This is a genomic window from Panacagrimonas perspica (genome assembly GCF_004364935.1).
GTDB lineage: Bacteria > Pseudomonadota > Gammaproteobacteria > Nevskiales > Nevskiaceae > Panacagrimonas > Panacagrimonas perspica.
The window spans coordinates 1,884,151-1,999,493 of the sequence record NZ_SOBT01000008.1; the positions used below are offsets into that span (position 1 = coordinate 1,884,151).

The window sequence follows — 115,343 nt, forward strand, 5'->3', positions numbered from 1 at the left end:
GGCGGATCAGCTCGCGCGGGGATCGAAACCCTCGAACAGCCGGGCCAGCGCCTCGTAGGCACCGCGCTCGGTGTCGTCGCGCGGAACCGGCGTGACGATGCGCAGGCTCACCGTCTGGTCGCCAGGCGTGGCACCCGGCAGGCCGCGGCCCTTGAGCCGCAGCTTCTTGCCGGACTGCGTTCCGGCCGGCACGTTGAGCTCCACCACTCCGCCCAGGGTCGGCACCGGAACCTTGGCGCCGAGCGCCGCTTCCCACGGCGCCAGGTTGACGGTGACCTTGATGTCCTTGCCCTCGGCCTTGAACTGCGGGTGCTCGGCGAAATCGATCTCGAGCATCAGGTCGGACCCGCGCGGCCCCTGCTCGGCCAGCCGGATCGACTGGCCGGAGACGATGCCCTTGGGCACCTTGACGTTCAGCGTGCGGCCGTCGGCCAGGCTCACCTGGCGCGTGCCGCCGTTGAAGGAATCCTCGAGCGTGATCTCGATCTTCGCGCGCGCAGGGGCCGGGCGCTGCTGGAAGCGGTCGTCGTCGTCCTCGAACTGGAACCCGCCCCGCCCGCCACCGCCCATGCCCGCGCCACCAGCGCCGAACAATGTCGAGAAGAAGTCGGAGAAGCCCGCGCCGCCGGGGCCTCCCGGCCCGCCCGGGCCGCCGAAGCCGCGATGGTTCCATCCCGGCGGCGGCGTGAAGCCCGAGCCGTTCTTCCAGTTGGCGCCCAGCGTGTCGTAGGCCTTGCGCTTCTCGGGGTCCGACAGGACCTCGTTGGCCTCGTTGGCTTCCTTGAACTTCTCTTCGGCGCCCTTGGCCTTGTTCTTGTCCGGGTGGAATTCGCGCGCGAGCTTGCGGTAGGCCTTCTTGATCTCGTCGGCGGACGCCGAGCGGCTCACACCCAGAATCTTGTAGTAATCCTTGTATTCCATGGAGGTCATCAAAACGAAAAAAGCGGGGCGCTCTACGCGCCCCGCCAGACTACCTGCTTTGCCGCCGGCGAAGCAGCGCGACGGGCCGGAACCGCACCGCTCTCCGGCGTACGCGCGGCGCGTCAGTGCGTCACGGCGATGCGGCGCGGCTGGACCTGAGGGCGCTTGGGAATGACCACTTCGAGCACGCCGTGCTTACCGCTGGCGCTGACCGAATCGGAATCTACGGTGTCCGGCAACGTGAAGCGGCGATGGAAGCGCCCGTTGGCGCGTTCGACGCGGCGATGCTCCGGCGCGTTGGCCTCGACGACGGCCTGCTCGCGTGCCCCCGACAAGGTCAGCACACCCTTGTCCAGCGTGACCTCGACGCTCGCCGGATCGATGCCGGGCACGTCCGCCCGCAGCACGAAACGATCGCTGTACTCGTCGATGTCGACGGCCGGCGACCACTGCGCCGTGGCGCCGGTCGAGGCGTCGTCGTCGGCACCCGTGCGGTCGAACACGCGGTTCACTTCGCGAAGCAATTCCCGATGCAACGCCCACGGCTGCTGATAACGAACAATCATGTCTGTCTCCTGGTTTTCAAGTTCCGCGGCCCGTTGCCGCATGACTGAAAACTAGGGTTATCGAGCTCTCTTTCAAGAGTTCGCGATCGACGTTTCTCATCGATTCGCCACCGACACCGTAGCCCGGGTGAAACCCGGGATTCCCCTCGATAACGGAGAGAAGCCCCGGGTTTCACCCGGGCTACGGAGGCTACGTTGTGGGCGAAATTTTTATGAAGTGTTCGCGGTAGTACTTGAGCTCGGCCACCGAGTCGCGGATATCGTCGAGTGCCAGGTGCGTGGAGTTCTTCGTGTAGCCCTTGGCGATCTCCGGCGTCCAGCGCCTGCACAACTCCTTGAGCGTCGAGACGTCGAGATTGCGGTAATGGAAGAAGCGTTCGAGCTCGGGCATCCAGCGCGCGAGAAAACGGCGGTCCTGGCAGATCGAGTTTCCGCAGATCGGCGACTTGCCCGGCGGCACCCATTTCGACAGGAACGCGATCGTGCGCGCCTGCGCCTCGCGCTCGTCGAGCTTGCTGTCGCGCACGCGCTGCGTGAGTCCCGAGCCGCCGTGCTGGCGCGTGTTCCATTCGTCCATCGCGGCAAGCTCGGCATCGGACTGGTGGATCGCGAGCATCGGCCCTTCGGCCAGCAGGTTCAGTTGCGAGTCGGTGACCAGCGTCGCGATCTCGATGATCCGGTGGCGCTCGGGCACCAGGCCCGTCATCTCCAGATCGATCCAGATGAGATTGTCTTCATGTACGGCCATGGCGACTGATTCGGAAGGCAAAGGAGGCGCATCGTAAACACGTCGCCCTTCAGAGCGAAGCGGATAAGCTCGTGCCGACGAAAGCGGGCGCGCGCCCTACAAGGGATCGGCGTCCCGATTCGGGAAGCTTTCAACGCAGAGGCGCAAAGATCGCAAAGGAAAAACCTGTTCGATATTTCTGTCTTTGCGATCTTTGCGCCTCTGCGTTGAAGGCTTCCCAGGTACCCAGTCTTTCGGCTTCGTTGAAGAATCCATACCGCGCGATGACCAAGCCCAAACCGCACTTCTCCACGCTCTGCATCCACGCCGGCCAGGCGCCGGATCCGGTGACCGGCGCCGTGATGCCGCCGATCTCGCAGTCCTCCACGTACGTGCAGGACTCGCCCGGCGTGCACAAGGGCTTCGAGTATTCGCGCTCGCACAATCCGACGCGCTTCGCGTGGGAACGCTGTGTCGCCGCACTCGAATCCGGCACGCGCGCCTGGGCCTTCGCGTCGGGCATGGCGGCTTCGTCCACCGTGCTCGAACTGCTCGATGCGGGCAGCCACGTGATCGCCAGCGAAGACATCTACGGCGGCAGCTATCGCCTGTTCGAGAAGGTGCGCGCGCGCACTGCGGGACACACCTTCAGCTACGTCGACCTGCGCGATCCGCAGAACCTCGTGCGGGCGATCCGCCCGAACACGCGGCTGGTCTGGGTGGAGACGCCGACCAACCCGATGCTGCGACTGGCCGATCTCTCGGCGATCGCCGCGCTGGCGCACGCGCACGGCCTGCTGTGCGTGGCCGACAACACCTTCGCCAGTCCTTTCCTGCAGCGGCCGATCGAGCACGGCTTCGACCTGGTGATGCACTCGGCCACGAAATACCTCAACGGGCATTCGGACATGGTCGGGGGCGTCGTCGTTGCTGGCGACAACAAGGAAGTGGCCGACCGCATGCGCTTCCTGCAGAACGCCGTCGGCAGCGTCGCCGGGCCGTTCGACGCGTACCTGGCGCTGCGCGGCGTGAAGACCTTGGCGCTGCGGATGCGCCGGCACTGCGACAGCGCGCTCGAACTCGCCGGCTGGCTGGAGCGGCACCCGAAGGTCGATCGCGTGCATTACCCCGGCCTGGCCTCGCATCCCCAGCACGCACTGGCCCTCGCGCAGATGCCGCAGGGTTTCGGCGGCATGGTCACCATCGAGCTGAAGGCCGATCTCGCCGGCAGCCGCCGCTTCCTGGAAGCCACCGAGCTGTTCGCGCTGGCCGAGTCGCTCGGCGGCGTCGAGAGCCTGATCGAGCACCCAGCGATCATGACCCACGCCAGCATCCCGGCCGCCGAGCGTGCCAAGGTGGGCATCACCGACAACCTGTGCCGGCTGTCGGTGGGCATCGAGGACGTGGACGATCTGCGTGCCGACCTCGACCATGCGCTGGCGCAGGTCTGAAGCAGATATAAATCGTTCACCGGGCGTGACCCCTTTTCAGGCCTCCGTCCGTTCTCATACCGAAGCCGCCGAATTTCCTTCGAGGATGTCCCGCATGAACGTCCGTCTTCTCGCCCTTGCCCTGGCCGCCACGCTCGTCTCGGCGATGGCCGTTGCCGGCCCGCTGCCCAGCCGCGACGTCCCGGAGCCGCTCAAGCCCTGGATTCCCTGGGTGCTGCAGGGCCAGGAGGCGCGCTTCTGCCCGCCGGTCCACGACAACGGCGGACAGCGCCTGTGTCTGTGGCCCTCGCAGCTCGCGCTGGACCTGACGGCCGAAGGCGGCAAGTTCGAGATGCGCGCCACCACGCTCGCGCCCGGCTGGGTGAGCCTGCCCGGCGACGGTCCGCGCTGGCCGCAGGACGTCAGCGTCGACGGCCGCAGCGCCGCCGTGCTGGATCGCCAGGGCTTTCCCGCGCTGTGGCTGGAGCCCGGCCAGCACCAGGTGCAGGGCCGCTTCAGCTGGGCCGCGCTGCCCGAGTCGCTGCGCGTGCCGCCGGATAGCGGCCTGGTGGACCTGAAGCTCAACGGCCGTGCGCTGTCGCATCCGCAGCGCGACGAGCAGCAGCAGCTCTGGCTCGGCCGTCGCGCGGCCACCGCCGATGCCCAGGCCGAGCGCCTCAACCTGCGCGTGTTCCGCCTGATCGACGACGACATCCCGCTCACGGTCACCACGCAGATCGAGATCGACGTGGGCGGCGACGTGCGCGAGGAAACCATCGGGCCGGTGATGCTGCCGGGCCTGGTCCCGCTGTCGATCGCCGGCGATCTGCCGGCGCGCCTGGAAGACGACGGCCGCCTGCGCGTGCAGCTCAGGCCCGGCCTGTGGCGGCTGACCGTCGTCGCGCGCTCGACCGCGCCGGTGACGCAACTCACCGCGGCGCCCGCACACGAACAGTGGGCCGAGCAGGAGATCTGGTCGCTGCAAGCGCATCACGAGTTGCGCGTCATCGAACCCTCGGGTGTGGCGCCGACGGATCCGCGCCAGGTCGGCGTTCCCGCCGAATGGCAGGGCCTGCCGGCGTTCCTCGTGGAACCGGCCGGCACGCTCAAGCTCACCGAGACGCAGCGCGGCAGCCCGGACCTGACGCCCGACGAGCTGCAGCTCAATCGCCAGCTCTGGCTGGATTTCGACGGCGACGGCTTCACGGTGCAGGACCAGCTCAGCGGGCGCCTGGCGCGTACCTGGCGCCTCGAGGCGCAGAACCCGATCTCGCTCGGCCGCGTACAGGTCGACAACGAGCCGCAGCTGATCACCAAGCACGGTGAAGGCACCGGCGTGGAAGTGCGCCACGGCGCGCTGAACCTGAGCGCCGACAGCCGCATCGAGGACGGCGCCCGCACGATTCCAGCCGGCGGCTGGAACACCGACCTGCAAGGCATCCAGACCACGCTGCACCTGCCGCCGGCGTGGCGGCTGATCGCCGCGCCCGGCGTCGACAACGTGCCGGACACCTGGCTGTCGCGCTGGAGCTTGCTCGATCTGTTCCTGGTGCTGATCGCATCGATCGCCGCGCTGCGCCTGTTCGGCCGCACCACCGCGGCGCTGACCCTGCTCACGCTCGCGCTGACCTGGCACGAGCCCGGCGCGCCGCGCTGGGCCTGGCTGAACCTGGTCGCCGCCATCGCGCTGCTGCGTGCGCTGCCCGCCTCGTTCGACGGCACCGGCCGCCTGCGCAAGCTGCTGTTCGGCTACCAGTGGATCGCGGCCGGCATCCTGGCGCTGATCGCGCTGCCGTTCGCGGTGCAGCAGGCGCGCATCAGCCTGTATCCGCAGCTGGAGAACGAATACGGCTTCGCCAGCTACGACGCCTACAACAACGTCGGCGCGGGTGGCATGGCCAACCAGGAGGCGAGCCAGGACATGCAGGAGGCGTACGCGGTCGCCGAGCAGGCGATGCCGGCGGCGGCACCGATGATGGAAGCGCCTCCGCCCGAGCCCGAATACTCCGCGCGCGCGGCCGGCAAGGCGCTGATGTCCAAGTCCGCCAACGCGGTCTACAACGTGTCGCAGGCCTCGATCCAGAAGCTCGATCCGAACGTGCTGACGCAGACCGGTCCCGGCCTGCCGGGCTGGACCTGGCGCCAGGCGACGTTGAGCTGGTCGGGCCCGGTGACGGCGGACCAGACGTTCCGCCTGTGGCTGATGCCGCCGTTCCTGACACGCACGTTCGGCTGGCTGTCGATCGCGCTGATCGCCCTGCTCGCACTGCGCTGGCTGCAGATCACGCCGCGCCTGCCGCGGCTGCCGGGGCGCGCCGCAACCCGCGCCGCGATGCTGTTCGCGATCGCCGCCGCTGGCGGGACCGGGCTTCTGATGCCGACGCCGGCCCCGGCGCAGGACAACATCGCGCCCAGCCCGATGATGCCGCCGCTGCCACCCACGCCGCCGGTGCTCGACGAGCTGCGCAACCGCCTCACCGCGCCGCCCGACTGCCTGCCGAGCTGCGCGAGCTGGTCGCGCATGCAGGTGGCCGTCGCCGCCGGCGAGCGCCTGGTCGTGCGGCTGGTCGCCGAGGCCGCGGTGGATACCGCGCTGCCGTTGCCGGTGCCGCCGCTTGCGGCCGGCCAGAGCCGCGTCTGGCAGCCGCAGTCGGTGCTGCTCGACGAGCGCAACGCCGACCTGCTGCGTGACAGCGCCGGCGTGCTGTGGCTGCGCGTCCCGCAGGGCCGTCATTCGATCGTCGTCAGCGGCGATCTGACCGGTTTCGGCCAGCTGCAGTTGCCGACCTCGCTCGCGCCCAAGCAGGCCAGCGTCGAGGCGCCGGGCTGGCTGGTGACCGGCATCGATGCGCAGGGCCGTCCCGGCAGCGTCGTCGACCTGATCCGCGAACGTCGCGAGGAAGAGACGGCGGGCGCCGTTCCCGCCGACGGCGGAACGCAGCAACTGCCGCCGCTGTTGCGGCTGACGCGCACGCTGCAGCTCGGGCTGGTCTGGGGCGCGGAGTCCACGCTGTCGCGCTTCGGCAATGCGCAGGGCGCGTCGATCGTCAACTTGCCGGCGCTGCCAGGCGAGACCGTCACCGGCGAATCGGTGCGTGTCGTCGGCGGCAAGATCCAGGCGAGCTTCGCGCCGGGACAGACGCAGGTGTCGTGGTCCTCGCGCCTGGCGATCGTCTCCGACCTCAAGCTCAAGGCCAGCGACGCAACCGACCTGGTCGAGACCTGGCGCTTCGACGTGAGCCCGCTGTGGCACGTCGACTTCGACGGCCTCGCCGCCGTCAGCAACCAGGAAGGCGACTGGCGCCTCGCCACGTTCCGGCCCTGGCCGGGCGAGGAAGTCGGCGCGCACGTCGTGCGTCCCGCCGCCGTGCAGGGACAAGTGATGACGCTGGACTCGGCGACGCTCACGGTGCAGCCGGGTGCACGCGCCACCGACTACACGTTCGCGCTGTCGATGCGGGCGAGCCAGGGCGGCCAGCACGTCATCAAGCTGCCGGCCGGGTTGAGCCTGCAGGGACTCGAGATCGACGGCCAGGCGCAGCCGGCGCGGCTCGAAGGCGACCGCGTGATCCTGCCGCTGCGTCCGGGCGCGCAGGCCATCTCGCTGAGCCTGCGCGCCGACGAAGGACTGAAGACGTTCACGTCGACGGCTGCGCTCGAACCGGGAACGCCCGGCGTGAACGCGCGCATCAACGTGCAGCTGCCCGGCGACCAGTGGGTGCTGCTCGTCGGCGGTCCCGCACTGGGGCCCGCCGTGCTGTTCTGGGGCGTGCTCGCGGTGATGCTGGTCGTGGCGGTGGCGCTGGGCAAGGTCGGCCTGACGCCGCTCAAGGGCCTGCAGTGGGCCCTGCTGATGATCGGCCTGTCGCAGATCAACATCCTCGGCGCCGCCGTGGTCGCCGGCTGGCTGTTCGCGCTGGCGCTGCGTCCGCGCGTCCCCGAGAGCTGGAGTGCCGGGCGCTTCAACTTCATGCAGGTCGTGCTCGCCCTCTGGACGCTGATTGCGCTGTCGACGCTGGCCGGCGCCGTTGCGCAGGGCCTGCTCGGCACGCCGGACATGCAGATCGCCGGCAACGGATCGAGCGCGCAGGACCTGCGCTGGTATCAGGACCGCTTCGACACCGCCATGCCCGGCGCCTGGGTGCTGTCGATCTCGATCTGGTTCTATCGCGGCCTGATGCTGATCTGGGCGCTGTGGCTCGCCAACAGCCTGCTGAACTGGCTGCGCTGGGGCTGGGACCAGTACTCGTCGGGCGGGCTGTGGCGCAAGAAGCCGGTCGTCGTCGTGCCGGTCGCCCAGCCTGCCGAGTCCACGATCGCTCCGGGTGGAGGACCCGCCTCGTGACGAAGAAGGCGCTGACCGATCGCCGCTGCATTCCCTGCGAAGGCGGCGTGCCGCCGCTGGATGCGAGCGCGACGGCGAAGCTGATGAAGCGGGTGAACGCGCGGTGGAAGCTGATCAACGAGGGCAAGGCGCTGCGCGCCTCTTTCACGTTCAAGAACTACTACCACACGACCGCCTTCGTGAACGCCGTGGCCTACATCGCGCACCGCGAGGATCACCATCCGGATATCGCGTTCGGCTACAAGAGCTGCACCGTCGAGTACTGGACGCATGCGGTGGATGGACTCACCGAGAACGACTTCATCTGTGCAGCGAAGATCGATGCGCTGAGAGACGAGTGACGTCGCCGCTCCCGTAGCCCGGACGAAGTCCGGGGTTCGCTTCGTTCCGCGAGGGGGATCCCGGACTTCGTCCGGGCTACGGGGCGGTGTCGGGCACGGCGGCCGGCACGGGCTTTCCCGCCGCCAGCGCATCGAGCGCCGCGACCATCTGCTCGTCACTCGACGTGGAGCGCAATTCCCCGACCTTCTCGCGCTGGCGATTGATCAGCAGCAGCACGCCCGTCCCCTTGTTCGCGAAGTAGATCGGGCCGACGCCCAGATCCTGGGCGCGCTGGCGCGAGTGGACCTTGCGCTCGTCGTTGGTCATGTCGAAGCGCTCGAACTCGATGCGGTCCGCGTACTTCGGAATCAGCGGGTCGAGGCGCGGAATGATCTGCTTGCAGTTGTAGCACCAGTCCGCGTACACGAGGATCGCGTAGGGCTTGCTCAGCGGCTCGCCCTTCTGGGCCTGCGCCCAACCGCCCGACAGCAGGCACCACGCCAGCATCGCGACGCATCCCGCTGCCCTGAGTCGAAGCCTCTTCATCAGGCCGGCGTGCGCCCCGACAGCGCGTGCGTCAGCGTGCCGCCGTCGACGTACTCGAGTTCCCCGCCCATCGGCACGCCGTGCGCGATGCGCGACACCTTCACCTTCGCGGCCTTGGCCATCTCGGCCAGGTAGTAGGCCGTGGCCTCGCCTTCGACGGTGGGATTGGTGGCGACGATCATCTCCTGCACGTCGCCTTCCAGAAGGACTTCCTGCAGCACGGACAGCCCCAGTTCCGCAGGGCCGATGCCATCGAGCGGCGACAGCCGTCCCATCAGCACGAAGTAGCGGCCGCGATACGACGTGCCCGCCTCCAGCGCCATCAGATCGGCCGGCGTCTCCACCACGCAGAGCTGACCGCCGGCGCGACGGGCCGGCGTGCAGTAGCGGCAGGCCTCGTCCTCGCAGAACATGCGGCAGGTCTTGCAGCGTCCGATGCCGCCGAGGGCATCGCCGAGCGCCGCGGCCAGCTTCTCGGCAGCGGCGCGGTCGCGATCCAGCAGATGAAAGGCCATGCGCTGCGCGGACTTCGGCCCGACACCGGGCAACTTGCGCAGCGCCTCGATCAGGCGCGACAGACGAGGTGAGTAATTGTTCATGCGACACCGATTCTACCGGCGATGAGCATCGAACCCACGTGGCTGATCGCCGCGCTGTGCGGCTTCGCGTTCCTGGCAGGATTTCTCGACGCGGTCGTCGGCGGTGGCGGCCTGATCCAGGTGCCTGCGCTGCTGATCCTGATGCCGGATACCGCCATCGCAACCTTGCTGGGCACCAACAAGTGCGTCTCGATCTTCGGTACGTCGGCGGCGGTGTGGCAGTACTCGCGCCACGTCACGCTGCCCTGGCCCGCGATCCTGCCGACAGCGCTGACGGCGCTGCTGTTCGGCTACGCGGGTGCGGCCACGGTCAGTCATCTTCATCCGGACGCGCTGCGCCCGCTGATCCTGGCGGTGCTCGTGCTGGTGCTGATGTACACGTTGTGGCGAAAGGACTTCGGCGCCTTGCACGCCCCGCGACTCGGGCAGATCGCACAGGTCGCCGCGGGCCTGGCCACCGGCGCCGTGATCGGCTTCTACGACGGCTTCTTCGGACCGGGCACCGGAAGTTTCCTGGTGCTCGCGTTCGTCGCGCTGTTCGGATTCTCGTTCCTGCACGCGTCGGCGGCCGCCAAGATCGTCAATGCCGTCACCAATCTCGCCGCCATCGCCTACTTCGTGCCGCGCGGCCACGTGATCCCCTCGCTGGCCCTGCCGATGGCCGCGTGCAATCTCGCCGGCGGACTGATCGGCTCGCGCCTGGCGATACGCCGCGGCAGCGGCTTCGTGCGCGTGCTGTTCCTCGTCGTTGTCGGTTTGCTGATCCTGCGCTTCGCGTTCGACGTGTTCGGCGCGGCGTAGCCGGATTCGCCTTCTGAAAAAAGGCTTTTGACGCAAAGGGCGCGAAGGAAAAGAAAGGACGCAAAGGATTTCGAAGTGAAGAACGCGTGCTCGTTTTCCGAATGCGCGCTACTGACCTTGAAGAACAAAAAAAGCGCCGCTCGAAAGCGGCGCTTTGTCATCGCATCAGAAGAACCCGGTCGCCCGGGTCCTCGCCTGCATCAGATACCGATCACGCCACCGTCGTTCTTGGTGATGACGATCGTCGACGAACGCGGCCGGGCGTTTGCATTGCCCAGGTACTGGTTGCCCGGCCAGTGGCTGCCGAACGTCGCAGGATCGTTGAACGTGGCCTGCTTCTCTTCGCCCGGATGCTGGATGTTGACGAACAGCGTCTTGCCATCCGGCGTGGAATCGATGCCGGTGATTTCGCACTCCTTGCAGCCGACCAGGAAGCGACGCAGATTGCTCGTCGTCGCCGCCTTGCCGACCTTGGTCGTGACGACGCGCGTCTCGCCGCCCGCTGCCGTACCGGTCACCGTCCGCGTCGCGCCGTCGCCGACGGTGCCCGGGACCGCGGCCAGCATCATGCAGTTGGTCACATCGGTGTACGCGCCGTCATCGGTCTGGATCCACAGCAGTCCGGTGGCGGCATTGCCCTGCCGTCCGAACCACAGGCCATCGGGGCTGGAGAAATCGTTGTCGGCGACCAGTCCGGAGATGTTGACGTTCGTATCGACGGAGGCCGCTCGCGCACCGAACAGATAGAGGTCCCACTGGAACGTCGTGGCTGCGGCCAGATCACCCGTCTCGCGCCAGCGGATGATGTGACCGTTGGGGTTGCCGCGCTGGGCCGTCGCGCCCTTCGGGTCGTTGTAGACACGAGGATTGGCCGGGTCGGAAAGCGCAGCGGTGCCGGTCGGCGTGCCGGTGGCCAGACGGCCGGCGGCGTTGTTGTTGGTCAGCGTGATGTAGACCTCGCCGGTCAGCGGATTCACCGCGCCCCACTCCGGACGATCCATGCGCGTAGCGCCGGCGGTATCCGCCGCGATGCGCGTATCCAGCGCGCCCGCCACGCCCGCCAGCGGCAGCCAGGTGCCGCTGCCGTCCGCGTTGAAGCGCGCGACGTACAGCGTGCCGGCGTCCATGTACTTGCTGCCGATCGCCATGCGATCGGTGCCTAGCGTCTGCGCGGCCGTGCCGTCCGCCGCATCCCACAGCGCGGTCGAGACGAACTTGTAGATGTAGTCGCCGCGGTTGTCGTCGCCCATGTAGAACACGACCGGACGTCCGGCCACGACCGGACCGGGCCAGCAACCTTCGTGCGCGAAGCGGCCGAGCGCGGTGCGCTTGCGCGGCACGGCGGTCGGGTTGTACGGATCTATCTCGACGACGAAGCCGAACTGGTTGATGACGTTGCGGAAGTCGTCCGCCGCCGTCGCGCCCTTGACCGACGTGTCCCAGCGCTGGAACTCATCGCCGGCTCCGGCGGTGTTCCAGTTCAGGCGCGACAGCGCATTCTCGGGGCTGCCGTAGCGGTTCAGCGACGCGACTTCGCCCGCACGGGTCCGCTTCGCGTTGTCGCCCGCCGCGCGTGCGAAATAGCCCACCCAGTTCTCTTCGCAGGTCAGATACGTGCCCCAGGGCGTGTGGCCGTTGGCGCAGTTGTTGACCGTGCCCTGCGTCTGCGTGCCACCCGGCGAGAACTTGGTGAACATCGCCGCGTTGCCACGCAGCGGGCCGGAGATTTCCATCAGCGTGGCGGCCGTGACGCGACGATTGAACGTCGAGTTGCGGTTCACCGACCAGTTGGCGCCGGTCTTGTTGACCTCGATCACCGAGACGCCGTGGTGATTGATCTCCTTGATGCACTCGTCCGGCACGGTGCGCGTGGCGACACCGCCGACGACGGTGGTCGTCGCGCCGCTCGCGTGGACGTAGAGATTGTTGACGCCGGTGGCGGTGTTGAACGGGTTCGGCGCCTCGTGGTTCATCGCCAGGATGCCGCGCTCGCTGGCCGTCAGGCTGGGCGTGCCGGTCCCGCTCAGACCGAAGTAGTACATGCCGTCGTGATGATCACCGGCGCGCGACGTGTAGGACGCGCCCGTTTCGCTGCCGTCGCCGGCCCAGTTCGGCACCGTGTTGTTGATCGGGTCGCCCAGCGAATAGAGCAGGCTCGCGGTGTACCCGGCCGGGACCGTGATCTGGTCGAGCAGGTTCTTCGACACCGCGGTGAAGGCCAGCGTCGGCGCGACCGGCGTGCCCGGGCCGTCGTCGTCGCCGTTGTTGCTGTCGCTGCACCCCACGAGCGCCACGCCGCCGAACATCGTGGCGATGGCGGCTCCGAACCCGCCCTTCAGCAAATCTCTTCGGGCATATCGTCTTTCGAGTACCGACTCGAACGTCGAATCATCGAGAGGCTGGATCTGGTTCGGGTTGTGCGTGCTCATGTGCGTCCTTGCGTTTGGGGCTGGGAATAGCCACGGGACGCTAGAGCGCAAATATTTCCGACTGCTGACATTTGCGTGACGATTCGCCGAAGGCCGGCGCGATCGGCAGCGGCATCGCGAATCGAGCTTCGGAGCGGCCCTCGCGCGGCCGCTCCTGATGGGCCGTCAGCCCCTCACCACCCGCATTCCCATTCCTCGCCGGCACCCACCTTTCCCTTCACGCGCTTGCCCTGCGTGTCGATCAACTGCCAGTCCGAGCATTCCGCATGGGTGATCTCGCGGCTGTCCTCGCTGCTGCGCTCGACGGTGCAACTCTTGCCGACCCTGGCCACGCCGTTGCAGAACGGGCTGGCGTACGTGTATTTCGCCGGAATCACGATCGCGCCGCGGCGGTTGCGGTAGCCGATGTCGTAGGTATTGCCCTCGTAGCGCACGAGCCCTTCGCTGAAGGCATCCGCGCCGTCGTTCCACATGACGGGAAAGGTCTTGCCGCTGCAGTCGATGTAGCTGGCCGAGTAATTCTCGAAGACCGGCGCGAGGCCCTCTTCGTCGAAGTCGCCGGCCGACGTGAAGCGCGGCTTCACGACGACCTTGCCCTTCGCGTTGCGGTACCCCATCAGTGCCTCGTCGTCCTCGAACGACTCCCAGTCACAGGTCGGCAAGGCGCCGACGACTTCGGTCGACTCGACGACGTCGCAGTTGTCCGGATCGGAGGGCTCGGAGGGCTCCGGAACGAAGCGGCCGCGGGTGTCGATGTAACGCGTGCCGCGACATTCGGTGATGCGGTGCTCCCCGTCCGACCGCGTGCGGCATTGCTCGCCGACGCGCGCGACACCGCGACAGAACCCGTCGGCATCCTCGAAGCGCGGGGAGATCACGACCTGCCCTGCGAGATTGGCGTAGCCGACGCGGCCCTTGTCGCGGATTCGCACCAGCCCCTCGTGGAAGGCATCCGGTCCGTTGTCCACACTCAGCGTCTCGAAGAAACGGCCCTTGCAGTCGATGTAACCGAAGCGGTCTCCCAGCACGACGCCCGCCACGCCCAACGAGCCGAACTCCATGCCGACCGCGAAGCGCGGCGGCACCACGAGCTTGCCGCGGGCATCGCGATACCCGGTCAGCTCGGTGGCGGGGTCCTCGAACGGCACGGCATCGCAAGCCGGCAGGCTGGCGAGAATCGGCGCGCCACCGGCCGTCAGTGGCACGTCGCGCTTCGGCTCGGGCTTCGGGATCAGCACGCGACTGCCGAGCGAAGGGGTGGCCTCCTGTTCCGCGAGAACGGCCGCCGTCGGCAGCAGCGTGGCCACGAGCACGCAGACGAGCAACGCGAAACCCAGGGTGCGCGACATGGAGGAGTTCTTCATCGATTCAGGCGACCGGCGCCGGCGATAGTGTCCGCAGGAGCCGATCGGACCGGCTCGAGGCCAGTGTGCACAAGCTCGATGCGCTTTCCGCTGGATCCACGCAGCCTCGCGTGAATCCGATCACAGCGAGCTGACGAAGCCAGAGGCTGCGCCCGCAATGAGCTCAGGCGCGCCGCGAATCGAAGCTGATCGCCGCCGACAGTTCGGGCAGACCCAGCCGCAGCATCAACAGGCGATCCAGCCCCAGCGCCACGCCCGCGCAATCGGGCAGGCCGGATTGCAGCGCCGCCAGGAGGTGCGTATCCAGCGGAGGAACGACGTGACGCTGCGCTTCGCGCCACGCCTGGTCGTTCTCGAAACGGCGCCGCTGCTCGCCGGCATTGGAAAGCTCGTGGAAGCCGTTCGCCAGCTCCAGGCCCTTCCAGAACAGCTCGAAACGCTCCGCCACCGGCGGATCGTCGTCGCGCACGCGCGCCAGCGCGGCCTGGCTGGCGGGAAAGTCGTGCAGGAACACCGGCGCGTCCAGGCCCAGCTGCGGGCCGACGCGGTACGACATCCAGAGGTCGAGCCAGGCATCGCGATCCTGCTCGCCGCCACCGAGTTCGATCATCGGCACTGCTCCTGCCATCGCTCGCTCACGCAGCGCGGCCACGGGTTCCGTGAACGGATCCAGCCCTGCATGCAGCAGGAAGGCCTCGCGATAGCTCATGCGCTTGAACACGCGGCCGCATCCGATGCCGAGCGCGTGGAACAGCTCCTCGACCTCTTCCATCAGCAGATGGTGGTCCCACTCCGGCCGGTACCACTCGAGCAGGCGGAACTCCGGGTTGTGGTGCCGGCCGCGCTCCTCGCGCCGGAACGCGGGCGCGATCTGGAAGATCGGACCGCTGCCTGCGCAGAGCAGGCGCTTCATCGCGAACTCGGGCGAGGTCTGCAGCCAGCCGCCGCCCGGAACCGCGAAGGACTCGATGTGGCGGTCGACCGTCGCGTGGGCCGACATCACCGGCGTGTCGACCTCGAGGACGCCGCGACGCGAAAAAAAAGCGCGGACGGAACCGTAGAGTTCCGTCCGCGCCTTGATCGTTTCCAGACTGGCGCTAGGCCGCCAGAGCGCGTCGCCGAATCGAAGATCCTGCGACGCGTTGCCCGGCATTACTTGCCGGCGCGGCTCAGGTACTCGCCGGTGCGCGTGTCGCACTTCACCAGTTCGCCCTGCTGCACGAACAGCGGCACGCGAACGACGGCGCCGGTTTCCAGCGTGGCCGGCTTGCCGCCACCACCGCTGGTATCACCGCGCAGACCGGGATCGGTCTCGGTGACCGTCAGGATGGCGAAGTTGGGCGGGGTGACCGACAGCGGCAGGCCGTTGAAGAACAGGATCTTGCAGGTCTCCTCGCCCTTGAGCCACTTGGCGGCGTCTTCCATCGCGGTCTTGCCGGCCTGCATCTGCTCGAACGTGGCCGGGTTCATGAAGTGCCAGAACTCGCCATCGCTGTAGAGATACTGCATCTCCACTTCCTCGATGTCGGCCAGCTCCCAGGTTTCGCCCGAGCGCAGCGTCTTTTCGAGCACGCGGCCGTTCTTGAGGTTGCGGATCTTGATCGTGTTCGTCGCCTGGCCCTTGCCGGGCTTGCGGTACTCATTCTCGACGATGGAGTAGGGTTCGCCATCGACCAGCACCTTGGTGCCGGATCTCATCTCGTTGGTGCTGACGGAAGCCATTGGAATCGCTCGGTAGGGTGTTGAGCCGGCGCGGTTTGCTGCGGGTCGTGTCGGCGGCGAAAATGCGGCGCGAATGATACAGGCACAACCCATCAGCAGACAGGCCCCGCGCTGGCAGCATGCCCTGCGCGAGGCGTTCACGCGTCCGGCCGAGCTGCTGGCCTGGCTCGAACTCGACCCCGCCCTGCCCCAGCTCGACCTCCCCGGACTGCGCGACTTCCCGTTGCGCGTGCCGCGCGGATTCGCCGCCCGCATGAGGAAGGGCGACCCGCTGGACCCGCTGTTCCTACAGGTCTGGCCGGCGGCGCGCGAGGCCGAGACCGTGCCGGGCTTCGTCGCCGATGCCGTCGGCGACATGGATTCGGCGCAGGGCGACGGGGTGCTGCACAAGTACCAGGGTCGGGCGCTGCTGATCACCACCGGCGCCTGCGCGGTCCACTGCCGCTACTGCTTCCGGCGCCATTTCCCCTATTCCGAGAGCCTGGCCGCGCGCGGCCACTGGCAGCCGGCGCTGGACCGCCTGGCCGCCGATCCGTCGATCACCGAGGCCATCCTGTCCGGCGGCGACCCGTTCTCGCTGTCCGACGAGCGCCTGGCCGAGCTGTTCGAAGGGCTGGCTGGCATCCCTCACCTGCGCCGCGTCCGCGTCCACACGAGGCAGCCGATCGTGTTGCCCGAGCGGATTGATGCGGGACTGCTCAAGATTCTGCGATCGGTGTCGCTGGACAAGGTGATGGTCGTACACGCCAACCACGCGCAGGAGCTGACAGGCGACGTTCCGCAGGCCCTCGCGGACCTGCGTACGAACGGCTGGATGCTGCTCAATCAGTCGGTCCTGCTGCGCGGCATCAACGACACGACGAACGCGTTGCAGGGCCTGCACGAACGATTGTTCAGTTTGGGGATTCTCCCCTACTATCTGCACTTGCTGGACCGCGTGAAAGGCGCGGCCCACTTCGAGGTTCCAGAACACAGGGCGCGGGAACTGATGCGGGATCTGTCCAGCATCTCCCCCGGGTATCTGGTTCCCAGACTGGCGCGTGAAGTGCCGGGTGATCCGGCCAAGGCTTGGCTTTCATGGTGACTAACCCTCCTCCATTCACGGCTTCGCCCACGACCGGCGCCACGGCGGTGCTGCTGGTCGTCGCACCTTTCGAGGAGAGCGCGAAGCGAGCCGAGAGTCACCTTCGCAACGCCGGTCACAAGGTCCGTGCGATCTGGACGTCGCAACACTCCGATCTCGACCAGCTCCTGCAGAAAGGTCAGCCCGACCTGCTGATGGCAGCCGACCAGGCTGCCGAGACGCCGCTGAAGGTCGTGCTCGACATCTGCCGCCGCTTTGCCCCCAACCTGCCGGTCATCGCCCTCGGCTCGCAGCTTTCCGCCGACGCCACCACGAGCGCAGTCGCCGCAGGCGCTCGCGATCTGGTGGCCGACAGCGATCCCGAGTGCCTGGCGCACCTCGAGCGCGTCTACGTGCGCGAACTGATCGCCTACCGCAACCTGCGCGAACTGGCGCGGTCGCGCTCGCAGCTGGCCGACTACGAATCGCGCTATTCGCAGCTCATCGCGGGAACCGGTGACGCGGTGGCGCACATCTACGAGGGCATCGTCTCGAAAGTGAATCCGGCGTTCGCCGCGCTGGTGGGCTACGACGACGTGGACCTGCTTTCCGGCATGCCGCTGATGGACATCATCTCGCCGGACAACCAGGCGGGCGTTCGCGATTACCTCAAGCAGCTCAACAACGGCCGGGCTGATGGCAGGCCGCTCGAGTGCGCCCTGCTCTCGCGTACACGCGACAAGGTGCCGGTACGGGCCCAGCTCACGCCCGGCGAAGCCGAAGGCGAGCGCTTCGTCGAGATGCTGATCCGCGCAGAGGCCGCTCAGGCCGCGGCAACGGCTGCCACAGCCGCTTCGGGTCGCAGCGAATTTTTCGCCGCCCTGGATGCGCCGGCCGCGGGCGACGGGCCTCGCGCCGCGATCTTCGCGGTGGTCGACAACTTCGCCGCACTCGAAGATCGCGTCGGCTATCTCGACGCCGAGCAGGTCGCCGTGCAGGCGGGCGCCAAGATGGCCGCCCTGGCCGATCCGAACGACGGCGTGTTCCGTTTCTCGACGCAGGAGTTCGCGATTCTCGTGTCGCGGCCCGACGCGCTGCAGTTCGAGGCGCTCGCCGACCGGCTGGCACGCGATATCGCCGCGCAGGTCTTCAGCTCGGCCGATCACGAGTCCCAGGTCACCTTGTCGGTCACCGTGTATCCGTTGGGCGGTTCCGACACGGCAACCCAGGTTGCGGGCGACCTGGTGCGCGAAGCGCGCAAGCTCTCGGCCAAGGGCGGCAACCGGGCCATCGTCCTCGGACCGACCGCTCGCGCCAACGCCGATGAGCGCGAGGACCAGCGCAAGGCGGACGTGATCCGAAAAGCGCTCGAGGAAAACCGTTTCAAGCTCGCCTACCAGACCATCGCAAGCCTGGAAGGCGACACGCGCCAGCACTTCGATGTGCTGGTGCGCATGGTCAACGACGAGGGCGTGGAACTGCACGCCAGCGACTTCATCCGCTCCGCCGAGAAAGCCGGGCTGATGCGCGCGATCGACCGCTGGGTGATCAGCCGGGCGATCAAGGTCATCTCCAGTCGCGAACCTCGCAAGGACGCGTCGATGCTCTTCCTCAAGCTCAGCGAGGATTCGCTGCGCGATGCCGAGAGCTTCCTGGCGTGGTTCCAGGACGCGCTGAAGGGACGACGCTTCGCCGACAACGAGATCTGCATCGAAGTGCAGGAGATCATCCTGCAGAACCACATCCGCAAGGCCAAGGTGCTGACCAAGGCCATGCGCGACTTCGGCGCCAGCGTTGCCATCGAGCACTTCGGCATCGGCGCCAACTCAGCACAGCTGGTCGAGCACCTCCCGATCAACTTCCTGAAGTTCCACAGCTCCTACACGCACAACTTCACGGACAAGGACATCCAGAAGAAGATGTCGACGCTGATGGAGATGGCCAAGCAACGCCGCATCAAGACCATCGTCAGCCATGTCGAGGACGCCAACGTGATGGCGCGGATGTGGCAGATGGGCGTGAACTACATCCAGGGCTATCACGTGCAGGAGCCCGAGGTCGTGCTGCTGACCTGAGCGGCACCTGCGATGCACCCGGGCCCGGCCGAACGATGTTCCGCCGGGCCTTTTGTTTGATCGGTCCTACCCGAGCGAAGCCCGGGGTTTCAACGCAAAGGCGCAGAGACGCAAAGGAACGCATCGCTTTCTCTGCGTCCTTTGCGTCTCTGCGTTGAAAGGCTTTTCGGTGTCGTTGCGCTGGACCAGGCTCCCGATCCGCCAATCAAAGGTCCGAGATAGTTCGTTCGGCGAGGGAGACCCCGGGCTTCGCCCGGGCTACGGGGGCCGCCGTCGCTCAAAGAAAAAGCCCGGCGGAACGTCGTTCCACCGGGCTTCGCGTTCGATGCCGCTGCCGTTACGAGACGGCGCTCGAGGCCCGCAGCGCCGCGATACGATCGTCCAGCGGCGGGTGCGTCATGAACATCTTCTTGACGCCGATGATGCCGAACGCCTCGACGGTCTGCGGCAGCGAGGAATGCCCGTCGCCGCCCTTCAGGCGCTCGAGCGCCGAGATCATCTTGCGCTTGCCGGCCAGGTGCGCGCCGCCCGCGTCCGCCCGGTATTCCCGCTGGCGCGAGAACCAGCAGACGATCGCCGTGGCCAGGATGCCGAACACGATCTGCAGCACGAACACCGTGATGTAGTAGCCCGGGCCAGTACCACGCTCGGTCTTGAACACCGCGCGGTCGATGACATAGCCCACGACGCGCGACAGAAACATCACGAACGTGTTCAGCACGCCCTGGATCAGCGTGAGCGTCACCATGTCGCCGTTGGCGATATGGCTGACTTCATGGCCCAGTACAGCCTCGACTTCTTCCTGGCTCATGTTGCGCATCAGCCCGGTGCTGACGGCGACCAGCGCGCTGTTCTTGTTCATGCCGGTGGCAAAGGCGTTGGGCTCCGGCGCGTCGAACACCGCGACCTCCGGCATGCCGATGCCGGCGATGCGCGCCTGCCGCTGCACCGTGTCGAGCAGCCATTTCTCGGCCGCGTTCTTCGGCACGGTGATGACCTGCGCGCCGGTGGTGCGCTTGGCCATCCACTTGGACATGGCCAGCGAGATGAAGGCGCCGCCGAAACCGAAGATGGCGGAGAACGCGAGCAGCGCGCCCAGGTTCAGCCCGTTTTGCGTCAGGAAGCGGTCGACACCCAGCACGGAAGCCACGATCGACAGCACGATCATGACGGCGACGTTGGTGGCCAGCAGCAGGAAGATTCGTTTCATGGGTTCTCTCTAAGCGGACCTCTCCGCAGGATCAATCTCGGGCCTTTGACCCGCGGATCAAGAGTCCGGTTCAGCAAAGTAAGGCGGATTGCGTCGGGGGGCTCCCAGGGTCTTTAACCGCAAAGGCGCAAAGGGAAAAGAAAGGACGCAAAGCCATCGGTCATTCGAAATTCTTTGCGTCCTTTCTTTTCCCTCTGCGACCTTTGCGTCCAAAGCTTTTTAGGGCCTGGTCCGCCCTACCCCACGCTCATCTTCTCCACCGTCTGGAACCCGCGCGGCAGGTGTCCGCCACGGCTGGCCCGTGCGCCGGCGTATGCGTCGAGATCCGAAGGCTTGAAGTTCTGCGTCCGCTTCGGCCCATGTAGCACCAGCGTGGTGCCGGCCGGGACCACCGCGCTCGCGGTGATGCGATCTTCGCCCTTGAGCGTGACCAGCTTGTTGCCCTTGCCCTTGGCCAGTTCCGGCAGTTCCGACAGCGGGAACACCAGCAGGCGTCCTTCGGCCGTCGACAGCGCGTAGCGGTCGGCCGCCGGATCGGTCACCCGCGACGGCACCAGCGGCTGTCCTTCGAGCGAGATCACGGCTTTGCCGGCGCGCTTGTTGCCCTGGAGTTCGCCCAGGCGCACGACGAAACCGTAGCCGTCTTCCGAACCGAGCACGTAACGCTCGTTCTCGTCGCCGAGCAGCAGCGCCACGATGCGCGCGCCGTCCTGCACGTCGAGCTTGGTCGTCACCGGCTCGCCCTGTGAACGCGCCGATGGCAGCTCGCGCGGATTGAGCGTGTAGCAGCGGCCCTTCGAGTCGAGGAGGATCAGCAGCTGGTTGGACTTCCCCTGCGCGTGCACGAGGTACTCGTCGCCGGCCTTGTAGTTCAGCGCCAGCGGATCGAGCTCGTGGCCCTTGCCGGCCCGTATCCAGCCCGCCTTGGACAGCACCACCGTGATCGGCTCGGCCGGCACGATCTCCTCGGCGGTCATCGCCACCGCCGGCGGCTTGGCGTTCACCCGGCAGCGCCGGTCATCGCCGTACTTCTTGGCGTCTTCCTTGAGCTCGTCGCCGATCAGCTTCTTCATCTTGTCGTCGTCGCCGAGCAGCTCCTCGAGCTTCGCGCGTTCGGCCATCAGCTCGTCCTGCTCGCCCTTGATGCGCATCTCCTCGAGCTTCTGCAGGTGACGCAGCTTCAGATCCAGGATCCATTCGGCCTGCACGTCGCTGAGCGCGAACGTGCTGATCAGCTTGGCCTTCGGATCGTCCTCGAACCGGATGATGCGGATGACCTCGTCGATGTTGAGGTACGCGATCATCAGGCCTTCGAGGATGTGCAGCCGATCGTTGACCTTGCCCAGTCGATGGTTGAGACGACGCGTGACGGTCTGGAAGCGGTACTCCAGCCACTCGCTGAGAATCTCCTTGAGGTTCTTCACGCGTGGCCGGCCGTCCAGGCCGATCATGTTGAGGTTCACGCGCACGCTCTTCTCGAGATCCGTGGTCGCGAACAGATGCGCCATCAGGCTTTCGGCATCGACGCGGTTCGAGCGCGGGATGATGACGACGCGCACCGGATTCTCGTGGTCCGATTCGTCGCGCAGGTCCTCGACCAACGGCAGCTTCTTGGTCCGCATCTGCTCGGCGATCTGTTCCTGCACCTTGCTCGGCGAGACCTGGTGCGGCAACGCGGTCAGCACGATGTGACCGGTGTCCTCGTCGCGTTCCCAGATGGCGCGCGTACGCACCATGCCGTTGCCGGTCTGGTAGATCTTCAGCAGGTCGTGCGGCTCGGAGACGATCTCGCAGCCAGTCGGGAAATCGGGCGCCGGCACGAACTCGCACAAGGTCTCGACCTGTGCGTTCGGATGCTTGAGCAGGTGCAGGCAAGCCTTCACCAGCTCGCGGATGTTGTGCGGCGGGATGTCGGTGGCCATCCCCACCGCGATGCCAGTGGTGCCGTTGACCAGCACGTTGGGCAGGCGCGCCGGCAGGCGCACCGGCTCTTCGAGCGTACCGTCGAAATTGGGTTGCCAGTCCACCGTGCCCTGGCCGAGTTCGGCGAGCAGCGTCTGCGCGTAGGCGCCCAGGCGCGACTCGGTGTAGCGCATCGCGGCGAAGGATTTCGGGTCGTCCGGCGAGCCCCAGTTGCCCTGCCCGTCCACCAGCGGATAGCGGTAGTTGAACGGCTGCGCCATGGTGACCATGGCCTCGTAACACGCGCTGTCACCGTGCGGATGGAACTTGCCGATGACGTCGCCGACGGTGCGCGCGGACTTCTTGTGCTTCGAGCCGAAGTTCAGGCTGAGCTCCGACATCGCGTACACGATGCGCCGCTGCACCGGCTTGAGGCCGTCCGAGATGTGCGGGAGCGCGCGGTCCAGCACCACGTACATCGAGTAATCGAGGTAGGCCTTCTCGGCGAAGACGCGAAGAGGCAGGCGTTCGGTGTCGTAAGTCAGCATCGGGAATCAGGGATCTGAAAACAGCAGACGACGGGCGCGCGAAACGCGGCCCGGAAGGCCGCGAAAGATACTGGGAATCCGCGGTCGCGTCGCGGGCGCTAGGCCCGCGGGCGGATCAATTCTCGCGAGCCCGGTACTGGACGGCCGAGATGTCGTCGAGGTCGACCACGGCGTCGAAGAACTCCTTGCCGCTGAGTTCGGTGAGCGTCAGCGTGTTGCTGCCCACATCCTTGATCTTGCCCGACAGTTCGGTGCCGGACTGCAGCACCACCGTCACCTTCTTGCCGTTGCGATCCTTCAGGATGCTGGCCATCGCCTCGTCCTTGGCGACCGCGGACAGCGACAGCAGCGACAGGCTCGCGGCAACCACCGAGGCCAGGAAATAGTTCTTCATCGTCGAAACTCCCCTCGTCGAGTCAAGCGGCGGCCGCGACACGCGGCCGGTTCGCCAGGCCGAAGCCGTGGCCATGTTCCAGCAGGTATTCGAGCCACTTGCCGAGCATGAGATTCCGGCGCCACTGGCCGCTCAGGAACGCGTCGGCTTTCGGATCACCCTCTTCCTGCGCCTGCCACGGCGGACGGTGACTGCACTCCAGCGCCTCGGCCACACCAGCATCGCGGTATGCACGCACGAGGATGTCGGGCTGGCGGCGGGTGCCGTTCTCGTCCACGAATTCGTAGGTGAGCCGGATGGTCAGCGTGTAACGGTCACGCTCGACCAGCACCAGGTGCAAAGGGAAGTCGGAACCTGAACGCGATACCGCCGACTCGAAGGGGAGATCGAGTTCCGGCACCAGACGCTGCATGAGCTTGTAATTGCGCTCATACAGATCCATCAGGTGCGCAAGGCTGCGCGGCTTCCCGCAACAGGGGCAAAGGTGATTGGCGACGTCAACGAGCATGGGGGGACTATCCCGAACGTGACCCGCGCGCGCAAGTCTTGATTTTCGCTGGCGCGCGGGCGCAAGAATGCAATCCCCTGCAAGTCGCGGAGATGATGATGGCGTTGCGCGAGATCGCTTCCAAGCCCTACCCCGATCAGAAGGCAGGAACGGCCGGCCTGCGCAAGAAGGTGGCGGTGTTCCAGCAGCCCCACTACCTCGAAAATTTCCTGCAGTCGATCTTCGACGTCGATGCGCGCCTCAAGGGCAGCACCCTGGTCATCGGCGGCGATGGGCGCTACCACAACCGCACGGCGATCCAGACCGCGATCGCGATGGCCGCCGCCAATGGCGTGCAGCGCGTCGTCGTGGGTCAGGGCGGCATCCTGTCGACGCCCGCCGCGTCGCACCTGATCCGCCTGCGCAAAGCCGGAGGCGGCTTCGTGCTGACCGCCAGCCACAACCCCGCGGGCGAGGACGGCGATTTCGGCATCAAGTACAACGTCGCCGGTGGCGGCCAGGCCACCGAAACACTCACCGACAAGATCTACGAGCACAGCCGCCAGATCACCCGCTACAAGACGCTCGAAGGCGTCTACGTGGACCTGGAACGCCGTGGCGTGCAGACAGTGGGCGGCATGGAGGTCGAAGTCGTCGATTGCGTGGACGACTACGCGGCGTTGATGCAGACGCTGTTCGACTTCGATCGCATCCGCGACTGGTTCAAGCGCGGCCACTCGCTGCGCTTCGACGCGATGCACGCGGTCACCGGTCCGTACGCGCAACGCCTGTTCGTCGACATGCTCGGCGCACCCGCCAACTCGCTTCTCAACGCCAGCCCGCTGGAGGATTTCGGCGGCGGACATCCCGATCCGAACCTGATCTACGCCAAGCCGCTGGTCGATCTGATGTATTCGGACGCGGCCGCCGACCTGGGCGCGGCGAGCGACGGCGACGGCGATCGCAACATGATCCTGGGCCGCGGCACCTTCATCTCGCCAGGCGATTCGCTGGCGATGCTCTGCGCGCATCTGCACGAGCTGCCGGGCTACAAGCGCGGACTGTCCGGCGTCGCCCGCTCGATGCCGACCTGCCGCGCCGTCGACCAAGTCGCCAAGGCGATGGGCATCCCCTGCTACGAGACGCCGACGGGGTGGAAGTTCTTCGCCAATCTGCTCGACGCCCGTCGCATCACGTTGTGCGGCGAGGAGAGTTTCGGCACGTCGAGCGACCACACCCGCGAGAAGGACGGCGTGTGGGCGGTGCTGGCCTGGCTCAACGTGCTGGCCGCAACCCACCTGTCGGTGCGCGAACTCGCGGAGCGCCACTGGAAACGCTACGGCCGCCACTACTACGTCCGGCACGACTACGACGAACTGTCGGCGAGCGTCGCCACGCAGGTCATGCAATCGCTGGCGGGCTCGCTGGTGGATCTCCCGGGCAAGCACTTCGGCGATTACACGGTGTCCGCCGCCGACGAGTTCAGCTACCAGGATCCGGTCGACGGCAGCGTCGCGGTCAACCAGGGTCTGCGCGTGGTCTTCGGCGACGCGGCGCGCCTGATCGTGCGCCTGTCCGGAACCGGCACGAAGGGCGCCACGTTGCGGCTCTATCTCGAGCGTTACGAAAGCCAGGAAGCGGCGCTCGGATGGAAGACGTCGGACGCCCTCGCGCCGCTGGTCGGGATGGCCGAGAAGATCGTTCGGACCGCCGAGATCACCGGGCGGCGCGCGCCGAGCGTCATCACCTGAGCCGACGCGTCGTAGCCCGGACGAAGTCTGGGGCTCTCCTCGATGACGAAGCGCAATCCCGGACTTCGTCCGGGCTACATCCGTGAAAAGGCCCCGGTCGGTGACGACCGGGGCCTTTTTTCTCACATCAACTGCTGCGACACGATCAGCCGCCGAGGATTCCGCACAAGCCTGCCAGCGGAGTCCCGGCCAGCGGGCAGGTCACTCCGCCGCCACCGCCACCACCCAGACCACCGAGCAGCGAGCCGAGCAGGCTGGTCAGCGGATCACCGCCGGCGCCACCGGAGAGCACGCCGGTCAGCGTGGCGAGCACGCCATCGAGCGGCGTGCCGGTGAGCACCGGAATCGAACCACCACCCGCGCCACCCGAGATCGCCGCCCGGATCGGGTCGAGAATCAGCGGCAGCAGATCGCCCTGCAGCGGCGTGAGCAGCGCTCCCAGCGGATCCACCAGCGCATTGCCCAGGCCGGCCGGCGCCAGGCTGCCGAGACCGCCGCTGAGCGCGGCCGTGAACTGGTCGATGGCGGCCTGGATGGGACCGCTGACCAGATCCGGCTGACCCGAGGTGTTCTCGATCAGGCCGATCGGGATCACCTGCGTGAGCAAACCATCGAGCAGGTGCTCGACCGTGGCCGTGAGCTGCGTCGCCGCGGTCGTGGGATTGCCCGTGCCGGCGGCGGCCACCGTGAGCTGCACGTCGGCCAGCGCCTGCGACACCACATCGAGCACGCCACCGATGACCGGGGCGTTGGCGACACCGGGGGGAATCGCGCCCGTTGCACCGTTGAACGCCTGCGCCACCTGACCGAGCAGACCGGAGATCTGACCGAGCGACAGCGACCCGGGTGCAGCCGAGCCGAGCTGACCCTGAACCTGATTCAGCACCGGCAGAAGCTGCGCCCCGAGCGCCGCGAGCGGCGTGCCGGCCAGCGGGTTGCCCGACCCGGCCTGGGGACCGGCATTGGCCAGGCATCCGGTCGTGCCGGCGAGCGAACCCACCAGACCCTGCAGGTCGGCCACCAGATCAGTGACCTCGGCCTGGACGTTGGCGGCGGTGGCGCTCAACTGCGCAGCCGGGTTCGCGGCACCGGGACCGATGCCCAGGACGATCGCGTCGGCGATATCGAGGATGTCGTTGACCACGGACTGGTCGAGGCAGTCGACGACGCCCACGAGCGGCGTGCCGGCGACGGCCGTGTGCAGTGGCGTCAGAATTTCGGAAGAAAGCCCGCCCTGCAGACCGTCGAGCGGTCCCACGACGTCGTTGCGGGTCTTCGGCGTCGACGAGCCACCGTCACCACCACCGCCGCCACCACCACAGCCCGCGATGACGACCGTGCCCGCGACGGCCAGCGCCATGAATGTCTTTTTCAGCATGAGGATCTCCTGGATTTGATGACACGCCGCCCCGCGACAGCGAATCCGGAGCGTGGCACGTAGGACTCAGGCCTCAGTTGCAAGAGGATGAGCGGCGCGCCGCGCCCGAAGAAAAACCCGAACCGCATGTCAACGGCATCGAATCGCTGACCGGCGGCACCTGCCCCGACCGTCGGGTCGATTTGATGCGCACTATGCCGCGATTCGGCATTTCTTACCCGATCCGGCCGGTCATCAGGCATCGCCGGACACGAGCTTTTCGAGCGCCGACCAGTCCAGGATCGACACGCCCAGCTTCTCCGCCTTGGCCAGCTTGGAGCCGGCCGCCTCGCCCGCCAGCAGGTAGTCGGTCTTCGCTGAAACCGATCCGCTCAGCTTGCCGCCGTTGGCTTCGATGAAGGCGCCGGCCTGATCGCGTGACACGCCGGGCAAGGTGCCGGTGATGACGAACGTCTTGCCCGCCAGGGCGCCGCCAGCGACCGCCGCCTTGGGCGCCTTCCAGTGAATGCCGCAGCCGCCTTCTCCGACCGGCGCGACCAGCGCGCGGATCACGTCGCGATTGCGCGGCTCGGTGAAGAAGCCGACGACGTGCGCCGCGACCGTCGGCCCGACATCGGGCACCTGGCGCAGCGTCGGGAAGCGGTCCTTCTCCTTGATCGTGTCATCGTGCGCCGTCGGCGCATCCTGCTCGGCCGCTTCGAACAGAGCATCGAGCGTGCCGAAGTGACGCGCCAGATCGCGTGCGGTGGTCTCGCCCACCTGCGGGCAGCCGAGCGCGAACAGGAAGCGGCCGAACTCGGTGGCGCGGCTGCGATCGATGGCCTCGACCACGTTCGCCGCCGACTTCTCGCCCATGCGTTCGAGACCGGCGAGCGTCGGCGCGTCGACCTTCAGGAAGATGCTCGCCGGCGAGTCGACGATGCCGGTTTCGATCAGCTGGCCCAGCAGCTTCTCGCCCAGACCCTCGATGTCCATCGCCTTGCGCGACACGAAATGGATCAGCGCGCCGTGCAGCTGCGCGCTGCAGGACAGTCCGTTGGTGCAACGTGCGACGACCTCGCCTTCGACGCGTTCCACACCGCCGCCGCAGACAGGGCAGGCCGGCGGCAGTTCGACCTGCGGGCGTGCGTCGTGCGCTGCTCGCGCCTCGTCGCCCTCGATGACGGCCCGTACGACTTCCGGAATCACGTCGCCGGCACGGCGTACGACGACGCGATCGCCCGGCCGCACGTCCTTGCGCGCGACCTCGTCCATGTTGTGCAGCGTGGCGTTGCTCACCGTCGCGCCGCCGACGAACACCGGCTGCAGGCGCGCCACCGGCGTCAGGGCGCCGGTGCGTCCGACCTGGAACTCCACTTTTTCCAGCACCGTCTCGGCTTCTTCGGCGGCGAACTTGTAGGCGCAGGCCCAGCGCGGTTCGCGCGAGACGCTTCCGAGCTCCTCGCGGCCGGCCAGGTCGTCCAGCTTGAACACGACGCCATCGATGTCGAAGTCCAGCGTCGCGCGCTGCGTCGCCATGCGATCGAAATAATCCTGCATGCCGGGCTCGCCGGAGACGACCTCGATCAGGTCGGAAACCGGCAGGCCCCACGCGCGCAGCATCGTCAGCACTTCGGAATGCCGTGCCGGCGGCGCCCAGCCTTCGTGAAAGCCCACCGAGTAGGCCGTGAACGACAGCGGCCGCTTCGCGGTGATCGACGAGTCGAGCTGGCGCAGCGATCCGGCGGCGGCATTGCGCGGATTCACCGGCGCCTTCTCGCCGCGAGCTTCGGCATCTTCCTTCCAGCGGCGGAAACCCGCGAGCGGCAGGAAGACTTCGCCCCGCACTTCCAGCACCGGCGGAAACGGATGCTTTTTCGAATCCCGCAGCTTCAGCGGGATCCGGCGGATCGTGCGCAGATTGACGGTAACGTCCTCGCCGACCTCGCCGTCGCCGCGGGTGGCGCCCTGCACGAACACGCCGTCGAGATACGTCAGCGAGACCGCGAGGCCATCGAGCTTGGGTTCGGCGCTGTAATCCACGGATTCCCGCGACAGCGTTTCGCGGACGCGGCGATCGAAGTCGCGCAGTTCCGCTTCGTCGTTGGCCTTGCGCAGCGACTGCATCGGCTGGCGGTGACGCACCGGGGTGAATTCCGGCATCGCCGCACCGCCGACGCGCTGTGTCGGCGAATCGGCGGAAACCAGGTCCGGATGCCGGTCCTCGAGGTCGCGCAGCTCCTGGAACAAGGCGTCGTACTCGGCGTCCGGGATCTTCGGATCGTCGAGCACGTAGTAGCGGTGATCGTGCTCCGCAAGCTGGCTGCGCAGCGTGGCCGCGCGAGCGGCCTGTGCATCAGCCTTCGACGTCATCGCCTCAGATGATTTTGGCGGCCCGCGCCCAGTCCTCGACTTCGGCGCGCAGTTTCTTGCCCACCTCGTCGGTGACCCGCTCGCGACGGGCGTCGAAGATTTCCAGCTTCAGCACGGCGGCGACGGCGCGCGTGGTGCTCAGCATGTCGTCGACCGCCACGACCGGCGTGACCGGGCCCGGGAGATTCAGCACGACGGTCAGACCCTTCGTCGAGAAGTTCTCGGTCTCCGCCGGAATCAGCTTGCCGGGCTTGAGCAGGCTCGCCACCGAATACACGATTCGACCGCCGATGTAGCGGTGATACACCTCGCCGTCGCCGAACTTCAGGCCCTGCGCGATCAGCGCGGCGTGAAGCTGGGGACCGAGGATGTCGGTTTCTTCCGTCGGCGCGACGATCAGCGCGACGAGCTTGCCCTGCGGCGTGGCCGTGGGCGCTGCCGTCACTGCGGGAGCGGCCGGAGCCGCGACGGCGATATCCGGCGGGATTCGCGGCACGACGTGCTGCTGGCCCGGCAGCGGATGCAGCAGGGTCGCCATCGACGGCGGCGAGGGTTCGCGCGGCGAGTGATCGGCTGATCCGCCTTCGCCACGTGTGCGCTTGTTGCCGACACCGTACTCGTCGAAGCCGGCCTCGGCGCGCGGCGCCAGCAGATCGAGCTGATTGCCGGTTTCGCCCGCTTTCGGGAACAGCGCGTGCCCGCCGTCGCTGTCGCCGTCATCCGCTGCGCCGCGATTGCGGCGGCTGAAGACGTACACCGCCACGACCAGCACGAGGCAGACGATCAGCAGCGCCCACTGCAATTCGCCCATCGCTTACTCCCAGAGCAGTTTCGTCGCCAGAGGCGACACCGAGGTCCCTCGCCCGAGCAGCGGCAGAGGAGAAGACCGTTTGCACAGCAAACGGCAGGGTGAGGGCAGCACGGCCGCGAGAAAGTTCATCAGGAGGTCTGCTCCACTTCAGGCTTGGAATCCGCCGCACCCGCCAGCTCCACCGCCTGCTGCACGTCCACGCTCACCAGACGGCTGACGCCCGGCTCCTGCATCGTGACGCCGTGCAGCTGGTTGGCCAGCTCCATCGTGATCTTGTTGTGCGTGATGATAATGAACTGCACGTTCTGGCTCATCTCGCGCACCACTTCGCAGTAGCGTGCCACGTTCGCGTCGTCGAGCGGAGCATCGACTTCGTCCATCAGGCAGAACGGCGCCGGGTTGAGCTGGAAAAGACCCAGCAGCAGCGCCACGGCGGTCATCGCCTTCTCGCCGCCCGACAGCATCTGGATCGACGAATTGCGCTTGCCGGGGGGGCGCGCCATGACGCGCACGCCGGTGTCGAGCAGGTCGTCACCGGTGAGTTCCAGGTAGGCCTCGCCGCCGCCGAACAGCTTGGGGAAGCGGTCGCGGAAGATCGTGTCGACCTTGTCGAACGTGTCCTTGAAGCGCTCCTTGGTCTCGGCGTCGATCTTGCGGATGGCCTCTTCGAGCGTGTCGAGCGCGCCGGTGAGATCGGCCCACTGGTCGCCCAGGTACTTCTCGCGGCCCTCGGCCTCCTCGAGTTCCTGGATGGCCGCGAGATTGATCGCGCCGAGGCGGTCGATGCGACGGCCCAGGCCGGCGATCTTCTCTTCCCAGATCTCGGCGGTGGCGTCCTCGGTGAGGCCGGCGAACACGGCCTCGCGCTCCATGCCGCCATCGCGGCAGGCGTCGGCCAGCTGCTGCGCGTAGCCCTCGCGACGCGCGCGCAGGTTCTCGAATTCGATACGGGCCTGCTGCAGACGATCCTGCGCCTGGTCCTTGGCGCTCTCGGCCTCGCGGAAGCCGTGGGCGCCCTGCCCGACCGACAGTTCCGCGGTCTCCAGCGCGAGCCGGGCGGCACGCATGACCTCGCGCGCCGCGTCGACCGCCGCGCGGGCCGTCTCCGCCTGCGCCTGGCGATCGGCCAGCGGCGCTTCGAGCTCCACGGCGTCCTCCGCCCGCTGAGCGCGATCGGCGACGAGCTGTTCGCGCGAGCCTTCGAGGTCGTGCGCGGTCTGGTTGAGCGCCGCCACGTGGCTGCGACGGGAGGCGAGCTGGATCTGGACCTGGTTTTCGGTCTGCGCGGCCTGCGTCAGCAGCGCACGATTGCGGGTCACCGCGTCGCGTGCCCGGATCAGCGACTGCTGATGCTGGATGCGCTCCTCGCGCAGACGCTGCGCCACGCCTTCGAGGTTCAGCAGTTTTTCACGCGAGGCGGTCAGTTCCGCCGCCTGTTGTTCGCGCTGGGCCTTGAGACCGTCGATGTCGCGCACGAGCGCAGCGATGCGGGCCTGTGTCTGTTCGAGGCGAACGGCCTGCGCCTGGCGAAAAGCCATGCGCTGCGACTGGCGGCTGCGCGCCTGCTCGAAGCGGGCGCTGACATTGCGGCGCTGTTCTTCGGCCTGCTGCTGCTGCGTGCGCACGTCGTTGAGTTGCACTTCGCGCGTGCCGATGGCCTCGGCGAGTTCTTCGACCTGATTGCGCAGCTGCTGGATGATCTGCTCGCGCGCGATGACGCCGGACTTGGCCGCGTCGGTGCGCGGCGCGCGCACCCAGTCGCGTCCGCGCCAGACGGCGTCGGGCGTGACGATGGATTCGCCCGGCGCCAAGCTCGCGGCCCGCGTCGCGGCTTCGGCCGAATCGGCGATGCAATAGACGGATCGCAGGAAATCGCGCACCGCGGCGGGACCCCGCACCTGCGCGGCCAGCGTGCCGGCAGGCGCTTCGGAATCGTCGACCCGCGAATCGATCAGGACCACGCCGGCCTTGGGCCAGTCCTGCGTGGCGAGTCCCGCGACGTGCTCGATCAGCGGCGCCTGCAGCAGGCCATCGAGGACATGCTCGACGGCGGCTTCCCAGCCGGCTTCGACCTTCAGGTGCTGGCCCAGACGCGGCCGGCCGGCCAGATCGCGGCTGCGCAACCAGCCGGCGAGTTCGGCGTCGTCCTGGCGCAACGCGGACTGCTGCAGCGTCTCGAGCGAGGACAGCCGGCCGCGCGCGGACTGCAGCATCTGGCGCGACTCGTGGAGGCTGCCGTCCAGCGCGGCGCGCTGCTCGCGCAGCGACGCCAGATCCTTGTCCAGCGAAGCCAGCTCCGCCTGCCCGTCGTTGACGTCGGCTTCGAGCTTGGCCAGTTCGGCATCGGCGTCGAACAGCGAGGCCTGGATCGGGCCGGCGTCCAGCCCGCTGCTTTCGGCCGCGAGCCGCTTGTAGCGTTCTTCGAGCTGGAACTGCGCGCGCTCGAGGCTCTGCACGCGCACGCGTTCGCCTTCGGTGTCGAACAGCGGCTGCTCGGACGAGGCGCTGAATTCATCCCAGCGCGTCTGTTCCGCCTGCACCGATTCTTCGGAGCGCGCCAGGTTGCCCTTGGCCTCGGAATGATGGCGATCGGCCGATTCGGCCTGGCTTTCGAGCTGTTCGACTTCCTGCAGCGCCTGCTCGAGGCGTTGCTGATCCTGGTTGCGGCGGCGATCGAGATCGGCCAGTGCGCGATCGAGCTGCTCGAGTTCGCGCTGGCGCATGGCGCGCATCTCGCGCGCGTGCGCCAGATCCTGCTCGAGACGGCTGGCCGCGCTCTCGGCCTCGTAGACCGCGGTCTGCTCGAGATTGAGCTTTTCCTGCATGCCGCGGCGAAGGGCGTCGGCTTCCTCGCGGCCCTGCTGCGCGGTGACGACCGCGGCACGCGCCACTTCCAGCGCCTGCTCCAGCTCCTCGATACGGCCTTCGTGGTTCTTCGCGTCGGCTTCGAGGCCGCGCTCGCGCAACGCCAGGATTTCCGCCTTGAGCGCGCGTTCCTGCTGCTTGAACTCCTTGTACTTCTCGGCGTTGGCGGCCTGCTTGCGCAGCACTTCGAGGCGCGACTGGATCTCGACGCGCATGTCGTTCAGGCGCGACAGGTTCTCGCGCGTCTGCCGGATGCGGCTCTCGGTTTCCTTGCGCCGATCCTTGTACTTGGAGATGCCTGCCGCTTCCTCGAGCCAGGTGCGGAGTTCTTCCGGCTTGGCCTCGATCATGCGCGAGACCATGCCCTGCTCGATGATCGCGTACTGGTTCTTGCCGCCCAGGCCGGTTCCGAGAAACAGGTCGGTAACGTCGCGCTTCAGGCACTTGCGGCCGTTGAGGTAGTACTGCGAGTTGCCGTCGCGCGTGAGTTCGCGACGCACCGCGATGTCGGTGTAGGCGGCATAAGCGCCGCCGATCTGCCCGTCGCTGTTGTCGAACTGCAGCTCGACGCTGGCACGGCCCACCGGCTTGCGGGTCTTGGAGCCGTTGAAGATGACGTCGTCGGAATCCTGCGTACGCAGCTGCTTCTGAGAGGCTTCGCCGAGCACCCAGCGGACCGCGTCGATGATGTTCGACTTGCCACAGCCGTTCGGCCCGACAATGGACGTGAGATTCGACGGCAGTGGCAACTGGGTCGGGTCGACAAACGATTTGAAGCCGGCCAGCTTGAGTCCGGAAAGTCGCATTCGGTCTGGTGACGGGCGCTTTTGAGCGCGTTCTGTTTTGGCGAGCCGCCCTGCGAAGCCAACCGCATCTTCGAAGGGGCCCCGGAACCCGCTGGACCAAGCCGGGGGGCTAATAGGCTAGTGTAAATTACGTCCGTGCTCTTCCCCACCCGCTTCGCATGACCGCTTCCCCGAGCAAGTCGCTGGAAACCTTTCCGAACCCCAATCCGGACCGCGATTTCGTGATCAGGATGCGCATGCCGGAATTCACCTGCCTGTGCCCCAAGACCGGCCAGCCGGACTTCGGGACCCTCTATCTCGAGTACATCCCGGAACGGCTGTGTGTCGAGCTCAAGTCCCTGAAGCTCTATGTCTGGAGCTTCCGCGACGAGGGCGCCTTCCACGAGGCCGTGACCAACCGCATCCTCGACGACCTGGTCCGGGCCACCGCCCCGCGCTTCATGCGCCTGACCGGCGACTTTGGCGTGCGCGGCGGCATCTTCACCCACGTCGTGGCCGAACACCGTGCGGCGGGCTGGCAGCCGGCCCCGGCGGTGATCCTGCCCCCCGGCGAATGGATCAAGCAGTAGGACGGGTGCCTGACGGCGCCCGGACCCCCTAGAAGAAGCAACTGGAGAGAGACACATGAACATCGGAAGATTGCTGCTGGCGGTGACCCTCGGAACTCTCGCGTTCTCGGCGCAGGCGCGCCTGGATTGCTCGGAGCTGAAGTCGCAGATCGACGCCAAGCTCCAGGCCAAGGGCGCCAAGGGCTACTCCCTCGACGTGGTCGGCGCGGCGGACGCGGGTTCCGCGAAGGTAGTGGGCACCTGCGACGGCGGCGCCAGCAGCATCGTGTACGCGCGCGCAGGCTCCGGCTCCTCGAGCGGCGCGTCGGCTGAGCCGGCAGCGCCGGCCGCGCCCAAGCCCGTGGCGCCGGCCAAGAAGAAAACTTCGTCGGTCCCCCCGATCGGCAACTACTGAGGTCCAGGGCCGCAGCGCCGGAAACGCTTTTCGCGCTGCGGCCGGCTTTTGGGAGAAGCCTGACCGATGAACTGGCAGCAGCCGGTCGATCTCTATTGCGAGCGCTTCGATCCCGGCCTGTTCGCCGAGCCGCTCAATGCGCTCTCCAACCTGGCTTTCATCGCGGCCGGCCTGTGGCTGATGGCCGCGCTGCCGCGACTGTTCCCCTCGCCTCGCAAGACGCCCGCGCAGCTGGAAGTCCTGGCCGGCCTTGTGCTGCTGATCGGCATCTGCTCGGCCGCGTTCCACGTGTTCGCGACGGCCTGGGCGCAGATGCTCGACGTCGGATCGATCGGCCTGTTCATCTATTTCTTCGTGATCTGTTTTGCGCACTACCTGCTCGATGTGCGCTGGGTCCTGGCGTGGCTCGCGGCGCCGGCCTTCTGGGCGTTCGGACTGTTCGTCCAGGCGCCCTTCGAGCCGGCCGCCTTCAACGGTTCTGTCACCTATTTTCCCGCGCTGGCCGGCATCGCGCTGATGGGGGCCTGGCTCGTCCTGCAACGACGGCGCGGCGCGGCCGAATTCGTGCTGGCGACATTGCTGTTCCTGGGCTCGCTATCGCTGCGCAGCGTGGATCTCGCGTGGTGCCAAGGCTGGGTCTGGGGCACGCACTGGGCGTGGCACCTGCTGAACGGGGTGGTGCTGGGACTGGTTACGATCGGGCTGGCGCGGGCTTGCGCCACGGCGCCTCGCTGACGGGAAGCGAACGCCCGTAGCCCGGACGAAGTCCGGGAGCTTTTTCGATAGCGAGGGGGAAAAACCCCGGACTTCCTCCGGGCTACGCGCTGTGTTAGTTCAGGCCAGATCGGCGAGCAGCGCGCGGCGCGTTTCGTCCGACGCCAACTGCTGGAACACCGCCTTCGGATGCGACGTCCCGAAGCGAAGCTCCCTGTTCTCGCTCAGCAGCCGGATGTCTTCGGCGGTCAACTCGAAGCGCAGGAAATGCACGGCCGAGGTCTTCTCCTCGTTCTGGCGTTCGAGATCCTCGTCGGCGATCGCGATGACGCGAGGCAGATCGCCCACCTGCAGCCATAGGCAGCGTTCCAGGCCGCGCAGTTCGGACAGCATGCGCTGGCGCACGACCACGTCCTCGTATTCGACCAGCAGCGTCGCCTTCCAGTTACTCCCATCCGGGATCAGCGGGTTGTAGCTGTCGAGTTCTTCCTGGATGGCGGCGCGTTCGAAGATGCGCTCGATGCGCAGCATCTCCTGGACCTGGTACTGGATCGTGAGCCGGTCCTCGAAGATCAGTGTGAGGTGCTCGCCGAGATGGATCTTGCGCGGCTTCTTGTGCGCGATGACTTTCTTGCGGAACGCAGGCCGCTGTTCCGCGTACTCCTCGAGCTTCCACAGATCCTGGGGCGTGAGCTTGTTCATCGTCAGATTCCGTACGCCATGCGGACCAGCGAGATCGGATGCGAGGCTGGCTTCGTGTTGCCCATGCCATGCGCGATGTGATCCGCCGCCATCGGGCAATCGCTGGTCACGTGATCGACGTCGGCTTGGTTCACCCGAGTGACGATGGGCTTGGCGATCTTCATCGCGTAGGCGTACGTCTCATCGCATAGGCCATACGTTCCATCGTGGCCCGAGCACCGCTCTATGAATTCGATCTGCGTCCCGGGAATCAGCGACAGCAGGTCACGCGTCTTGGGCCCGATGTTCTGCACACGCTGGTGACAGGGAGCGTGATAGGCCAGCTTTCCCAGCGGCTTCCTGAAACCGGTATCGAGCAAGCCGGCCTTGTGGCGGTGCATCAGGTATTCGAACGGATCGAAGATGCGCGCCTTGACGGCCAGCACCTCGGCGTCGTCCGGGAACATCAACGGAATCTCCTGGCGGAACATCAGGACGCAGGACGGGATCGGCGCCATCAGGTCCCATCCGTCCTTCACCGCTTCGTGCAGCACCGGCAGATTGAACTGCTTGTACCTGGCGACCGATTCGAGATCGCCGAGTTCGAGCTTGGGCATGCCGCAGCACTGCTCTTGTTCGATCAGCTTCACCTCGATGGCGTTGTGGCGCAGCACGCGCACGAGATCATCCACGACCTGCGGCATGTTGTATTCGCCGTAGCAGGTCACGAACAGCGCGACCTTGCCGCGCGTGGGGCCTGCCGCACGCCCCGATGGAAGCGCGCCGGTGACCACGTTCACGCGATCGTGCGCGCTGCGGCTGTGGTACGTCGGAACGTGCGCGTCGGGGTGAACGCCGAGCAGGTTCTTCACGACCTTGCGAAGCGTCGGGCTGCGATTCGCAGCGTTCACCATTTCGGTCACGACCGGGATGCTGGCGAGCCCGCCGATGGTTCGCGTGTTGGTCAGCAGCTTGCGGGCGGCACCGACTTCGCCGTTCTTGAACTGCACCGCCTTGGCGCGAAGCATCAGGTGAGGAAAGTCGACGTTCCATTCGTGCGGCGGAACGTAAGGACACTTCACCTGGTAGCAGAGATCGCAGAGATAGCACTGGTCGACGACTTTCCAGTAGTCCTTCTTGTCGACGCCGTCGACCTCCATCGTTCTGGATTCGTCGATGAGGTCGAACAACACCGGGAACGACTGGCAGAGGCTCACGCATCGACGGCATCCGTGGCAGATGTCGTAGACACGTTCGAGTTCCTTGAACAGCGGGACCTCGTCGTAGAAGGCCTCGCTCTTCCAGTCGATCGGATGACGCGTGGGCGCACCCAGACCGCCCTCGCGTTTGCCGCCGCCCTTGGGCGCAGCTTCGCTCATGACCTGTCCCGTCTCCATAAAACACCGCGCCGCAGCAAGTGCGGCGCGATGGGTGTCGACAATGGAACCGCGCGATCGGTCAGGCGATGTCGTTCAGTGCCTTCGTGAAGCGGTTGGCGTGAGAACGTTCGGCCTTGGCCAGCGTTTCGAACCAGTCCGCGATCTCGTCGTGGCCTTCGTCGCGAGCAGTCTTGACCATGCCGGGGTACATGTCGGTGTACTCGTGCGTCTCGCCAGCGATTGCCGCCTTCAGGTTGTCCGAAGTCGCGCCGATGGGAAGGCCCGTTGCAGGATCGCCGCAGGCTTCGAGATATTCGAGATGACCGTGTGCATGCCCGGTCTCGCCTTCGGCGGTGGAACGAAAGACCGCGGCGACGTCGTTGAACCCTTCGACGTCCGCCTTTTGCGCGAAGTACAGATAACGCCGATTGGCCTGCGATTCACCTGCGAATGCAGCCTTCAGATTTTCTTCGGTCCTGGAGCCTTTCAGTCCCATGGCTTGCTCTCCTCTCATTAGCTGGCGTGTGGGTACGGCAGCCCGAGAGTACGCCCGCTGCGGCCGATGTCCAAGCAAAGGATTTCATGCACTCCATAGGGCTCGCCTATTGGATGCAGATCAGGCCGGATAGCCGGTGATTCGTCGGATCCGACGGTAGAGCAGACGCAATCGCGGATAGATTTCGCGGTACACCTCGCGGTAAAGAGCGTCATAGGTGCGATGCGCCGCAGCATCCACTTCGAAGCGACGGCCGGTTCGCGTCATCGCTCGAACTGCCGTCGGATAGTCCGCGTGCAGACCCAGGCCCATCGCGAGATTCATCGCGGCTCCGAGCGCCGACGTCTCGTAGACCTCGGGCCGCTCTGCAGCAAGACCGAATACATCGGCCGTGATCTGCATCGCCGCATCCGACTGTGATCCGCCGCCGCCGACGACGATGCGGCGCATCCTGCGGCCGGTCTTGCGTTCGATCTGTTCGGCGCCTGCACGCAGGCCGTACACCAGCCCTTCGAGAATCGCGCGGTACAGATGCGCTCGCGTGTGCACGTCGCCGAAGCCGATGATGCTGCCCTTGGCCTCCGGTCCCGGATCGCGAACGCCGGGCGACCAGTACGGCTGCAAGGTCAGACCCATCGAGCCCGCCGGAATTTCGCGCACGAGCTCATCGAACAGCGATTCAACGGCAACTCCTTTCTCGCGCGCGAGCGCCACTTCGCGATGCGCGAATTCACGCTTGAACCAGCTGACCATCCAGAAGCCGCGATAGATCTGGATCTCGGTATTCCACGCATTCGGTATCGCGGCGGGGTACGCGGGCAGCATGCGCTGCACTTCCACGTACTTCACCTGCGTGGTGTTGACGGTCGCGGTCGTGCCAAACGAGAGCTGCGCCACGTCCGCTTCCGTCGCGCCACAGCCGAGCACCTCGCAAGCCTTGTCGGCGGCCGCCGCGATCAGCTTCAGTCCAGCCGGCAGGCCAAGCGCTTCGGCGGCCTTGGGTGTGAGCGCGCCGAGGAGACCGCCGGGTGGCACGAGGCGCGGCAACTGCTCGCGACGCACGGCAACCGCGTTCCATTTGAAGTCGGACGGCGCGGCCCACTCCAGGCGCTTGTAGTCGAACGGCACATAGCCGACCTGGCTGCCGGCGGAATCGACGTACTCGCCCACAAGGCGATGCACGAGAAAGCCGCTGAGGAAGAGATATTTCGCGGTCTGCTTCCACATCTGCGGCTGATGCTGGGCGAACCAGTTGGCCTCGGCCTCGGCCTGCAGATGGGCTACCAAAGGTCCTGCACCCGCAACGGCGAACAAGCCGCGCCACATCGGCCCAAGATCCGGCGGCGCCGTGCAACGGCGCTGATCCAGCCAGACCGTGGCGGGCCGCAGCACGCGGCCGTCGGCATCCAGGCAGATCATCGTCGCGCGCTGCGTGGTGAGGGCGACGCCCGCGATGTCGGCAGGCTTCACGTCGCCCTCCGTCCACAGTCCGCGACAAGCCTGCGTCAGCGCCTTCCAGTAGATCTCGGGATCCTGCTCCGCCCAGCCCGGCTGCGGCGACACGTAAGGCTCGATCGCGACCTGTTGGCGCGCCAGCAGATGCCCGTGTTCGTCGAAGACGATGGCGCGCGCGCTCTGCGTGCCTACATCCAGCGCCAATAGCTTCTTTGCGCTCACGCCGGCGCGTGCCGCTGCTGCCACATCGACAGATACGCGGCTTCTTCGTCGATCCAGCGCGCGTCGTCCCAACCCAGATCGGCCTGCACCGCCGCGCGAATGCGCGGCAGAAGCTCGCGTCCTCCGTTCGCGGTGACCAGACCCATCCGCGTGCGCCGCATCAGCAGATCGTCCAGGCTCATCACCTGTTCGTGACGGGCGGACCAGCGCAGTTCCGCCCAGCTGTACGGCGTACCGGGAACGAGTTCGCGGTCTTCCGCGCTCGACTGCGACGTCAATTTTCCCGCCGCGTTCGCGCCCAGACGCCCCTGCAGGCGACGCGATGCCGCATCTTCTGTCGCGCCCTTTTCGAACAGCGGCGCATCCGCCCGCAGTGCCAGATGGGGGCTCTGCCTCGCCGCTTCGCGCAACACCTGGCGGGCTGTCACACGGAAGGTCGTGAGCTTGCCACCCGTGATGCTGATCAGCCCCTCGCTCGACCACAGGGCCGACTCGCGCGACTCGGCCGACGGTGCGTCTTTCCCGCCTGCCACGACCGGCCGCACACCGGCATACGTGGAAAGGGCGTCGCTCGCGGCAAGGTTCACGGCGGGAAAGCGCAGATTGAGCGCCTCGAGCAGATACGCCGATTCCTCCGCGGTCATGCGCGGATATTCCGACAGCCGCATGTCGTGATCGAGATCGGTGGTGCCGAACAGCACAGCGCCTTCCCAGGGAAATGCGAACACGGGACGCCGGTCCTGCGGGTGCAGCCAGGTGATCGCATGAGCGATCGGCAACCGATCGTGTGCGAATACGAAATGACTGCCCCGCAACGGCCGCAACTGCGGCGCGCGGACGGTTGCGGACGCGAACTGGCGCGTCCACGCACCAGTCGCGTTGATGACCAGACCCGCTTCGATATGGCGCGTGGCCATCGACATGCGATCGGTCAGCACGAGGCCCGTCACGCGCTCGCCGCTGCGCACGAGATCCTCGGCCGCCACGTAGTTCAGCGCATGGGCCCCGAGCGCACGGCTGTCTTCGATCAGGCGCTGCACGAGCCGCGCGTCATCGGTCTGCGCGTCCTGGAAGTACATCGCGCCATGAATGTTCTCGCGGGACAGCGCAGGCTCGGCATCGGCGACCTCGCGGGCCGTCATCCAGCGCGAGGTGAGTCGTCCCGCCATCAGGTCGTAGATGAACAGACCCGTCTGCATCAGCGCGCGACTCGGTTTGGAGTCGTGCTGAATGGGCATCAAGAAGGCCTGCGGATCGACGAGTCCCGGCGCTTCGCGCAACAGGCGTCCGCGCTCGCGAACGGATTCGAGCGTGAGCCGCCACTGTGCCGACTGCAGATAGCGCAAACCGCCGTGGACGAGCTTGGACGAACCGCTGGAAGTCCCGGATGCGAAGTCGCTGCGATCGACGAGAAGAACGGATGCGCCGGTGCGAACCGCTTCTCGCAAGACGCCTGCGCCGGTAATGCCGCCTCCGATGATGACGAGGTCGTATCGCGTCGCCAGCGCAGCCAGGCGATCGGGAGCGCTCATGCGAAGCATCTCCCGCATCGCTCAGGCGCGCACGGCCGCCCGCAGGCTTCGCGACATCCGATCTTCACGCGAACAGCTTGCCGGGATTCATCATGCCGGCCGGGTCGAGTTCGCGTGCACAGGCACGCAGCAGATCCATTCCCAGCGCGCCCTTCTCCGCCTCCAGGTAAGGCGCGTGATCGGTTCCGACACCGTGCTGATGGCTGATGGTGCCGCCATGCGCCACGATGATTTCGGATACGCGCGCCTTCAGACGCTGCCAGCGCGCGAAATCAGCGTCGTGATCGCCGGCCGAGCGGAATACGAACGTCGAATAGATGCTGCAGCCCTGTCGATACACGTGCGACAGGTGCGTGAAAGCATGAATCCGCTCGTTGTCGGCAGCGAAGGCATCGACCGCCGTCTGTTCGATGGCGCGCATCAACCCGGTCGCCTGTGGCCAGTTGATGCAGGTCTCGACGGTGTCGGCGCCGTAGCCGAATTTCCACAGACCGTTGCGAAGGTACGGCCCCTTGAACCGGTTCTTCGCCCAACCCTGTCCAATCATCCGGCCTGCATGCACGCCGCGTGACAACTTGCAAAGGGTTAGCGCTTCCCGCCGGCTGCGCAGCACTTCTCGATTCAGGCCGGTGAGCCCGAACACCATCATCACCGGGCGTGCGCCGGAGCCACGCAATTTCAGGTATCGCTTGAGCCAGGCGATCGCTTTCTCGTGCCCCGCCAGCGTCAGCTGCGTTTCCGTTTCGGTTTCGTTGGACAGACGCAGCATCGACAACGGCAGATCCGACTGCACGAGATGCCGCATCGCTTCGACGCCAAGATCCCAGGTGGGAAAGAAGACAGCGTGAAAATCCTCGCGCTCGGGGAGCTTGCGCACGCGCACGACAGCTTCGCTGAGGATGCCGAGACGGCCTTCCGAACCGAGCACCAGCTCGCGAAGATCCGGGCCCGCCGAAGATGCGGGAATGCCGCCGACGCTCAGGGAGCCGCGCGGCGTGACGAGCCGTCCGCCCGCGAACAGGTTCTCGATGCGACCGTATCGCAAGGACTGCTGCCCACTGGAGCGCGTCACGACCCATCCACCGACGGTTGAATACTCGTACGACTGCGGAAAGTGTCCGAGCAGATAACCGCGATCGCGGAGCTGCGCCTCGACACGCGGGCCTGGCGTGCCGGCGCCGAAACGCGCGAGCTGAGAAATCGGGTCGAAATCGAGCAGCGCATTCATGCGCTCGAGCGAAAGATTCAGCACCGGCTGGCCGGCTTCGATCACGTCGAGATGTCCGACGACGCTGGTGCCGCCGCCCCAGGGAACCACCCGCGCCCCGCGCGACGCGGCATCCCGCAATACGGTTTCGACTTCCGCGTGGTTGGCGGGCAGCGCTACCGCATCGGCGACAGGGCCGATGCGCCCGTATTTCAGTGCCAGCCAGTCGCGATAACTCTGACCGCGAGCATGGCGCAGACGGGTCTCGGCCGACGTGTCGAAACCGGATTCAGTCCAAGAGGATTCGCGGACTTTTCCAAGCACCTCGTGGAGCGAAATTTCGTGCCCTGGCGAGCCGACCCCGATCCGCTCAGCAAGAAACGCGAGCGCCTTGGCGTCGAGTGGATAGTCGAGATTGTCTTCGCCCCAACCGTTCCATCGCCGCATGCCATCCCCGCGTTCGTTCGGCCAATCGGCCGAGTGTAACCGCCGCCTAGGCGGCCGAACGCACCGACTCGGCGAATCCCTGGAGCTGGGCCAACGTCAGGCAAGGACCGTCGAACGATCCGCGCGCGGAGCGCACCGGTTGATCCGGTTCACCGCAGCCATCGAGCACCATGATGGCACTCGAAAAATCATCGCCTTCCGTGTTCGCATTCGTCGTGACGATGGTCGGAACGCCGGCTGCGACAGCCGCTCGCAAGCCCATCGCCGAGTCCTCGAGCGCAACGCACTCGCGAGCGCCCAGACCCAGCTTGGCGAGCGCGAGCAGGTACGTGTCCGGAGCAGGCTTCTTTCGTTTGACGTCTTCGCCGCTGACGATCAGATCAATGCGGTCGGCGAGTTCTTCGCCCAGACCGTAACGCAGCACAGGTTTCAGGCTCGCGCGGCTGGCATTGCTGACCAGCGCCACTCGAAGTCCTGCCGCATCGGCCTCACGAATCAGGCGTGCGACGCCAGGACGCAGCGGCACTTGGCCTTTGCGAAGATAGCGCTGGAAATAATGCGACTTGAGAGCGTGAACCTCGCGAACCCAGGCATGCGGGTCGGCGGCATAGGCCGCGGCATGAAGACCGAGTTCGGGCTTGTAGTGATTGACGTAGTGCAGCAGCCGTTCCTTGCCGCCGGGCTGCTCGAGCAGTTTTCGATAGAGCTTCGGGCCCCAACGAAAACCGAGGCCCAGCTTACGAAACGCGCGGTTGTAGGCAGGCCGATGTCCGTGACGCTCGGTATCGGCGACCGTTCCATCGACGTCCAACAGGAGCGCTTGAAGGGTCACGATGCATCACTCGCAAGGCGCGAGAACGGATCCTGCGCCGCGGGGCGGGTGAACTCGGACATCGAGAAACGGGTTGACATGACTTCTCTAGGTTAACACAACTCTCATGCAATCAAGCGGTTCGCGTTGCTTTCTAAAGCTGATTTTGCGACCGTTGGCACACCTGCATCGCCCTTCCATCGGGATGACTCGTTACGTCGGCCGTTTCGCCCCCACGCCGTCCGGTGCACTGCACTTCGGATCGCTGGTGACCGCGCTGGGCAGTTGGCTGGACGCGCGGGCGTCCGGAGGGTCCTGGTTGCTCCGCATAGACGACCTCGACACGGCGCGCGTGAAGGCCGGAGCTGACGCGCAAATTTTGCATCAACTCGATGAGCATGGCCTGAACTGGGACGGCATCCCGAGGCGGCAAAGCGAGCATCTCGCCGAGTACCAGGACGCTGTGGAGCGGTTGCAAAAGGTCGGTCTCCTTTATGCCTGTCGATGCACGCGAGCACAGCTAGCCGCGATGATCCCGCAGGGGCAGGATGACCCCGAACCGATTTACCCGGGAACCTGTCGCGACGCTGGCCTGCCCGACCGGGACGCAGCCCTGCGCTTCCGAGTACCGAGCGGTTCGCCGATCAGTGATTTCGTCGTCAGACGTCGTGATGGAGCGCCGGCTTATCAGCTTGCCTGTGCCGTCGACGAAGCAGCTCAGGGCATCACCGATGTCGTGCGCGGCGCGGACCTGATGTCATCCGGTATTCGTCAGCAGTTGCTGATGCAGGCGCTCGGGCTGCCGATACCGCGGTACCGCCACCTTCCCCTCGTACTCGATCCTTCGGGCCGGAAACTTGGCAAACGAAACGAATCGCGCCCTCTTGAAGCGGCCGAGGCAAGCGCGAACGTGGCTGCGGCGTTAGCCGTCCTCGGCCAGGCGGTACCGGTAGAGGCGCAGAGGCTACCTGTGTCCGACTTGACCCGTGCCGCGATTGACAGATGGCGGCCGGATCAAATCCCCAGCACGCCACATAAAGTTACGTAAGCCTTTGTTGTAAGCGGCTGATTCTGGCATTCTTGGCGCAGTGCAACATGGCTTCGAACATGAGTGAACTCCGCGTCATCAAGAAGTACCCGAATCGTCGGCTCTACGACACCGAAATCAGCCGATACATCACGCTCGAAGAGGTTCGTCAGCTCGTCCTCCAGAACGTCCGTTTTCGGGTAGAAGACAAACGCACGCGCGAAGACATCACGCGAACCATCCTGCTGCAGGTCATCGCCGAGCAGGAGGAAGGCGGCGACCCGATTTTCACGACCGAACTGCTGACATTCATCATCCGGTTCTATGGCGATCCGATGCAGCCCAGCATCAGCCGCTATCTGGAGCTCTCGCTCCAGCTCTTCATGCAGCAACAGGGCAATTTCACGGAACAGCTGAGAGGCATGCTCGGCCAGGCGCAGCAGCCCCTGCACGCGCTCAAGGAACTGGCTGACCGACAGGTTCCGATCTGGCGAACGGTACGCAAGGAGTTCCTCCGGAATCTCTCTCGCACGAAGCTCAACAAGCTGACGCGCGGCGCGGATTCAGAGGACTAGATAAGTCCGCTTCGACGGATAAGTCGGCTCCGACGGGGAGTCGCGCCGAAGAGAATTTTCTTATTCTTTGTTGCTGCGTCGCACCATTGCGCGTTGACAGCCGAAATTCGCAAATCTATAGTGCATTGCAACAAAGTCCGAACAAGAAAAAGAGCGCCATAAGCGCTCCAACTTTTTCGAATTTTATAATCTCCTCCAGAAAGGCCTAGGCCTTTCTCGCACTCGCCCCCGTTTGTTCCGGGGGTATTTTTTTGCCCAGCCTATTGGCCGTGGTCGTGTGACCTGTGCGTCAAGCGATTCTGCGTGATCGACTTCCCATCCGCAAGCCGATCACGCAGCTCTCATCGCTTCAAGCAACGTCGATTGCTTTCATCGAAAGACGGATACGTCCCTGCTTGTCCACTTCGAGAACCTTCACGCGAACAGTCTGGCCCTCCTTGACGACATCCTCGACCTTCTCGACCCGCTTGTCGGCGAGCTGCGAGATGTGGACGAGGCCGTCCTTGCCCGGGGAGATCGTCACGAACGCACCGAAGTCCATCAGCTTGGCGACCTTGCCTTCGTAGATGGCGCCGACTTCGACGTCGCGGGTCAGCGCGTTGATACGGGCGATGGCCTGCTCAGCCTGAGCGTGGTCGGTCGCGGCGATCTTGATCGTGCCGTCATCATCGATGTCGATCGAGCAGCCGGTTTCCTCGGTGATCGAACGGATCGTGACGCCACCCTTGCCGATGACTTCGCGAATCTTGTCGGGATGGATCTTGATCGTCGTGATGCGCGGCGCGTACTTCGACATCTCGGTACGAGCCGACGGCAGCACCTGGTCCATCTGGTCGAGGATGTGCAGACGAGCCGCCTTCGCTTGAGCGAGAGCCTGCTTCATGATCTCGCCGTTGACGCCGGTGATCTTGATGTCCATCTGCAGCGCGGTCACGCCATGACGCGAGCCGGCCACCTTGAAGTCCATGTCGCCGAGGTGATCCTCGTCGCCGAGGATGTCGGTGAGCACCGCGAACTTGCTGCCTTCCAGGATCAGACCCATCGCCACGCCGGCGACCGGCGCCTTGAGCGGCACGCCCGCATCCATCATCGCCAGGCACGAGCTGCAGACCGAGGCCATCGACGACGAGCCGTTCGACTCGGTGGTCTCGGCGACCACGCGCACGACGTACGGGAATTCCTTGTCGAGGTCCGGCATCACGCCCGCCAGACCGCGCTTGGCGAGACGGCCGTGGCCGATTTCACGGCGCTTCGGCGCGTTCAGACGACCCGTCTCACCGACGCTGTACGGGGGGAAGTTGTAGTTCAGCATGAACGGCTCGCGCCATTCGCCTTCCATCGCATCGATCAGCTGCGCGTCCTTGCCGGTGCCGAGCGTGACGACCGCGAGCACCTGCGTTTCGCCGCGGGTGAAGATCGCCGATCCATGCGTGCGCGGCAGAACGCCGGCAGAGATGCTGATCGGACGAACCGTGCGGGTGTCACGTCCGTCGATGCGCGGGTGACCGTCGATGATGCGGTTACGAACGACGACGGCCTCAAGATCGTGGAACGCGGTGCTGGCGTCGTCGGCGTCGAACTTCGGCGCGTCGCCAGCGCACAGTGCTTCGAGCATCTTGCCGCGCACCGCACCGACGGCGTCATGACGCGCCTGCTTGTCAGCCACGCCGTAGGCGGTGGTGATGTCGCCCTTGTAGGCGGCGATCGCTTCGTTCAGGCCCGTGTTGGCGGCGACCGGCTTCCAGTCCCACTTCGGCTTGCCCGCCACGGCGACGAGTTCGTTGATCGCCGTGATTGCGGTCTGCATCTGCTCGTGGCCGAACAGCACGGCGCCGAGCATCACGTCTTCCGAAAGCTGCTTGGCTTCGGACTCCACCATCATCACGGCGTCCTTCGTCCCGGCGACGACGAGATCGAGCTCCGAGGTCTCCTGCTGCGTGGCCGACGGGTTCAGGATGTACTGGCCGTTGAGGTAGCCGACCTTGGCAGCAGCGATCGGACCCTGGAACGGAACGCCGGAGAGCGACAGCGCGGCAGAGGCGCCGAGCATCGCAGGGATGTCGGCATCGACTTCCGGATTCAGCGACAGCACGGTCGCGACGATCTGGATTTCGTTGAAGTAGCCGTCCGGAAACAGCGGGCGGATCGGACGATCGATGAGTCGCGAGGTCAGTGTCTCACGCTCGCTGGGACGGCCTTCACGCTTGAAGAATCCACCCGGGATGCGGCCACCGGCGTAGGTGCGCTCCATGTAGTCGACCGTGAGCGGGAAGAAATCCTGGCCGACCTTGGCTTCTTTCTTCGCAACGACGGTGACGAGCAGCACGGTGTCATCCATGCGCACGATGACCGAAGCCGTCGCCTGTCGGGCGATGTGGCCGGTCTCGATCGTGACGCTATGGGCGCCGTAGGGAAAAGTCTTGGTGACGGGCGTAGCAGGAAGAGCGGGAATTCCCATTATTCAGAGTCTCTGATTTTCGAGGACGAAGAAGAAACAGACGCGCAAACGAAACTGCGCCGCTTTAGCGGCGCAGTCCGAGTTCGGCGATCAGCTTCGTGTAGCGCGCTTCGTCCTTACGCTTCAGGTAGTCCAGCAAGCTGCGGCGCTGGTTGACCAGCTTGAGCAGTCCGCGGCGGGAATGGTGATCCTTGGCGTGCTGCTCGAAATGTCCACCGAGGTCGGAGATACGGGCCGACAGGAGCGCGACCTGCACTTCCGGAGAACCCGTGTCGCCCGTACCGCGAGCGTACTTCTGAACCACACCCTGCTTCTGTTCTACCGAAAGAGTCATCTCAAACGCTCCAAACCTTGATTGATTTCATTACAAAGCTCGCGATTGTAACTTCCATGCCCCACACCCTCAAGCCATGGATGAGCCGCCAAGCCATCGTTTGGGGTGCAGACGGCCGTCTGCACCCACCTTTCCAACACCCTTCAACAACCCCGCTTCGTCCATTACGGCAAGCGAGGTTTCACCTGACAAATCAGCAGCATCAACGCAGTCCACAGCCTGCCCGCGCGAGAAGCGGCGAAGCGTATCTGGCGGCAGGCTGACGCGCGACCAATTCTTTACGGCGGCCGCCATCGGCAGCAGGGCGGCGTCCAATTCCGAAAGCCCGGCTGTTGCCAGTGCCTCCATTTCTTCGAAATTCCAGATCCGAAGCGGCCCGAACGGATCGACCCGCGTCCGGCGCAGACCGGACAGATGGGCGCACTGACCCAGCGAGGCGGCCAGATCCTCGACCAAGGTGCGGATATAGGTGCCCTTGGAGCAGGAAACGGTGACGTCGAGTTCGCCATCGACGATCGGACCGAATTCCAGGGAGTGGATGGTGATCTCCCGCGGGGCCCGCTCGACGTCCTCGCCCTCACGAGCCAGCTCGTACAGGCGGCGACCCTCATGCTTGAGCGCCGAGTACATCGGAGGAATCTGCCGGATCGGCCCCATGAAACGCAGCTTCACCCTCTCGAAGTCCTCGAGCGTCAGCGCCGACGGATCCGACGTCGTCGTGACCTGTCCTTCGGCATCTCCCGTCGTCGTGCAGCTCCCCAGGCGCATGCGGGCGACGTAAGACTTGTCGGAATCCAGCAACAGTCCACAGAGCTTGGTGGCTTCCCCGAAGCAGACCGGCAGCATGCCGGTGGCCAAGGGATCGAGGCTGCCTGTGTGCCCCGCCTTCTCCGCCTGAAACAGACGCCGCGCCTGTTGAAGCGCCGTGTTGGAGCTCAGACCCAGCGGCTTGTCGAGCAGCAGGATGCCGTCGAGTGCACGGCGCGGAACACGAGCCATGATCGCTCAGTCCTGATCCGGCTCGGCGTCCGGGTCAGGCGAATGCTTCTTGTCGGACTGCACCGCGTCACGGATCAACTGCGTCAGCCGATCAGCCTGGCGGATCTGCGTGTCGGCCCGGAAATGAAGCTGTGGCGTGTAGCGCATACGCAAGCGCGCACCGAGTGCCTTGCGCAACAAGGGCACCGCGCCGTGCAACGCGGTCACGGCTTGCGCCAACTCCGCATCCGAACCCAGCGAACTGACGCGGATCGTGGCGTTGCGAAGATCGCCAGCCACATCGACGGTCGTGATGGAGACACCTTCCAGACGCGGGTCGGTCAGGTGGGAGACGATCAGCTCCGACAGTTCGCGCTGGAGCTGCGTATTGATCCGCAGCTTGCGAGGAAATTCTTTCATGCGCCGGAGGAAGAAGAAGGCCTAGGAGAAAATGAAGAATCGCGACGGTCTAGTCGCAATCCGGTGCACCGAGAGGGAAAAACGACCGATACGGACGCGCTTCGTTGACGGCGCGCGCGAACGAAGGCCGGGAAAGGAGCCGCTCGCGATACGCCCGCACCGTCGGAAACTCGGACCCGATGGGACGAACCCAGTCCGCATAGAACAGCGACGGAGCGGCGGCGCAGTCGGCCAGCCCGAAGTCGTCTCCGATCGCCCACTTGCGTCCCTGGAGTTCGCCCTCGAGCCAGCCATAAGCGACATCGAGCTGATCGAATGCTTCGGTGACGATGTACGGACGGCGCTGATCGGCAGGCCGGATCGCGTCGAACACGACCGCCTGCATCGGCGTCATGACGTAGTTGTCGAAGAAGCGATCCAGCGTGCGCACCTGCAGCGCAGCATCCCGATCTTCAGGAATCAGGCGGCTCGATCCCGCGTACCGCTGATCCAGATACTCGACGATGAGACTGGCCTCGAGCACGGTCCGATCACCGTCGGCCAATACCGGGAAACGCTTGAGCGGCCAGAGCTTCGCGTGCTCGGCCGCAATTTCGGGATGATCCGGAGACAACACGCGAAATTCGAATGGCGTTGCGTTCTCGTACAACGCAATCAGCACCTTCTGACAGTACGAGGAAAACGGGTGGCCGTAGAGTTTCAGCGACATCTTCGTCCTCCCGATTTCGCGACGCATGCGGCCCGTCGTCGACGGGCCGCATTCATCGTCAGGCTTCCGCCTTGACCGTACGTTTCACCTCGATGCGATCGAAGCACTCGATCTGGTCGCCGGCCTTCACGTCGTTGTAGTTCTTCACACCGATACCGCACTCGGTGCCGGATTCGACCTTCTGCACGTCGTCCTTGAAACGGCGCAGCGACTCGAGCACGCCTTCGTAGATCACGGTCTGATTGCGCAGCACGCGAATCGGAAGATTGCGCTGCACGGTACCGTCGATCACGAGACAGCCAGCGATGCTGCCGAACTTGGAACTGCGGAACACGTCGCGAACCTGGGCGATGCCGACGATCTGCTCGCGCATCTCGGTACCGAGCAGGCCGGTGATGGCCGCCGTCACGTCGTCGATCACCTGGTAGATGACCGAGTAGTAACGAACGTCGATGCCGCTGTCCTGGATTCGCTTGCGCGCGACGCTGTCGGCACGCACGTTGAAGCCGATGATGATCGCCTTGGAAGCGAGCGCGAGATCGACGTCGGATTCGCTGATGCCGCCGATGGTAGACGCCAGTACGTTCACCCGCACTTCGGCGCTCGGCAGCTTGCGCAGCGCATCGGTCAGGGCTTCCGCCGATCCCTGCACGTCCGCCTTGATCATCAGGTTGAGCTGCTTGATGTCGCCTTCGTTCTCGCCCATGCGAGCAAAGATCTGCTCCATGCGGACGGTCTGCGATTGCGCCATCTTCTGCTCGCGCTGCTTGGACTCGCGCAGGATGCCCAGCTCGCGCGCCTTGCGTTCGTCGGCCACCACCACGATATCGTCGCCCGCATCCGGCACGCCGGACAGACCGAGCACCTGAACCGGAATCGAGGGTCCCGCTTCCTTCACCGGCTTGCCGGTCTCGTCGAACATCGCGCGCACGCGGCCGAAATGCGGGCCGGTGAGGATGACGTCGCCCTGGCGCAGTGTACCGGCGCGTACCAGCACCGTCGCGACCGGGCCACGACCCTTGTCCAGCGAGGACTCGACGACCTGGCCACGGGCCGGCACGTCGATCGCCGCCTTGAGTTCAAGCACTTCGGCCTGCAGCAGGATCGCGTCGAGCAGTTCGTCGATGCCCTGCCCGCTCACCGACGACACACCGACAACCTGCACGTCGCCACCGAAATCTTCGGCGACGACTTCTTCCTTCAGCAATTCATTCTTGACGCGCACGAGGTCCGACTGCGGCTTGTCGATCTTCGTCACCGCGACGACCATCGGCGCCTTGGCAGCGCGCGCGTGATTGATCGCTTCGCGCGTCTGCGGCATGACGCCGTCGTCGCCCGCGATCACGAGGATCACGACGTCGGTGATCTGCGCGCCGCGCGCACGCATGCGAGTGAAGGCAGCGTGGCCCGGCGTGTCGAGGAAGGTCACGACACCCTTCGCGGTCTTCACGTGGTACGCGCCGATGTGCTGCGTGATGCCACCCGCTTCGCCCGCGGCAACGCGAGTCTTGCGGATGTAGTCGAGCAGCGAGGTCTTGCCGTGATCGACGTGACCCATGATGGTCACGACCGGCGGCCGCATCTCCTGCGGGACGTCCTTCTTCTCGCCTTCGACGGCCTGCATCAGGCCTTCTTCGAATTCGGTGCCCTTGACGATCTTCGCCTTGTGGCCGAGTTCCTCGACCATCAGCACCGCGGTGTCCTGGTCGAGCATCTGGTTGATGGTCGCCATGACGCCGCTCTTCATCATGACCTTGATGAGCTCGGTGGCCTTCACCGCCATGCGGTTGGCGAGATCGGCAACCGTGATGCCTTCCGGCACCTCGACTTCACGCACGATCGGCGCAACCGGCTTCTCGAACTGGTGCGCGTTGTCCACGCGGACCTGGCCGGTCGGCTTGCGCTTCTTTTTGTCGCGCTTGCCGCCCTTACCCTCGGCGACGTGGAGTTCCTGGCGGTGGCCACGATCACGATCGCGATCCGGCTTGGCATCCGTAGCAGGCGCGGCGGCGACCGCCGGCTTCTTCGCAGCGGCAACCGGCGCCACCACGGGCGGCGGCATCGCATTGCGCATTTCAGCCGAGCGCCGCACGTTTTCCGACGCGCGACGACGTGCACTCTCTGCTTCGTACTTCGCGCGGTAGATAGGATCATTCTTCAGCTTCTCGTCGTGCTCACGACGAGTGCGCTCGGCCGTCTCTGCTTCTGCTCGCAGTCGCTCGGCCTCTTCCTCACGCAGCTTGAGAGCGGCTTCTTCCTGCAAGCGTCGCGCTTCGGCCTCGGCTTCGGAGCGCGCAGCAGCAGCGGCCGCATGTGCAGCAGCCTCGGTACCAGCGGCATCGATCTCCGGAGTCTCGACCGGCTCGTCTGCAGCCATCGCGACCGGTTCGACGGGCTCTTCGTAGGCTGCCGGCTGAGACTGCGGTGTCTGCTGGCCGATGAGCGGCTCGGCCTTGAAAACTTTCTTCTTGCGAACTTCGACGCTGACCGTCTTGGTCGGCAAGCCGCGTCCACCACCGAGCTTGATCTCGGATGTTTCCTTGCGCTTGAGCGTGATGCGGTTCGGCGCCGCGCCTCCCGCCGTGCCGGCACCGACGGCGGTCACCGTGCCGAGCGGAGAGCGCGTCTTCTGCCGCAGATACCCGAGCAGCGCCATCTTGTCGGCGGACGACAGCGGCGACGACGCATTTTCAGCGGAGACGCCGGCTTCCTTGAGCTGCGAGAGCAGCTCGGCAACCGGCCGCTTGAGTTCTTCTGCGAAGTTCTGGACTGTGACCGTGGACATAGTGGCTCTGTTCTTTAAGGGCGGCGTTCGATCAGGCGTAAACCTTCTGACGAGCCGACATGATCAGCGCCTGCGCACCGTTCTCATCCATCTCGATCACTTCCAGCAATTCGTCAGTCGCCAGGTCGGCGAGGTTCTCTGCGGTCACGATGCCGGCGCCGGCCAACGTGTACGCAAGCTCCTCGGTCATACCTTCAACCGCGAGGAGATCCTCGGCGGGCGCGACATCGGCGGCACGCTCAGCCTTGGCGATAGCCTTGGTCAGCAGCACGTCCTGCGCACGCGACCTGAGTTCTTCGACGATGGCATCGTCGAATTCTTCGATGTGCAGCAATTCTTCGGCGGGAACGTAAGCGACTTCATCGAGCGTGGTGAAGCCTTCGTCCACCAGGACGCCGGCCACCTCTGCATCGACATCGAGTTCGGCCATGAACATTTCGAGGACACCGCGATTCTCTTCGTCCTTCTTGGACTCGAGATCTGTCGTCGTCATGACGTTCAGCGTCCACGCGGTCAGCTCCGAAGCAAGACGCACGTTCTGCCCGCCGCGGCCGATGGCCTGGGCGAGCTTGTCCTCGGCAACGCCGATGGACATGGCATGCGCTTCTTCGTCGATGACCACATTCTCGACTTCCGCCGGTGCCATCGCGTTGATGACGAACTGGGCGGGATTCTCGTCCCAGGGAACGATGTCGACGCGCTCGCCGGCGAGTTCGTTGGACACGCTCTGCACACGCGAGCCGCGCATGCCGACGCAGGCACCGACCGGGTCGATGCGCTTGTCCTTGGCCTGCACGGCGATCTTGGCGCGCAGGCCAGGATCACGGGCCGCACCCTTGAGTTCGATCAGGCCCTGCGCGATTTCCGGCACTTCGAGCTTGAACAGTTCCATCAGGAACCTGGGCAAGGTGCGGGACATGAACAGCTGCGGGCCTCGGATCTGCGGGCTGACCTCATAAAGATAGCCGCGAATACGGTCGCCCGGACGCGCCGGCTCACGCGGAATCAGGTGCTCGCGCGGGATGATGGCTTCAGCGTTCCCGCCCAGATCCACGATCACGGCGCCGCGCTCGAGGCGCTTGATCAGGCCGGTCAGCAGTTCGCCGACGCGATCCTTGTAGGCTTCCACGACCTGGGCACGCTCGGCCTCGCGCACCTTCTGCACGATGACCTGCTTGGCACGCTGCGCGCCGATGCGCCCGAAGTCGACCGATGCGATCTTCTGCTCGATGACGGCCCCGGCTTCGATGCCCGGATGATCTTTCTGGGCATAAGTGAGCTTGATCTGGCGCTCGGGAAATTCGAATTCTTCGCTCTCGTCCTCGAGAACGGTCCAACGGCGGAACGACTCGTACTCGCCCGTCTCGCGATCGATCGCGACGCGGACGTCGGATTCGTCGCCGTACTGCTCCTTGGTCGCCGACGCCAGCGCTGCTTCGAGCGCGTTGAAGATCGTGTCCTTGTCGACACCCTTCTCGTTGGAGACCACGTCGGCCATCAACAGAATGTTCTTGTTCACGCCTCACCCTCGGCCGTTTTCGATGAATAGTCCGGAACCAGTCGCGCCCGCGAAATCGCCGAGAACGCCAGCTGTACTTCTCCCTTCTCCGACTCCAGACGCACTGCGTCCGGGTTGATCCCCGCAATCACGCCGACGAAGCGGCGCTGCCCGTTGATCGGGGTCTCGAGCTCGACGCGTGCCTTGCGCCCTGCAAAACGCTCGAAGTGCGACGGCTTGGTCAACGGCCGATCAAGGCCGGGCGACGACACTTCAAGCTGATACGGCGTCTTGACCGGGTCCTCCACATCGAGCAACGCTGCGGCCTCGCGGCTGACCTGTTCGCAGTCGCCCAGCGTCACTCCGCCGGGGGCGTCCAGGTAGATCCGCAACAGGGCAGAACGGCCTTGAGGACTGAACTCGAGCAGCAGGAGTTCGTAGCCGAGAGACTCGACCAGTGGCTCCAGCAGTTTAGTCAGACGCTCTTGCAGCACGCGCTCATCAACCTTTTGAAAAACTAACGAAAAAAGGCCCGCAAGGGGCCTGGTTCCAACCGGAAAAATTGGTAGCGGGGGCAGGATTCGAACCTACGACCTTCGGGTTATGAGCCCGACGAGCTGCCAGACTGCTCCACCCCGCACCAGACAGACGGCCAGTATATGGGGCGGGGGGAATTGCCGCAATGAAAATCTCGGACGACACGACAACGATCGAGGTCGGCGGTCGCCGGGGACAACAACCGAGACCCTTCCGAAAACCTCTGCCGCTGAAGTGGAACGTCGACCCTCCCGTCATGGGGGCGACGCCCTTCGACCCGGCATCGGTGCGCTAGTAACATCGAAGTCGAAGCGTCCGTCTCCGCCGGATCCTGCCGCGAACAGCTCCTGGATCGCGAGGACCCGGGGAACCTTCCCGCTCTTCCCAGGCCCAGACGACTCCATGGCCTTCGATCCCGCTCCGTTCCGTCGAGTGAAAGCTGACCATGCGCGCCATTGAAATCAGCCATCCCGGGGGCCCCGAGGTTCTCGTCCCCTGCCATCGTCCCGAACCGACGCCCAAGGCGGGCGAAGTCGTCATTCGGGTCGCCGCCGCGGGAGTAAATCGCCCGGACATCCTGCAAAGGCTGGGCCTCTACCCTGTTCCCAAGGACGCTTCCGACCTGCCCGGCCTCGAAGTCGCTGGCACGATCGTCGGCGGCGATCCGGGCGATTCGGGCTTCGCGATCGGCGATCGGGTCTGCGCCCTGGTCCATGGCGGAGGGTATGCCGAGGTCTGCGTGGCTCCCGCCGGACAGTGCCTGCCGATCCCCAAGGGCCTGAGCGAAATCGAGGCCGCTTCGCTGCCCGAGACCTTCTTCACCGTCTGGAGCAACGTCTTCGACCGGGCGCGCCTGTCACCCGGCGAGACCCTGCTCGTGCAAGGCGGCACCAGCGGCATCGGCGTCACCGCGATCCAGATGGCGCGTGCTCGTGGCCACCGCGTGTTCGCCACCGCCGGATCGGACGACAAAGCCCGGGCCTGCGAGGTCCTGGGCGCGGAACACGGCATCAACTACAAGACCGAGGATTTCGTCGCCGAGGTCAAACGCCTCACGGACGGTCGCGGTGCGGATGTCATCCTGGACATGGTGGCCGGCGCCTACGTGCCCCGCGAGATCAAATGCCTGGCCGACGACGGCCGGCTGGTGCTGATTGCGCTGCTCGGCGGCGCATCGGCTCCGGTTCCACTGGACCAGATTCTGATGCGTCGGCTGACGATCACCGGGTCGACGCTGCGGCCGCGGCCGGTCGCGTTCAAGGCGGCGATCGCGAAGAACCTGCGGGAACACATCTGGCCGCTGATCGAGGCCGGAAAGATCCGACCGGTGATCCACCAGACCTTCGCGCTCGATCAGGCGGCGGACGCGCATCGCCTGATGGAGAGCAGCACGCACGTCGGCAAGATCGTGCTGACGCTGTAGCCATCACGTAGCCCGGGCGAAGCCCGGGGTTTGTCCCATTCGAGAGCGGCATTCCCGGGCTGCGCCCGGGCTACGGGTTACGCGCCGATGGCCAGCGCTGCGCGCGCCTCGGCGTATTCGCGGGACAGGCGCTCCACCAGCGTACGTGTCGGCACCACGCCCTTGACCGCGCCGATGCCCTGCCCACAACCCCAGATGTCCTTCCAGGCTTTCGTCGTGTCGCTGCCGAAATTCATCTTGCTCGGATCTGCAGTCGGCAGGTGGTCCGGATCCATGCCCGAAGCGACGATCGACGGCTTCAGATAATTGCCGTGCACGCCGGTGAACAGGTTCGAGTAGACAATATCGTCCGAATTGCTCTGCACGATGCAGTTCTTGTACTCGTCGACGGCACGCGCTTCCTCGGTCGCGATGAAGGCGGAGCCGATGTACGCAAAGTCCGCACCCATCGCCTGCGCCGCCAGCACCGCGCGCCCGTTGGCGATGGCGCCGCTGAGGGCCAGCGGTCCGTCGAACCACTCGCGCAGTTCCTGGATCAGCGCGAACGGGCTCTTGGTGCCGGCATGGCCGCCTGCACCTGCGGCGACGGCAATCAACCCGTCGGCGCCCTTCTCGATGGCCTTGTGCGCGTGCGCGTTGTTGATGATGTCGTGCATCACGACGCCGCCGTAGCTGTGCGCCGCTTCGTTGATCTCGACGCGCGCGCCGAGCGACGTGATGATCAGCGGCACCTTGTACTTCACGCACAGCGCCATGTCGGCATCCAGGCGCGTGTTCGATTTGTGAACGATCTGGTTGACCGCGAACGGCGCCGCCTTGCGGTCCGGATGCGCACGATCATGCGCGGCGAGCGTCTCGGTGATCTCGGCCAGCCATTCGTCGAGCTGAGCCGCGGGTCGCGCATTGAGCGCCGGCATGGATCCGACGACACCTGCCTTGCACTGCTCGATGACGAGTTTGGGCCAGCTGATGATGAAGAGCGGCGCGCCGATCACGGGAAGGGTCAGCGAGCGCAGCGCGGCAGGAAGCCTGGACATGAGACGGGGTTACCCACGTTTGAGGGGCCGCAAGCTTAGAACGTGCCGACCGTCCAGCCCAAGACTTTCGAACGGGTGCGCGTCGGATCTGCCTTTCCCGCTTCGGCGTCCAGCCGATAACGCGCGTTACCCCTGAGGCCGCACCACGATCGCCGATCGGAACTCCCGCATGCGCGCCTGCAGCTTCGCCGCGTTCTCGCGCCCGATGCGCAGCATCGCCTTCTGCCCCGACGACAGCTCCTCCAGTTCGGGATCCGCGAACACGTAGACGACCTTGGGCCGTGCCAGTGCAATCGGCTCGGAGACCACCGGCGTCGCCAGCAGGTGATCGATGATCGCGATCAGGCGATCGTTGAAGTAGCGCGTCCGGGGATTGCCCAGCCGGTCGTACGCGTCCTGGAACAAGGGATAGAAACGCCGGTACGCCGCGGCGAGCTGCTGCATGTCGACCCGCTCGACCATCGTCACCAGCGGCGCGTAACGCGCCGAGTTGGCCGCATCGATGCTCATGGCATCCGCTTCGCTATGGACATCGAACTTCCCCGGCACGCGCCGCACCGGGCGCAGCCACAGGGGGAGCGGTTCGCGGTCCAGCGAATCAACCGCGAGCACGATGCGACGGATGATCTCGCGCGGCACCAGGACGGCTTCGACAGGCGCGGCGCCGAAAAGCGTGCGCAGCTCGCCCATCGCCTCTTCGTCGCTGTCCTCGAGCTCCGGCAGCACGGGTCCGCCCGCTTCGGGCTCCGGCATCGGATGCGAAATGGCGGGCTCGGTCTCCGGCTCCAGCACCTTGTCCGTAGGCAGCGCAGGGTCCGGCGATTCCATCGCCGTGTCCGTTTCCGGAAGTTCCTGCTGGGCGCGGCCGTACAACCACCACCAGCCGGCACCCAGAATCACGACGCCGACCAGCACGCCAACCCACGCCGCCCGCGTCATCATGAACGCCTAGCCTCCAATTCTCTTGGTACGAAGTCTCGCCCGCGCGGTGCCTACTCCGAAAGGGGGAATCGCCCCCGTTGTGCGCCGCGATACAACATTTGTACTCCCGTGGCCGTCGCGCGAAGAAGTCCGCGGGCTGCCACCTCGCTTCCAGGATCGCCGCCGTGAACGCCAATACTGATAGCTCCGTCCTGCACGAGACTCCGCTGGTTCGCGGAATCCCGCTGTTCGGCAATGCCCTCGACATGGCACGCGGCCCGGCAAAGTTCTTCGTCGACTGCTATCGCAAGTACGGCCCGGTCTTCCGCGTCCGCGTCCTGGGCCAGACCTATACCGTGATCGCGGGGCAGGAAGCGGCCAATTTCATGAGCAGCCGCGAAGGTAAGGACAGCCTGCGCTCCAAGGAGTTCTGGCAGGGCCTGGTCGAGGAATACGGCGCCACCAAGACGTTGGTGGGCGTCGACGGCGAAGAACACAAGCAGCTGCGCGAGATCATGAAGCGCGGTTACTCTCGCGAGTCCATCCGCGGGCGCTACAACCAACTGGTGAAGATCACCGACGGAGCCCTGGAGCGCGACTGGAAGGTCGGCCAGCTCGTCCCGGTGGTCGAGGCGATGCAGTACCTGGTGGTGGATCAGCTCGGCACGATCCTGACGGGTAGCGCACCGCTGGAGTACGTCAAGGACATCCGCACGACGATCCTCTACATCCTGAACGTGCTGGTGACGCGCCAGCGGCCGAGGTTCCTGCTCGGGAACCCGACGTACAAGAAGTCGAAGGCGCGCGTGTTCGAGCTCGGTCAGAAGATGATCGACAACTTCCACGCGAACCTGGGCAAGAAGCGCGACGAGGACAAGAACCTCATCGACGACATCATGCAGGCGCACCTCGACACGCCCGAGGTCATGCCCGCCAGCGACCTGATCCTGACGCTCACCGGTCCCTACGTGGCCGGACTCGACACCGTGGCCAACACGACCAGCGCCATCGTCTACACGGTGCTCAAGCATCCCGACGTGTACGCCCGCATCCTGGCCGAGGTGGACGAGCTGTTCTCGGTCGAGAACGTCGACGAAGACGGCCTGATGAAGCGCCTGCCGACGCTGCACGGCGCCATCATGGAGACGATGCGCCTGTACCCGATCGCGGTGGCGCAGATGCGCACCGCGACCAAGGATTTCGTCTTCCAGGGCCACCTGATCCGCGAGGGCGAACTGATGTACGTCGGCACCTCGGTGCCGCACTTCATGCACGAGTTCTATCCCGATCCCGAGCGCTTCGACGTCGACCGCTACACCAAGCCGCGTTCGGAGCACATGCAGTCCGGCGCGTACTCCCCGTACGGCCGCGGCCCGCACACCTGCCTGGGCAAGAGCCTGGCGGAAGTCCAGATCGCGCTCAGCATGGCGCGCATCTTCTACAAGCTGGATCTCGCGCTGGAGCCGGCGAATTACACCCTCAAGCTCAAGACCGCGCCCACGCCGGGCCCGGCGATGGACTTCAAGGTGCGCGTGAAGGGCTACCGGAAGTAAGGGGTTCGTAGCCCGGACGAAGTCCGGGGTTCTGACCTTCGGCACGAGGGAATCCCGGACTTCGTCCGGGCTACGGCGGACGCCGGCTCCTGGCCGACCATCACGAAAACCTGTCGCTACAATGCCGCCCTTTCTGCATCACGCGCGGCATTCCCAAGCTCAATGGACAAGACCTTCGAACCCGGATCGATCGAGGCGCGCTGGCGCGCGTTCTGGGAGGACCGCGGCTGCTACGCGCCCTCCGGCCAGGGGGAGCCGTACAGCATCATGATCCCGCCGCCGAACGTGACCGGCACGCTGCACATGGGCCACGCGTTCCAGCACACGATCATGGACGCGCTGATCCGGCACGCCCGCATGAGCGGCCGCGACACGCTGTGGCAGATGGGCACCGATCACGCCGGCATCGCCACGCAGATGGTGGTGGAGCGCAATCTCAAGGTCGAAGGCATCGCCCGACACGATCTGGGGCGCGAGAAGTTCGTCGACAAGGTCTGGGAATGGAAGGCGCATTCCGGCGGCATCATCGAGCAGCAGATCCGCCGGCTCGGCAGCTCGGTGGACTGGAACCGCAACCGTTTCACGATGGACGAGGGCTACTCGAAAGCCGTCGTCGAGCACTTCGTGAAACTGCACGAGGCCGGCCTGATCTATCGCGGCAAGCGCCTCGTGAACTGGGATCCGGTGCTGCAGACCGCGATCTCCGACCTCGAAGTGGTCAACGAGGAAGAGAACGGCAAGCTCTGGCATTTTCGCTATCCGCTCACCGATGGTTCGGGTCACCTGGTCGTCGCCACGACGCGCCCGGAGACGATGCTCGGCGACACCGCGGTGGCCGTGCACCCCGAGGACGAGCGCTACCGACACCTGATCGGCCGCACGGTGCGGCTCCCGCTGGCGGATCGCGACATCCCGGTGATCGCCGACGACTACGTCGACCGCGAGTTCGGCACCGGCGTGGTGAAGATCACGCCGGCTCATGATTTCAACGACTACCAGGTCGGCCAGCGCCACAAGCTGGCGCTGATCAACATCCTGACGCCGGTCGCGACCCTCAACGACGACGTGCCGCAGCCGTATCGCGGGCTCGACCGCTACGTGGCACGCAAGAAGGTCGTCGCCGATCTCGACGCCCTCGGCCTCGTCGACAAGATCGACGACCACAAGCTCAAGGTTCCGCGCGGCGATCGCAGCGGCGCCGTGCTCGAACCCTACCTGACGGACCAGTGGTTCGTGGACCTGACGCGCAAGGACCTGGCGGACGGCCGCCCCGGCGGCTGGACCGCGATCACCAAGCCGGCGCTCGACGTGTTCGCCGACGGCCGCATCAAGTTCGTGCCCGAGAACTGGATCAACACCTATCGCCAGTGGCTGGACAACATCCAGGACTGGTGCATCTCGCGCCAGCTCTGGTGGGGCCATCGCATCCCGGCCTGGTACGACGCCGAGGGCAATGTGTACGTCGGCCGCAGCGAGGACGAGGTGCGGCGCAAGTATCCGCACCTGCATCCTTCGGAAGGCGGCCACAAGCTGACGCTGACGCAGGACAACGACGTGTTCGACACGTGGTTCTCGTCCGACATCTGGCCGATGGCCACGCTCGACTGGCCCGCGCAGAACGAGGTGCTGAAGAAGTTCTACCCGAGCAGCGTGCTCGTGACCGGCTTCGACATCATCTTCTTCTGGGTCGCCCGCATGGTGATGATGGGCCAGTACTTCATGCAGGACGTGCCGTTCCACGAGGTCTACATCACCGGCCTGGTGAGGGACCCGGAAGGCAACAAGATGTCCAAGTCCAAGGGCAACATCCTCGACCCGCTCGACGTCGTGGATGGCATCGCGCTCGAAGATCTCGTCAAGAAGCGCACGACCGGACTGATGAAGCCGGAGACCGCGCCCAAGATCGAAGCCAAGACGCGCAAGGACTACCCGAAGGGCATCGACGCGGTCGGCACCGACGCGCTGCGCTTCACGTTCGCCGCGCTGGCGACGCAGGGTCGCGACATCCGCTTCGACGCCGCGCGCGCCGCCGGCTATCGCAACTTCTGCAACAAGATCTGGAACGCGGCGCGCTACGTACTGATGAACTGCGAGGGCGAAGGCCAGGACTGCGGCCTCGACGCCACCCTGCCCTGCGAGTTCTCCAGCGCCGATCGCTGGATCGTCTCGCGCCTGCAGAAGCTCGAGACCGAGTGCGCCGAGCACTTCCGCACGTACCGCTTCGACCTGCTGAGCACGACGCTCTACCAGTTCATCTGGAACGAGTACTGCGACTGGTACCTGGAACTGTCCAAGCCCGCGCTGCAGAGCGGCAACGCCGAGCAGCAGCGCGGCACGCGCCGCACCTTGCTGCGCGTGCTCGAAACCTGGCTGCGCCTGCTGCACCCGCTGATGCCCTTCATCACCGAGGAGGTCTGGCAGCGCATCGCGCCGCTGGCCGGCGTGAAGGGCGACACGCTGATGCTGTGCGCCTATCCGGTCTCCAATCCCGAGAAGATCGACGAGCGCGCCGAGGCCGACATCGAGTGGCTGAAGGGCTTCATCCTCGGCGTGCGGCAGATCCGCGGAGAGATGGACATCTCGCCCGCGAAGATCCTGCCGCTGCTGGTGCAGAACAGCTCGGCGTCCGATCTGGAACGCGTCGAACGCCTGCGCGGCAGCATCGAGTTCCTGGCACGCGTCGAACCGCCGCGCGTCCTCGCGCCGGGTGAATCCGCGCCGCAGTCGGCGAGTGCGCGCCTGGGCGACATGAACCTGCTGGTGCCAATGGCCGGCCTGATCGACAAGGACGCCGAAGTCGCGCGACTGGCGCGCCAGATCGAGAAGCTCGAGAGCGATCTGGAGAAGGTGCAGACGCGCATCGCGAATCCGAACTTCGGCAAAGCGCCGGAAGCGGTGCAGCAGCAGGCGCGGGACCTGGCCGATAAGCAGCGGCGCGATCTGGCTGCGCTGCGCGAGCAGTCCGGGAAGATCGCCGCCTTGTAGCCCGGGTGAAACCCGGGATCGCTGCTCGCCGGGATCACGGAATCCCGGACTTCGTCCGGGCTACGTGAGCACGCGCATCGCGAACATCGCGCGTTCGGATGGGGGCGTTCCCGGGTTTCACCCGAGCTACGCCACGCGCCACCCGTAGCCCGGACGAAGTCCGGGATCGCCGCCCGACACTAGGCCGCGCTCGAATCCGGCTTGCGCGGTCGCACGACACGCAGCCCCGGCCCGCCCTTGCGCGGCAGCATCGGCGCCGGCGACGCCAGCTGGCGCCCTTCCAGACGCTGCAGGCAGCGATCGAGCGACTGCGCGATCGCCGTCTGGATGCGGATCGCCTCGATGCGCGGCCACGCGGCGCGCTCGCCCTCGAGCATGAAGCGCTGCACGTCGGCGAGGTTCGGATTCGAGGTCACGTTCGCATAACGCCAGAGGCTGACGTCCGGGAAGATGTTGATGTTCCCCCGGTACTCCTGGTCGAGGATGCTGGTCGCGGTGTCGATGGTCTGGCTGACCGTCGGGACCGGCAGCACCGCGCGCGCCAGTTTCAGCAAGCCGCTGGCCTGCGAGCGCAGCGTCGCGCTCGCGTACATCTTCGCTCCGTGCGCGATGCCCTCGGCACCCGGCTCGCGCCGCGTCACGAACGGGATCACGTGCGGATTGGTCTGGCTGACGATGAAATGATTGACGTTGTGCAGGCGTCGCAGTCTCAGCATCGGCAGGTCCGATTTCAGCGAACCGTCGTTCCAGCGCAACAGCGGCATCCACGGCATGCGGTCACCGTTCTCGTCGCGCGTCATCAGCATCACCGGCGGGAACAGCACCGGCACCGCACAGCTGGCGAGCACCGCCTCGCGCAGGTAGAGGTACGGGAACGTCAGGTAGTTGAGCAGCCGCGGCGCCTGGTTGGCGCCCGCCGGCGACACCGTGATGTTCACGATGCGGCCCGACAGCTTGTAGGCCTCGTCGAAGCTCAGATCCTTCACGTTCTTCGAGATCGCGCGACGAAGCTGGCTCTGGTCCATCAGCGCGCGGCGACGCCACATCTGCCGGGGATTGAGCATCCGCCAGAAGTGGTAGTACGCGCTTTCCGGATCGAGCAGGGTCTCGAGATCGTCCGGAGCGCGCGTACCGACGGTGGCTGCCACCACGCTGCCGGCGCTGGAACCGGACATCACGACGGGCAGCACGTTCTCGCGGAACAGCGCCTTGACCACGCCGACGTGGAACAAGCCCAAGGTCGCACCGCCGGAGAGCATCAGCGCCGAGCGGCCATACGACTGCGCGGTCTCGCGGAAGAACGCGAGCTTCTGCGCCTCGCCGAATTCGGGATGGTCGGTGTCGCAGAGTTCCTCGAGCGCCGAACACACCTCCGCGACGTAATCGACGATCAGCTGCTTGGTGCCGACACGGGCGCGCCCGTAGATTTCCGGATTGCCGATGTTGCCCAGGTTCCAGTGCAGCCCCTGGCGCAGGTGATGCGCGAGCCGGCGCACCTCGCCTTCGTCGCGGCAGGTACGGATCTGCCGCAGGCGCGAACGGATCAGGCGCCAGTCGTAGAGTTCGGAGGTTTCGTCGGCCTTCCAGTCGTCGAAGCCTTCGGCGCGGTCCAGATGGGTCGCGGCGTCGCGCCAGGTGCGGTAGTCCTGCGCATGCGTCAGCGCGTCCCGGGCTTCGCGTTTGAGTCGGTCCAAGGCCAGCCTCTCCCGGTGAACGAACGGTATGGTCCCCTATCACCAGTGATCGCGGCAATCTTTCGGCACTAGGCGCGATCGCCGATTGACAGGCCGTCGTGGCTCAGATCGTGCGGGCGCACCCGCTACACTCGTGGCAACTTCCACACCGCATCGCTCGTCGCATGAATGCAGCGCTCAAGGCCGCGCAGACCGCGCTCAACGCCATCATCCTGGGCAAGGAAGCGCAGCTCCGCCTCGCGCTGACCTGCCTGATCGCACGCGGACACCTGCTCATCGAGGACATTCCCGGCGTCGGCAAGACGACGCTGGCCCTGGCACTGGCCAAGGTGCTGGGCCTGGATTTCCAGCGCGTCCAATTCACGTCGGATCTGCTGCCCGCCGACATCCTCGGCGTGTCGATCTTCGAGCAGGCGAGCTCCTCGTTCCGCTTCCATCCGGGCCCGGTGTTCGCCCAGATCATGCTGGCGGACGAAGTGAATCGTGCGAGCCCGAAGACGCAGTCCGCGCTGCTCGAGGCCATGGAAGAACGCCAGGTCACGGCGGAAGGCGAGACGCGCCGTCTGCCCGAGCCGTTCTTCGTCATCGCCACGCAGAATCCGGCGCACCAGATCGGCGTCTTTCCGCTGCCCGAGTCGCAGCTCGACCGCTTCCTGATGCGGCTGTCGCTGGGCTACCCGCCGGTCGTCGCCGAACGCGCGCTGCTGATGGACCGCGACCGCCGTGACCTGCTGTCGGAACTCGCGCCTTCGCTGCGCGCAGCGGAGTTGCTCGAACTCCAGGCGCAGGCACGCGACGTGAAGACCTCGCCCGCGCTGGTCGAATACCTGCTGGCGCTGCTGCGCGCCACGCGCGAGCACGCCGGGCTGCGGCAGGGTCTGTCGCCTCGCGCAGGCTTGGCGCTGCGCCGCGCCGCACAGGCGTTCGCATTGATCGACGGCCGCAGCGCCGTGATCCCCGAAGACGTGCAGGCGGTGTTCGTCCCCTGCGTCAGTCATCGCCTGATGCCGGCCAACGAGGCAGACGGCGGTGCGCCGACCGCCGAGGAAATCCTGGCCAGCGTGGCCATTCCCTGAAGCTCCGGTCGCTTCTTAGACAGCCATGAGTTCGACACTCATGACGATACCGTCTCCGCCCCGCAGCGAACTGTCGAAGAAGATCGGCACGATCCTCCATCCGTTGCGCTGGGCACAGGCCCGCATCGACGCATGGGTGTTGCGCCGCGTCCGCCAGGTGCCCGGCCCCATCGAGATCGCGCGCAATCGCGTCTATATCGTGCCCACGCGCTTCGGCTGGGGATTCGCCGTCACCATCATGGTGATGCTCGCGGGCGCGATGAACTACTCGAACAGCATGGCCTTCGCGCTGGCCTTCCTCCTGATGGGCCTGGGCCTGGTGTGCATGCATCACACGCACGCCAACCTCGTACACGTGCTGCTGCGTGCGGGCCGCACACGACCGATCTACGCGGGCGAGATCGCGCACTTCGAAGTGCTGATCGACAACGCGGCGGCGCATCCGCGCTATTCGCTCGCCGCGGGCTGGGCACGCGAAACCAGCGACGAGCCCGCCTGCGACGTTCCTCCTCAGGGTTTCAGCTCGGTGACGCTGGCCAGCCCGGCTCCGCGCCGCGGCTGGCACCAGGCCGGCATCTTCTCGATCAGCACCGAGTTCCCGCTGGGGCTCTTTCACGCCTGGACCTGGGCCCAGCTCGACATGCGCTGCCTGGTGTTCCCGCTCCCGGCCAAGCCCGGCATGCCGCCACCGCTGAGCGCGGGCAGCGGCGGCAGCGCGGGCGCGGGCCGCAGCGGACAGGACGAATTCGCCGGCCTGCGCGACTACCAGCGCGGCGACGCCCTGCGCAGCATCCACTGGAAGAGCCTGCCCAAGTCGATCTCGCCGATGGTCAAGCAGTTCAGCGAGACGGTGGAACAGGCGCTGTGGCTGAACTGGGACGCGGTGCCGCTGGCCGATGTCGAGGCGCGGCTGTCGCAGCTCGTGCGCTGGATCCTCGACGCCGAAGCCGAGGGCCGCGCCTACGGCTTGAGACTGCCCGGCACCAACATTCCGCCGGGCCACGGCGAGACGCATCGCTTCGAGTGCCTCAAGGCGCTCGCGCTGTTCGGACAGCCCTGATGCTGCCGCGCCCCGCGCTGACCGACTACCTGCCGCATCGCACGCTGCTGCGGCTGCTGGCGGTGCTGCTCGTCGTCATCGCGCCGCACCTGTGGCGCCTGCCGTGGTGGGAGGGCGCAGCCGTCGTCAGCCTCGTGGTGTGGCGCGGGCTGGCTTCGTCACGACAGTGGGGGCTGCCGCCGCGCTTCCTGAAACTGATGCTCGCGATCGCCGCGTTCATCGGCGTCTATTCGGTGTTCGGAAGAGTCACCGGCCAGAACGCCGGCATCGCGCTGCTGGTGCTGATGCTCGCGCTCAAGCTCACCGAGATGCGCAGTCGCCGCGACGTGATGGTCGTGGTGTTCCTGATGTACTTCCTGCTGGCGACGCATTTCCTGTATTCGCAGGAAATGTGGACGATCGCGTACCTGTTCATGAGCGTCATCGCGATCACCTCGGTGCTGGTCGACGTGCACCATCCGGGCGAGCCGCTTCCGCTGCGCACGTCGCTGCGGCTCGGGGGGCGCCTGATCCTGCACTCGCTGCCGCTGATGGTCCTGTTCTTCGTGCTGTTCCCGCGCATTCCCGGGCCGATCTGGGGCCTGCCAGCCGATGCGGGTCCGACGCGCTCGGGCCTTTCGGACTCGATGACCCCCGGCGACATCTCGAGCCTGATCCTGTCCAGCGAGATCGCATTCCGGGTGCGCTTCGAGGGCGCGCCGCCCCCGAAGAAACTGCTGTATTGGCGCGGCCCGGTGTTTCGCGAATTCAACGGACGAAGCTGGAACCAGAGCACCCAGGATCTGATGGATCGAACCTGGCCGGTCGCGGAACTCAGCGGCGAGCCGACCCGCTACGAGATCACGCTGGAGCCGATGCGCAACCGCTGGCTGTTCGCGCTCGACCTGCCCGATCCGCGGCAGCTTCCGATGCAGTCGCGCATCGACCGCATGGCGACGGTCGTCGTCGACGCTCCCGTCATCGAACGCCGCCTGATCCGCTGGGCCTCGTTCACGAGCTACGTGCTGGAACCCGAGCTGCGGCCGCGCGATCGCGAGCGCGATACGCGACTGCCGCCCGGCTCCAATCCGCGCGCGACGGCGCTCGCGCAGTCCTGGCGTACGCAAGGAATGGGCGACGCCCAGATCGTGGATGCCGCGCTGACGATGTTCCGGGAGCAGCCGTTCTACTACACGCTCGAGCCGCCGCGCCTGGGCACCCACTCGGCGGACGAATTCATCTTCGACACGCGGCGCGGTTTCTGCGAGCACTACTCCAGCGCGTTCGCCGTGCTGATGCGCGCCGCCGGCGTTCCGACACGCGTCGTGACCGGCTACCAGGGCATGGAAGCCAACGCCTACGGCGGCTACTACCTGGTCCGGCAATCGGACGCGCATGCGTGGAACGAAGTGTGGCTCGAAGGCCGCGGCTGGGTTCGCGTCGATCCGACGTCGATGATCCCGCCGTCGCGAATCGAGAGCAGCGCGCTCGAAGCGATGGCCGGCAACGAGGCACGCGATCGCCTCGGCAGCCTGGAGCGCGCGAAGTATCTGCTCGAGGCGCGCTGGGATTGGGCCAACGCGCGCTGGAACGAATGGGTGCTGGGCTACGGGCCCGAAATGCAGAAGGAGTTCCTCTCCCGGTTCGGCATCGAGCGCCAGCGCCAGATGCTGCTCGTGCTGACCGCCGGCATTACCCTCGCCTTGCTGCTGGTCGGGTGGGTCGCCATCCGCCGGGCCATCCCGCCCCGCGTCACCGAGCGCGCGCTGCTGCTGTGGCGTGCCGCCGCCAAGCGTCTTGCCAAGTCCGGTTACGTGCAGCGGCCCGATGAAGGTCCACGGGATTTCGTCGATCGCGTCGTCTCGCGCGAACCCGGCCTGTTCGAACCTCTGCACACGGTGCTCGACGCCTACCTGCGCCTGCGTTACAGCGGTGAACAGAGCCCGACGCTGGAGCACGAATTCGCCGCGGCCGTGAAGCGGATCCGGCGGGTCTGATCGCGCCCTCGCAACGAGGGTTCGATATCCTCCGACCGATCGCACTGCCCCTGGATCCCGTCATGAGCGAGTCCTGTTCCCCGCCGGCCCACCCGCGCGAATTCCTCGTCATATCGCTCGGTCAGTGGGACCCGCAGCGATCGCCGGAAGAGATACAGGCGGCCATCGACCGGTTCTATGTCTGGCATGCGCAACTGGTCGCCGAGGGCAAGATGAAAGTCGGCCAGCGATTGGCCAAGGAAGGCCGTCGCGTCACGCGCACCGGCATCATCGATGGGCCGTTCAGCGAGACCAAGGAAGTCATCGGCGGTTACTGGTTCGTCATCGCCGATACGCTCGACGAGGCCGCGCGCCTGTCGTCGCAGAACCCCTGCCTCGAGTGCGGCCTGAGCTACGAGATCCGCCCGTTCGAATCGATCCGCGCCAGCGCGTTCGCCATCACGTCGGAAACACCGGCGCGTTCTGCCTGAGACCGTCGAGCGGCGAACGGCCTCAGGCCGCGACAGGGAGCGCGGGCTCGCGGACTCTCGACAGCAGCACGGCGCCGCCGATGAAGAAGAACACCAGCATGAACAGCGACAGCCTCGGATTGCCGGTAAGGGCGGCCGTGATACCGACGACGAGCGGGCCCAGCACCGCCGCAAACTTTCCGAGCATGTTGTAGAAACCGAAGAACTGACCGGCCGAATCGGCGGGAATCAGCCTCGCGAAGTAGCTGCGCGACAGCGACTGCACGCCGCCCTGCACCAGTCCGACGACGGCCGCCATCAGATAGAAGTCACGCTCGGTCTTCATGAACAGCGCCCAGCAGGTCACGAACACATAGACCGCCAAGCCCAGGTAGATGCCGTGCCTCGTGCCGAATCGTTCGCCGATCCAGCCGAAGGCGATCGCCGCGGGGAAGCTGACGAACTGCACGATCAGGATCGCCTTGATCAGTGCATCCGATGCAAACCCCAGCTTGATGCCGAAGTCGACCGCCATCTGCGCCACGGTCCCGACGGCGTCGATATAGAGGAAGTACCCGAGCAGGAACATCAGCACCGGCTTCATGCCCAGCACGCGCTTCATCATCAGCGCCATCTCGCGCCAGCCCATCGCCCCGCCCTCCTCGCGTTCCGGTTCCGGCACCTTGAGGAACAACGGCAGCGAGAAAAGAATCCACCACGCGCCGACGCTGACGAACGCGAGTTTCGCCGCCGTGGATTTGTCCGGAATGCCGAACATCTCCGGCTTGAGCACCATCAGCACGTTCAGCACGAACAGCAGCCCGCCGCCCAGATACCCCAGGCCGTAGCCGAACGCCGATACGCGATCGCGCTCGGCCGGTGCTGCCACGTTGACCAGCAGTGAATCGTAGAAGCCCAGCCCGCCGAAGAAGCCGATGCAAGCCAGCGAGAACAGCGCGATGGCCCAACCCCACTGTCCTTCTCCGACGAAGAACAAGCCCACGGTCCCGGCCACGCCCAGTCCGGTGAACAGTCCCAGCAGCGGCTTCTTCAAACCCCGCCGATCCGCGATCACGCCCAACGTCGGCGCCAGCACCATGACCACCGCAGCCGACAACGAGTTGCCGAATGCGCCGAGGTAGAACGTGCTCATGCCGGGATCGACGCCGGCTGCGTAGTAATTGTTGAACAGGACCGGGAAGAGCCCGACCAGCACCGTCGTGGCGAAAGCGGAATTGGCCCAGTCGTAACAGGCCCAGGAAAACTGCGTCCGATTGATCACATCAGGTCCAGTGAGAGCACGAACGCATCTTCGCGCTGATCGATTCCAGGGTAGTAGCCGCGGCGCGTGCCGATCTGCTGAAAGCCGAACGCGTGGTACAGGCGGATGGCAGCCTTGTTCGAGCGGCGCACCTCGAGCAGCATGACAGTGGTGTGCGCCGCGCGGGCGATCGTGAGCAGATGATTCAACATGAATCGGCCCATGCCCTCACGCCGGAACTGCGGATCCACCGCCAGATTGAGAATGTGCGCCTCGCCGACGGCCATCGTCATCACCGCGTAGGCGATGACACCGCCGTCGCGATCGAGCACGACCCACGTCGAGTATCCGGACTTGAGGCAATCACGAAAGATGCCTTCGCTCCACGGAAACTCGTACGCACGCTTCTCGATGTCCATCACCTGGTCGAGTTGCGACTCGTGCATTGGCGCCAGACGCCAGGCGGGCCGCGGCACGGCGTTCATCGGGCCCGTCCCCGCCGCAGCGATGCGCTGAACTTCATGACGTTGGCGATGAAGATCTTGTGACGTGGAAGTCTCGTGACGCCCGGACATCCACGACCGCGGGACCGTTGAAACCCCGGGCATTCCGCACGGCTGGCCGCCGCATCGACCGCAGACCCTTCATATCCCTCCCGCGCAAGCCTGGAATCATCGAAACTAGGTAAGGAAACTGGAGATCCGCTTCTTCGCTCGCCACGTTGGATCTGCACGGCGTTGGGAAGTCCGCTTTGGCGCCACCGCACTGTCAGCTCACAATGTCCATTCATGGAGGCTCGTTGATGTCCGCTGAGTCCGGCGTCATTCCCAGTCTGAACGGCGTGCGCGCCATCGCCGTCGGGCTCGTCATCGTGTCTCACGCCGGGCTCGGACATTACGTTCCCGGCGGCTTCGGCGTGACCGTGTTCTTCGTCCTTTCCGGCTTTCTCATCACCACATTGTTGATTGGAGAATACCGAAAACGCGGAACGATCTCTCTCGGACGCTTCTACGCAAGGCGCGCCCTTCGCCTGATGCCAGCGCTGTATGTGGTGACCGCACTGGCCACTCTGGCGGCCCTCGTGGGATGGACTCGTGGAGGCACCGACCCGCTGGCCCTGGCATCGCTGCTCCTGTATTTCGCCAACTATTTCCAGCTGTTCTTCGGCAGCGACGGAATTCCAGCGGGCATGGCGGTCGTGTGGTCGCTGGCGGTCGAAGAACACTTCTACCTGTTCTGGCCACCTGTGCTGCTCTGGCTCCTGCATCGCCGACTCGACAGGGCGCGAATCGGAGCGGTGTTGCTCGCCACCTGCGTGGCAGCGCTGATCTGGCGGCTGCTTCTTTCGCTGTATCTCGACGCGCCTCCGGGCTACAACGAATGGGCGACCGACGCGCGGATCGACAGCCTTCTGGTCGGGTGCTGGCTCGCCGTCGCACGAAATCCGTGGCTCGAACCCACCCTTGCACCGAACCGCCGCGTCGATGCGCTGCTGCTGGCGGGAGGCATCGGCCTCATCCTCGTCAGCCTCGCCGTGCGAGACGAGCTTTTCAGAGCCACGCTGCGCTACACGCTGCAGAACATCGGCATCGTCGGGCTGCTCTGGTTGGCCGTGGCCAGGGCGGACACTTGGCCGTTTCGCATTCTCGGTCACCCTGTGGCCGACTATATCGGACGGGTTTCCTACAGCCTCTATCTGTCGCATCTGGTTCTGATGGAAGCCATGGCGCACCAGATGCCAGACGCCCCCATCTGGTCGCGAAGCGTTGCGGCGGTGATCCTGGCTCTGCTGTTTGCCGAAGCAATGCGCCGCCTCGTCGAAGACCCGATTGCCACTTTGCGCGCGCGCCTCCATGCGTCAGGAGGCACGGCACCTCCGGTCAACCGGTCTGCAGGAAGCGCCACACCTTCTTGAGATCGTCCCAGGACTTCGCCTTCTCGCGCGGGCTGCGCAACAGATAGGCGGGGTGATAGGTGATGAACAGCGGCGTGCGCTCGGGACCGTAGGCATGCAGCGGGCCGCGCAACCTGGACAGCGGCTCGTCCGTCACCAGCAGCCGCTGCGCCGCGATGCGGCCCAGCGCGACGATCAGCTTGGGTTTGACCAGCTTGATCTGCGCTTCCAGGTACGGCCGGCAGGCCTCGGCCTCTTCCTTCTCGGGATCGCGATTGCCGGGAGGACGGCACTTCACGACGTTGGCGATGAACGTGTTCTCGGATCGCGAACGGCCAATGGCCTTCAGCATCTCGTCGAGCAGTTGTCCGGCGCGTCCGACGAAGGGCTCACCCCGGGCATCCTCGTCGGCCCCGGGACCTTCGCCGACCACCATCAGCGACGCCGACTCGGGACCGACGCCGAAGACGGTTTGCGTGCGCGTCGCGCACAGCTTGCAGCGGGTGCAGTCCTTGACCATCGCGCGCACGGCCGCCCAGTCGGTCGGCACGATGATCGGGGGCGCACGTTCGATGACGGGAAGTTCGGCGGCCGGTTCCGGCGGCGCCTTCGCCTTGGCCGGGACCTTGGCGATCGGGACGATCTTCGCGACCTCGGGCTCGGTGGCCTCGCCCGGCGTGCTGCGCGACACCCAGACATCGACGCCGAGCGCTTTCAGGTAGGTCTTGCGACGGGCCGGGTTCATGCAGGGACGAAGCGATGGAATCGGCGAAAACGATAGCACGGCATCGACGCCGCCCCGACCGCCGATCGCCTGCGACTCAAGCGGCTTCCCAGCCGTCGCCACCATCGTCGCGACGCTCGCGCGGGAGCCGGAAGTACAGCTTGCCGTCGGCGGCTTTGCGCGATGCGTCCCCGACGAATCCCTGCCGTTTGAGCGTGCGTTGCGAAGCGACGTTGGGCAGGTCGGTGGTCGCCCGAATCTCGACCAGGTGCAGCGTATCGAATCCGTAGGCCACCATCGCTTCGGCCATCTCGCGCGCGTAGCCCTTCATCCACTGGTCCTCGGCCACGCCGTACAGCAACTCGAGTTCGTGCTCGTCGCGGAAGAATCCGTAGCCGCAGAACCCGGCCAGCGCACCGTCGGCATCGTAGGCGCCCCACAGCCCGTAGCCCTGATGTTCGAACCACCAGGCGCTCTGCATCACCGCGTCGCGGGTCTGTTCGGCGGACAGCACACGGTCGTCCCACAGGTAACGGCGCACACCCCGCTGCGTCCACAAGGCGTGGAGCGCGTCGATATCCGTCCCCTGCAACGGCCGCAGCACCAGATGCGAAGTGCGCAGCTCCGTTGGTCGCGCCGCCGCCGGAGCGGGCGACGCGACCGGTTTGGCAGGCCTTCTCTTAAGCCACCGCACGCGCAGGAGCAGCGGCCTTGGCGCGCTGCCGCGCCACACGATTGAGACCGGACAGGATCGCCTTCAACGACGCGGTGACGATGTTCGAGTCGATGCCGACCCCGAAAACCGGCCGGCCATCACCGACTTTGAGCTCGATGTAGGTCACGGCCTTGGCATCCGCACCCTTGGTGATGGCGTGCTCGTGATAGTCGACGACCGCGATGTTCTCGCCGGCGACCTTGCTCAGCGCGCTGACGAACGCATCGATCGGCCCGTTGCCGCGGCCTGCGAGCTTCTGCCGCGTGCCGTCGCGCGTGACTTCGGTCGTGAGCTCCACTTCGTTGCGCGTGGAGTCCTCGACCAGGAAGTGCGCGAGATAGCCGTAAGGCGCGTTCGCCTGCAGATACTCGCCGTCGAAGATGTTCCAGATATCCTCGGCGCGGACTTCCTTGCCGGTGGCATCCGTCACTTCCTGCACGACCTGGCTGAACTCGATCTGCAGCCGGCGCGGCATGTTGAGGCCGTACTCAGCCTCGAGCAGATAGGCGATGCCGCCCTTGCCCGATTGCGAGTTCACGCGGATCACCGCCTCGTACGAACGGCCCAGGTCGAGCGGATCGATGGGCAGGTATGGCATCTCCCAGATGTCGCCTTCCTTGCGGGCGGAAAACGCCTTCTTGATCGCGTCCTGGTGCGAGCCCGAGAACGAGGTGAAGACCAGATCGCCGACGTAGGGATGGCGCGGATGCACGGGGAGCTGGTTGCAGAACTCGACCGCGCGACGCACTTCGTCGATATCCGAGAAATCCAGACCCGGATGCACGCCCTGCGAATAGAGATTCAGCGCGATGTTCACGACGTCGACGTTGCCGGTGCGCTCGCCATTGCCGAACAGGCAGCCTTCGATGCGATCGCCGCCGGCCATCAACGCGAACTCGCCCGCCGCCGTGCCGGTGCCGCGATCGTTGTGCGGGTGGATCGACAGGATGATGCCGTCGCGCCTTTTCAGATTCCGATGCATCCACTCGACCATGTCCGCGAAGATGTTCGGCGTGGAATGCTCGACCGTGCTCGGCAGATTGATGATGCAGGGGTTGGCCTTGGAGGACTGCCAGACCTCGGTCACCGCGTCGACGGTGTCCTTCGAGAATTCGAGTTCGGCGCCGGAGAACATCTCGGGCGAGAACTCGAACATCCACTCGGTACCCTTCTGCTCGCGTGCGAGCTGCTGGATGAGTTTGGCGTGCTCCACCGAGAGCTGCTGGATGACCTCGGCCTTGCTCAGGTTGAACACGACGCGACGCATCACCGGCGCGACCGCGTGGTAGTAGTGGACGATCGCGCGGCGCGCGCCGACGAGCGCTTCGAACGTGCGCTGGATCAAGGGCTCGCGCGCCGGCGTGAGCACCTGGATCGTGACGTCCTTCGGGATGCGGTCTTCCTCGATCAGGCAACGCACGAAGTCGAAGTCGGTCTGCGACGCCGACGGAAACCCGACCTCGATCTCCTTGAAGCCGATGCGGCACAGCATCTCGAACATGCGCAGCTTGCGCGTGCGGTCCATCGGCTCGATCAGCGCCTGGTTGCCGTCGCGCAGGTCGACGCTGCACCAGACCGGGGGCCGCGTGATGACCTGGTCGGGCCAGGTGCGGTCCTTGAGATTCACCGGCGCGAACGGCCGGTACTTGCTTGCGGGATTCTTCAACATGCTCATGACGAACTTCCTTGCCGGCGATGCCGGACGCGACGGCGCCATTGTCGCGCACGTCGCCAGTTTTGGCGGGGTGTTTCTTGCGGGTGTTGTTTCACGGATTGAGGCCCCGTGTGGCCAGTTTCGTTGGTCTGCCTTACGGCAGCAGCAGCGCCGGCAGGGCGAGCAGATTCAGGCGCGCCAGCGCGATCGCGCGGGGAGCGCGAACGGCAACTGCAAGGAGGGCGACGGAACTGACCATGAGGGCAGTGTAACCAGCCGATCGCGCCGGGAAAACCCCTGGAGGCGCGAACGGTCCGGGCGGCCTGACAAGCCTTCAACGCGAAGGCGCAAAGGTCGCAAAGGAAAACCAGGGGATTTCCGGCTTTGCGCCCTTTGCGCCTTCGCGTCGGAGATTTTCCTCGGGACCGCCAGCCCGCTACGGTCAGTTCGGCGCGGGGGCTGAAGGCTTGCGCGTCCGGCGCATCAGCGCCGCGATCGGACCCGACAGCACATAGCCGAACGCTGCGAGAAACAGCACGCGCGGCGGGTCCAGGGTCGCCAGCAGGATCACGCCGACGACCGCCGCGAAGGAAAGGAATCGCACCGGCCCGCCCTCCAGCTTCTTGAAGCTGTTGTAGCGAATGCTGGTGACCATCGACAGGGCCGTCAGAAGGGTCAGCGGCGCGGCCACGATCAGCACGTCGGTCCCTTCGAACGGCACCCGCCCGGCCACCCAGACGAACAGCGACTTGCTGTCGTCGACGCAGCTCCACACGAAGAACGTGACGACGCCAGCCGCGGTCGGGCTCGGTACGCCGTAGAAATCCTTGTTGCTGCTGGCGATGGCCGCCAGCACGTTGAAGCGGGCCAGCCGCAACGCCGCGCAGGCGCAGTACGTGAACGCGATGACCCAGCCGACCTTGCCGCCGAACCACGGATAGTCGGCGAAATAGCGCAGGCTGAACGCGTACACGAGGATCGCCGGGGCCACGCCGAACGCGACCATGTCGCACAGCGAGTCGTATTCCTTGCCGAAGTCGGTCGCGGTGCCGGTCAGGCGTGCGATGCGACCGTCGAGGCCGTCCGCGACCATCGCCACCAGGATGCCGATGCAGGCCGCCTCGAAGTGGCCGTTCATCGCCATCACGATGGCGTAGAAGCCGCCGAACAGCGTGGCGGTCGTGAACAGGTTGGGCAGGATGTAGATGCCCTTGCGTCGAGCCGGAGATGCGGGTTTATCGTCCATGCTCGGATCTTGGGTCTTCGGCTCAGGTCTTGCGCAGCATCGTGGCCAGCAGGGTCTCGCCCGATCTTACGCGCTGGCCGAGTTGCACTTCCACGCGCCAGCCCATCGGGACGATCACTTCGATCTCCCGCGCCAGACGACGCAAGCCGCAACGGCGCCCCTGTCCGACCCGCTCGCCGACGCCGAGCATGACCGGGCGCGCACCGAGCAGACTGCCCCGGCCCACGCGTACCAGCAGATCCTGGCCTTCTTCGGTACGGATGCGCGAAACCGCCGCACCACCGCCGCGCGACACCGGCATCACATCGCCGGAAATCGGCGCGCGGAGACAATAACCGCCCCACAGCGACGTGCGGATGACGATGCGGATCGCCTCGCGATTGAGCACCGGGTCGTGGCACTCGCGCCGGTGAATCACGGTGCCGTCGACGGGAGCGAGCGCCCCGCGCGGTTTGCACGACACGCCATGCCGCGGATCCGCGTAAAAACCGGCCGCGGCGGGCAAGGCCGCCGCGAGCACCGCCGGAACCACCACCGCACCGCCCAGGCTCAGCAGCGCGGCCACCCCACCCAACGCACCGATCACGCCCCAGCCTTCGGGGACGATGGTCAGCAGCGGTTCGTAGGGTCGAAGCATCAGGTGAACTTCAGTTTCCGGTACCGGGGGCCCGCAAGGGGCGCGCCCGGGAACCGGAAAACCGCGTCACGAGCCGATCTTCTGGCCGATCAGTTCTTCGACTTGTCGACCAGCTTGTTCTTGCCGATCCACGGCATCATCGCGCGCAGCTGGCCACCGACGACCTCGATCGGGTGCGCGGCGTTGTTGCGACGCATCGCCGTCATCTCGGGGTAGTTGCTCTTGCCCTCGGAGACGAAGGCCTTGGCGTACTTGCCGGTCTGGATGTCGAGCAGGGCCTGCTTCATGGCCCTGCGCGATTCGGCGTTGATGACCTTGGGTCCGGTCACGTACTCGCCGTACTCGGCGTTGTTCGAGATCGAGTAGTTCATCGTGGCGATGCCGCCCTCGTACATCAGGTCGACGATCAGCTTGAGTTCGTGCAGGCACTCGAAGTAGGCCAGTTCGGGCTCGTAGCCCGCTTCCACCAGCGTCTCGAAACCGGCCTTGACCAGCTCGACGGTGCCGCCGCAAAGCACGGCCTGTTCGCCGAACAGATCGGTCTCGCACTCGTCCTTGAACGAGGTCTCGATGATGCCCGAGCGACCGCCGCCGATCGCCGCGGCGTAGGACAGCGCAACCTGCTTGGCGCTGCCGCTGGTGTCCTGGAACACCGCAATCAGGTCGGGAATGCCGCCGCCACGGGTGAATTCGTTGCGCACCGTGTGACCCGGCGCCTTGGGCGCGATCATGATCACGTCGAGGTCGGCGCGCGGCACGACCTGGTTGAAGTGGATCGCGAAGCCATGGGCGAAGGCCAAGGTCGAGCCCTTCTTGATGTTCGGCTCGATCTCGTTCTTGTACAGCTCGGACTGGAACTCGTCCGGCGTCAGGATCATGACCAGGTCGGCCCAGGCGCAGGCATCGGCCACGCTCTTGACCTTCAGGCCGCCGGTCTCGACCTTCTTGGCGGTCGCGGAACCCGGGCGAAGGGCCACGACGACATCGACGCCACTGTCCTTGAGGTTCAGCGCGTGGGCGTGGCCCTGCGAGCCGTAGCCGACGATGGCGACCTTCTTGCCCTGGATGATCGAGAGATCGGCGTCTTTGTCGTAGTAAACCTTGATGGGCATTTCTTCGCTCCGCTCAATAACTGTCAATCGGGGCCTGTCGGCCCCGTCCATTAATTCTAGAAAATCAGGCGGGCAGAGCCAGGACCTGATGGCCGCGCGAGAGCGCGGCGACGCCGCTGCGCACGAGCTCCAGCACCTTGGCGATGCGCGCCAGTTCGGCGACGAAGGCATCGATCTCGATACCGGTCCCGGCGAGCTGGACGGTCCGGGTGCTCTCGGACTCGTCGAGGATCTGGGCGCGATGGCGGCGCACGCAGTCCACGACCTCGCGGGCGGAGCCGTTCCTGGCCTCGACCTTGAGCATCACCAGTTCGCACTCGAGGTGATCGCGGGCGGCCAGGTCCTCGATCTCGACCACGTCGATCAGCTTGCGGGTCTGCTGGACGATCTGGTTGATCACCTGCTCCGAACCCCGCGTGACCAGGGTCAGGCGCGAGACGGTGGCGTCGTGCGTGGGCGCCACGGACAGGGAATCGATGTTGTAGCCGCGGGCCGCGAACATGTTGGCCACGCGCGCCAGGGCGCCGGCCTCGTTCTGCAGCAGGATGGAAATGATGTGACGCAAGGGCCGAAACGCCAGGGATCGCGGGGGCGCGACTTTAATGGCGCAGGCGTGCTCAGGCAACCCGGCTGGTCCGTCTCGCCGACCCCGCCGGGCGAGCCCGGCACCAAAATCCTGGCATCTGGACACCGGAGAACTCCGTCGTCAGGCCTGGCACCGGGCGGATCATCGTCTCGATCGACAGAGAGCACCTCGATTCGACGAATTTTCAACGCAGAGGCGCAGAGGTCGCAAAGAAAACCCGAGGGGGATTCGGACTTCGCGTCCTTTGCGTCTCTGCGTTGAAGCTTTCCTCGAACGGGTTGCCTCAAGGGATCGAAACCGGGCGATGCCAGCGGCAAATGCTGGCCTGAGGCGGAAGCGCCTGTGTTTTAATGAGCGTCTTTTCCGCCTTTTGGTTGCACTTCGAAGCCATGACTGCCCCCACGCCCTCGCCCTACCACCCCCTCACCGGAACCACGATGACCGGCGCGGACACGGTCGTACAGGTGCTGGCCGACGAGGGCGTCGACGTCATCTTCGGATACTCCGGCGGCGCGATCCTGCCGACCTACGACGCCGTTTTCCGCTTCAACGAGCTGCACAAGGTCAACGGCGCCGAGCCGATGCCGCTGATCGTACCCGCCAACGAGCAGGCCGCAGGCTTCATGGCCGCCGGCTATGCACGCGCCTCGGGCAAGGTCGGCGTGTGCCTGGTCACCTCCGGTCCGGGCGCCACCAACACGGTCACGCCGGTCCGCGACTGCATGGCGGACTCGATCCCCATCGTCGTGCTCTGCGGCCAAGTTCCGACCGCCGCCATCGGTTCGGACGGCTTCCAGGAAGCCCCCGTCAGCACGATCATGGGCTCGGCGGCCAAGCACGTGTTCCTGGTCACCGACGCCAGCAAGCTGGAAGCCACGCTGCGGACCGCCTTCGAGATCGCCCGGACCGGTCGTCCGGGCCCGGTGGTGGTGGACATCCCCAAGGACGTGCAGAACTGGTCGGGCAAGTTCGCCGGCCAGGGCGTCCTGCCGATTCCGGGTTATCGCGCCCGCCTGCGCGAAGTCACCACCAACAAGCTCGGCCCCGCCGGCGCCGGCCAGTTCCTGGAACTGCTGCGCCAGGCCAAGCGTCCGCTGATCTACGCCGGCGGCGGCGTCATCAACGGCCAGGCCTCGGCTGAACTGCGCGCCTTCGCCGATGCCTTCAAGATTCCGGTGACGACGACGCTGATGGGCATCGGCGCCTACGACACCACCGAGGCGCGCTCGCTGCAGATGCTGGGCATGCACGGCACGGCGTTCGCCAACTACGCGGTCGACGATTGCGACTTCCTGGTAGCCGTCGGTGCCCGCTTCGACGATCGCGTGGCCGGTGTGCCGGGCAAGTTCGCGCCCAAGGCGCGCGCCATCGCCCACCTCGACGTCGACCCGGCCGAGATCGGCAAGGTCAAGAAGGTCGACTGGTGGCACGTGGGCGAGCTGCGCCAGGCGCTCGAGGCCCTTCGCAGCTTCGCCGTCGATCACGGCTTCAGGCCGGACTACTCGGCCTGGCATGCGCACATCGCGAAGCTCAAGGCCGAGCATGCGATGAACTACGAGCGCGGCGGCACGCACATCCAGCCGCATGCCGCGATCGAGGAAATCAACAAGCTGACGAAGGGCACGGCCGTGGTGGCAACCGGCGTCGGCCAGCACCAGATGTGGGCTGCGCAGTACTTCGACTTCAAGGAACCCCGCCTGTGGCTTACGTCGGGCTCGATGGGCACGATGGGCTTCGGCCTGCCGGCTGCGATCGGCGCCGCGTTCGCGCGCAAGGACCGCATCGTCATCGACATCGACGGCGACGCCTCGATCCGCATGAACCTGGGTGAACTCGAGACGGCGACCACGTACAACCTGCCGGTGAAGATCGTCGTGCTGAACAACTACGGCGACGGCATGGTCAAGCAGTGGCAGCGCCTGTTCTTTGCCTCGCGCTATGCCGGTTCGGACAAGAGCCTGCATCGCAAGGACTTCATCAAGGCGGCGGAGGCGGATGGTTTTGCATTCGCCAAGCGCGTCGAGAAGAAGGAAGACCTCGCGCGCGTCGTCAAGGAGTTCATCGACTTCCCAGGGCCCGCGTTCCTCGAAGTCGTCATCGATCCGATGGCCTCGGTCTACCCGATGGTCGGCCCCGGCATGAGCTACGAGCAGATGATCACCGGCGACTGGATCCCCTCGCGCTCGAAGCAGACGACCGGCAGCAGCGACAAGGCCGACCTGTTCTGAACCCGTAGCCCGGGTGAAACCCGGGACGGATCCTCGACTCCTGACGAAAAGCCCCGGGTTTCACCCGGGCTACGAGCTGATTTGCGTGGGTTACGGCAAAGGTCAACGCAAAGGTCGTGGAGAACAACAAAGAAAGGCGCAAAGGATCATGGAAATCCTTTGCGCCTTTCTTTTTCCTTTGCCGTCGCTGCTTCAATCGCAGCTCCGTTGCGCTGGTCGTTGCCGTAAAGAACGCCCCCGGGTTACGAAGGCTTCAGGCGTTCGCCGCCGCCGGCGCGTTCACACCGGCATTCCCCGGCTTCACCGCGTTCTCGGAATGCGCGAGATGAAATTCTCGCGCGGCCTTCACGAAGCCTTCGAACAGCGGATGCCCGTCACGCGGCGTCGACGTGAATTCCGGATGGAACTGGACGCCGACGAACCAGGGATGATCCGGAATCTCGACGATCTCGACCAGCTCCTCGTCCTCCGACAGTCCGGCCAGCATCATGCCTTTCTGCGTGAGCTGCTCGCGGTAGTTGTTGTTGAACTCGTAGCGGTGACGATGGCGCTCGCTGATCGTCTCGCTGTTGTACATGGCACGAACGCGCGAGCCTGACTTCAGGCGGCAGCGCTGAACACCCAGGCGCATGCTGCCGCCCAGGTCGGAATCCGCGCTGCGCTTCTCGACCTGGCCGGAGGCGGTGACCCACTCGGTCACCAGCGCGATCACCGGGTGCGGTGAATGGGGGTTGAACTCGGTGGAATGCGCGTTACCCAGCGCGCAGACGCTGCGCGCGTAATCGATGACGGCCACCTGCATGCCCAGGCAGATGCCCAGATAGGGCATGCGGTTCTCGCGCGCGTACTTCGCGGCCAGGATCTTGCCTTCGATGCCGCGCTCGCCGAAGCCGCCCGGCACCAGGATGGCGTCCGCGCCCTGCAGCACGCGGGTGCCCTGCGACTCCAGCGTTTCCGATTCGATGTAGCGGATCTTCACGCGCGTGTGCGTGTGCAGACCCGCGTGGTACAGCGCCTCGTTGATGCTCTTGTAGGCGTCCGTCAGGTCCACGTATTTGCCGACCATGGCGACCTGGACCTCGGCATCCATCTGCTCGCGCGCTTCGACCACGCGCTCCCAGCTCGACAGGTCGGCGCGGCGCACATCGAGACCGAAGTGCTGCACCACCTGTTCGTCCAGGCCCTGCTGGTGCAGCCATCCCGGGATCTTGTAGATGTCGTCCAGGTCGATGGCCGAGATCACCGCGTTGTAGCCGACGTTGGTGAACAGCGCGATCTTGCGGCGCTCGGAATCCGGCAGCGGCCGTTCCGAACGGCACAGCAGCACGTCCGGCTGGATACCGATGCCGCGCAGTTCCTTGACCGAGTGCTGCGTCGGCTTGGTCTTGAGCTCGCCGCCGGCCTTGATGAAGGGAACCAGCGTCAGGTGCATGTAAAGCGCATTGCGACGGCCCAGCTCGTGGCCCATCTGGCGGATGGCTTCGAGGAAGGGCAGCGACTCGATGTCGCCCACCGTCCCGCCGATCTCGACCATGCAGATGTCCGCGCCTTCCGCTCCGCGCTTGATGCGCGAATGGATTTCGTCGGTGATGTGCGGGATGACCTGCACCGTACGGCCCAGGTAGTCGCCGCGGCGCTCCTTGTCGAGCACGTTGCGGTAGATCTGGCCCGTGGTGACATTCGAGTGGCGGTTGGTCTTGCCGCGCAGGAAACGCTCGTAGTGACCCAGATCCAGGTCGGTTTCGGCGCCGTCTTCGGTGACGAACACTTCACCGTGCTGGAAGGGGCTCATCGTGCCCGCGTCCACGTTGATGTACGGGTCGAGCTTGATCATGCGGACCTTGAGTCCGCGCGATTCGAGGATGGCCGCCAGACTCGCCGCGGCGATGCCCTTGCCAAGCGAGGAGACGACGCCCCCGGTTACGAAAATGAAACGAGTAGAGCCGGCGTCGGCCATGAGAAATAGGGGGGCGTTGGTTTGCGGAATTCTAACACTGGAGGCTGGTGCGGGCGGCAGCCGTTCGCCTTGATCAACTGCTTTTTGTTCCTGCGCCGAGAAGAAAAGCTTTCACCGCAAAGGCGCAAAGGGAAAAGAAAGGACGCAGAGAAAAGCACGATCCAAATGCCCGACGCCGCGGAGACGAGGTGCGCGGTCCTGTGGCGTAGCCACCATCAAAGCCTTTGCGACCTTTCATTTCCCTTTGCGCCTTTGCCGTGAAGACCCGTCTAGAAGACGCCGCCATCCGCCTACCCGCCGGCCAGTTTCCGCAGATCCACCTGCTCGCCCAGCACCAGGTCCTCCCGCGCCGCGAACCCGGGCTTGATCCACCAGACCAGCAACGGCAGCACGATCAGCGACAGCAGCATGTTGATCAGCATCACGGCCACCAGCAGCAGGCCCATGTCCGCCATGAACTTGAGATCGGACAGGAAATACCAGGGCAGGATGCCCACCAGCATGATCGTGGCGGTGAACATGATGGCCTTGCCAGTGGTCGTCAGCGCCGCGTGGATGCTGCGGCCCCAGTCCTGGCCCTGCGCGTTGAACTCCTCGCAGATGCGCGACAGCAGGTAGATGCCGTAGTCGATGCCCACGCCCACGCCGATCACCGCCACGATCACCGCGTTGATGTCCAGGCCGATCCCCAGCAGGTGCATGGCCGACAACAGCATGAAATTCGACAGGTTCACCGGCACCAGCAGGATCACGGCGGCCAAGACCGAGCGGTACGCGTAGCTCGACACCGCCAGCACCGCGATATTCACCAGCGCCAGGATCAGCCACTGGTAACGGTCGACCACCACGTTCATCGCCTGCTGGAGCGCGATGAACCCGGTGGCCAGCCGGATGCGGAAATGCGGGTGATCGATTCCCACCGCATCGACCGCCCGGCGCGCACTGGCCAGCGCGGCGTCGACGGTTTCCTGCTTGTTGTCCTTGTACCAGAGCGAAATCGTCGAATCCTGCTGCTCGAAATCGATGATGTGGCTGAAATTCACCGGGCTGGTGCCGTGCGTGATCGCAATCGCCGCGCCGGTGGTCGCCACCTCGTTCAGGTCCAGCGGCATCCACTTCGGATTGCCGCCGGCGAACAGGCGATTTCCTTCCATCATGTAATCGCTGAACGACAGCGTCTCGCGAGGCGGCAGCACCGGGTCGTTCTCGACCATCTTCTGGATCGCCTGCGACACCTGCACGACGTCGGGCGTGCGCGACACGCGCGTCTCCAAATCCAGCTTCTTGGCCTCGAACACGATCTCCAAGGTGTTGGTGCCGGGAAAGTGGGAGTTGATCGCCCGCACGGCCGTGTTGAAGTCGGAGTCGTGCCAGAGCAGGTTGCTGCCCTCCACCGGGTTGCCGATCCGGATCAGCGACGCGGTGTAGACGGCCCCCACCCCCAGCAGGACGACGACGACGCTGGTGGCGCGCGCCCTGGGACCATGGCTCAGCGACGAGAGCGCACCGAGTGCGCGCTTCTGCAGCAGGTGGATGCCGCGCTCGCGCTGCATGCCGCCGACGATCTGGTCCAGGTTCTTCGGCACCGGCAGCCAGGACAGCAGGATCGAGATCAGGAACACGCCGGTCGGGATGATCCACAGCGCCCAGAACCCGCAGAAGATCGCGTGGCGCACCATCGTCGGGATCGGCGCCACCGCGATGAAGACGATGCCGAAGACGTCCGTCAGGATGCCGAGGATCGACGGCGCCATCATGATCGCCATCGTGATCTCCGCCGCGCGGCGACGATCGCCGACGTGCTGCAGCACCTCGTAGTAGCGCTCGGTGTACTGCACGCAGTGCGAGAACGATCGCGCCATCAGCAGCAGCGGCACGATCATCAGCAGTGGCTCGATCGGCTGCCTGAGCCAGCCCGCCAGGCCGAATCCCCAGATGGCCGCCACGACGCTGCAGACGATCGGCGTCACCATGCCGGCGACGTTGCGCATGTACAGCATCAGCGCCAGCATCAGCGCGCCCAGCGTCACGAAGAAGATGCCGTAGGTCTGCTTCTGCAGGTGGTAGACCCAGCCTGTCAGCATCGGCTGTCCGGCGAGGTAGATCTCGTGGTCGGCATCGCGCGCCTTGTCGGCGAGGTCCCTGACGTACGCGAAGACCTCGCCGTAATCCAGACGGCTTTCGATGAACGTCGCGTTGACCAGCGTCGCGGTGTCGTCGCGCGAGATCAGGAACACGCGGGCGTTGGGCGAGCGCTCCACGCGACGACGGAAGTCCTCCACGTCCTCGGGATGGACCGGCGGCCGATCGTCCATCAGCGGGCGCATATCCACGCCGGTGGGCGTGGCCTCCACGTAGCGCGCCTTCTCGGTGGTGATCGACAGCACCTGGTCGTGGTCGACGCCGGGGGCAAGATCGATATCGCGCGTGACCTGCCAGACCTTGGCCAGGGTCTCGGGGTTGTAGATCGTCGGCTCGGCGTCCGCTGCGTCCGGATGGGCCAGCCGGCGCTTGATCATCAGGCTGATCGTCAGCGGATTGCCGAAATTCGGGTGGTCCTGGAAGGTCTGGACGAAGGGGTCGTCCCTCGGCAGCAGGTCCGAGAAGATCGTGCGGATCTCGACGCCCGGCAGGCCGGCGGCGAAGCCGATCGTCACGATCACGAACAGCGCCAGCACGGCGACCCGGTAGCGCATGACCCAGCGCGCAATCCGAAAACGCAGAGGTTCCATGTGTCCCGCCGCCGCTGGCTGGTTCCCGCCGACTATGGCATGTCGCTACATGTTCGCGACGTCGTCCCCGATAGAATCGCAGACCCCCACAGCCTTCCACGGACCGCGTCGATGAAAACCCGCATTACCGAAATGCTTGGCACGAAGTACCCCATCATCCAGGGCGGAATGATGTGGGTCGGTCGCGCCGAACTCGTTGCCGCCGTCTCCAACGCCGGCGCCTTCGGCATCATCACGGCGCTCACGCAGCCCACGCCCGAGCACCTGGTCAAGGAAATCGAGCGCACGCGCACGCTGACCGACAAGCCGTTCGGCGTGAACCTCACGATCCTGCCCTCGGCCAAGCCGCCGCCGTACGAGGCCTACCTCGACGCCATCCTCGACAACGGCATCAAGGTGATCGAGACCGCGGGCAACAATCCCAAGGAGTTCATCGCCAAGGCCAAGGCGCGCGGCGTGAAGATCATCCACAAGTGCACCGCAGTGCGGCACGCGCTGTCCGCCGAGCGCAACGGCGTGGACGCCGTCTCGATCGACGGCATGGAATGCGCCGGCCACCCGGGTGAAGACCAGATCGGCTGCCTGGTGCTGTTCGCGATCGCCGCCAAGAAGCTGAAGATCCCCCTCGTCGCGTCCGGCGGCATCGCGGACGGCCGCACGATGGCGGCGGCCTTGGCCATGGGCATCGACGGCATCAACATGGGCACGCGCTTCTGCGTCACCAAGGAAGCGCCGATCCACGACAAGATCAAGCAGTTGCTCGTCGACAAGTCCGAGCGCGACACGCTGCTGATCTTCCGCACGCTGCACAACACCGGTCGCGTGCTCAAGACCTCCGTTTCGGAGGAAGTCGTGGCCACCGAGAACCGTCCGGGCGGCTGCGAGTTCAAGGACATCCAGCACCTGGTCTCCGGCGCCAAGGGCCGCGAGGCGCTGGAGAGCGGCGACGAAAGCAAGGGACTCATCTGGGCCGGCCAGACGGTGGGCCTGATCGACGACATCCCCACCTGCGCCGAACTGATCGACAAGATGGTGCGCGAGTGCCGCGAGCTGCTGTCGGCGGCCCGCGACAAGGTGAACTGAGCACAGCCGCCGCCGATGACGTCCGACTTCCAGACGCGCCGCTACACCGGGGCGCAGGGCCTGCAGCTCGCCGCCGATGTCGGCGGCGATCCCGCGCACCCGCCCGTCGTGATGCTCCACGGCGGCGGACAAACGCGACACTCCTGGGGCACGGCGATGCGCGAGCTCGTCGCGCAGGGCTTCCACGTGGTGAATCTCGATGCCCGCGGTCACAGCGACAGCGACTGGTCGCCGGATGCCGACTACGAGCTCCCGACCCTGGCGGCGGATCTCAAGGCGGTGATCGCCACCTTGCGCTCGCCGCCGGCGCTGGTCGGCGCCTCGATGGGCGGCGCCACCTCGCTGTACGCGGTGGGCAACACCCCCGAACCGATCGCACGTGCACTCGTGATGGTCGACATCGTGCCCCGCATCGAGCAGGCCGGCGGCGACAAGATCGGCGCCTTCATGCGCGCCAATCCGGAGGGTTTCGCCACGCTCGAGGACGCGGCCGATGCGGTGGCCGCCTACTACCCGCACCGCCCGCGGCCCAAGGACCCGAGCGGCCTGATGAAGAACCTGCGCCGGCGCGACGACGGTCGTCTGCACTGGCACTGGGACCCGCAGCTGTTCGCGCGACCGCGCAAGGACCGGCCGCCCGAGCCGCCGCGCTTCACCGAGCAGTTGCTGCACGCCTGCCCCGGCGTGCACATCCCCACGCTGCTGGTGCGGGGCCTGAACAGCGACATCGTCGGCGACGCCGGCGTTGCCGAGTTCAAGCAGGCGCTGCCGCAGCTGGAAGTGTTCGATGTCGTTGGCGCGGGCCACATGGTGGCCGGCGATCGCAACGACGCGTTCAATCACGGCGTCGTGAGCTTCCTGAAGCGCACGATCAACCCGTAGCCCGGACGCGGTCCGGGAGCTTTTCCGCCTTCGAGCGCCGCTCCCGGACTTCGTCCGGTTAAGGGCTGCGCGCGGCCGCCAATCGGCCTAATCTGCGGATATCGAGAGGACCAGGCAGCCGGAGCGCTACCCATGATCGGAATCCCCATCGGACTGCTGACCGCCAACGCGGTGGAGTGGGCTCTCCACAAGCACGTGCTGCATGGCTGGGGCCGCACGCGGGGTACGTTCTGGTCCTTCCACTTCCACGAGCACCACAAGCTGGTGCGCCAGGGCGACTACCACGACCCGAACTACCACCGGTTCCCGCTGGGCCTGCACGCACAGGGCAAGGAAGCCTGGGGACTGATCGCCGGCAGCCTCGCGGTGGCGCCGCTGTTTCCGGTCGCCCCGTTCTTCGTCGGCACGCTGTGGTACTCGGCGGCCAACTACTACCGCATCCACAAGCACTCGCACCTCGACCCGGCCTGGGGCCAGTCGCGCATTCCCTGGCACTACGACCACCACATGGGTCGCAACCCGAACGCCAACTGGTGCGTGACGCGGCCCTGGTTCGACTACGTGATGGGCACGCGCGAGTTCACCGAAGGCAGCCCGCGCGAGAGCAACGTGCTGGGACTGCCCGGGTTGCCGGCGTGGATCGCGCGAAGGTTGCCCAAGCCGGAGTCGCTGGCCAGCGAGCATGCGGCGCCAGCGGCGCGCGCCGTTCCGACCGTCCGCGCCCGTCCGGATCAGCGTCCCACCGTAGCCCGGACGTAGTCCGGGATTCCCCTCGCAAACAGAGCGCAGCCCCGGACTTCGTCCGGGCTACGGGATCGGTCTTGCCCAATGTCGATTCCGGGGATTCCCGTTCGTCGTTCACAGGAAGGGCGCGTCGATGGCGGCGCTGCCCGGCTCCGTTCAACCCATCCTTCACGACGAGGACGCTCGACATGCAGATCAAGCACAACACGAGGATCACGCCCTGCCTGTGGTTCGACGACCAGGGCGAGGCTGCGGCCGAGTTCTACGTCTCGGTGTTCAAGAATTCGCGCATCACGCAGATCGCCCGCTACGGCGAAGCCGGCAAGGAAATTCACGGTCGCCCGGCGGGTTCGGTGATGACAGTCGCGTTCGAACTCGACGGCCAGAGCTTCACCGCACTCAACGGCGGGCCGTACTTCAAGTTCAACGAAGCGGTCTCGCTGCAGGTCAACTGCGAGACGCAGACCGAGGTCGATCACTACTGGGACCAGCTGTCGGCCGGCGGCGATCCGAAAGCCCAGCAATGCGGCTGGGTGAAGGATCGCTACGGCCTGTCGTGGCAGATCGTGCCGACCGTGCTGCAGGAACTGGTCACCGATCCTGATACCGCCCGTGCCGAGCGAGCGTTCACGGCGATGCTGAAAATGAAGAAGCTCGACATTGCCGAGCTCAAGCGCGCGGCCGGCTGACGCGTAGCCCGGACGAAGTCCGGGGTTGCGCTCTCTATTCGAGAGAAACCCCGGACTTCGTCCGGGCTACGGGCTTATTCCTTGTGATGCACCTTGCCGGCGCCATACACCGGCGTCGGAATCCCTTCGCTGCGGGCCTTGAGCTGCAGCGCCACGAACTGCGAGTAATGCCGCGACTGGTGCAGGTTGCCGCCGTGGAACCAGAGGTTGGGCTGCGCGGTGGGCTTCCACAGATTGCGCAGCTCGCCTTCCCACGGCCCCGGATCCTTGGTCGTGCCCGAACCCAGGCCCCAGCACTTGCCGACCTTGTTGGCGACCTTCTTCGAGATCAGCTTGGCGGCCCAGTTGCTCATCGAGCCGTAGCCGGTTGCGTAGACGATCAGGTCCGCCGGCAGCTCGCTGCCATCCGACAGCACGACCGAACGCGGCTTGATCTGGCTGATCGTCACGCCGCTGCGCAGCTTGACGCGGCCATCGGCCACCAGCTCGGAGGCGCCGACGTCGATGTAGTAGCCGGAGCCGCGACGCAGGTACTTCATGAACAGGCCGGTGTCGTCTTCGCCGAAGTCGAGCAGGAAGCCAGCCTTCTCCAGCCTCGCGTAGAAGTCGGCGTCGCGCTGCTTCATCGCGGCGTAGATCGGCACCTGGAACGCCGGCAGCAGCTTGTACGGAATCGAGGCGAAGATCAGGTCGGCCTTGTCCGTCGTGATGCCGTTCTTCACCGCGGACTCGGAATACAGCGATCCCAGTCCCAGCTCGAGCAGCGACTCCGAGCGCGCGATGTGCGTCGACGAGCGCTGGATCATCGTGACGTCCGCGCCGTGCTCCCACAGGTCCGCGCAGATATCGTGTGCCGAGTTGTTCGACCCGAGCACGACGCAGTGCTTGCCCTCCCAGCCCTCGCCTCCCGGATGCTGGCTCGAGTGATGCTGCTTGCCCTCGAAGGTTTCGGCGCCCGGAATCTCCGGCACCGACGCGAAGCCCGACACGCCGGTGGCGAGCACGAGCTGCGTCGGCCGCAGCACGACTTTCTGCTTGCCCCGCTTGACCGTTACTTCCCACGTGCCGCTCGCCTCGTCGAACGAGGCTTTCTGGCAGGTCGTGTTGCTCCAGTAGTTGAGCTCCATGACCTTGACGTACATCTCGAGCCAGTCGCCCATCTTGTCCTTGGGCGTGAACACCGGCCAATCCGCCGGAAACGGCAGGTAGGGCATGTGGTCGTACCAGACCGGGTCGTGCAGGCACAGCGACTTGTAGCGCTTGCGCCAGGAGTCGCCGGCCTTCGCGTTCTTCTCGATCACCAGCGCCGAGACGCCGAGCTTGCGCAGCCGCGCCGCGAGGCCAATGCCGCCCTGCCCGCCACCGATGATCAGCACGTAGGGCTGCTTCGAATAGCCGAGCTCGGCTTCTTCCTGCTCGCGCAGATCCAGCCAGGTCTTGCGGTCCTTCGAGGCGCCGTGCTCGGCGCCCTTGATGCGGCGCTCGCCGTTCTTCTCCTCGTGGCCGATGAGCTCCTTCATCGTCGTCAGCAAGGTCCAGCAACGATCGCCCTTCAGGCGGATCTGTCCGTACCCGCGCGCCACGGCGGTCTCGAACGTGATCCAGGCTTCGGTGACGCCGTCGGCGCTGGTGGCCTCGCCTTCGACGCGCCAGGTGTGCGGCTTCACGTTGTCGAGCGTCGCGGCGAGCATCGCCTTGATCTGCTTGCGGCCCTCGAGCGTCTTGATGTTCCACGTGAACGCGATCAGGTCGCGCCAGTAGGAATCCTCTTCGAACAGGTTGGCCGCCGCGGCGGCATCCGCCGCTTCGAGTGCGGCGGAAAACTTCGAGAGCCACATCACGACCTGCGCGGTGGCAGGGTTCATCGGGGCGCCGGAATCTGCGGCCATGCTGTCTTCTCCTTGGTTCTTCTTATGGGGTGCCTCGAATCGACTGCGCGCAGCGACGCCGGTTCACGCCGGACGTGCGGGCACCCATTCCTCGGGCTCCGGAAATTCGAAGCCTTCGGGGAAATCGAAGATCTCGACGGTCGTGCCGACGAGGTCTTCGGTGCCGAAGTAGGCGTAGCGAACCGTCGTCCACTTGCCCGCCTGCACGTTCTTCAGGCCGAGCTTCTCGAATTTCTCGCACTGCTGGTCGAACGTCAGGCCGTTGCAGGCCTGGCCGACGTGCTGGATGCCCTCGCCGTGCTTGGCCAGGAAATCCTTGTAGATGCTCGGGCCTTCCAGTGGCTGGATCACTTCCCACATCATCGTGCCCGACGTCGCCAGCGCCAGGCGCATCGAATAGCGCTCCGGCTTGCCCATGTACGTCTGCTCCTTCACCGTCTCGGGGCTGAAGGTGTAGATGCGCCACGGACCGACGCCGAGTTTCACGAAGCCGTCGAGCGTGCGACGGATGTCGTTGGTGACCACGCACACCTGGATGGTGTCGCCGATGAAGCTGTTGGACAGGCTCGCAGGCCCGGTGACCTGGGGATGGTTCTGGCTCACGTCGTCTCCTCGATTCATGGGGTCCCTGTTGGCGGGACCTCGAACCGCAGACTAGCAGCCCTTTTTCGGGCTGCCATGACGGGAAACCCTCAGGTGCGGACGACGGGTTCCACGAGCTGCGCCAGCAGCTGGGTGCGCGATCGCACGCCGGCTTTCATGAAGATCGAGCGCAGGTGGTTCTCGACCGTGCGCAGGCTCAGGTCGAGCTCACACGCCACATCGACGTTGCGCAGGCCGCGGACGACCCGGCGCGTGACGTCGAGTTCGCGCGCGGTCAGCCGGGCACCCTGCGCCCAGCGTTCCAGGGTGGGCACGGCGAGCGGCGGCGTCACACGCAAGTGGAACCTGTGTCCCGTGGCGTCGCCCTCGACGCCGGTCACGCACAAGTGGCCACCACCGACCACGCCTCGAATGCCCAGATCCGACAGCATCGCGCTCCAGCCGCCGTCGATCCGCACGTCGCCGCGGACCCGCCGCAGCGCGTCCAGCAACGCCGGGAAACAGAGCGAGCCGCGAGTCGGCGCCGACGCGACGGCGGCCGTGATCTCCGTCAGCTCCAGCAGACGCGCATCCGACGCGAAACGCAGGCTCCATTCCCGCTCGCGCGCCGTCGTCTCGGCGGCCTCGTCGAGACGGGACCGGAAGCACATGCGCTCGACGCTCGCGTGGAAGGCCGGCGCCAGCGCATCGGCCTGTTCGAGTTCGAACGAGAAATCGCGGCCCGAACGCGGCCGATGGAAGCCGAGCACGACCACGCGCGAGGGATCGAACTCCGGCCGCACCATCAGTCCGAACACGTGCTGCACGTCGATCGCGCGCAGGAACTCGTTGTAGTACTCGGTGCCCAGCAGCGCGCCGCTCGTGCATCGATCCGACAGCCGAACCACCTTGTGGACATTGGGCGCCAGGGCGCGCGGATCGCACAGGCCGAAGCTGGGCGCGCACACCGGATCGAGATCGACGAAGTGCGCGCTGTAATCCGCGATGGCGCGGATCGGCATGCGGATCTGCGCCGCGCGACCCAGCAGCAGCTTGTCGTCACCATCGCGGCGCATCTCGAATACGCAGCTGCTGCCGGCGTCGAAGAACCGTGTCAGACACGGCAGCACGTCGGTCGCGAGCTGGTCGAAGGTCTCGCAGGACAGGATGTGATTGGCCAGCGCCAGGCTCGGTGCGGTCGGTTTGTTCTCGCTCGGCGCCATCGTCAGGTCCGGATGAAACGTCCGGCGAACGTTAAATCAAGCCCGGGACGAGTGCATCACCGTAGCCCGGGTGAAACCCGGGGTCGCGCTCCGTTTTCGAGGGGAACCCCGGGTTTCACCCGGGCTACAGATGACGTACGAAGAAATCCCGCGCCGCGCCGCTGCTGTCCGCGAACCGGTCGAGATACGGGATGTAGTGATCCCCGGGAATGACGAGCAGTTCCTTGGGCTCGCGTGCCGCATAGAACGCGCGCAGCGCGATGTCCGTCGCCGTGATGCGGTCTTCCTCGGCGACGATCATCAGCAGCGGGGTCGGACTGATGCGCGGCATCCACGGCATCGCCTCGTATTCCTGCCGCAGGTCCAGCGAGTTCACCGTGAGCCGGTTCGGCCAGGGCGCGCCGCGCGTCCGCACGTAATGATCGAAGTAGCGATGGCTCATGCGCGTTGTCGTGTCCCCGGGCTTTTCCGGGTCGTCTTCGCAGACGGTGACGATGCGCGACGCCGCACCCGACGCCCGCTCCCACCGGTCCTGCTCCAGCATCTTGCGGTACTCGATCCGGGCTTCCGCGGACATCGCCTTCTGGGTGCTCTCGAACGCGCTGATGTAGGGAACCTGGCTGACCACCGCCTTCACGCGACGGTCCAGCGCCGCTGCCATCAGCACCAGCCCGCCGGTGTAGCTCGTACCCCAGATGCCGATGCGCTGCGGATCGATCTCGGGACGCGACTGCGCGAACGTGATGGCGTGGCCGTAATCGCGCCGCTGCGCGACCGGATCGATCTCGTCGCGCGGCGTGCCGTCGCTGGCACCGAGATTGCGGTTGTCGTAGACCAGTACGGCGAGGCCGGCGGCGACGAAGACCTCGGCGTAATCGTCGAGGCCCATTTCCTTGAGCGCGCTCAGGCCATGCGCCATCACGACGGCAGGACATGGACCGCTGGCGTTCGCCGGTACGTACAACCAGCCGCGCAGGGTCGTGCCGGCTGCGTCGAACGCGATGTCGGTGCGCATCACCCGGCGCGCGGATCGATCACCAGCGCGCGCACCTCGATGCTCTCGCGCGGCTGGAACTGCGCCGGCTGGTGCGGATGCCGGAAGCCCGTGTGCGGCGTGAAGCGCGTCGCCGAGGATTCGTCGGAGTCGAAACCCTTGAACACCAGCACCTCGTCGGCCTGCATCGCCGACGCGTAGTACCAGCGATGCGACGGGTTGTGCAGCAGCGAAAAGATTTCCCCGCTCAGGCGCGGCGCAGTCAGCTCGTCTTCCATGTAGTGCCGGATCGGCGTCGGCACGAGGTCCTCGGGCGCAACCGACAGGGCGTGGCACAGCGCCAGCGGCAGGTCGACGACCGGTCCATGCAGCGGGCGCCACACGTTCACCAGCATCGTGCGCTTCGGCGCAGGCCCCTGGTAGCCGCGCTGCGCCATGATCTCGCCGCCGCGGCGCAGACCCGAGGCCGCGGTGTAGTCGCCGTGCGCCATGTCCACCGGCGCGCGCACGCCCGCCTCGCCTCGTGCCGCGCGACCGACGCTGCGCACGTTGTGGTCGAAGATGAAGACCTCGGCGGCGCCGGTCAGCGCCTTCAGGTACGCCTCCATCTCGCCGTAGTAGATCGCCTTGACCTTCGCGTCGTCGAAGAAATCGCGGAACGGCGAGACCTGCTGGCGGAACACGAAACCGTCGCGCTGCAGATCGAGCGAGTCGGCGATCTCGCGGCAATCGGCGATGTGGCAGGGGTAATAGGTCTTCGGAGGACCTTCGGGTTCGCGCCCGCTCGATGGCGGCCACACGGTGTACTGCGCGTCGATCGCGCCTTCCGTCAGATACGCCAGCGGCGCGTCGACGCCGGCCAGCGGGGCCGCTTCGCGGCGGGAAGAAGCATGCAACGTGGAAGTGTTCATTGACCGAAGGTTCCGTCCGGGTAGTCGGAGTGACAGGTGATGTTGGCGGGCAAGGTCAGCCAGGGCTGACCGCTGGAGCACCAGATCGCGAAGCTCGGCTGCAGCGAGGACTTGTCGTCCAGCGTGCCGCCCATCATCGAGCGGATCTCCGGATATCGATCCAGCGTGATCGATACCGCGGAGCCGCAGGTTGCGCAGAAGTGGCGACGCAGCGCGCCGTCGCCGGACTCGCGGCTCTCGTACGTGCTGAGCCGGCCCTCGATGGTCACCGCTTCCATCGGGAAGACGACGCCGATCAGGAAGGCGGAACCCGACTGGCGCTGACAGCGCTCGCACTGGCACAGCCCGACGCTTGAGGGGCGGCCTTCGAAGCGGTAGGTGACGGCGCCGCACAGGCAACGTCCCGTTCCTCCTTCGTTCTGCTGCTGTTGCATGGCCTGCTCCGGCGTCGGCGATGAGGCGACCCTACACGCTGCGGCGTGGCTCAACATCGGCTTTCTTCTTCATGTTCCGTTAACTTATCCTTCACGATATGGGCGACCCCAGTTTCGACGGCCTGTCGGCGTTCCTCTCGGTGGAGCAGCACCGCAGCTTCACGCGGGCAGCGCGCGCACTCGGCGTGAGCACCGCCGCAATCAGCCAGACGATCCGCCGACTGGAGCAGCGCCTCGGTGTTCCGTTGTTCCAGCGCACCAGCCGGCAGGTCGCACTTACCGAAGCCGGACAAGCCTTCCACGCACGCGTGCGGCCGGCGGCGGAGCAGATCGCCGAGGCGCTCGAAGCGCTGAACCTGTTTCGCGGCCGGCCGGTGGGACATCTGCGGCTGACCGCGCCGCGTATCGCGCTGCCGCTGGTGGTCGAACCCATCGTCGCGCAGTTCCGCCGCAACTTTCCGCAGATCTCCATCGACGTGCGCGCCGACGACGCCATCGTCGACCTGCAGGCCAAGGGCCTCGATGCCGGCATCCGTTTCGGCGACAGCGTGGACAACGACATGGTCGCAATCCGGCTGACGCGCGACGTCACCTGGCGCGTGTACGCAGCACCCGACTATCTCGAACGATGCGGCACGCCCGCCAAGCCCGAGGACCTGGCGACGCACGAGTGCATCCAGTACCGCTTTCCGACCTCCGCTGCGCTGCAGCGATGGGAGTTCATGAAAGGAGCGCGCCTCGTGCACGCACCGCTACGCGAGACCATCGCCGTCAGCGACAGCCTCTCGCTGTTGTCGATGGCGCTGCGAGGCGCCGGCCTGATCTACGCCGCCGACCTGTCGATCGCGGCGGACATCGCGGCCGGACGGCTGGTCGCCGTGGTGCCGAAAGTCACGCGTCGCACGCCGGGTTTCTTCCTGTATTTCCCCAAGCGCATGCAGTCGCAGACCAAGCTGCGTGCGTTCATCGACACGGCGGTGCGGTTGCGCGAAACGCGGTCGCAGGCATAACCCGTAGCCCGGGTGAAACCCGGGGTAGCGCTCGATATACGAGACAAACCCCGGGTTTCACCCGGGCTACGTCGACGTCGTCCATCCGGGCGCATCCCTCAGGGCCCGACGCAGGTCCATCCCGGTTTCACAGCCGTTATCGTTGTCGTCGCATCGACAACGCAGGACGCAGGGCATGACACAGACTCACCTCCGGCGCGGCATCGAGTTCGTGGAAGCGGAACTACCTTACCTCGCGCCTTCGGACACGCCGCCCTACCGCTACACCTACGACCCGCCCCCGGGTGTAGCCAAGGAAGTCGGCGAACTCGATCACCGTCGCACGCGCATCTGGAGCGGCTGGTCCGAAAGCAGCGCGCTGTCGCTCGACGTCCACGGCTTTTCCATCGGCACGCATCCGACGCCGTTCACGAGCTTCTACGATGCGGACGCCATCGAGCGCGACTACTACCCGGAAATGGAGCGCCTGGTGCTGGCGCATACCGGCGCACGCCGCGCGATCGTGTTCGACAAGAATGTGCGCCATGCGCCGAGCGCGGACACGCCGACGACGTTCCTCGGCCGGCCGGCGCGGCTGGTCCACAACGATTACACGACGACCTCGGCGCCGCAGCGCCTGCGCGACCTGCTGGATCCGGCCGACGCGGAAGCCGCACTGCAACGCCGCTACGCCTTCATCAACCTGTGGCGTCCCATCGTCGAGCCGCTGCGCGATGCGCCGCTCGCGCTGTGCGACGCGCGCAGCGTAGCGCCCGAGACGGTCGTCACCTCGGCGCTGATCTATCCCGATCGTCGCGGCGAGGTGTACCGGCTCACGTACAGCCCGCAGCATCGCTGGGTGTATTTCCCGGACATGCGCGTCGACGAGCTGATCTTCATCAAGTGCTACGACTCGCTCGAGGATGGCCGGGCGCGGTTCTCGGCGCACACCGCGTTCGACGATCCGAGCTGCCCTGCCGGGTCGCCGCCTCGGCAGAGCATCGAGATCCGCACGCTGGTGATGTGGTGACAAACCCGTAGCCCGGGTGAAACCCGCGGCTTCTCTCGACGGGCGAACGCAACCCGGGTTTCACCCGGGCTACGGTTAGATTCCGCGGAACGTCGCGAACTGGTCCAGCGGGAGCCGGCGCGTGCGCAGGCTGTTCACCGGCGCATCCGGGTCGGCATAACCGATCGCCATGCCGCAGAACAGCATCAGTTCTTCCGGCGGCTGCAGGAATTCTGCGATCGTCTTCGGATAGACCGACCAGCACTCCTGCGGGCAGGAGTCCAGGCCGCGCTCGCGCAGCAGCAGCATCAGGGTCTGCAGGTACATCCCGAGGTCCGACCACTGCGGGCGGCCCATGCGACGGTCGACGTAGCAGAACAGAGCGGCCGGCGCGTCGAAGAACTGGAAATTGCGCGCGAACTGCCGCATGCGGCCGGCCTTGTCGGTGCGCGGTGTGCCCAGCAGCGCATACATCTCTTCGCCCACGGCGTAGCGCTCGGTGCGGTGCGGCTCCCACAGATCGGGCGGATAGATCTCGTACTCGGTGGGATCGCTGGTCGGCCCCGTTGCCAGGCGCTTCTGCATTCGCGCCTTCAGATCAGTCAGCGTGTCGCCGCCCAGCACGTACAGGCGCCAGGGCTGCAGATTGCCGCCCGAGGCGGAACGAGCCGCGAGTGCGACCGCCTCACGCAGCACCTCGCCCGAAACCGGGGTGTCTAGAAAGGCGCGCACGCTGCGGCGGGTATTGACGGCTTCGGTGACGTTCAAGCGGGGCTCCGTGTGGCAAAGGGAATCGTGACCGACAGCGTAGCCCGGGTGAAACCCGGGGTGGCCCTTCGAACCTCGGAAAACGGCCCCGGGTTTCACCCGGACTACGCCAATGCCGATGCCGGGCTGCCAAGCCACGTAAAATCCCCGGCTCGCCGTCCCGTTCCGCTGTCCGATGTCTGAAAACGCGCTGCCCCTGCCCGAAACCGCGCTTGCCCTGCACGCGGTGGAGGTCGCGCTCGCGCGCAAATCCTCGGTGCTGGCCGTGGCGGGCAACGAACAGCAGGCGTACCGCATCGAATCGGCGCTGCGATTCTTCGCCTCCGGACGCATCCCGGTGCTGCACCTGCCGGACAACGAGACGCTTCCGTACGACCCGTTCTCGCCGCACCAGGAACTGCTGTCGGACCGCATGGCCGCGCTCAACGCGCTGCCGGCGCTGGCGCAGGGCATCGTGCTGGTCACGGCCGATGCGCTGATCCAGCGCCTGCCGCCGCGCAGTTTTCTCGACGCGCGCTCGCTGAACATCAGGGCCGGACAGAAGCTGGACGCGCATGCTTTCCGCGAACGGCTCGTCGCCGCCGGCTACGCCTCGGTCGGCGAAGTGCAGACCCAGGGCGAGTTCGCGGTGCGCGGCGCGATCATCGACCTCTATCCGATGGGCTCGAACGAGGCCTACCGCCTCGACCTGTTCGACGACGAGATCGAGTCGATCCGCACCTTCGACCCGGAGACACAGCGCTCGACCGACAAGGTCGAAGCCGTGCGACTCCTGCCCGCGCGCGAATTCCCGATCGACAAGGAAGGCATCGAGACCTTCCGGCGCCGCTACCGCGAGTATTTCCCCGGCGACCCGGCGCGCTCGCGCATCTACGCCGAGATGAGTCGCGGGTTTCCGCCCGCGGGCATCGAGGCCTGGCTGCCGCTGTTCTTCGCCAGGACCGCGAGCCTCACCGATTACCTGCCGCCGGATATCGCGGTGCTGCCGCTGGCGGATCTGTCCGCCGCGCTGGCCGCGGACTGGGCGCAGATCGACGATCGCTTCGAGCGGCTGCGCGGAGACATCGAGCGACGGCTGATGAAACCGGCCGACCTGTTCATCGAGCCGTCGATCGCGCTCGAGGAACTCGAATCGCTCGAGCAGGTGCCGCCCCCCACGATCCAGGCGCAGCCGTTGCCCAGCCAGGGCGAGCAGATCAAGCGCCACCTCGGCGCCACGACGAATCGCGTGCTGTTCATCGCCGAGTCCGCCGGCCGCCGCGAAGCGTTGCTCGACTGGCTCAAGCCGCAGGGCATCCTGCCGCGACAGCACGACGGCTGGTCCTCGTTCGCCGACGACAAGAACAAGTACGGCATCACGCTGGGGCCCCTGCAGGACGGCCTCGAGTTCGAAGCGCTCGGCATCTCGCTGGTGGCCGAACCGCAGGTGTTCGGCCAGCGCGCGCCGGTGGAATCGCGCAAGCGCGCGAACAAGATCCGCGATCCCGAGACGATCCTGCGCGACTTGTCCGCGCTCGCCATCGGCTCGCCGGTCGTCCACATCCAGCATGGCGTGGGCCGCTATCGCGGCCTGCAGCGGCTCGAGGCCGGTGGCGTCGAAGCCGAGTACCTGGTGCTCGAATACGCGCCGCGCAGCGGCAGCAAGGAGCCGGACAAGCTGTACGTGCCGGTGGGGTCGCTGCAGCTGATCCATCGCTACACCGGCAGCGAGGAACAGTCCGCGCCGCTGCACAGCCTGGGCACCGAACGCTGGGGCAAGGCACAGGCCAAGGCGCGCGAGAAGGCCAACGACGTGGCCGCCGAGCTCCTGCAGATCCAGGCGCGTCGTGCGGCCAAGCAGGGCGTCGCGATCGACATCATCGACGACGACTACAAGCGTTTCTGCGAGGGCTTCCCGTTCACGACGACGGCCGACCAGCAGAAGGCGATCGACGCTGTGCTGGCGGACCTGTCCAGCGAACGTCCGATGGATCGCGTCGTCTGCGGCGACGTCGGCTTCGGCAAGACCGAGGTCGCGCTGCGCGCCTGCTTCGCGATGGCGCGCGCCGGCAAGCAGGTCTGCGTGCTCGCCCCCACGACACTGCTGGCACAGCAGCACGAGAAGAATTTCCGCGATCGGCTGGCCGACTGGCCGATCCGTGTCGGCGCGATGTCGCGCATGCGCACGACCAAGGAACAGAACGCGTCGCTCAAGGAGCTCGAGGAAGGCAAGCTCGACATCATCATCGGCACGCATCGACTGCTGCAGCCGGACGTGAAGTTCAAGAACCTGGGCCTGGTGGTCGTCGACGAGGAGCATCGCTTCGGCGTGCGCCACAAGGAGCGCCTGAAAAACCTGCGCGCCGAGGTGGACCTGCTGACGCTCACGGCCACGCCGATCCCGCGCACGCTCAACATGAGCCTGTCGGGCCTGCGCGACATGTCGATCATCGCCACGCCGCCGGCCTCGCGCATCGCGATCAAGACCTTCGTCGCCGAGTGGGATCGCAACCTGGTCATCGAGGCCTGCCAGCGCGAGCTGCGCCGCGGCGGCCAGATCTATTTCCTGCACAACGAGGTCGCGAACATGGAGAAGTTCGCGCGCGACGTGCAGGAGATGGTGCCCGAGGGCCGCGTGCGCTTCGCCCACGGCCAGATGCGCGAGCGCGAACTCGAGCAGGTGATGCTCGACTTCTATCACCAGCGCTTCGACATCCTGGTGTGCTCGACGATCATCGAATCCGGTATCGACGTGCCCACCGCCAACACCATCCTGATCGATCGCGCCGACCACCTGGGCCTGGCACAGCTGCACCAGCTGCGTGGCCGCGTCGGCCGCTCGCATCACCGCGCCTACGCCTACCTGCTGGTGCCGTCCAAGCGTGCGCTGACACCCGACGCCGAGAAGCGGCTCGAAGCCATCGAGACGCTCGGCGATCTCGGCTCGGGCTTCGCGCTGGCCACGCACGATCTCGAGATCCGCGGCGCTGGCGAACTGCTGGGCGAAGACCAGTCGGGCCAGATCGAGGAAGTGGGCTTCACGATGTATGCCGAACTGCTGGCCCGCGCGGTCAAGGCGATCCAGCGCGGCAAGCTCGACGACGCGCCATTCGGCCTGGCCGCCTGCGAGGTGGACATGGGCGTCTCGGCACTGATCCCGGACAGCTACGTTCCCGACGTGCACATGCGCCTGGTGCTGTACAAGCGCGCGTCCGAGGCGACTGACGAGTCCGCCCTGGACGAGCTCAAGATCGAGATGATCGACCGCTTCGGCCTGCTGCCGCCGCAGGCCGAGCGGCTGGTCGAGGCCGCCCGCGTGCGCATCGCCGGCGAAGCCCTGGGCCTGCGCAAGGTGCGCGCCGGCAGCCGCAGCGCCGTGCTCGACTTCGGACCCGAACCGAAGATCGAGACGCCGCGCCTGATCCGGCTGATCCAGCAGCAGCCCAAGATCTACAAGCTCGAAGGCCAGAAGCGGCTGCACATCAACGCCATGCTCGATCCACCCGAGGGTCGCGCGGACCAGATCCTGAATCTTCTCGAAGCGCTGAAGCCCAAAGCCGCGCCCGCCGCGCCGTAGGTGCTGGGGTACGCTGTTGTTCGATGATGGCAATCGTAGGGTGCGCCCCGCGCACCATCGGCTTCGACTTCGTAACCCGCGGTGAATCGTGCGCGGGGCGCACCCTACGAGCCGGCATCGCGATGAGCCTTGCGCGCGGCGCACGCCGTTCATCCGAACGCGGCGATAATTGGCGTACCAGCCGGGTCAGACCCCGTCGCCATCCGCTCTCGACCCACCGAATGAAGTCCGCCTCAGTTTCGAGATGGTCCCCCTGCTTCCTTTCCCTCGTTCTGTTGCTGGCGAGCACTTGCGCGCATGCCGAAACCTGGCGCGTGGACCTGATCGTGTTCCGTTTTCTCGGCGGCATCGATGAACGCGGCCGCCTGCCGCAGGCCCCCGGGCTGGCCGGCGCCATCGAGCTGGACAACGCGAGCGCGCTGAGCGCAGCGGGCATCACGGTGCTGCCGGACGCGGATTTCGGCCTGAACGATCAATGGAGCAAGCTCAAGTCGAGCCCTCAGTTCAAGCCGCTGATCCGCATCGCCTGGACGCAGAACGACCCGCCGGTCGAAAACGGGCCCCGCCTGCACCTGATGGCCGGCAGCAAGCTCAAGATCCGCGACGAGCAAGGCTTGGGCGAGCGCGAATTCCAGGAAGTCGACGGCACGGTCGCGCTGCACCTGGGCCGCTTCCTGCACCTGGACGCGGCAATGATATTCACCAGCCCCGGCGAACCGGCGCAGTCCTGGATGCTCAGCGAATCCCGAAAGATGAGGAGCGAGGAGCTGCATCACCTCGACAGCCCGCGGCTGGGATTGATCACGAAGGTGAGCAAGTGGGGCCCGGGACTGACGTCGACCGTGCCTGCCGCGACCCCCTGATTCGCTCGTCACTTTGGCCGGGCTGCTGCCCGGTCCTGCCGGTGAGGCGAGGACAGGGTCCCTCCTTCAGGACCGGAAAAAGCTTTCCGCTCCACGCCGAATCGCCGCTAGCTGCCTATTTTTCTTAGGAAACCAGGCCGCACCCAAACGCGGACTCTCAAGGCGCTCGCCTCGCCCTTCTTATTCCTTTTTCGATATTTCTTTCTTCGTAAATTTCTTCTCCCCTTAATAACGAACTGCTCATTAATTCTTTTGAGGACTTAAAACCTGCGCACACAATGCTCGCCACTTCTAACCAGTCAGTCGTGGAGACATTTCGTGCAGAACACAGGGAGCTTTGAAAACGGTCGGTTCCGCCTGGGGGCGAATCGCATTGCGCAGGTCGTGCTCGTTGGCGCCTTCATCGGCGCGCCGCTCAGCGCCGTCGCGCAGCAGGCGACGGTCCAGGATCTGGACCAGCGCATCAAGATCCTCGAGCGCCAGCTCGAAATCCAGAAGGAAGAAGCCGAAACCAAGGCCAAGGACGCCACCACGTCGAAGATCGACGAGAAGGGCGTGTCCATCAAGAAGGGCGACTTCGAACTGAAGATCAAGGGCCTCGTGCAGGCCGACGTGCGCACCTATCTGGACGACTACAACCCGGCCAACACCTCCGAGACCGCGACGACCAATCGCAACGGTCTCTACAGCAACGACACGGTGACCTTCCGCCGCATCCGCCCGACGTTCGAAGGCACGTTCGGCAAGCTCGTGGGCTTCCGCCTGACGCCCGAATTCGCTGGCAACGGATCGGGTGACGCGGCGAGCATCGTCGACGCCTACATCGACCTGAAATTCAGCCCGGCCGCGACGCTGCGCGCCGGCAAGGTGAAGGGCCCGGTGGGCCTGGAACGTCTGCAGTCCGGCGGCGCGATCACGTTCATCGAGCGCGGCTTCCCGACCGAACTGGCGCCCAACCGCGACCTCGGCATCCAGCTCCAGGGCGAGCTGTTCTCGTCCACCGTGAACTACACGCTGGGCTACTACAACGGCACGGCCGATGGACGTGACGTGGCGGCCACCGATTCGGACAACCGCAAGGAAATCGGCGCGCGTCTGTTCCTCGAACCATTCAAGAACGACCCCAGCTTCTTCCAGGGCCTGGGCTTCGGTATCGGCAGCAGCTTCGGCACCAAGGACCAAGGCGCGTTCAACGCCGGCTCGGCCAACAATTTCCTGCCGCGCATCCGCACGCCAGGCCAGTTGCAGGTATTCAGCTACACCTCGGCTGCGACGGCCGCCACCGCGACCGCTGCGGGCTCCACCGGCGTGTACGCCGATGGCGACCACACGCGCCTGTCGCCGCAACTCTACTTCTACCGCAATTCCTTCGGCCTGCTGTCCGAGTACATCACGTCGGAGCAGGAACTCTCGCAGGGCTTCGTCGCGGTGGGCGCCGGCTCCACGCCGTCAGCCACCACCACGCAGAAGCTCAAGAACGAGGCCTGGCAGGTCGCGGTCTCCTACGTGCTGACGGGTGAGGACGCGAGCTTCCGCGGCGTCACCAAGGTCAATCAGCCGTTCACGATCGGCGGCCCGGGCTGGGGTGCGTTCGAAGTGGCTGCCCGCTACGGCAAGCTGGAGATCGACGACGATTCGTTCGACCCGGTCACCGAGGGCGGCGTGACCTTCGCGCGCTACGCCAACCCGGTTTCACAGATCTCGGAAGCTGAGGCCTGGACGCTCGGCGTGAACTGGTACCTCACCAGCAACCTCAAGGCGGTACTGAACTACACGCAGGTGAAGTTCGAGGGCGGTGGCGGCGGAACGGCGGCAGCGCCGGACGATCGCGAAGACGAGAAGACCGTCTTCGGTCGCCTACAGCTCTCCTTCTAATCACATCTTCGCAACAGGATCTCCGATCATGTCGTTCAAGAAACTTCTCCTCGCCGTCGCCCTGTCGGGCACGGCTCTGGCGGCACACGCCGCCAACATCGAGCTGCTCAACGTCAGCTACGACCCCACGCGCGAGCTGTACAAGGACTTCAACGAAGCGTTCGCCAAGCACTGGAAAGAAAAGAGTGGTGACGTCGTCACCATCAAGCAGTCGCACGGTGGCTCCGGCAAGCAGGCGCGTGCCGTGGTGGACGGCCTGCAGGCCGACGTCGTGACCCTGGCGCTGGCCGGTGACGTGGACGCCTTGTACAACAACGGCAAGCTGATCCCCCACAACTGGCAGTCCCGCCTGCCGCACGGCGCCGCGCCCTACACCAGCACCATCGTGTTCCTGGTGCGCGGCGGCAACCCCAAGGGCATCAAGGACTGGGACGATCTGGTCAAGCCCGGCGTCACAGTGATCACGCCCAACCCGAAGACCTCGGGCGGCGCCCAGTGGAACTACCTCGCGGCCTGGGAATACGCCAAGCGCAAGTACGGTCCCGACAAGGCCAAGGAGTTCGTCGGCAAGCTCTACAAGAACGTGCCGGTGCTGGACTCCGGCGCGCGCGGCTCGACCACGACTTTCGTCCAGCGCGGCATCGGCGACGTGTTCATCTCCTGGGAGAACGAAGCGTTCCTGGCCAAGAAGGAATTCGGCAACGACAAGTTCGACATCATCGTGCCCTCGCTGAGCATCCTGGCGCAGCCGACGGTGTCGGTGGTGGACAAGGTCGTCGACAAGCGCGGCACGCGCGCCGTCGCCACCGCCTATCTCGAGTACCTGTACTCCGAGGAAGGCCAGGACATCGCCGGCCGCAACTTCTACCGTCCGATCTCCGAGAAGGCCGCCGCGAAGTACGCCCAGACCTTCCCCCAGATCACGCTGTTCACGATTGACGAAGCCTTCGGCGGCTGGACCAAGGCCAAGAAGGAACACTTCGCCGACGGCGGCAGCTTCGACCAGATCTACGGCATCAAGTAACGCCCGTCATTCTCCTTTGAGGTGTCCCCAGGGGCGCGGAAGTCCATCTCCCCGCCCCTTTTTCTTTCATTGCACGAGGTTCCAATGTCCATCGCCGCGGTCAACACCCGCAACCAGTTCTCCGGCAAGGTCATCAACATTCTTGTCGGTCAGATCGTCTCCGAAGTCGAGATCGAAACGCCGGCCGGTGTCATCAGCGCCGTCGTCACGACCAGCTCGCTGAACAACCTTCGCCTGAAGGTGGGCGATCCGGCGCTCGCGCTGTTCAAGGCCACCGAAGTCATGGTCGCCAAGCTCAACTGATCGATCGAAGAACCGTACCGGAGCATCCTGGAGAACCCCGATGTGCCTGATCATCCACAAGCCTGCCCATGTTCGCGTCCCGCACGACCTGCTCGCCGCGGCTCTGCGTCTGAACGGCGACGGCTGGGGATTGATGGGCTTCGATGCGGGTGGCCGGCGGCTGCTGGAACGGCATGCCGAGGCCGGACTCGATGCGCTGCTCGAAGCCGAGGAGCGCTACGCCAACGCCGAGTACGCGCTGCACCTGCGACGTCGCACCCGCGGTCGCGTGGATCGCGACAACACGCATCCATTCGAGATCGAGGACGGCGTGTTCCTGATGCACAACGGCACCCTGAGTTTCGACGAGGGCCCGGCCGGTGACTCGGATACGCGCAGCTTCGTGGAACTGGTGCTGCGCCCATTGGCGCGGCGCTACCCGGGGATGCTCGTGGACCGCGAGTTCCTGCGCCTGCTCGAGATGAGCCTGCAGCCGCAGAACAAGGCGGTGCTGTTCGACTTCCCGCGTCGTCGCTTCGACTTTCTCAACCGTGCCACGGGCGCCGAGTTCGAAGGCCTGTGGTTGTCCAGCATCAAGTGGATCGATGCTTCCGCCCTGCCGCTGTCCTGCGGCACCGACATTCAACAGCGCACCTACGCTGCGCAAGAGGTCAGTTTCCTGTGAATACCCGTCGTCACGTCATCGTCTCCACGCTCGCCGCGCTGTTCTCGGCCGGCACCCTGCTGCTCCCGACCGGCGCGCTGGCGTCCGACAAGCTGCTCAACGCTTCCTACGACGTCGCCCGCAATGTCTATCGCGATCTGAACCCGGCGTTCGCCGAGGCCTGGAAGAAGGACGGCGGCGGCACGATCAAGATCGACCAGTCGCACGGCGGCTCGACCAAGCAGGCGCGCTCGGTCATCGACGGCCTCGAGGCCGACGTCGTGACGATGAACAACCCGCTGGACATCGACGTCATCGCCGAGCGCGGCAAGCTGCTGCCGAAGAACTGGGCGACGCTGCTGCCGCACAACGCCAGCCCTTCGTGGTCGACGATCCTGTTCCTGGTGCGCAAGGGCAATCCCAAGGGCATCAAGGACTGGGACGACCTGGTCAAGCCGGGCGTCGCGGTGATCCTTCCCAACCCGAAGACGTCGGGCAACGGCCGCTACAGCTATCTCGCCGCCTGGGAGTTCGCCAAGCGCAAGGCCGACGGCAAGGACGAGGCCGGCGCCGCGTTCGTCAAGAAGCTGCTCGGCAACGTGCCCATCCTCGACACCGGCGGTCGCGGCGCCACGACGACGTTCTCGCAGCGCGAGATCGGCGACGTGCTGCTCACGTTCGAGAACGAGGTGACGCTGATCCGCCAGGAACTCGGCGACAAGTTCGAAGTCGTGGTGCCCTCGCTGACCGTGCGTGCGGACAACCCGGTCGCCGTGGTGCAGAAGTACGCAGACAAGCACGGCAACGCCAAGCTTGCCCGCGCCTACCTCGAGTTCCACTACACGCCCGAAGGGCAGGCGATCTTCGCGAAGAACGCGCTGCGCCCGTCCGACCCGGCCGTGCTCGCGCAGTACGCCTCGACGTTCCCGGCGCTGAACGTCTTCACCGTCGAGTCCGCGTTCGGCAGCTGGCCCAAGGCGCAGGCGGATCATTTCGCCGACGGCGGCAGCTTCGACAAGATCTACAGCGCGCGCTGAGTCTTCGTCACCGCTACAAATCTTCTGCCACGGATTGCACGGACGAACACGGATTCAAATCGCCTTTCATCCGTGGGATCCGTGTCATCCGTGGCAAAACGTCCCCGCTTCAGTCACCTCGAGAGTCCCATGTCGTTCAAGGCCATCAACGCGCGCAACCAGTTCCGCGGCACGATCGTGCGCATCAACGACGGCCCGGTCGTCTCCGAGGTGGAGATCGAGACCGGCGCCGGCCTGGTCGCGGCGGTCGTCACGAGCAGCTCGCTGCGCAACATGAACCTGCGCATCGGCCAGGACGCCGTCGCGGTGTTCAAGGCCACCGAGGTCATGATCGCCGTCCCGGACGGCCAGATTCCCTGATCCGCGAGCAAGCCTGAGAGAATCGCAGCGAATCTGAATTGACGTCCGGCTGGTCTTCCCGATGACCCAGGGGTCCGCACAAGAGCGGGTGTTCGATCTTGCCGTCATCGGCGGCGGCTACGCGGGCGCCGTCACGGTGCTCGAGACGCTGCGCCTGGCGCGCCGGCCGCTGCGGATCGCCGTGGTCGAGACGCGCGCGGAACTGGGTCGCGGCATCGCCTACTCCACGCACGACCCCGAGCACCGGCTCAACACCCGCGCCAAGCGCATGTCGCTGGTCGCCGGCGACGACGACCACTTCACGCGCTGGGCGCGGGCCCACGCGAACGCGAGCGCCTGGCCCGAGCCGGTCGACGAAGACAGCTTCGTGCCGCGCGACTGGTTCGGCCGCTACGTGTCCGAGGTCGTCGGCGCAGCCGTGGCCGAATCGAATTCGACGGTCGAGCACCGTCGTGACGCCGTGCTCGACCTGACGACCGACCTCGCCGGCTGGTCGCTGCACCTGCGCCACACCGGATCGCTGGTCGCCCGCCACGCGATCCTCGCCATCGGCAACCTGCCGCGCCGCCAGCCGGCGCTGCCGGGCCTGGACTCGCCCGACGCGCGCGTGCTGCACGCCTGGGACGTGGCGCGCGCCGCGGTCGACCCCGAGGCCAGCGCGCTGATCGTCGGCACCGGCCTGACGATGATCGACGCGCTGCTGTCGCTGCGCGCCAAGGGCCATCGCGGACCGGTGCACGCCATCTCCCGCCACGGCGCGCTGCCGCTGGCGCATTCCGACCTGCACGGGCGCGCGCAGCCCCTGCTGTCGCGCAGCCTGCGCGTGGCCGCGCGCGAGTTGCGCCTGGGCTGCGAACTCGACAAGAGCAGCGGCCGGCCCTGGCAGTGGCGCATCGATGCCAACCGTCACCACGCGCAGGCGCTGTGGATCGGGCTGACGCCGGCGGAGAAGCGCCGCTTCCTGCGCCATGCGCGCAGCCTCTGGGACGTGCACCGCCACCGCGTCGGCGAAGGTGTCCGCGCCCGGCTCGACGCGCAGATCGAGTCCGGCGGCCTGCGCATCCACACCGGCCGCGTCGGCATCATCGAGCCCGGCCGCGACAGCCTGCGCGTGATCCTCGACCACCACGACGGCCGCCAGACCGAGCTCCACGTGGGCCTGCTGCTGAACTCCCTGGGCTTCGAGCTCGACTACCGAAAGACCGACGCCCCGCTCGTGCAAGGCCTGCTGCGCTCCGGCCTGGCACGGCCCGGCGAACTGGGCCTGGGCCTGGACACCGACGCCACGGGCCGTCTCAAGGCCGGCGATGGACGGCCGTGGCCGAATCTCTTTACGCTCGGCGTTTCGCGCATCGGCCAGCTCTGGGAGACGACCGCCGCGCACGAGATTCGACTGCAGGCGGCCGAGCTCGCCGGTGCCCTGGTGCAGGGTCTGAACGCCCGCAGCCCCGCCTGATCCATCACGACGGCCCGACCGCCCCATTCTTCTCCACATGACGTCGCTGACCTTGTCCGATCCCCGCCCCTCCCCCCCGCTCAAGACGCGACGCGTCATGCCCGGCTTCGGCCTGACGATGGGCATCACGCTGGTCTACCTGAGCCTGATCGTGCTGATCCCGCTCGCGGGCGTGTTCTTCAAGGCCTCGGGCCTGGGCTGGGACGGCTTCTGGCACGCCATCAGCACGCCGCGCGTGTTCAACGCGCTCAAGCTGTCGTTCGGCGCCGCGTTCTTCGCCGCCGTGTTCAACGCCGTGTTCGGCCTGCTGGTGGCCTGGGTGTTCGTGCGCTACGAGTTCTTCGGCAAGCGCGTGCTCGACGCCGCCATCGATCTGCCGTTCGCGCTGCCCACCGCGGTGGCCGGCATCGCGCTGACGGCGCTGTATTCCGGCAACGGCTGGATCGGCCAGTTCCTGGAGCCGCTCGGCATCAAGGTGGCCTTCACGCCGATCGGCGTCGTCGTGGCGCTGATGTTCATCGGCCTGCCGTTCGTCGTGCGCACGGTGCAGCCGGTGCTCGAGGAAGCCGAGAAGGAACTCGAGGAGGCGGCCGCCGTGCTCGGCGCCACGCGTTTCCAGACCGCAGTGCGTGTGATCCTGCCCACGATCGCGCCCTCGCTGCTGACCGGCTTCGCGCTGGCCTTCGCGCGCGGTGTCGGCGAATACGGCTCGGTGATCTTCATCGCCGGCAATCTGCCGATGGTGTCCGAGATCGCGCCGCTGCTGATCATCATCAAGCTCGAAGAGTTCGACTATCGCGGAGCCACGGCCGTGGCCGCAGCGATGCTGATCATCTCGTTCGTCATGCTGCTGGCGATCAACCTGCTGCAGGGCTGGTCGCGCAAGAAGTAACCCGGTACTCCTCCCATGACCCAACCCGTCGACCATTCGCTGCAGGATCCGCCGAAGCTGCCGTTCGAGCCGCTGATCCAGCGCAACGCCGTCATCACCGAGCAGCCCTGGGTGCGCTGGCTGCTGATCGCCACCGCCCTGATCTTCCTCGCCGGTTTCCTGCTGCTGCCGCTGGTGGCCGTCTTCGTCGAGGCGCTGCGCAACGGGCTGGGCACCTACGTCGAGGCCGTGAAGGATCCGGATGCGCTGTCGGCGATCAAGCTGACGCTGGTCGTCGCCGCCATCGCAGTGCCGCTGAACATGCTGTTCGGCGTGGCAGCGGCCTGGGCGGTGACCAAGCACCAGTTTCGCGGCAAGCAGTTCCTGATCACGCTGATCGACCTGCCGTTCTCGGTCTCGCCGGTGGTGTCGGGCCTGATCTACGTGCTGATCTTCGGCGCGCAGGGCTACCTGGGCCCGTGGATGAGCGACCACGACTTCAAGGTCATCTTCGCGATTCCCGGCATCGTGCTGGCGACGATCTTCGTGACGTTCCCGTTCGTGGCGCGCGAGCTGATCCCGCTGATGCAGGAGCAGGGCACCGACGACGAGCAGGCCGCGTTGTCGCTGGGCGCTTCGGGCTGGCAGACGTTCACGCGCGTGACGCTGCCCAACATCAAGTGGGGCCTGCTGTACGGCGTGCTGCTGTGCAACGCGCGCGCGATGGGCGAGTTCGGCGCGGTCAGCGTGGTGTCCGGCCACATCCGTGGCATGACCAACACGATGCCGCTGCACGTCGAGATTCTCTACAACGAATACAACTTCGCCGCGGCGTTCGCGGTGGCCTCGCTGCTGGCCTTGCTCGCCCTGCTGACGCTGGTCCTGAAGAGCTACCTCGAATGGCGGCTCGGCGACGAGTTGTCGGCGACGCGCAAGCACTGATGTGGCACTACAAATTCAACGGCCAACGCAAAGGCGCAAAGGAAAAAGAAAGGACGCAGAGGAACACCGGGATGTAGGAGCAATGCCAGTTCGATCCTTCTTTGCGTCCTCTGCTTCACCTTTTTTCTTTGCGCCTTTGCGTTAGCTTTTCTCTTCGAGTTTTCAATGCAAATCCAGATTCGCGGCATCCAGAAGACCTTCGGCAGTTTCCAGGCCCTCGGCGGCGTCGATCTCGACATCGAGTCGGGCGAGCTGATCGCGCTGCTCGGTCCGTCGGGTTCGGGCAAGACCACGCTGCTGCGCACGATCGCGGGGCTCGAGTTCGCCGACAGCGGTCGCATCCTGTTCGGCGGCGAAGACGCCGCGCCGCTGCCGGTGCGCGAACGTCGCGTGGGCTTCGTGTTCCAGCACTACGCGCTGTTCAAGCACATGACGGTGTTCGAGAACGTGGCTTTCGGGCTGCGCGTGCGTGAGCGCAAGGACCGTCCCGACAACGACAAGATCAAGGCCAAGGTGCTGGAACTGCTCGATCTCGTGCAGCTCTCGGGCCTGGACAAGCGTTATCCGAGCCAGCTTTCCGGCGGCCAGAAGCAGCGCGTCGCGCTGGCGCGTGCGCTGGCCATCGAGCCGCGCGTGCTGCTGCTCGACGAGCCCTTCGGCGCGCTCGACGCCAAGGTGCGCAAGGACCTGCGCCGCTGGCTGCGTTCCCTGCACGACAAGACCGGCTACACGACGATCTTCGTCACGCACGACCAGGAAGAAGCGCTCGAACTGGCGGATCGCGTCGTCGTCATGAACAAGGGCCGCATCGAACAGGTCGGCAGCACCGATGAGGTGTACGAGCACCCCGCGACGCCGTTCGTGTTCGACTTCCTCGGCGGCGTGAACGTGCTGCCGGGAACGGCGCGCGGTCAGAACATCGACGTGCTCGGGGTCGATGTACCCCTGCCCTGCGGTATCCACGAGCACACCGGCCCGGTCGATGTGTACGTGCGTCCCGGCGACCTGCGTGTCGGTGATCCGGCGCAGCCGGGTTTCGAGGCGGAGATCATCTCGGTACAGCGTACCGGCCCGATCGTGCGCTGGGACGTGCACGCCAAGGCGCTCGACCAGCGCCTCGAAGTGGAGATTCCGCATCTCCACCACGACGTGAGCCGCCATGCGCCCGGCCAGATCGTGCGCCTGCGCCTGAACCAGTACAGCGTCTTCGCCCGGATTCCGCCCCCTGGTGCGAAGTCGGGAAGCACCCTGCCCGACACCAAGCTGATCGGACGGGAACGCGAGCGCGGCAGACTGGGATAAATCGCAGAGGGCCTCTCTCACGACCCTGCCGCGCGCTGCGCGGTCCCTCTACCTGGCGCGGCGCCCGCTGCGCCTGCGTCTCTTCAGTACTTCCACACCGCTTCCATGCACGCCGCGATGTCGTCGTGCACGAAGCGAACCTGTCGATTCGTCACGCTCTTCTGCTTGGCATTGCTGATCGCGCCCGGCAGGCATTCCGGCAAGAACGACACGCCGTAATCGACCATGCTGAACGACACGCGCCCGCGGTCCGTCGTCGTGGTCGGATGGATCATGTACGTGTGCCCGGAAATGGCGCGCACCCACACCTCCCCCTGCACGAACGAGATCCCGCCCTCGATATTGCGCACGAACTTCGCATGCACGGTGTGCATTCCCGGCGCCAGCCAGATCCCGACGGCGCCCAGCTTCCCGATCGGCGCGTTGCGATCGCGCAGGATCGAGGACTCCGGCAGGTTCTCCCAGGGCACGCCGTCGACTTCGGTCACCTTCAGACCGGGCTCGTCTCCCTGGATCGACAACAGCGCCGGCTGCACGGGGGGTCGCGGCGGCGGCGGTTCGCGAACGACTCGTCTCTGGTTCTGATACTGCGGCGCACACGCTGCCAGCATGAACAGGCAGACCGTCAGCCCCGCCGCCAGAACGGGAAATACGGAGCGGGAGCGCGGTTCCAGAGGGGTCGCACGCTCCACCCCGACAGCCTTATCCATGAATACGAAACGCGAACGTCCAGGCGGACAGAAGCGGCAATGCTAACGGCGTCGAGTCGCTCGCGCAGGCCGAGGCTGCAGCCGGGCGATGGGAGCGGATGTGCGGCGTCGCGATCGGGATGGCGCCTCCGCCAGCGTGAGCACCGTGGGCAGACGCTGCGGTCTCCTGGCGGGGGCCACACCTTCAGCTACGGCAGTTTCACGCCCAGCACTTCCCGGTACAGGAACAGGATCACAGCGAGCGCCTGGCTCTGTGTGCGGGCCGACACGTTCCGGTTCACCGCGAGATGGGCCAGAAACGTCGTCACTTCCGCCTCACCCACGTCCCGCAGAGCGACCAACGGTTACGACGCCCGTGGCTTGGTCGAACATTTCGAGATTTCCGCTGTGCGCCGTAACCACGGCTGATTGCAGGCGTTGGCGCTCATGGACAAGGTCTCTCCCCGGTGTGCTGACACGGCACTCCCGGCGCCGAGATCGTGGACTGAAAGCGCACGCACCCGGCGTGCACAAGAATCAGGAAATGGAACCCGGGTTCCCCCATGTGGCGATCAAACGCTCCAGATCGGAGAAGCTCAAAGGGACGGCTTGTGCGCTGTCGGCACTCGGTGCTTCGCGCTACGCAGACGCAGCGCATTGCCGATCACCGAGATTGAACTCAGGCTCATCGCCAGCGCCGCAATCATCGGCGACAGCAGCCAGCCGGTCAGCGGAAACAGCACGCCCGCGGCCAGCGGAACACCCAGCGCGTTGTAGACGAAGGCGAAGGCCAGGTTCTGCTTCATGTTGGTGATGGTCTGCTGCGAGATCACACGGGCTTGGACAATGCCGCGGAGATCCCCCTTCACCAGCGTGACCTGCGCGCTGTTCATCGCCACGTCCGTACCCGTGCCCATCGCCACCCCCACATCGGCCTTGGCCAGGGCCGGCGCATCGTTGATGCCGTCGCCGGCCATGGCCACGATGCGGCCCTCTGACTGGAGCTGGGCAACCAGCGCGAGCTTGTCCGCCGGTTTGACCTCGCCATGCACCTCCTCGATGCCCAGTCGTGCGGCGACCGACTTGGCGGTCGTGAGGCCGTCGCCGGTGGCCATGATGACCCGCAGTCCCGATGCCCTGAGCGTGCTGAGCGCTTCCGCGGTACTCGCCTTCACCGGATCGGATACGGCAAGCAGACCTGCGACGCGGCCGTCGCTGGCCAGGAACATCACGCTGGCACCCTCGCCGCGCAGAGTCTCGGCCATGGCCTCCAAAGCATCCACGTCAACCTTGAGCTGGTTCATCAACGCGGTGCTGCCGAGCGCCAAGGCCTTGCCGTCAACCTGGCCGCGCACACCGATGCCGGTGCTGGATTCGAAGCCGTCGACCGTCCCGATGGCGAGCCCGCGTTCGTGTGCAGCGCCGACAATGGCTTCGGCCAGCGGATGCTCGCTCCCCTGATCCAGGCTGGCCGCCAGGCGCAGCACCTCGTCATCGGTCATTCCGGGCGCTGCGATCGCGCTGTGGAACCTCGGTCGGCCTTCAGTCAGCGTGCCGGTCTTGTCGACGATCAGGGTGTCGACCTTGCGGAAGTTTTCGATCGCGGCGGCATCGCGAAACAGCACACCCTGGGTCGCAGCCTTGCCGGTAGCGACCATGATCGACATCGGCGTGGCCAGGCCCAGCGCGCAGGGGCAGGCGATGATCAGCACGGCAACGGCGTTGATCAATCCGTAGGCCCAAGGCGGGTCTGGCCCGAAGAAACCCCAGGCAAAAAACGTGAGCAACGCCACGCTCGCCACGCTGACGACGAAGTAGCCCGCCACCCGGTCCGCCATGCGCTGCATCGGCGCCTTGGAGCGCTGCGCCTGGGCCACCATCTGCACGATGCTGGCGAGGACCGTCTGCGCGCCCACACGCTCGGACCGCATCACCAGCGCGCCGTTGGTGTTCAGCGTTGCACCGATGAGCTTGTCACCGACGCGCTTGGTCACGGGCATGGGTTCGCCAGTGAGCATGGACTCGTCCACCGAACTGCCACCCTCGAGCACGACCCCATCGACGGGCACCTTCTCGCCCGGCCGGATGCGCAGCCTATCCCCGACATGCACATGGGTTAGGGGCACATCGTCCTCGCGGCCGTCTGCATTGATTCGACGCGCGGTCTTCGGCGCCAGCCCAAGCAGAGATTTGATCGCGGCGGAGGTCTGCGACCGTGCCTTGAGCTCCAGAATCTGACCGAGCAGGGTCAGCGAGATGATCACCGCGGCCGCTTCGAAGTAGACCGCGACGCGGTCCATCGACACGAATGATGCTGGAAACACGCCAGGCGCCACCGTCGCGACGACGCTGTAGATAAACGCCGCCGAGGTGCCGAGGCCGATCAGGGTCCACATGTTGGGGCTTCGGCGAACGACAGACTGCAACCCGCGCACGAAGAACGGCCAGCCCGCCCACAGCACGACGGGAAGACTGAGCGCCAGTTCGATCCAGCTCTGCGTGGCCATCTCGAACCACTGCAGCCGATGGCCCGCCATCGCGAGCACGGTGACTGCGAGGGTCAGTGGCAAGGTGCACAGGAAGCGGTGACGGAAGTCCCTGAGCTCAGGGCTCTCCTCCTCATCGAGCGACGGCATTTCGGGTTCCAGCGCCATGCCGCACTTC

95 protein-coding genes and 1 tRNA gene (1 of these 96 running past the window's edge) are annotated in these 115,343 nt (G+C 66.0%); 39 read left to right on the forward strand and 57 right to left on the reverse strand.

What is annotated here, in order from left to right; genetic code table 11:
- Window positions 1-6 precede the first annotated feature (6 nt).
- From DFR24_RS08555 to orn, 3 genes are all read right to left on the reverse strand, one after another.
- A complete protein-coding gene (locus tag DFR24_RS08555) occupies window positions 7-921 on the reverse strand; it encodes a DnaJ C-terminal domain-containing protein (RefSeq protein ID WP_133880853.1) in 915 nt (304 codons plus the stop codon).
- A 122-nt stretch (window positions 922-1,043) separates the two neighbouring features.
- Window positions 1,044-1,487 (reverse strand): Hsp20/alpha crystallin family protein, encoded by a 444-nt coding sequence (locus tag DFR24_RS08560; protein WP_133880854.1) that lies wholly within the window; start codon window positions 1,485-1,487, stop codon window positions 1,044-1,046.
- Between the two features lie 190 nt (window positions 1,488-1,677).
- On the reverse strand, window positions 1,678-2,235 hold the full coding sequence (gene orn / locus DFR24_RS08565; RefSeq protein WP_133880855.1) for an oligoribonuclease: 558 nt from the start codon (window positions 2,233-2,235) through the stop codon (window positions 1,678-1,680).
- Between the two features lie 263 nt (window positions 2,236-2,498).
- Between orn and DFR24_RS08570 the strand changes: the two genes are divergently transcribed.
- The 3 genes from DFR24_RS08570 (at window position 2,499) to DFR24_RS08580 (ending at window position 8,330) form a co-directional block, all read left to right on the forward strand.
- Window positions 2,499-3,665, forward strand: a complete 1,167-nt coding sequence (locus DFR24_RS08570) for a trans-sulfuration enzyme family protein (protein ID WP_133880856.1) — start codon at window positions 2,499-2,501, stop codon at window positions 3,663-3,665.
- A gap of 94 nt (window positions 3,666-3,759) precedes the next feature.
- Window positions 3,760-7,989, forward strand: a complete 4,230-nt coding sequence (locus DFR24_RS08575) for a hypothetical protein (RefSeq protein WP_133880857.1) — start codon at window positions 3,760-3,762, stop codon at window positions 7,987-7,989.
- Entirely contained in the window at window positions 7,986-8,330 is a 345-nt protein-coding gene (locus DFR24_RS08580; RefSeq protein WP_210772280.1) for a 4a-hydroxytetrahydrobiopterin dehydratase, read from the forward strand. Before DFR24_RS08575 ends, DFR24_RS08580 begins: the two co-directional genes overlap by 4 nt.
- Window positions 8,331-8,406: 76 nt before the next feature.
- Here the strand turns inward: DFR24_RS08580 and DFR24_RS08585 are convergent, their stop codons facing one another.
- Complete coding sequence (locus tag DFR24_RS08585) at window positions 8,407-8,856, reverse strand: thioredoxin domain-containing protein (RefSeq protein WP_133880858.1); 450 nt, start codon at window positions 8,854-8,856, stop codon at window positions 8,407-8,409.
- On the reverse strand, window positions 8,856-9,455 hold the full coding sequence (gene recR, locus DFR24_RS08590) for a recombination mediator RecR (protein WP_133880859.1): 600 nt from the start codon (window positions 9,453-9,455) through the stop codon (window positions 8,856-8,858). Before recR ends, DFR24_RS08585 begins: the two co-directional genes overlap by 1 nt.
- Window positions 9,456-9,476: 21 nt before the next feature.
- Here recR and DFR24_RS08595 point away from each other — a divergent pair, with 21 nt between their 5' ends.
- The gene (locus DFR24_RS08595) at window positions 9,477-10,256 is read left to right on the forward strand and encodes a sulfite exporter TauE/SafE family protein (protein WP_133880860.1); all 780 of its coding nucleotides are present in this window, start codon (window positions 9,477-9,479) and stop codon (window positions 10,254-10,256) included.
- 200 nt (window positions 10,257-10,456) lie between these two features.
- On the opposite strand, the gene DFR24_RS08600 is transcribed toward DFR24_RS08595, so the two are convergent.
- The 4 genes from DFR24_RS08600 to efp form a co-directional block, all read right to left on the reverse strand.
- A complete protein-coding gene (locus DFR24_RS08600; protein ID WP_133880861.1) occupies window positions 10,457-12,685 on the reverse strand; it encodes a PhoX family protein in 2,229 nt (742 codons plus the stop codon).
- 173 nt (window positions 12,686-12,858) lie between these two features.
- Complete coding sequence (locus tag DFR24_RS08605) at window positions 12,859-14,034, reverse strand: WG repeat-containing protein (RefSeq protein WP_162851112.1); 1,176 nt, start codon at window positions 14,032-14,034, stop codon at window positions 12,859-12,861.
- Window positions 14,035-14,212: 178 nt separating this feature from the next.
- Entirely contained in the window at window positions 14,213-15,202 is a 990-nt protein-coding gene (epmA, locus tag DFR24_RS08610; RefSeq protein WP_133880863.1) for an EF-P lysine aminoacylase EpmA, read from the reverse strand.
- A complete protein-coding gene (efp, locus tag DFR24_RS08615) occupies window positions 15,202-15,771 on the reverse strand; it encodes an elongation factor P (RefSeq protein WP_133880864.1) in 570 nt (189 codons plus the stop codon). The genes epmA and efp overlap by 1 nt, the downstream gene beginning before the upstream one ends.
- A gap of 73 nt (window positions 15,772-15,844) precedes the next feature.
- On the opposite strand from efp, the gene epmB reads away from it, so the two are divergent.
- On the forward strand, window positions 15,845-16,855 hold the full coding sequence (gene epmB, locus DFR24_RS08620; RefSeq protein ID WP_133880865.1) for an EF-P beta-lysylation protein EpmB: 1,011 nt from the start codon (window positions 15,845-15,847) through the stop codon (window positions 16,853-16,855).
- Window positions 16,849-18,909, forward strand: coding sequence for an EAL domain-containing protein (locus tag DFR24_RS08625; protein WP_133880866.1), 2,061 nt, complete (start codon window positions 16,849-16,851; stop codon window positions 18,907-18,909). The genes epmB and DFR24_RS08625 overlap by 7 nt, the downstream gene beginning before the upstream one ends.
- 337 nt (window positions 18,910-19,246) lie before the next feature.
- On the opposite strand, the gene htpX is transcribed toward DFR24_RS08625, so the two are convergent.
- From htpX to DFR24_RS08645, 4 genes are all read right to left on the reverse strand, one after another.
- On the reverse strand, window positions 19,247-20,119 hold the full coding sequence (gene htpX / locus DFR24_RS08630; protein WP_133880867.1) for a protease HtpX: 873 nt from the start codon (window positions 20,117-20,119) through the stop codon (window positions 19,247-19,249).
- Window positions 20,120-20,355: 236 nt separating this feature from the next.
- The gene (gene parC / locus DFR24_RS08635; protein ID WP_133880868.1) at window positions 20,356-22,569 is read right to left on the reverse strand and encodes a DNA topoisomerase IV subunit A; all 2,214 of its coding nucleotides are present in this window, start codon (window positions 22,567-22,569) and stop codon (window positions 20,356-20,358) included.
- Window positions 22,570-22,684: 115 nt separating this feature from the next.
- Window positions 22,685-22,963: a hypothetical protein gene (locus DFR24_RS08640; protein WP_133880869.1), complete on the reverse strand. Its 279-nt coding sequence runs from the start codon at window positions 22,961-22,963 to the stop codon at window positions 22,685-22,687.
- A gap of 22 nt (window positions 22,964-22,985) precedes the next feature.
- Window positions 22,986-23,471 carry a DUF1249 domain-containing protein gene (locus DFR24_RS08645; RefSeq protein WP_133880870.1) on the reverse strand — a complete coding sequence of 162 codons (486 nt, stop codon included), beginning with the start codon at window positions 23,469-23,471 and terminating at the stop codon, window positions 22,986-22,988.
- Window positions 23,472-23,569: 98 nt separating this feature from the next.
- Between DFR24_RS08645 and DFR24_RS08650 the strand changes: the two genes are divergently transcribed.
- Window positions 23,570-25,201, forward strand: a complete 1,632-nt coding sequence (locus DFR24_RS08650; RefSeq protein ID WP_133880871.1) for an alpha-D-glucose phosphate-specific phosphoglucomutase — start codon at window positions 23,570-23,572, stop codon at window positions 25,199-25,201.
- A 145-nt stretch (window positions 25,202-25,346) separates the two neighbouring features.
- On the opposite strand, the gene DFR24_RS24395 is transcribed toward DFR24_RS08650, so the two are convergent.
- The 4 genes from DFR24_RS24395 to smc all read right to left on the reverse strand — a co-directional run bounded on the left by DFR24_RS24395 (window position 25,347) and on the right by smc (window position 33,413).
- Entirely contained in the window at window positions 25,347-26,579 is a 1,233-nt protein-coding gene (locus DFR24_RS24395) for a hypothetical protein (RefSeq protein WP_162851113.1), read from the reverse strand.
- A gap of 234 nt (window positions 26,580-26,813) precedes the next feature.
- On the reverse strand, window positions 26,814-28,931 hold the full coding sequence (gene ligA / locus DFR24_RS08660; protein ID WP_133880872.1) for an NAD-dependent DNA ligase LigA: 2,118 nt from the start codon (window positions 28,929-28,931) through the stop codon (window positions 26,814-26,816).
- A gap of 4 nt (window positions 28,932-28,935) precedes the next feature.
- Window positions 28,936-29,742 (reverse strand): cell division protein ZipA C-terminal FtsZ-binding domain-containing protein, encoded by an 807-nt coding sequence (locus DFR24_RS08665; protein ID WP_133880873.1) that lies wholly within the window; start codon window positions 29,740-29,742, stop codon window positions 28,936-28,938.
- 128 nt (window positions 29,743-29,870) lie between these two features.
- Entirely contained in the window at window positions 29,871-33,413 is a 3,543-nt protein-coding gene (gene smc, locus DFR24_RS08670) for a chromosome segregation protein SMC (RefSeq protein WP_133880874.1), read from the reverse strand.
- A gap of 158 nt (window positions 33,414-33,571) precedes the next feature.
- Between smc and queF the strand changes: the two genes are divergently transcribed.
- The 3 genes from queF (at window position 33,572) to DFR24_RS08685 (ending at window position 35,111) form a co-directional block, all read left to right on the forward strand.
- Window positions 33,572-33,982 (forward strand): preQ(1) synthase, encoded by a 411-nt coding sequence (gene queF / locus DFR24_RS08675; protein ID WP_133880875.1) that lies wholly within the window; start codon window positions 33,572-33,574, stop codon window positions 33,980-33,982.
- 55 nt (window positions 33,983-34,037) lie between these two features.
- On the forward strand, window positions 34,038-34,376 hold the full coding sequence (locus tag DFR24_RS08680; protein WP_210772281.1) for a DUF1161 domain-containing protein: 339 nt from the start codon (window positions 34,038-34,040) through the stop codon (window positions 34,374-34,376).
- Between the two features lie 66 nt (window positions 34,377-34,442).
- Window positions 34,443-35,111: a ceramidase domain-containing protein gene (locus DFR24_RS08685; protein WP_133880876.1), complete on the forward strand. Its 669-nt coding sequence runs from the start codon at window positions 34,443-34,445 to the stop codon at window positions 35,109-35,111.
- Window positions 35,112-35,210: 99 nt separating this feature from the next.
- Here DFR24_RS08685 and DFR24_RS08690 read toward each other — a convergent pair whose 3' ends face one another.
- From DFR24_RS08690 to DFR24_RS08720, 7 genes are all read right to left on the reverse strand, one after another.
- Window positions 35,211-35,792 (reverse strand): DUF3501 family protein, encoded by a 582-nt coding sequence (locus DFR24_RS08690; protein WP_133880877.1) that lies wholly within the window; start codon window positions 35,790-35,792, stop codon window positions 35,211-35,213.
- A gap of 2 nt (window positions 35,793-35,794) precedes the next feature.
- Window positions 35,795-37,150: a (Fe-S)-binding protein gene (locus DFR24_RS08695; RefSeq protein WP_133880878.1), complete on the reverse strand. Its 1,356-nt coding sequence runs from the start codon at window positions 37,148-37,150 to the stop codon at window positions 35,795-35,797.
- Between the two features lie 79 nt (window positions 37,151-37,229).
- Entirely contained in the window at window positions 37,230-37,646 is a 417-nt protein-coding gene (locus DFR24_RS08700; protein WP_133880879.1) for a rubrerythrin family protein, read from the reverse strand.
- 120 nt (window positions 37,647-37,766) lie between these two features.
- On the reverse strand, window positions 37,767-39,323 hold the full coding sequence (locus DFR24_RS08705) for an FGGY-family carbohydrate kinase (protein ID WP_133880880.1): 1,557 nt from the start codon (window positions 39,321-39,323) through the stop codon (window positions 37,767-37,769).
- On the reverse strand, window positions 39,320-40,855 hold the full coding sequence (locus DFR24_RS08710; RefSeq protein ID WP_210772282.1) for a glycerol-3-phosphate dehydrogenase/oxidase: 1,536 nt from the start codon (window positions 40,853-40,855) through the stop codon (window positions 39,320-39,322). The genes DFR24_RS08705 and DFR24_RS08710 overlap by 4 nt, the downstream gene beginning before the upstream one ends.
- A 64-nt stretch (window positions 40,856-40,919) precedes the next feature.
- Window positions 40,920-42,509, reverse strand: a complete 1,590-nt coding sequence (locus tag DFR24_RS08715) for an FAD-binding oxidoreductase (protein ID WP_133880882.1) — start codon at window positions 42,507-42,509, stop codon at window positions 40,920-40,922.
- Between the two features lie 46 nt (window positions 42,510-42,555).
- Entirely contained in the window at window positions 42,556-43,341 is a 786-nt protein-coding gene (locus DFR24_RS08720) for an HAD-IA family hydrolase (protein ID WP_133880883.1), read from the reverse strand.
- 184 nt (window positions 43,342-43,525) lie between these two features.
- Here DFR24_RS08720 and gluQRS point away from each other — a divergent pair, with 184 nt between their 5' ends.
- The gene (gene gluQRS / locus DFR24_RS08725) at window positions 43,526-44,368 is read left to right on the forward strand and encodes a tRNA glutamyl-Q(34) synthetase GluQRS (RefSeq protein ID WP_168710381.1); all 843 of its coding nucleotides are present in this window, start codon (window positions 43,526-43,528) and stop codon (window positions 44,366-44,368) included.
- 59 nt (window positions 44,369-44,427) lie between these two features.
- On the forward strand, window positions 44,428-44,922 hold the full coding sequence (phaR, locus tag DFR24_RS08730; protein WP_133880885.1) for a polyhydroxyalkanoate synthesis repressor PhaR: 495 nt from the start codon (window positions 44,428-44,430) through the stop codon (window positions 44,920-44,922).
- Between the two features lie 349 nt (window positions 44,923-45,271).
- Here the strand turns inward: phaR and pnp are convergent, their stop codons facing one another.
- The 9 genes from pnp to DFR24_RS08775 all read right to left on the reverse strand — a co-directional run bounded on the left by pnp (window position 45,272) and on the right by DFR24_RS08775 (window position 54,744).
- Window positions 45,272-47,380, reverse strand: coding sequence for a polyribonucleotide nucleotidyltransferase (gene pnp / locus DFR24_RS08735; RefSeq protein WP_133880886.1), 2,109 nt, complete (start codon window positions 47,378-47,380; stop codon window positions 45,272-45,274).
- 64 nt (window positions 47,381-47,444) lie between these two features.
- Window positions 47,445-47,714 carry a 30S ribosomal protein S15 gene (gene rpsO / locus DFR24_RS08740; RefSeq protein ID WP_133880887.1) on the reverse strand — a complete coding sequence of 90 codons (270 nt, stop codon included), beginning with the start codon at window positions 47,712-47,714 and terminating at the stop codon, window positions 47,445-47,447.
- 69 nt (window positions 47,715-47,783) lie between these two features.
- Window positions 47,784-48,713 carry a tRNA pseudouridine(55) synthase TruB gene (truB, locus tag DFR24_RS08745; protein ID WP_133880888.1) on the reverse strand — a complete coding sequence of 310 codons (930 nt, stop codon included), beginning with the start codon at window positions 48,711-48,713 and terminating at the stop codon, window positions 47,784-47,786.
- Window positions 48,714-48,719: 6 nt separating this feature from the next.
- The gene (rbfA, locus tag DFR24_RS08750; protein WP_133880889.1) at window positions 48,720-49,112 is read right to left on the reverse strand and encodes a 30S ribosome-binding factor RbfA; all 393 of its coding nucleotides are present in this window, start codon (window positions 49,110-49,112) and stop codon (window positions 48,720-48,722) included.
- A 49-nt stretch (window positions 49,113-49,161) separates the two neighbouring features.
- Window positions 49,162-49,821, reverse strand: a complete 660-nt coding sequence (locus tag DFR24_RS08755; protein WP_133880890.1) for a glutathione S-transferase family protein — start codon at window positions 49,819-49,821, stop codon at window positions 49,162-49,164.
- A gap of 58 nt (window positions 49,822-49,879) precedes the next feature.
- Window positions 49,880-52,606, reverse strand: coding sequence for a translation initiation factor IF-2 (gene infB / locus DFR24_RS08760; RefSeq protein ID WP_133880891.1), 2,727 nt, complete (start codon window positions 52,604-52,606; stop codon window positions 49,880-49,882).
- A 31-nt stretch (window positions 52,607-52,637) separates the two neighbouring features.
- Window positions 52,638-54,125 (reverse strand): transcription termination factor NusA, encoded by a 1,488-nt coding sequence (gene nusA, locus DFR24_RS08765; protein ID WP_133880892.1) that lies wholly within the window; start codon window positions 54,123-54,125, stop codon window positions 52,638-52,640.
- The gene (gene rimP, locus DFR24_RS08770; RefSeq protein ID WP_246051561.1) at window positions 54,122-54,598 is read right to left on the reverse strand and encodes a ribosome maturation factor RimP; all 477 of its coding nucleotides are present in this window, start codon (window positions 54,596-54,598) and stop codon (window positions 54,122-54,124) included. Before rimP ends, nusA begins: the two co-directional genes overlap by 4 nt.
- 69 nt (window positions 54,599-54,667) lie before the next feature.
- Window positions 54,668-54,744, reverse strand: a tRNA-Met gene (locus DFR24_RS08775).
- Between the two features lie 342 nt (window positions 54,745-55,086).
- On the opposite strand from DFR24_RS08775, the gene DFR24_RS08780 reads away from it, so the two are divergent.
- A complete protein-coding gene (locus DFR24_RS08780; RefSeq protein ID WP_133880893.1) occupies window positions 55,087-56,064 on the forward strand; it encodes an NAD(P)H-quinone oxidoreductase in 978 nt (325 codons plus the stop codon).
- A 77-nt stretch (window positions 56,065-56,141) separates the two neighbouring features.
- Here the strand turns inward: DFR24_RS08780 and DFR24_RS08785 are convergent, their stop codons facing one another.
- A complete protein-coding gene (locus DFR24_RS08785) occupies window positions 56,142-57,101 on the reverse strand; it encodes an NAD(P)H-dependent flavin oxidoreductase (RefSeq protein ID WP_133880894.1) in 960 nt (319 codons plus the stop codon).
- Window positions 57,102-57,227: 126 nt separating this feature from the next.
- Window positions 57,228-58,043, reverse strand: coding sequence for a DUF3014 domain-containing protein (locus tag DFR24_RS08790; protein WP_133880895.1), 816 nt, complete (start codon window positions 58,041-58,043; stop codon window positions 57,228-57,230).
- Between the two features lie 164 nt (window positions 58,044-58,207).
- On the opposite strand from DFR24_RS08790, the gene DFR24_RS08795 reads away from it, so the two are divergent.
- Both DFR24_RS08795 and DFR24_RS08800 read left to right on the forward strand, forming a co-directional pair.
- The gene (locus DFR24_RS08795; protein ID WP_246051562.1) at window positions 58,208-59,575 is read left to right on the forward strand and encodes a cytochrome P450; all 1,368 of its coding nucleotides are present in this window, start codon (window positions 58,208-58,210) and stop codon (window positions 59,573-59,575) included.
- 162 nt (window positions 59,576-59,737) lie between these two features.
- The gene (locus DFR24_RS08800) at window positions 59,738-62,560 is read left to right on the forward strand and encodes a valine--tRNA ligase (RefSeq protein ID WP_133880896.1); all 2,823 of its coding nucleotides are present in this window, start codon (window positions 59,738-59,740) and stop codon (window positions 62,558-62,560) included.
- Window positions 62,561-62,739: 179 nt separating this feature from the next.
- Here the strand turns inward: DFR24_RS08800 and DFR24_RS08805 are convergent, their stop codons facing one another.
- Complete coding sequence (locus tag DFR24_RS08805) at window positions 62,740-64,254, reverse strand: DUF3336 domain-containing protein (RefSeq protein ID WP_133880897.1); 1,515 nt, start codon at window positions 64,252-64,254, stop codon at window positions 62,740-62,742.
- Window positions 64,255-64,418: 164 nt separating this feature from the next.
- On the opposite strand from DFR24_RS08805, the gene DFR24_RS08810 reads away from it, so the two are divergent.
- From DFR24_RS08810 to DFR24_RS08825, 4 genes are all read left to right on the forward strand, one after another.
- The gene (locus DFR24_RS08810) at window positions 64,419-65,330 is read left to right on the forward strand and encodes an AAA family ATPase (protein ID WP_133880898.1); all 912 of its coding nucleotides are present in this window, start codon (window positions 64,419-64,421) and stop codon (window positions 65,328-65,330) included.
- Window positions 65,331-65,370: 40 nt separating this feature from the next.
- On the forward strand, window positions 65,371-66,390 hold the full coding sequence (locus DFR24_RS08815; protein WP_162851114.1) for a DUF58 domain-containing protein: 1,020 nt from the start codon (window positions 65,371-65,373) through the stop codon (window positions 66,388-66,390).
- Window positions 66,390-68,366: a transglutaminase TgpA family protein gene (locus tag DFR24_RS08820; RefSeq protein WP_133880900.1), complete on the forward strand. Its 1,977-nt coding sequence runs from the start codon at window positions 66,390-66,392 to the stop codon at window positions 68,364-68,366. The genes DFR24_RS08815 and DFR24_RS08820 overlap by 1 nt, the downstream gene beginning before the upstream one ends.
- A 62-nt stretch (window positions 68,367-68,428) precedes the next feature.
- A complete protein-coding gene (locus DFR24_RS08825; protein WP_133880901.1) occupies window positions 68,429-68,836 on the forward strand; it encodes a YciI family protein in 408 nt (135 codons plus the stop codon).
- A 22-nt stretch (window positions 68,837-68,858) separates the two neighbouring features.
- Here the strand turns inward: DFR24_RS08825 and DFR24_RS08830 are convergent, their stop codons facing one another.
- Complete coding sequence (locus DFR24_RS08830) at window positions 68,859-70,097, reverse strand: MFS transporter (RefSeq protein ID WP_133880902.1); 1,239 nt, start codon at window positions 70,095-70,097, stop codon at window positions 68,859-68,861.
- Complete coding sequence (rimI, locus tag DFR24_RS08835; RefSeq protein ID WP_133880903.1) at window positions 70,094-70,561, reverse strand: ribosomal protein S18-alanine N-acetyltransferase; 468 nt, start codon at window positions 70,559-70,561, stop codon at window positions 70,094-70,096. The genes DFR24_RS08830 and rimI overlap by 4 nt, the downstream gene beginning before the upstream one ends.
- Before the next feature lie 317 nt (window positions 70,562-70,878).
- Here rimI and DFR24_RS08840 point away from each other — a divergent pair, with 317 nt between their 5' ends.
- Entirely contained in the window at window positions 70,879-71,991 is a 1,113-nt protein-coding gene (locus DFR24_RS08840; protein ID WP_162851115.1) for an acyltransferase family protein, read from the forward strand.
- Here DFR24_RS08840 and DFR24_RS08845 read toward each other — a convergent pair.
- The 7 genes from DFR24_RS08845 to ilvN all read right to left on the reverse strand — a co-directional run bounded on the left by DFR24_RS08845 (window position 71,957) and on the right by ilvN (window position 78,623).
- Window positions 71,957-72,715 carry a uracil-DNA glycosylase gene (locus DFR24_RS08845; protein ID WP_133880905.1) on the reverse strand — a complete coding sequence of 253 codons (759 nt, stop codon included), beginning with the start codon at window positions 72,713-72,715 and terminating at the stop codon, window positions 71,957-71,959. The two genes, DFR24_RS08840 and DFR24_RS08845, sit on opposite strands and share 35 nt — an antisense overlap.
- Before the next feature lie 76 nt (window positions 72,716-72,791).
- Window positions 72,792-73,298 carry a GNAT family N-acetyltransferase gene (locus tag DFR24_RS08850; protein WP_162851116.1) on the reverse strand — a complete coding sequence of 169 codons (507 nt, stop codon included), beginning with the start codon at window positions 73,296-73,298 and terminating at the stop codon, window positions 72,792-72,794.
- Between the two features lie 76 nt (window positions 73,299-73,374).
- Window positions 73,375-75,078, reverse strand: a complete 1,704-nt coding sequence (leuA, locus tag DFR24_RS08855; RefSeq protein ID WP_133881537.1) for a 2-isopropylmalate synthase — start codon at window positions 75,076-75,078, stop codon at window positions 73,375-73,377.
- Between the two features lie 427 nt (window positions 75,079-75,505).
- A complete protein-coding gene (pssA, locus tag DFR24_RS08860) occupies window positions 75,506-76,309 on the reverse strand; it encodes a CDP-diacylglycerol--serine O-phosphatidyltransferase (protein ID WP_133880907.1) in 804 nt (267 codons plus the stop codon).
- Window positions 76,310-76,331: 22 nt separating this feature from the next.
- Window positions 76,332-76,946, reverse strand: a complete 615-nt coding sequence (locus tag DFR24_RS08865; protein WP_133880908.1) for a phosphatidylserine decarboxylase — start codon at window positions 76,944-76,946, stop codon at window positions 76,332-76,334.
- 89 nt (window positions 76,947-77,035) lie between these two features.
- Window positions 77,036-78,052, reverse strand: a complete 1,017-nt coding sequence (ilvC, locus tag DFR24_RS08870) for a ketol-acid reductoisomerase (protein ID WP_133881538.1) — start codon at window positions 78,050-78,052, stop codon at window positions 77,036-77,038.
- Between the two features lie 70 nt (window positions 78,053-78,122).
- Complete coding sequence (ilvN, locus tag DFR24_RS08875; RefSeq protein WP_133880909.1) at window positions 78,123-78,623, reverse strand: acetolactate synthase small subunit; 501 nt, start codon at window positions 78,621-78,623, stop codon at window positions 78,123-78,125.
- A gap of 410 nt (window positions 78,624-79,033) precedes the next feature.
- Between ilvN and ilvB the strand changes: the two genes are divergently transcribed.
- Complete coding sequence (gene ilvB / locus DFR24_RS08880; protein ID WP_246051563.1) at window positions 79,034-80,872, forward strand: biosynthetic-type acetolactate synthase large subunit; 1,839 nt, start codon at window positions 79,034-79,036, stop codon at window positions 80,870-80,872.
- 253 nt (window positions 80,873-81,125) lie between these two features.
- On the opposite strand, the gene DFR24_RS08885 is transcribed toward ilvB, so the two are convergent.
- A complete protein-coding gene (locus DFR24_RS08885) occupies window positions 81,126-82,829 on the reverse strand; it encodes a CTP synthase (protein WP_133880911.1) in 1,704 nt (567 codons plus the stop codon).
- A gap of 290 nt (window positions 82,830-83,119) precedes the next feature.
- Window positions 83,120-85,561, reverse strand: coding sequence for an efflux RND transporter permease subunit (locus tag DFR24_RS08890; RefSeq protein ID WP_133880912.1), 2,442 nt, complete (start codon window positions 85,559-85,561; stop codon window positions 83,120-83,122).
- A gap of 39 nt (window positions 85,562-85,600) precedes the next feature.
- On the opposite strand from DFR24_RS08890, the gene DFR24_RS08895 reads away from it, so the two are divergent.
- The 4 genes from DFR24_RS08895 (at window position 85,601) to DFR24_RS08910 (ending at window position 88,959) form a co-directional block, all read left to right on the forward strand.
- Complete coding sequence (locus DFR24_RS08895; protein ID WP_133880913.1) at window positions 85,601-86,644, forward strand: NAD(P)H-dependent flavin oxidoreductase; 1,044 nt, start codon at window positions 85,601-85,603, stop codon at window positions 86,642-86,644.
- Window positions 86,645-86,659: 15 nt separating this feature from the next.
- Window positions 86,660-87,526, forward strand: a complete 867-nt coding sequence (locus tag DFR24_RS08900; RefSeq protein ID WP_133880914.1) for an alpha/beta fold hydrolase — start codon at window positions 86,660-86,662, stop codon at window positions 87,524-87,526.
- 132 nt (window positions 87,527-87,658) lie between these two features.
- The gene (locus DFR24_RS08905; protein ID WP_210772284.1) at window positions 87,659-88,285 is read left to right on the forward strand and encodes a hypothetical protein; all 627 of its coding nucleotides are present in this window, start codon (window positions 87,659-87,661) and stop codon (window positions 88,283-88,285) included.
- Between the two features lie 173 nt (window positions 88,286-88,458).
- The gene (locus tag DFR24_RS08910) at window positions 88,459-88,959 is read left to right on the forward strand and encodes a VOC family protein (protein ID WP_210772285.1); all 501 of its coding nucleotides are present in this window, start codon (window positions 88,459-88,461) and stop codon (window positions 88,957-88,959) included.
- A 74-nt stretch (window positions 88,960-89,033) separates the two neighbouring features.
- Here DFR24_RS08910 and DFR24_RS08915 read toward each other — a convergent pair whose 3' ends face one another.
- The 6 genes from DFR24_RS08915 to DFR24_RS08940 form a co-directional block, all read right to left on the reverse strand.
- Window positions 89,034-90,848, reverse strand: coding sequence for a flavin-containing monooxygenase (locus tag DFR24_RS08915; RefSeq protein ID WP_246051565.1), 1,815 nt, complete (start codon window positions 90,846-90,848; stop codon window positions 89,034-89,036).
- A 63-nt stretch (window positions 90,849-90,911) separates the two neighbouring features.
- Window positions 90,912-91,451: a VOC family protein gene (locus tag DFR24_RS08920; RefSeq protein WP_210772286.1), complete on the reverse strand. Its 540-nt coding sequence runs from the start codon at window positions 91,449-91,451 to the stop codon at window positions 90,912-90,914.
- Between the two features lie 89 nt (window positions 91,452-91,540).
- Window positions 91,541-92,653: a helix-turn-helix transcriptional regulator gene (locus tag DFR24_RS08925; protein ID WP_133880916.1), complete on the reverse strand. Its 1,113-nt coding sequence runs from the start codon at window positions 92,651-92,653 to the stop codon at window positions 91,541-91,543.
- Between the two features lie 124 nt (window positions 92,654-92,777).
- Entirely contained in the window at window positions 92,778-93,668 is an 891-nt protein-coding gene (locus DFR24_RS08930; RefSeq protein ID WP_133880917.1) for an alpha/beta hydrolase, read from the reverse strand.
- Complete coding sequence (locus DFR24_RS08935; protein WP_133880918.1) at window positions 93,668-94,558, reverse strand: CmcJ/NvfI family oxidoreductase; 891 nt, start codon at window positions 94,556-94,558, stop codon at window positions 93,668-93,670. The genes DFR24_RS08930 and DFR24_RS08935 overlap by 1 nt, the downstream gene beginning before the upstream one ends.
- Window positions 94,555-94,992, reverse strand: coding sequence for a GFA family protein (locus DFR24_RS08940; protein ID WP_162851117.1), 438 nt, complete (start codon window positions 94,990-94,992; stop codon window positions 94,555-94,557). Before DFR24_RS08940 ends, DFR24_RS08935 begins: the two co-directional genes overlap by 4 nt.
- Window positions 94,993-95,090: 98 nt before the next feature.
- Here DFR24_RS08940 and DFR24_RS08945 point away from each other — a divergent pair, with 98 nt between their 5' ends.
- Window positions 95,091-96,002 (forward strand): LysR family transcriptional regulator, encoded by a 912-nt coding sequence (locus DFR24_RS08945; RefSeq protein ID WP_133880920.1) that lies wholly within the window; start codon window positions 95,091-95,093, stop codon window positions 96,000-96,002.
- A gap of 175 nt (window positions 96,003-96,177) precedes the next feature.
- A complete protein-coding gene (locus tag DFR24_RS08950; protein WP_133880921.1) occupies window positions 96,178-97,011 on the forward strand; it encodes a CmcJ/NvfI family oxidoreductase in 834 nt (277 codons plus the stop codon).
- A gap of 75 nt (window positions 97,012-97,086) precedes the next feature.
- Here DFR24_RS08950 and DFR24_RS08955 read toward each other — a convergent pair whose 3' ends face one another.
- The gene (locus tag DFR24_RS08955; protein ID WP_133880922.1) at window positions 97,087-97,758 is read right to left on the reverse strand and encodes a nitroreductase; all 672 of its coding nucleotides are present in this window, start codon (window positions 97,756-97,758) and stop codon (window positions 97,087-97,089) included.
- Between the two features lie 175 nt (window positions 97,759-97,933).
- On the opposite strand from DFR24_RS08955, the gene mfd reads away from it, so the two are divergent.
- The 12 genes from mfd (at window position 97,934) to DFR24_RS09015 (ending at window position 111,990) form a co-directional block, all read left to right on the forward strand.
- The gene (gene mfd, locus DFR24_RS08960) at window positions 97,934-101,314 is read left to right on the forward strand and encodes a transcription-repair coupling factor (protein ID WP_133880923.1); all 3,381 of its coding nucleotides are present in this window, start codon (window positions 97,934-97,936) and stop codon (window positions 101,312-101,314) included.
- Window positions 101,315-101,535: 221 nt separating this feature from the next.
- On the forward strand, window positions 101,536-102,177 hold the full coding sequence (locus DFR24_RS08965; RefSeq protein ID WP_281280147.1) for a CsiV family protein: 642 nt from the start codon (window positions 101,536-101,538) through the stop codon (window positions 102,175-102,177).
- A 318-nt stretch (window positions 102,178-102,495) separates the two neighbouring features.
- The gene (locus DFR24_RS08970; protein ID WP_162851119.1) at window positions 102,496-104,052 is read left to right on the forward strand and encodes an OprO/OprP family phosphate-selective porin; all 1,557 of its coding nucleotides are present in this window, start codon (window positions 102,496-102,498) and stop codon (window positions 104,050-104,052) included.
- A gap of 28 nt (window positions 104,053-104,080) precedes the next feature.
- Complete coding sequence (locus tag DFR24_RS08975; protein WP_133880926.1) at window positions 104,081-105,076, forward strand: sulfate ABC transporter substrate-binding protein; 996 nt, start codon at window positions 104,081-104,083, stop codon at window positions 105,074-105,076.
- 84 nt (window positions 105,077-105,160) lie between these two features.
- Window positions 105,161-105,379, forward strand: coding sequence for a TOBE domain-containing protein (locus DFR24_RS08980; protein WP_133880927.1), 219 nt, complete (start codon window positions 105,161-105,163; stop codon window positions 105,377-105,379).
- 40 nt (window positions 105,380-105,419) lie between these two features.
- Window positions 105,420-106,043, forward strand: coding sequence for a class II glutamine amidotransferase (locus DFR24_RS08985; RefSeq protein WP_133880928.1), 624 nt, complete (start codon window positions 105,420-105,422; stop codon window positions 106,041-106,043).
- Window positions 106,040-107,059, forward strand: coding sequence for a sulfate ABC transporter substrate-binding protein (locus tag DFR24_RS08990; RefSeq protein ID WP_246051566.1), 1,020 nt, complete (start codon window positions 106,040-106,042; stop codon window positions 107,057-107,059). The genes DFR24_RS08985 and DFR24_RS08990 overlap by 4 nt, the downstream gene beginning before the upstream one ends.
- Window positions 107,060-107,188: 129 nt before the next feature.
- Window positions 107,189-107,419, forward strand: coding sequence for a TOBE domain-containing protein (locus tag DFR24_RS08995; RefSeq protein WP_133880929.1), 231 nt, complete (start codon window positions 107,189-107,191; stop codon window positions 107,417-107,419).
- Between the two features lie 61 nt (window positions 107,420-107,480).
- On the forward strand, window positions 107,481-108,875 hold the full coding sequence (locus DFR24_RS09000) for an FAD/NAD(P)-binding protein (RefSeq protein ID WP_133880930.1): 1,395 nt from the start codon (window positions 107,481-107,483) through the stop codon (window positions 108,873-108,875).
- Between the two features lie 37 nt (window positions 108,876-108,912).
- Window positions 108,913-109,767 carry a sulfate ABC transporter permease subunit CysT gene (cysT, locus tag DFR24_RS09005; protein ID WP_133880931.1) on the forward strand — a complete coding sequence of 285 codons (855 nt, stop codon included), beginning with the start codon at window positions 108,913-108,915 and terminating at the stop codon, window positions 109,765-109,767.
- A gap of 15 nt (window positions 109,768-109,782) precedes the next feature.
- Window positions 109,783-110,688: a sulfate ABC transporter permease subunit CysW gene (gene cysW / locus DFR24_RS09010; protein ID WP_133880932.1), complete on the forward strand. Its 906-nt coding sequence runs from the start codon at window positions 109,783-109,785 to the stop codon at window positions 110,686-110,688.
- A gap of 165 nt (window positions 110,689-110,853) precedes the next feature.
- Complete coding sequence (locus DFR24_RS09015; RefSeq protein ID WP_133880933.1) at window positions 110,854-111,990, forward strand: sulfate/molybdate ABC transporter ATP-binding protein; 1,137 nt, start codon at window positions 110,854-110,856, stop codon at window positions 111,988-111,990.
- Window positions 111,991-112,073: 83 nt separating this feature from the next.
- Here DFR24_RS09015 and DFR24_RS09020 read toward each other — a convergent pair whose 3' ends face one another.
- From DFR24_RS09020 to DFR24_RS09030, 3 genes are all read right to left on the reverse strand, one after another.
- Complete coding sequence (locus DFR24_RS09020) at window positions 112,074-112,526, reverse strand: hypothetical protein (protein WP_136249360.1); 453 nt, start codon at window positions 112,524-112,526, stop codon at window positions 112,074-112,076.
- 362 nt (window positions 112,527-112,888) lie between these two features.
- The gene (locus DFR24_RS24895; protein WP_246051568.1) at window positions 112,889-113,008 is read right to left on the reverse strand and encodes a phage integrase N-terminal SAM-like domain-containing protein; all 120 of its coding nucleotides are present in this window, start codon (window positions 113,006-113,008) and stop codon (window positions 112,889-112,891) included.
- A gap of 267 nt (window positions 113,009-113,275) precedes the next feature.
- Window positions 113,276-115,343 carry the 3' portion of a heavy metal translocating P-type ATPase gene (locus tag DFR24_RS09030; protein ID WP_407075117.1) on the reverse strand. It continues 221 nt past the right edge of the window, so only the last 2,068 of its 2,289 coding nucleotides appear in the window; its start codon lies off the right edge, out of view; its stop codon occupies window positions 113,276-113,278.

Coding starts and splice junctions, on each gene's coding strand:
- DFR24_RS09000 (WP_133880930.1), top strand. CDS start 107,481: ATGACCCAGGGGTCCGCACAAGAGCGGGTGTTCGATCTTGCCGTCATC.
- DFR24_RS08685 (WP_133880876.1), top strand. CDS start 34,443: ATGAACTGGCAGCAGCCGGTCGATCTCTATTGCGAGCGCTTCGATCCC.
- DFR24_RS08715 (WP_133880882.1), bottom strand. CDS start 42,509: ATGCGGCGATGGAACGGTTGGGGCGAAGACAATCTCGACTATCCACTC.
- mfd (WP_133880923.1), top strand. CDS start 97,934: ATGTCTGAAAACGCGCTGCCCCTGCCCGAAACCGCGCTTGCCCTGCAC.
- queF (WP_133880875.1), top strand. CDS start 33,572: ATGACCGCTTCCCCGAGCAAGTCGCTGGAAACCTTTCCGAACCCCAAT.
- DFR24_RS08905 (WP_210772284.1), top strand. CDS start 87,659: ATGATCGGAATCCCCATCGGACTGCTGACCGCCAACGCGGTGGAGTGG.
- recR (WP_133880859.1), bottom strand. CDS start 9,455: ATGAACAATTACTCACCTCGTCTGTCGCGCCTGATCGAGGCGCTGCGC.
- DFR24_RS08885 (WP_133880911.1), bottom strand. CDS start 82,829: ATGGCCGACGCCGGCTCTACTCGTTTCATTTTCGTAACCGGGGGCGTC.
- DFR24_RS08915 (WP_246051565.1), bottom strand. CDS start 90,848: ATGGCCGCAGATTCCGGCGCCCCGATGAACCCTGCCACCGCGCAGGTC.
- DFR24_RS08555 (WP_133880853.1), bottom strand. CDS start 921: ATGGAATACAAGGATTACTACAAGATTCTGGGTGTGAGCCGCTCGGCG.
- DFR24_RS08690 (WP_133880877.1), bottom strand. CDS start 35,792: ATGAACAAGCTCACGCCCCAGGATCTGTGGAAGCTCGAGGAGTACGCG.
- DFR24_RS08985 (WP_133880928.1), top strand. CDS start 105,420: ATGTGCCTGATCATCCACAAGCCTGCCCATGTTCGCGTCCCGCACGAC.
- rbfA (WP_133880889.1), bottom strand. CDS start 49,112: ATGAAAGAATTTCCTCGCAAGCTGCGGATCAATACGCAGCTCCAGCGC.
- DFR24_RS08755 (WP_133880890.1), bottom strand. CDS start 49,821: ATGTCGCTGAAACTCTACGGCCACCCGTTTTCCTCGTACTGTCAGAAG.
- ligA (WP_133880872.1), bottom strand. CDS start 28,931: ATGACGTCGAAGGCTGATGCACAGGCCGCTCGCGCGGCCACGCTGCGC.
- DFR24_RS08570 (WP_133880856.1), top strand. CDS start 2,499: ATGACCAAGCCCAAACCGCACTTCTCCACGCTCTGCATCCACGCCGGC.
- orn (WP_133880855.1), bottom strand. CDS start 2,235: ATGGCCGTACATGAAGACAATCTCATCTGGATCGATCTGGAGATGACG.
- DFR24_RS08930 (WP_133880917.1), bottom strand. CDS start 93,668: ATGCGCACCGACATCGCGTTCGACGCAGCCGGCACGACCCTGCGCGGC.
- rpsO (WP_133880887.1), bottom strand. CDS start 47,714: ATGACTCTTTCGGTAGAACAGAAGCAGGGTGTGGTTCAGAAGTACGCT.
- DFR24_RS08665 (WP_133880873.1), bottom strand. CDS start 29,742: ATGGGCGAATTGCAGTGGGCGCTGCTGATCGTCTGCCTCGTGCTGGTC.
- DFR24_RS08840 (WP_162851115.1), top strand. CDS start 70,879: ATGTCCGCTGAGTCCGGCGTCATTCCCAGTCTGAACGGCGTGCGCGCC.
- parC (WP_133880868.1), bottom strand. CDS start 22,569: ATGCTGACTTACGACACCGAACGCCTGCCTCTTCGCGTCTTCGCCGAG.
- epmA (WP_133880863.1), bottom strand. CDS start 15,202: ATGCCGGGCAACGCGTCGCAGGATCTTCGATTCGGCGACGCGCTCTGG.
- DFR24_RS08605 (WP_162851112.1), bottom strand. CDS start 14,034: ATGTCGCGCACCCTGGGTTTCGCGTTGCTCGTCTGCGTGCTCGTGGCC.
- DFR24_RS08680 (WP_210772281.1), top strand. CDS start 34,038: ATGAACATCGGAAGATTGCTGCTGGCGGTGACCCTCGGAACTCTCGCG.
- DFR24_RS08995 (WP_133880929.1), top strand. CDS start 107,189: ATGTCGTTCAAGGCCATCAACGCGCGCAACCAGTTCCGCGGCACGATC.
- htpX (WP_133880867.1), bottom strand. CDS start 20,119: ATGAAACGAATCTTCCTGCTGCTGGCCACCAACGTCGCCGTCATGATC.
- DFR24_RS08780 (WP_133880893.1), top strand. CDS start 55,087: ATGCGCGCCATTGAAATCAGCCATCCCGGGGGCCCCGAGGTTCTCGTC.
- DFR24_RS08890 (WP_133880912.1), bottom strand. CDS start 85,561: ATGGAACCTCTGCGTTTTCGGATTGCGCGCTGGGTCATGCGCTACCGG.
- DFR24_RS08940 (WP_162851117.1), bottom strand. CDS start 94,992: ATGCAACAGCAGCAGAACGAAGGAGGAACGGGACGTTGCCTGTGCGGC.
- truB (WP_133880888.1), bottom strand. CDS start 48,713: ATGGCTCGTGTTCCGCGCCGTGCACTCGACGGCATCCTGCTGCTCGAC.
- pssA (WP_133880907.1), bottom strand. CDS start 76,309: ATGGACGATAAACCCGCATCTCCGGCTCGACGCAAGGGCATCTACATC.
- DFR24_RS08845 (WP_133880905.1), bottom strand. CDS start 72,715: ATGAACCCGGCCCGTCGCAAGACCTACCTGAAAGCGCTCGGCGTCGAT.
- ilvB (WP_246051563.1), top strand. CDS start 79,034: ATGACTGCCCCCACGCCCTCGCCCTACCACCCCCTCACCGGAACCACG.
- DFR24_RS08975 (WP_133880926.1), top strand. CDS start 104,081: ATGTCGTTCAAGAAACTTCTCCTCGCCGTCGCCCTGTCGGGCACGGCT.
- DFR24_RS08645 (WP_133880870.1), bottom strand. CDS start 23,471: ATGCTCGTTGACGTCGCCAATCACCTTTGCCCCTGTTGCGGGAAGCCG.
- infB (WP_133880891.1), bottom strand. CDS start 52,606: ATGTCCACGGTCACAGTCCAGAACTTCGCAGAAGAACTCAAGCGGCCG.
- efp (WP_133880864.1), bottom strand. CDS start 15,771: ATGGCTTCCGTCAGCACCAACGAGATGAGATCCGGCACCAAGGTGCTG.
- epmB (WP_133880865.1), top strand. CDS start 15,845: ATGATACAGGCACAACCCATCAGCAGACAGGCCCCGCGCTGGCAGCAT.
- smc (WP_133880874.1), bottom strand. CDS start 33,413: ATGCGACTTTCCGGACTCAAGCTGGCCGGCTTCAAATCGTTTGTCGAC.
- DFR24_RS24395 (WP_162851113.1), bottom strand. CDS start 26,579: ATGCTGAAAAAGACATTCATGGCGCTGGCCGTCGCGGGCACGGTCGTC.
- leuA (WP_133881537.1), bottom strand. CDS start 75,078: ATGTTGAAGAATCCCGCAAGCAAGTACCGGCCGTTCGCGCCGGTGAAT.
- rimI (WP_133880903.1), bottom strand. CDS start 70,561: ATGAACGCCGTGCCGCGGCCCGCCTGGCGTCTGGCGCCAATGCACGAG.
- DFR24_RS08625 (WP_133880866.1), top strand. CDS start 16,849: ATGGTGACTAACCCTCCTCCATTCACGGCTTCGCCCACGACCGGCGCC.
- DFR24_RS08900 (WP_133880914.1), top strand. CDS start 86,660: ATGACGTCCGACTTCCAGACGCGCCGCTACACCGGGGCGCAGGGCCTG.
- DFR24_RS08825 (WP_133880901.1), top strand. CDS start 68,429: ATGAGCGAGTCCTGTTCCCCGCCGGCCCACCCGCGCGAATTCCTCGTC.
- DFR24_RS08585 (WP_133880858.1), bottom strand. CDS start 8,856: ATGAAGAGGCTTCGACTCAGGGCAGCGGGATGCGTCGCGATGCTGGCG.
- cysT (WP_133880931.1), top strand. CDS start 108,913: ATGACGTCGCTGACCTTGTCCGATCCCCGCCCCTCCCCCCCGCTCAAG.
- DFR24_RS08700 (WP_133880879.1), bottom strand. CDS start 37,646: ATGGGACTGAAAGGCTCCAGGACCGAAGAAAATCTGAAGGCTGCATTC.
- DFR24_RS08965 (WP_281280147.1), top strand. CDS start 101,536: ATGAAGTCCGCCTCAGTTTCGAGATGGTCCCCCTGCTTCCTTTCCCTC.
- DFR24_RS08935 (WP_133880918.1), bottom strand. CDS start 94,558: ATGAACACTTCCACGTTGCATGCTTCTTCCCGCCGCGAAGCGGCCCCG.
- DFR24_RS08695 (WP_133880878.1), bottom strand. CDS start 37,150: ATGAGCGAAGCTGCGCCCAAGGGCGGCGGCAAACGCGAGGGCGGTCTG.
- DFR24_RS08810 (WP_133880898.1), top strand. CDS start 64,419: ATGAATGCAGCGCTCAAGGCCGCGCAGACCGCGCTCAACGCCATCATC.
- cysW (WP_133880932.1), top strand. CDS start 109,783: ATGACCCAACCCGTCGACCATTCGCTGCAGGATCCGCCGAAGCTGCCG.
- DFR24_RS08710 (WP_210772282.1), bottom strand. CDS start 40,855: ATGAGCGCTCCCGATCGCCTGGCTGCGCTGGCGACGCGATACGACCTC.
- DFR24_RS08560 (WP_133880854.1), bottom strand. CDS start 1,487: ATGATTGTTCGTTATCAGCAGCCGTGGGCGTTGCATCGGGAATTGCTT.
- DFR24_RS08950 (WP_133880921.1), top strand. CDS start 96,178: ATGACACAGACTCACCTCCGGCGCGGCATCGAGTTCGTGGAAGCGGAA.
- DFR24_RS08785 (WP_133880894.1), bottom strand. CDS start 57,101: ATGTCCAGGCTTCCTGCCGCGCTGCGCTCGCTGACCCTTCCCGTGATC.
- pnp (WP_133880886.1), bottom strand. CDS start 47,380: ATGGGAATTCCCGCTCTTCCTGCTACGCCCGTCACCAAGACTTTTCCC.
- DFR24_RS09015 (WP_133880933.1), top strand. CDS start 110,854: ATGCAAATCCAGATTCGCGGCATCCAGAAGACCTTCGGCAGTTTCCAG.
- DFR24_RS08815 (WP_162851114.1), top strand. CDS start 65,371: ATGACGATACCGTCTCCGCCCCGCAGCGAACTGTCGAAGAAGATCGGC.
- DFR24_RS08650 (WP_133880871.1), top strand. CDS start 23,570: ATGGCGTTGCGCGAGATCGCTTCCAAGCCCTACCCCGATCAGAAGGCA.
- phaR (WP_133880885.1), top strand. CDS start 44,428: ATGAGTGAACTCCGCGTCATCAAGAAGTACCCGAATCGTCGGCTCTAC.
- DFR24_RS08595 (WP_133880860.1), top strand. CDS start 9,477: ATGAGCATCGAACCCACGTGGCTGATCGCCGCGCTGTGCGGCTTCGCG.
- DFR24_RS08800 (WP_133880896.1), top strand. CDS start 59,738: ATGGACAAGACCTTCGAACCCGGATCGATCGAGGCGCGCTGGCGCGCG.
- DFR24_RS08910 (WP_210772285.1), top strand. CDS start 88,459: ATGCAGATCAAGCACAACACGAGGATCACGCCCTGCCTGTGGTTCGAC.
- DFR24_RS08945 (WP_133880920.1), top strand. CDS start 95,091: ATGGGCGACCCCAGTTTCGACGGCCTGTCGGCGTTCCTCTCGGTGGAG.
- DFR24_RS08600 (WP_133880861.1), bottom strand. CDS start 12,685: ATGAGCACGCACAACCCGAACCAGATCCAGCCTCTCGATGATTCGACG.
- DFR24_RS08925 (WP_133880916.1), bottom strand. CDS start 92,653: ATGGCGCCGAGCGAGAACAAACCGACCGCACCGAGCCTGGCGCTGGCC.
- DFR24_RS08640 (WP_133880869.1), bottom strand. CDS start 22,963: ATGAAGAACTATTTCCTGGCCTCGGTGGTTGCCGCGAGCCTGTCGCTG.
- DFR24_RS08865 (WP_133880908.1), bottom strand. CDS start 76,946: ATGCTTCGACCCTACGAACCGCTGCTGACCATCGTCCCCGAAGGCTGG.
- DFR24_RS08790 (WP_133880895.1), bottom strand. CDS start 58,043: ATGATGACGCGGGCGGCGTGGGTTGGCGTGCTGGTCGGCGTCGTGATT.
- DFR24_RS08980 (WP_133880927.1), top strand. CDS start 105,161: ATGTCCATCGCCGCGGTCAACACCCGCAACCAGTTCTCCGGCAAGGTC.
- DFR24_RS08820 (WP_133880900.1), top strand. CDS start 66,390: ATGCTGCCGCGCCCCGCGCTGACCGACTACCTGCCGCATCGCACGCTG.
- DFR24_RS08575 (WP_133880857.1), top strand. CDS start 3,760: ATGAACGTCCGTCTTCTCGCCCTTGCCCTGGCCGCCACGCTCGTCTCG.
- DFR24_RS08895 (WP_133880913.1), top strand. CDS start 85,601: ATGTCGCTACATGTTCGCGACGTCGTCCCCGATAGAATCGCAGACCCC.
- gluQRS (WP_168710381.1), top strand. CDS start 43,526: ATGACTCGTTACGTCGGCCGTTTCGCCCCCACGCCGTCCGGTGCACTG.